This is a genomic window from Lysobacter antibioticus (assembly GCF_000731095.1).
Classification (GTDB): domain Bacteria; phylum Pseudomonadota; class Gammaproteobacteria; order Xanthomonadales; family Xanthomonadaceae; genus Lysobacter; species Lysobacter antibioticus_B.
Map to the genome: position 1 here is coordinate 54,694 of NZ_JMTZ01000011.1, position 95,546 is coordinate 150,239.

Consider the following 95,546-nt stretch of genomic DNA (forward strand, 5'->3'; position numbering starts at 1 on the left):
GCGAGAAGAGTGACGAGTGCGGGCGAACGTCCTTCTCTCGGTAGGTAAGGAAACAAGGAATGTTGAAATGAAAGTCGCGTATTTATTCGTGGTTCTTGGTATTGGGTTGCTGTGGAACGACGACTCAATGGCGCAGTGTCCCGCAGGCATTCCTTCGGCGGGCAATCCGCAATGCCTTCCTCCGAGCGCATGGCCGCAGAATGCAGCAGCCTCGCGAGCCGTGCCTGCGGAGCCAAGCTGGAAACTGACTTGGGGTGCTATTGCGATTGATCCGATCAGCGGAGATGTAGGCACTTCGGTCGGCAACTTCAGCAGGAAGAAGGCCGAGCAGGAAGCCTTGAAGCGTTGTGCCGCGAGTGGCGCGAGCGGTTGCAAGAAGCTGCTTTTCGCCTATGAGAACCAGTGCGCCGTCATCGCTTGGCCTTCGGTACCGGGTGCAACCATCGTCACGCAAGGCGGTTCTACGATAGAAGTCGCGACAGGGCTCGCGATGAAGAGTTGTATCGGCGACGATGCCAGTAATAATCGCGGGTGCCGTATCGTCTATTCGGAGTGCACCAAACCGGTGCTTGTGCAGTAGCTTTGAAAAGCGTAGCCATGTCGCCCTGCTGGCACGCAATAAGAATTCGCTTAGATGACAGACCGGCTTAGAAAAAGGGCGGTGCCAGACCGTCTATTCGGAATGTTCGGAGCCCGTGCTCGTGCTGCCGTGAGGAATACGAATGGGGCTCGAGAGACCCGATCCGGTCGAAGCGAGACGCTCTAGGTGGCTGTGAACCTTCGACGCTTGATCTGATCTCTGGTCTTGGGTTGGCTGCAGACTCTCCAATGAACAGGGAAGGGTGGGCGCGACCCTCGAGCCCACTCCCACAGGCGACCGACTTTGCCTCGTTCATCGGTTTCACCCCGGCCCGATTCCGTCGGGTCCGCAGGCCGGCCGAGCGCGTTTGCGGCTGTGCTAACCTGCGGTTCTGGGCTGCAAAGGAGTCGCAGTGAAGCCGAATCGAATCATCCTGTTGCTGTTGGCCGTCTCGCTCTGCGCATGCAGCGCGGACTCGGGCCGGGGACAGGCGGACGCGGCGCCAGCGGTCAAAGCACAAGCGCAAACCGACAGCGCTGCGCCTATGGAGAACGCGATGGATAGCAACGCTTCCGAAGCCACGGCCGAAGCGGTCGTCGCCAAGAGTCCGACCCGCTCGTCGACCGAGTTGCAGGCCGCCTTCAAGAAGGACATGGCCTACGCCGATCTTCGCAAGCTGGTGCTCGACGGCGGCTGGACCCCGGTGGTGGAGCCGGCCTGCAAGAAAAATGTGGGCGGCGAAGCTGAAATTTGTGATCAAATTCCCGAATTGGATGCTTGCAGCGGCGACGGCTACTGCATAATGCACTTTGAAAGCGTCAGCAGCGGCGAGAAGTTGGACGTGACGACCTATGGAATGGTCGAGGACTGGAACGTCGCTGGTGAGGATTCGCGCTTGAACGTTACCGAGTGGGGCTTCGCGAAAGCCTCCAAGGGCTGAGGACAGGCCAGGAGGCCGCTCCAGCTCGCAAGAAATCGTGGCGCAGATGCGCCATTGCGGTCCCGGGTCTGCAAGTGCCCGGTCCGTAAAGTCGAAGTCGGCTCCGGCCGGTTTCGCATGGCCTGGAAAGATTCAGGATGAATCGGTTTTCCAGGTAACCATCGACTTACTTGCTTGAGCTGGAGGCTCACTACAATGGGAAACAGACTAGGCGACCTCATCGCGCAAGGTGAGGGCGGATACAACTCATACAATCGCGGAAGCGCGGGCGACGCCCGTGGCGCCACGATTGATTTTTCGCGCATGACCGTCGGCGAGCTGCAAGAAGCGCAGCACCTGCCGCGACGCGATCCCGACCGCCTGTTCGCGGTCGGCAAGTATCAAATCATCCCCGGCACCATGGACGGCGCAGTCCGCGGGCTTCGGCTCGACCCGGACCAGCGCTTCACCCCTGAGCTGCAGGAGCGGATCTTCTCCGATTACCTGATCGTCCAGAAGCGCCCCGACATCCACGGCTACATCACCGGCAAGCCCGGCGTGTCGCTGCACGATGCGCAGGAAGCGATGGCGGCCGAATGGGCCAGCGTGGCCGATCCCGACACCGGCCGCAGCCGTTACGGCGGAATGGGGGGCAATCGCGCTTCCATCTCGGCCGAGCGGGCCGGCGAAGCGCTGCAGGCGATGCGGGCCGAGTACAAGGCCGCGATCGACCAGGGCCTTACGCCGCAAGCCGCCTGGCGGGCCGTCAACGACGCATCCCCGACCCAGGGCCAGACCCAGACGACGCCGCGCGCACCCGAAAGGGATGCGATGGCCGATGGCGTGTTGAAGCGTGGCGAGCATGGCGCGGAAGTGCGCGGCATGCAGGAAACGCTCAACAAACTCGGCTACCGCGACGCGCAAGGGCAGCCGCTCAAGGCCGACGGCGACTTCGGCGATCGCAGCAAGCAAGCGCTGCAGGCGTTCCAGCAGGCCCATGGCCTGAAGGACGACGGCATTGCCGGCCCCAAGACGCTGGAAGCGTTGAAGAAGGCCGAGCAGGCGCCCTTGTTGTCGAATGCGGCGCATCCGGACCATGCGATGTTCAAGGGCGCGGTGGACGGGCTGGAAAAGCTCGGTCCGCAGGCGTTCCACAATCGCCAGGAACTGGAGCGCGCTGCGGCGACGCTGACGTACGAGGCCAAGGTGAGCGGTCTGAACCGGATCGATCACGTGGTGCCGAATGCGGACGGAAGCGGGCTGTTTGCGGTCCAGGGCGGCTTGACCGACCCGGGCAGCCAACGTGCCCACGTCAACAAGGCTCAGGCGGCGAACCAGCCGGTCGAGCAGTCGACGTTCCAGGTCCAGCAGGACGCACCGCAGCAGGCCGCGCCGACGCAAGAGCACAAACCGAAGGTTCTGACCGCCTAAGCATGCGGCGCTCCGTTCGCGCATGCGATCGGAACGCCGTCTTGCTCGGTCGGCGTCGCCTCGTGCCCGTCGTTGCGTGCGCGCAAGCGTGCGTGTCGGCTCAGCGGTGGTCGCGTCCGTTCGGTGGCTCTCAGTTCTTTCGTCGTCGTGCGTGCGCCGGTCCTGCCAGGCCGTCCCGGTCGAGTCCGTGTCAGCGACTTTCTTTCAGCCAGCCGGGCCCGGCCAGCACTGCGAGCGCAGTCTGTTCCGCTGCCGCGTTCGGCGATTGAATGCGGACTCGATTGAATGCCGACTCAATTGAACGCGAATCCAATGGAACTCGGATCCAATGGAACTCGGATCCACCCGCGACACCCCGTTACCTCGATCAGTCAAGGAATTGCTATGAAATCTGTGAATCTCTTGGGCATCGCACTGTTGACCGTGTTGAGCGGCTGCCAGGGCGGCACTGCGGCGAACGGCGAAACGTCGGCAGCGCCGGCGGCCGCGACCACCGCTGCAACCGAGACGGCATCGCAAGCACCGGCCCCGGCAACTGCGGCTCCCGCAGTGCCGGCACCGGCTGCGACCGCAGCGCCCGCCGGCGACGGCCGTTCGCTGTGCGCGGCCGACGAGGACGTGGTGATCTCGTGCACCCTCGCCGGCGCCGAGAAGAAGCTCGCGTCGCTGTGCGCATCGAAGGGCGTGACCGACCAGTCGGGCTATGTCTACTTCGCCCAGGGAACCGCAGGTCATAACGATTACGTTTACCCCGCGGACAAGTCCGCTCCGGCGCGTCGCTTCAAGCGCACGCAACTGGGTTTTGCCGGCAACACCGGCGGTTACGCCTATTCGTTCGAGGACGGCGGCCGCAAGCACATTTTCTACTCGGTGTCCGGCGAAATGGGGCTGGAAGAGCAGGGCGTGATGGTGGTGGCCGACGCGGCCGCGAAGCCCGAGACCGCGCTGAGCTGCGAGAAGGACAGCGTGATCCGCAACGAAGACAACGTCTTGTTCAAGTTCACCCGTAGCTGGGACCGCGACGCGCAGCTCGATAAGCGCGGCCTGCCGCCCAGGAATTAATTCATCGGCCGGACCGGGTCCGGCCGCTATCGAAGATCCATCAAGGAGGAATTATGTCGACCCCAAGCAATCGTGATTTTCTGCTGCTCCGCGCCTATGAAGCGGGCATCCGCGATCCGAAGGAACTGGCCGGGTTCATGGGCCAGATGCAGGTCGAGTCCGGCGGCTTCAAGAGCATGCACGAAGGGCTGGGCTACAGCGGCGAGCGCCTGCTCGAAGTGTTCCCGGGCCGCAACGGCATGGACACCAAGGCCGAGGCCGACGCGATCGTCCGCGGCGGCCGCGATGCGATCGCCAATGCGATCTACGGCGGCGCCTGGGGCCGCGAAAACCTCGGCAACACCGAGCCGGGCGACGGCGCGCGTTTCCACGGCCGCGGCTATGTCCAGCTGACCGGCCGCGACAACTACGAGCGCGTTGCGCGCGAGATCGGCATCGACGTGGTCCGTAACCCGGACCTGGCTTCCGATCGCGAGAACGCGGCCAAGATCGCCGTGCACTACTGGCAGGGCCGGGTGGTGCCGAACGGTCATCAGACCAATGTTCGCGAGGCCACCCACGATATCAACGGCGGCTACAACCACCTCAAGGAACGCCGGGAAGCGGTGGAGCAGTGGGAACGCGCGCTGACTCCGGAAGTGATGGAGCGCTTGGCGCGCGGCGAAGTGGCGCTGCCGGCCGCCCCGGGACAGCGCGATGCGATGGCCGACGGCGTGCTCAAGCTCAACGAGCGCGGCCCGGCCGTGCAGCAGATGCAGGAGCAGCTCAAGCGCCTCGGCGTTCGCGACGCCCAGGGCAACGAGATCAATCCCGACGGTCATTTCGGCGCCCACACCAAGGAAGCGCTGCAGACATTCCAGCGCGAACACGGGCTCAAGGACGACGGCATCGCCGGCAGCAAGACCCTGGAAGCGCTGCGCAACGCGCAGCCGAACCAGCAGCAGGGCGCCCGCGACGGCGCTCAGCCGGCTGCGCAGGATCGCGCCCAGCAGGAGGCCACTCAGCAAGGCCGCGCCACGCCGACGCCGCAGCAGGCCGATCCGGCGCGCGCACCGTTGCTGTCGGATCCGGCGAACCGCGACAACGCGATGTACCGCCAGGCCCTCGAAGGCGTGGAACGCCTGGGCCCGCAGGCCGGCTTCCGCAACCGCGAGGACATGGAACGTGCCGCGGCCAGCCTGACCTATGAAGCGCGGGTCAGCGGCCTGAGCAAGATCGACCACGTCGTGCCGAGCGCGAACGGCACCGGTCTGTTCGCGGTTCAGGGCGAACTCGCCGATCCGGGCAACCACCGCGTGCACGTCGACGGCCGCCAGGCGCGCCAGCAGACGGTCGAGCAGTCGAGCCAGCAATTGCAGCAGGACGTGCAGCAGCAGGCACCGCAGACGCAGGAAGCGCGTCAGCAGCAAGCCAGGCCGATGATGGCCTGACCGAGTGGCCCTTCGCTCCCGCAGGACGCGGGGACGAGGGGCGGTGGGGTCTGGTGCGTCCGCCGCCGATACGGCGGGCGTGCCAGACCGGCTCGTGTAGTGCGCCCCGGGCGGTGTTCGTCGCCCGCGGCTTCAATCACTGGACTTGTTGGACCGGCTCATGACGACGAACCCGTACACCGCATTGCTCGCTGTATCCGCTCTTACTTTCGCGCTGGCCGCGTGCAGCGCCGATCCGGCCGCTAACGCGTCGGTGTCGACGCCGCAGCCGCTGGCCTCGGCGGCGAACGACGGCGTCCCGCGCGACGCCCGGGCCAAGAGCACCGATATCCCGCCGGGTTTTTCTTCCTACGCCTCGGAATCGATCGGCGACAACAAGCAATGCGTGGTCGGTGCGGCGGTCGACGACGACGGCATGAACCAGCGTCCCGTCGCCTACGTGGCCGAGACTTCCGGCAAGGCCTTGTGGACGCGCACCTTGGAGTTGCCGACGCAGACCTACCAGAGCCGCGCGACCCATTGCGTGCGCGAAGCCGATTCGGTGTACGTGCTGTTGCAGTCCGACACCCAGCCGCAACAGGCCTCGTCGCAGACGCTGTTGCGCGTGGTCAGGCTCGCGCTCAGCGACGGCGCGGTGCAAGGCCAGGCGGACGTGCCTGTGCCGGGCGTCAAGGATCCCGTCTCGGCCTGGGTCGAAGAGGGGGCGCAGGGATTGCGCTGGAGCAATGGCGGCCTGATCGTTTCCGGCCAGTACTACCGTCTCGACGACAGCGATCGGCGCAACACGTTCCAAGTGGGACTGAAACCCGATCTGAAGTCGTAGGCGGCAGGTTCGGAGCCTTGCCCTCGATCCGCACGGAAGCGGCAGCAAGGAACCGGGCATGGACCAGGAGCATCAGCAGGGCCACGGAAGGTGGCAGCGGCGCAGGCGCCGCTCGACGGGGGCCGATGGTCGGCCCGCTGCGACAGGCCGTAGTGTTTGGGGAAGCAAGATGAACTGCAAGAAAGTAGTAGTGCTGACGATGCTGGTGTGGCTGGGTGGCTGCGAAGTCGCCTCCAGAGGCCCGGGCGCGACGGCGCCTGCGGATAAAGCCGCGGCCCCGGTCAAGACCGCGGCGGCTGCCGCCGGCAAGACCGGCGTGGCGTGTCCGTCGCAGCAATTCGACGCCTTCCTGGCCGCGTTCATGGACGACGTCGCCATCCAGAAGGCCTTTACCGCAAGCCCGCTGCAGAGCGAGACGGTCGATGCGAACGCCGATCCGGAACCCAGGCCGGTCACGACGATGCTCGACGCAACCGCCTTGCGCTTCCCGGTGATGCCGGGCGCGCAGCAACAAAAGCGCGATGGACTCGTGCTCAGCCAAACCGAATTGAACGGCGACAAGGAAGTGATGCTGGCCAAGCCGGACACCGACTACCAGATGTCGTTCTTCTTCAAAAAGGGCGAATGCTGGACCTTGTACCGCACGCGCGACGACTCCCTGTGAGCGCCGCCCGATGCAAGCCAAGCCCATGAGGAGACGCTGACATGTCGTACCAGGACACCATGAACGTGATCCTGCCGCCGCAACACGGACGCTCGGCGCACATCACCGGCCATTACGGCGAACACCGCGACAACGGCGCCCACGGCGGCTCCGACTTCAACTACGTCGGCGGCCAGGCCGGCGTCAACCTGACCCATCCGACGATTCATTCGCCGGTCGCCGGCACCGTCGAATTCGTCGGCGGGCGCTACGGCACCATCAGCATCCGCGATGCCGAAGGCAACAGCCATCAACTGCTGCATACGCAGAGCCAGTCGGTGGTGGTGGGGCAGCGCGTCGAACCCGGCACCGAGATCGGCACCATGGGCGGCCGTGGCCCGCGTGGTTCCGAGCAGTACGCCCAGCACGTCCATTACCAGATGAAGGACAGCGAGGGCCGCAACCTCAACCCGGAAACCTTCTGGAATCAGCGCCAGACGGTCGGCGCGCGCGGCGGCCAGGCCGCAGCGGACCGGCCTGCGGTCGACGACGGCGTGCTGCGCCAGGGCGAGCGTGGCGCCGACGTCCGCGCGATGCAGGACCACCTCAACAAGCTCGGTTATCGCGACGCTCAGGGGCGGCCGCTGCATGCCGACGGCGATTTCGGCGACCGTACCCGCGAGGCCTTGCTGGCGTTCCAGCGCGACCAGGGTCTGAAGGACGACGGCATCGCCGGCAAGCGCACGCTCGACGCGCTCAAGAAGGGCGAGCCGTCGAACCTGTTGTCGAACCCGAACAACCCGCATTACGCGATGTACCAGCAGGCGCTCGGCGGGCTGGAAAAACTGGGGCCGCAGGCCGGCTTCCGCGGCCGCGAGGATCTCGAGCGCGCCGCGGCGAGCCTGACCTACGAGGCGAAGGTGAGCGGTCTGAACAAGATCGACCATGTCGTGCTCAGCACGAACGGCAACGGTCTGTTCGCGGTGCAGGGCGGGCTCAACGACCCGGCCCATCACCGCGTGTTCGCCAACAAGGACATCGCGATGAACCAGTCGCTCGAGCAATCGACCCAGAAACTGCAACAGGATCTGCCGCAGCAGGCCCAGACCGCGCAACAGCAGGCCCAGGAACCGCGTCAGCAACAACAGCCGCCGAGGATGCACACGATCTGAGGGCGGGCAGGGCCGATCCGCGCCCCGCATCGGCCCTGCCGCCATCGATCCCCACGCTCCTCGCAAAGAACCCCCGCAAGAACCCCCGCAAAGATCGCCATGCACCGATCGCCACGCACAAGGAAGACAGGCATGAATCTCCCCCGGTTTCTGGTAATCCCGTTGACCCTGGCGCTCGTCGCTTGCGGCGCGAGCTCCGGCGACGCCGAGCAGTCGGAATCGCCGTTCAAGGAACTCGAAGGCGCGAGCCCGAATGCAGTGCCCGCAACGCCGGCGGTCGGCGCGACGGCGACGCCCTCGACACCCGCTGCGGCGGCCCCGGCGGCTGCGGCCGCGTGCCCCGCGCAGGGTTTCGACGATTTCCTCAAGGCCTACGCACGCGATGCGCAGACCAAGACCCGTTTCACCTTGCCGACGGTCAAGGTCGTCGACCTGGTCGACGTCGGCGAAGACACCCAGCAACGCACCGAGCAGGTGCCGGGCAAGGACTACACCGGCTTCAACCTCGCTTATCGCGACGACGGTTTCCATGTCGTCGACAGTGCCGGCGCGGTCGATCCCAAGCCGGTCGCGGTAGAGGTCAAGGCCGAGCCGGCCGACGCCTATTTCGTCCGCTACCAGTACGGCATGTCGGAAGGTAATTCGTACCGCTTCGTCAAACAGGAAGGTTGCTGGTTCCTCGCCGAGGACCCGGAACCGTCCGCCCCCTGATCACGAGTTCAGCACCCTCTCAATCACTCAATGGAAGGACTCTCATGAGCCGCTATCGCATTACGGAAAGCGTGGGCCGCCGCGTCGAGCACGTTCACAGCTACGACGACCTCGACATCCATCACCCGAGCCGCAACGCGCGCGGCCTGCAGACCGGCCGCGACGCCGACTTCGAGCACGGCCGCGACCATGCGCGCGTCGACGGCGAGTTCGAGGAAATCCGCCGCACCAACGACGGCCGCACCCTGGTCAAGAAAGACTTCATCCTCAGCCAGGACAGCCCGGGGCGGGTGCAGATTCCGGCGCCGGTCGAAGGCTATGTGCACTACCTGCCGAACGACCCCACCGCCGCGCTGCGCATCTACGACCGTCCGCACGATCAGCCCGGCGCCAAGCTGGTGGGTCAGGTCCTGCACATGGACCCCCACTCGTTCAAGCTCAAGGAAGGCGCGCACGTGCAATACGGCCAGCCGCTCGGCGCGATGTCCGACACCGGCACGCCCGGTTCGGTGCACGCGCACGTCGAAGTCGAGGCCGATCAGTTCAAGCGCTATATCCAGGACATCGACCGTGGCGTGATCACCCCGGACCGCTATCCGGCCAAGAACGGCCAGACCGCCGAAGCGCCGGCGCGCGAGGAGGTGCATCGCGAAGCCGGGCATCGCGAAGCGACGCCGCGTCCGGCCAGCCGCGGCGCCGCTGCCGACGGCGTGATCCGCGAAGGCGAACACGGCCGCGACGTGCGCCTGCTGCAGGAGCAGTTGAACAAGCTCGGTTACCGCGACGGCCACGGCCATGCGCTGAAGTCCGACGGCGATTTCGGCGATCGCACCCGCGAAGCGGTCAAGGCTTTCCAGCATGCGCACGGCCTCAAGGACGACGGCATCGCCGGCCCGAAGACGCTGGAAGCGCTGAAGAAGGCCGGCGAGGCGCCGTTGCTGTCGAATCCGGTGCACCCGGACAACGGCATTTACCGCCAGGCCGTGGCCGGGTTGGAGAAGCTTGGGCCGAACGGCGGCTTCGGCAATCGCGAACAGATGGAGCGCGCCGCCGCTGCGCTGACCTATGAAGCGAAGGTCAGCGGCTTGACTGCGATCGATCACGTCACCCGCAGCGCGAACGGCAACGGCCTGTTCGCGGTGCAGGGCGAACTCAACGATCCGAGCCAGAACCGCGTCCACGTGGAAAAGAAGTACGCGGCCGAGCAGCCGGTCGAACGCTCGACCTTCCAGGTGCAACAGGACGCACCGACGCGCGAGCAGGCCCTGGCGCCGCAGAAGGAAGCTCCGAGGATCCAGATGGCTTGACCCTGGGCCGGCGCACAACTCTGGTGGAGGAGAGCGCCGATCCGGATCGGGGACATCGCAGGCAAGGGAATGCGTTGCAACCACTGCGATGTCCGGACAGGGACGTCGTCGCTTCGCCCGCAGGGGCGGAGCGGGCAGGGCAGGCTCGATCGCTAGGGAGATCGAGCCTGTCGCTGCCGCTTTGCCGGCCGCCCGCGATCGGGCGGGCGGACACGGCCGGCCGGCGACGGCGAGGCCGGGATGCCAATGTTTCTAACCAGGCCGGGCTGCGCGCACCGGCCCGGGCGCCTCGCCCTTGTGGGGTTTCCGCTATTGCGCGAGCATGACGATTCGGTTCCGGCCGGAGGTGCAACGATGAACGGAAGCACTCAGGAACAGCAATTGAAGGTCGACGGCCAAGCCACGACCCAGACGCTGGACGACATGCGCCGCGCCGAGCAGCGCTCGCTGCTCAGCAGCCCCAGCCATCCGCATCACGACCTGTACTCGCAGGTGCGCGTCTGCCTCGACAAGCAGGACATGGGGCTCAAGGACTACTCCGGCGACCAGCGCGACAACCTGGCCGCGGCCCTGGCCCTGGAAGCGCGCACCGGCGGCCTGCGCAGCGCCGATCACGTGGTGCTGAGCAAGGACGGTTCGCGCGCGTTCGTGATCGAGGGCGAGCTGGATTCGCCGAGCCGGCGCATGAGCTATGTCGACACCGCCCAGGCGGCGGCGCAATCGATGGAACGGAGCAGCCAGCAGCTGGCCCAGCTCAATCGCGAACAGGAACTCCAGGACCAGCAACGGCAGGACGAGCGCCAGGCCGAACGTCAGGCCGAGCACCGCGGCGAACGCGAGCCGTCGCTGGCCCGTGCCCTGTTCAAAGACAAAGACTGAAACGCCCGCGCCGCCATAGAGCGCGCGAAGGCATCGGAGGCCTGCAATGAACGAATACCGTCATCACATCCTGACCCGCGGCCGCTACCAGATCGTGGCCCTGACCCCGGACCCGCAGTTCGAGAGCGACGACATCTACGCTTACGCGGTGATGTCCTCTTCCGGGCTCAAAATGCGTCAGGAACTGACCCTGACCGACGCCCGCAACTGGCTGGAATTCTGGATCGAGCAGGAAAGGGCCTCCAGCGGAGGCTCGTCGCCGGATATGATGGAGTCATCGCCTCCGGGGGAGCCTTCCAGGCTGCAGGCCGCCCGCAAGCGACGCTGACCGACAGCGGGTTCGGGGAAACCAAGCAGGAAACATGACGTGAAAGGGAAGCTGATTTTTGCCCTGGCGGTACTGGTACTCGTACTGGCCGCGGGGACGTATCTGTCGGGATACGTGACGTTGATGTTGATGAAGATCGACACCAGTGCGCTGAAGTGGACCACCTACCTCGATTACCTCAAGGTATTGGACGTCCCGCAGTACAAGCCCTACGTGGGCAAGATCAAGGCCGGCGGCTTCATCGGCTATGGCCTGCCGATGGTCGGCTATCTGATCCTGACCGTGCTGATGCTGAAGCCGAAGAAGAAGTCGATGCACGGCGACGCGCGTTTCGCGCGCTCCGGCGACCTGTCGGCCAAGGGCATGTTCAAGTCGACCCCCACCAGCATCGTGGTCGGTAAGTTCAACGGCCAGCTGGTGCAACTCAGCGGCCAGCAGTTCGTGATCCTCGCCGCGCCGACCCGTTCGGGCAAGGGCGTCGGCATCGTCATTCCGAACCTGCTGAACTACCAGGGCTCGATGGTCGTGCTCGACATCAAGCAGGAAAACTTCGACCTGACCAGCGGCTGGCGCGCCGAGCAAGGGCAGGAGATCTTCCTGTTCAACCCCTTCGCCGAGGATCGCCGCACCCATCGCTGGAACCCGCTGACCTATGTGTCCAGCGATCCGGCGTTCCGCGTCTCAGATCTGATGAGCATCGCCGCGATGCTGTATCCGGATGGCTCGGACGACCAGAAGTTCTGGGTCAGCCAGGCCCGCAACGCCTTCATGGCCTTCACCCTGTACCTGTTCGAGGCCTGGGAAGACGCCAAGAAGGTCGGCTTCCCGTTCGGCACCATCCCGACCCTGGGCGCGGTGTACCGCCTGTCTTCGGGCGACGGCAAGACCGAGCTCAAGCCGTTCCTGCAGGGCCTGTCGCAGCGGCCCTTCCTCAGCAGCAACGCCAAGTCGGCGTTCGCCAACATGCTGTCGCAGGCCGACGAGACCTTCGCCTCGATCCTCGGTACTTTCAAGGAACCGCTCAATCCCTGGATCAACCCGGTCCTGGACGCGGCCACCAACACCGACGATTTCCTGCTGACCGACCTGCGCAAGAAGAAGATGACGATCTACGTCGGCATCCAGCCCAACAAGCTGGCCGAAAGCCGTCTGATCGTGAACCTGTTCTTCAGCCAGATCATCAACCTCAACACCCGCGAGCTGCCGCAGAACAACCCTGAGCTCAAGCATCAGTGCCTGTTGCTGATGGACGAGTTCACCTCGATCGGCAAGGTCGACATCATCGCCTCGGCGGTGTCGTACATGGCCGGCTACAACCTGCGCCTGTTGCCGATCATCCAGAGCATGTCGCAGCTCGACGCGACCTACGGCAAGGACATCTCGCGCACCATCATCACCAACCACGCGCTGCAGATCATCTACGCGCCGCGCGAGCAGCAGGACGCGAACGACTATTCCGATATGCTCGGCTACACCACCGTGCGCAAGGAGAACATCACCCGTGGCCGCGAAGTCTCGCGTAGCGAGTCGGAAGAGCGCCGCGCGCTGATGCTGCCGCAGGAGCTCAAGGCGATGGGCTTCGACAGCGAGGTGTTCCTGTACGAAGGCATCCCGCACCCGGTGAAGTGCGACAAGATCAAGTACTACCAGGACAAGCTGTTCACCCAGCGCCTGTTGCCGAAGGTATCGGTGCCGGTGCTGGACATCGGCACCGGCTGAGCCGGATGAGTCGTGCGTCGCGTTGCCGGGCTCCGGCCCGGCAACCGGCGCGGCTTCGCGGGCATAATGTCCGCAGACCCCCTGTTCGGTAGCTCGTATGCGCGACCTTCGCATCTCGCTCGTCCAAGGCGCCACCCGCTGGCACGACCCGGCCGGCAACCGCGATTACTACGGCCATCTGATCGCTTCGCTGCGCGGCATCACCGACCTGGTGCTGCTGCCGGAGACCTTCACCAGCGGCTTCAGCAACGACGCCATCGGCGACGCCGAGACCATGGACGGGCCGACCGTGAGCTGGATCCGCGAACAGGCGGCCAAGCTCGGCGCCGCGGTCGCCGGCAGCGTGCAACTGCGCACCGACGACGGCGTGTTCAACCGCCTGTTGTTCGCCACGCCCGACGGCGAGTTGCAAACCTACGACAAGCGCCATCTGTTCCGTTACGCCAAGGAACACGAACGCTATGCCGCCGGCCGCGAGCGCCTGACGGTGGAATGGAAGGGCTGGCGGATCTGCCCGATGGTCTGCTACGACCTGCGTTTTCCGGTGTTTTCGCGCAACCGTTTCGACGTCGAGCGCCCCGGCGCGCTCGATTTCGACCTGCTGCTGTACGTCGCCAACTGGCCGGCGGCGCGCGCCTACCCGTGGAAGACCCTGCTGCGCGCGCGCGCGATCGAGAACCTGTGCTACGTCGCTGGGCTCAACCGCGTCGGCAGCGACGGCAACGGCCTGAGCTATTCCGGCGACAGCGCGGTGATCGATTTCCTCGGCCACCCGATCAGCGAATGCACCGACGAGGAAGTGGTCGTGACCACGACCCTGCAGGCGGCGGAACTGGCGGCGCACCGCGAGCGTTTCCCGGCCATGCTCGACGGCGACAGCTTCGAACTGCGCTGAGTATCTCGAGCGTTGCGGCGCCGCTGCCGCTGCTCTTGGGTAGGAGCGGCGCAAGCCGCGACTGCGCAGCTGGCGGTTGCGACGCCTCTTACCGCAGAGCGGTGAGGCAACATCTAAAGCTTCCGTCCGCTGACGCGGCCGGGTTACTTTCTTTTGCTGGCCCAAAAGTCCGTCTGGATTCCCTTCGGTCAAAGCTGACCAAAGGGAGGCCTTCCTTGACGAAGCTCTCCTGCGAGTTCATGGCTTACGCCGGGATTTTTCGATAGGACATCCTTGTCCTATCGAGTCATTCCTTTTTAAAGGCTGGGCGCACGTCCTGTGCGCCGCCCTCCGGGTCTCCAGGTGTTCTCTCAAGTTCGGAGCTGCGCCAACCTTTAACAGCAACAGCAACAGCAACGGCAACGGCAACGGCAGGAGCAGCTCGGGCAGGCCGTCGCTCCTGCCCTGGCGCGAGCACGCCGCTTCGTTGGATAAGGGACGGCAGCGTTCAGCGCAGGCGGTCGTGGACCTGCAGGCCCTGGCTCGGGTCGGCGGCGTCGTAACGCACGGTGACCTCGCGATCGGGTTCGCCGTCGCGCCCAGGACGCAGCAAGGACACGCGCAGCGAGCCATCGGCGGCGACGACACGCTCGCCCGCTTCGATCGACTGCAGACAGGAGGCGATGCGGTAGGCGTCGTGCTTGCGCACCTGCAGTGCGGCATCGAGCGCCAGCCAGACCAGGTCGGTCTCGATGCCGGCGCCGCAATGGCCCTGCGTGCGGTCGCTGCGGCTGGCGGTGTCGACCTCGATCAACAGATAACGCAGTTCGGCCGGGCCGTGGCCGGAGTCGGCCAGCAGCGCGCGCCGCTCGACGACGCCGTCGACATCGGTGATGCGCGCGAGCTTGAGCGGTTTGCGCCTGGCGCCGTCGACCAGCAGTAAGTCCTGCTGGCGCGAGTCGATCTCGACCTGCAAGGCGGCCGCAGCGGGCGCAGCCGTCGCGTCCCCGTAGGCCAAGGCGGCGGCCAACAGACAGGCGAGCGTAGCGGGCAGGGCAGACAGGGTCATGCGGCCACTGTACGCCGGCTCGCAGGTGTCGAGCGCGCCGTGGCGCATGTTCACAGGCTTTCCGAAGGCCGCGATGCGGCGGCCTCGTCCGGTTCGCGGTTGCCGCGTTTGTGGAAATAGACCTGTTCGGCGGCCCAACGCAGTGGCGCCGAATGCAACAGCAGGTCGAACGGCCAGTCGAACTGGAAATGATCGAAGGCCCAGCGCAGCGCACGCTTGCGGCGGAAGCGCGGGGCGCTGTCGCGGGCGACCGATTCCGGCGCCGGGCCCTGTCCGAGCGCGTGCAGGGCGATTGCCTGGCCCAGGGTTTCGCCGTGCGCCCAGGCCGAGTGGATGCCGCCGGCGGTGACCGGCGAGACGATGCCGGCGGCGTCGCCGGTCAGCATCACGCCGTCGCGGGCGAGCGGAAACACCGGGCCGCCGCAGGGGATCAGGCCGGCGCGGGTCGCCGCAGGCTGCACATCGGCGTCAAGGCCGACCACCGAACGCACGCGCTGCAGGAAGCCGTCGATGTCGGGCACGCGCGCGCGTTCGGGGTCGTGGCGCACCGCCAGGCCGGCCTGGACGCCGGTCGGGTTCTGCGCCACCCAGCCGATGTAGCCGGGCGCGTAGCGCTTGCTGACGAAGCAGTGCAGGGCGCCGGACTCGGGCAGGGCGGCACCGGGAAACTCGTACTCGATGCCGTAGAGGAACTCGCGCGTCTGGCCCAGTCCGGTGCGCTCGGCGACGCGCGACTTGGCGCCGTCGGCGCCGACCAGGAAACGGGTGCGGCCCACGCCTTCGATACGCCAGCCGTCGTCCTCACGCTCGGCCTGGGTGAAGGAGGTACCGAGGCGCAACTCGACGCCGTGGCGGACCAGCTCCTGAGTCAGCCAGCGCATCAGCCGCGGCGTGTCGGTGGTCAGGAAGTAATAACCCGGTGCACTCAAGGCCATGCTGCGCAGGCGCGGCGAATACAGGCGCACGCGTTCGACGCGGTGCAGGCAACCGGCCGGCGCGCGGCTCAACCAGGTCTGTTCGGCGGCTTCCTTGACCACGATGCCGGTGGTGCGCAATTTCTCGCCGGGGTCGCGCTTGCGTTCGAGCACCACCACGCGCAGGCCGGCGCGCGCGGCGGCCAGGGCGCAGGCGGCGCCGGCGAAGCTGGCGCCGACGACGACCAGGTCGCAGTCGTAGGCTTGGGGGTCGAGGTTCATTCCGGTTTCTCGTGGGGAGACCGGTGCAGTCTGGGCAGGCTCGACGAAGCCCGTATGGGGTCTGTGTGAAGTGAGTCGAGCCTGTAACGGGGTTCACGCGCGACGCGTGACGCGTGGCCCGTTCTGCTCGGCCTTTCGCTCAGCGATTCGCGGCCGACAAGGCCTCGATGGTCAGCGCGAGGCCGTTCAGGGCGTCCTGCGCAGCGGCGGGATCGGCGGCAGCGCGCACGATCGCACCGTCGAAGGCCTGAGCGATCGCGCCGGCGCGCGCATCGCGTTCGGCCGACGCCGGCAGCAGCGCGGCGATGCGTTCGGCGAGTTCGCGTTTGTGCCGGCGCGAGCATTCCACCGCTTCGGGCAGCGTCGGGCCGATCTCGGCCACGGCATTGATGAAGGCGCAGCCGCGGAAATGCGGGTGGGCGAACCATTCCGCCAGGGCCGGCACCAGTGCCTCGGCGCCGCGTTCGGGCGCGGCGCCGCGGCGCTGCAAGGCCGCATCGAACCAAGTCATCCAGCGCTCGTGGCGGTAGTGCAGGAACGCCAGGATCAGGGCGTTCTTGCTGGGGAAATGCCGGTACAGCGTGACCTTGGTGACGCCGGACTCGGCGATCACCCGGTCGATGCCGGTGGCGCGGATGCCTTCGAGATAGAACAGATCGTGGGCGGTCTGCAGGATCCGCTCGCGGGCGGGCACTGGCTGGGCAGGCGAAGCGGCTTTGCGGTTCATGGCGCGATGGTAGACCGATTCGTCTACCGGCGCCAATCGTGTAGACAACTCTGTCTACATGAGGTAATTTTACCGTGTAGACCGATCTGTCTACATAAATTCTTATCCAAGTAGACTAATTCGTCTACATGCGCTCTGGAGCCGTCCTCATGCATACCCGTCCGCCCTTGCCGCCGTTCACCCGCGACAGCGCCATCGAAAAGATCCGCCTGGCCGAAGACGCCTGGAATTCGCGCGACCCGGCCCGCATCGGCCAGGCTTATTCGGTCGATACCCGTTGGCGCAACCGCGCCGAATTCGTCGACGGCCGCGAAGCCGCGGTGGCCTTGCTCGAACGTAAGTGGACCCGCGAGCTCGACTACCGCCTGATCAAGGAACTGTGGGCCTTCGACGGCGCTCGCATCGCAGTGCGCTTCGCTTACGAATGGCGCGACGATTCCGGGCAATGGTTCCGCAGCTACGGCAACGAGAACTGGGAGTTCGGCGACGACGGCCTGATGGCGGTGCGTCTGGCGAGCATCAACGACCGGCCGATCGCGGCGAGCGAACGCAAGTTTCATTGGCCGCAGGGCCGGCGTCCCGACGATCACCCGGGGCTCAGCGAGCTGGGGCTGTAAGACTGATCGTCGTCGGCCTCAGTCGACGACGATCAGCTCGATGCCGAGACGCAGCAGCCCCTGGCTGTATTCCGGGCTGATGCTGGAGTCGGTGATGATGGTATGCACGCATTCCAACTGGGCGATGCGATGCAGGCCGACGCGGCCGAACTTGGACGCGTCGGTCAGCACGATCACCTTGCGCGCGCGTTCGACCATGCGATGGTTGAGGCTGGCTTCGCCTTCGTGATGCGTGCTCAGGCCGAACTGCAGGTCGAGGCCGTCGACGCCGAGGAACAGCGCATCGAAGCTGTAGCTGGTGAGGCTGGCCTCGGCCTGCGCGCCCTGGAACGACAGCGACTGCTTGCGCAACAGGCCGCCGGTCAGCATCACCTCGACACCCGTCGCGTTGGCCAGTTCCCAGGCGATATTGAGGCCGTTGGTCATCACCGTGACGCCCTCGGCGTGGCGCAGATGGCGCGCCAGGGTCATGGTGGTGGTGCCGGAATCGATGATGACGTTGTCGCCGGCCCGGATCAGCTGCGCCGCGCGGGCGCCTATCGATTCCTTCAAGCTGCTGTTGAGGCTGTCCTTCTGATGGATGTCTTGTTCCAGCGGCGGCGTGCGCACCAGGGTGGCGCCGCCGTGGTTGCGCTTGGCCAGGCCCTGCGACTCGATCTGGGCCAGATCGGCGCGGATCGTCACCGTGGACACGCCCATCGATTCGGCCAGATGCGCGACGTGCACGCTGCCGTGCTTGACCAGCATCTGCAGGATCCGTTCGCGGCGTTGTCGGGTGTTTCGCATCGGTCTTTCTCGGTGCAGCACGGGGCGGAAGCGGATGGCGTCAGCGCTGCGGCGTGTCGTCCTGCGTCGGGGTGTGGGCGCGGCGGCGATCAGTGCGGGGCATAGCCGGGATGGTGCCACCTTTCGGCACGGGTTGCGGGCCGGCCTGCGCAGGCCGGCTTCGCGGAACCCCGGGCGCATGGCGCATGCACGAGACCTTCGCATGTCGATGTCTCCGGCGCGCCTGCGGGCTCGAAAACGAAAACGCCGCCATCGCAGGCGATGACGGCGTGGTGTGCGAGCTTCGATGAAACCGTCGCATCCGGGCGGCGGCCCCCAGGAAGCGAGCCCTGGTTCGGGGGGTCAGGGGCTCAGGGGTTCAAGCGCCACTTCTGATAGCCGTTGCCGAGGCAGGTATAGACGCGCAGATAAGCGCCCTGGGCGGCGTTGTTGAGCGGGTCCAGGCAGGTGCCGCTGGCGACGTTGTACAGCCCATCCGAGCCCGGCATCGGCATCCAGCGTTGCGCCGAGCCGTTGCCGCATGCCGCGAGCCGGACGCTGCCGTCGCTTTCCGCCTGCAGGCACTGGCTGCGGCTGCGCATCATCATGCGGAAGCCGTCGTCGCGTTCGATCAGTTGGTTGTTGTTGCTCGCGCAGCTCCACAATCCGGCCTGAGTGCCGCCGGCCAGGGTATCCAGGCAATAGCCGCTGTAGGTGTTGAGCAGCACCTTCGGCGAACCGAGCGTGCCGAACTTGTTGTCGGCGGCGATGCAGTCCTGCTCCGCGGTACAGGAGGCGCGGGCGATCGATTCGCAGTTGCCGTAGGTCTTGCTGGTGCTGGTCGATGGCGCGACCGCGCCGTTCTCGGCGCTGGGGCGGAAGAACACCGCACTCGTCGCCGGCGCGGCCGCGCAGCTTTCCAGTTGATCGGTGCCCTGGGCGAAGTTCTCCAGGAACTCGACGGTCTTCTCGTTGAGGCCGCCCCAGGTCTGCGGCACTTGGATGCTGGCGACCTTGCGGCGCGCAGCGGTCGCGACATCGGTGATGTAGGCGCTCCAACTGCCGGGAGCTTCGCTGACGATGCGGATCTTGTACTTCTTGCCCTGCACCCAGGGATAAGCGACCCAGCACTGCACGCCGCTGCCTTCGTGGGAGAAATGGCTGCACAGGGTGCCGCTTTCGGCGACCCAGCCGGTGGCCTGCCAGATCGAGAAATTCAGTGCCTTGTCGGCATTGCTGCGTTGTTGCAGGCCGACGTAGCCGCCGTCGCCGTTCTTGAGCGCGAACTGATGCGCCCAATAGGTGCGCCCGTTGTAGCCGGGCTCCTGGGTGATGGCGATGCTGAAGTCCATATCCAGGTAACCGCCGGGCTGGCTCGGCCAAGTGCGGTCTATCGCGACCATGCCGCCGGCGACGACCGCCGCGGCGGTGCCGTGCAAGGTCAGACAAAGCAGTAGCAGGACGATCTTCGCGTAGCGCATACGGACTCCTATCGACGACGGGTTGCGGACTGCCCATGGCGAGATCTCGGCTTCGTCATGGACGTATCGGGTCCAGGCCGCGATGCTTGCGGCGTGCCTGGCGTATTGCTCGGATTCGATGGATCGGCAGGAACGATTCGGGTTCGGTCCTCGGCTTGGCCGGCGAGGGCGATCGCCGCTTCGATCGCCCTCGCCGAAGGCGTCGATTCGCGTCCTGGGGAATGCGTGTCCTGTGTTGCGGATGTCGCGACTCGGCGATTGAGCATGAGCCGCAGGGGGGCGTCAATAACCGCGTCGGAAACGAAAGTTCCTTGTTTTTTAGGGTTTCGTTGCAGGTTTTTCGGCGAGCAGATCGAAACGAAACGTCGCATCGCGAACAGGTTTCGTAATCGGCTTTCGACACTGCCGATAGCGTGATGGAGGTGGCGGTACGGATGCGATTGCGCGTGTTTTCAGCGTCAATGGCCGGCAAGTGCGTCGGTTTAATGTGCTATCTGAATCGGCGCGAGTTCCTTCGGAACTGCGTCGTGAAAACAACGCGGACGGTGGATTTGCTGCGAACGCATATTCGATAGCGCGGACAGACGCCTGGATCGGAGGTGTTGTCGGGATCGTAGAAGTAGGGCGGAGTGATCGCGGGCGAAGCGGTTTCGATGCAAGCGGTCGTCGCGTGACCGCGGCTCGCGACCGCAGGAAATCCCCGTGGGACGCCGCTCCTGCTCTCGAAGCGATTCGGCGGGTGCGCGGCGAACAGCCGGGCGCGCACAAAAACAAAGGGCGCCGAAGCGCCCTTTGTCGTGTCTTGCTTCAGCGTTGCTGACGTCTGGGTTCAGACGCCGCCGCGCGGACCGCGGCCGCCGCCGGGGCGGCCACCGCCACGCGGGCCACCGGGACGCGGACCGCTCGGGCGGGCTGCGCCACCGGGACGCGGTGCGCCGCCGGGACGGGGCGCGCCACCCGGACGGGCATTGCCGCCGGGACGCGGGCCGGCACCGGGGCGGGCGCCCGGACCGGGCTTGCCGCCGGCCGGACGCGCATTGCTGCGCGGACGTTCGCCGCCGTAAGGATTGAAGCTGCCGGGGTTGGCGTGGTCGGACGGGAAGCTCGGCGCATTGCCGGGGTGACCGTAGGGACGCGGAGCGCGCTGGCCCTGACCTTGGCCTTGACCCTGGCCGCCGCCGCTGCGGCGCTCGCCGCCGTAGGGCGTGTTGCCGTTGCGCTCGCCGCCGAAGCCGCCGCCACCGGGGCCGCCGCCGTGCGGACGACCGCGACCGGCGCCTGCACCGGCACCCGCGCCGGGACCGCGTGCGCCGCCCGGCTTGCCGGCGTAGGGCTTACGGCCCTGGCCGTCGGGATTGCGGTGGCCGCTCGGGCCGGTCTCGACGCCATCGGGCACGTACCAGGTACGGAACGCGGCCGGATTGCCGTCGGGCAGGGGCTTGGGACCCTTTTCCTTGCGCTGCTTGAACGGCTTGTGCGACTGGTTGGCCGCGGCTTCGCCGCTGACCGTCAGGCCACCGTGCTTGCGCGGACCGCCGCGGCCGCGACCGCCGCGGTCTTCGCGGACATGGTCGAAGCGGCGCAGCTCGCGGCCTTCGTCGGCGGTGTTGTGGCCGCCGACGTAGCCGTGCGAACGCTCGCCGGACAGGTGCACGGTCGACTTGGCGGCCTTGCGCTGGCCGATCACCGGCTGCAGGGTCAGCGCCGAAGGCGTGCCGTCTTCCAGGCCGAGGTCGCCGCGCAGGGCGTCGACCTTGTCGCCGACCAACTCCTGCGAGTGGCCGCGCAGCAGTTCGCGCGGCAACGACACGGTGCCGTAGCGGATGCGCTTGAGGCGGCTGACCTGGCAGCCCTGCGATTCCCACAAACGGCGCACTTCGCGGTTGCGGCCTTCCTTGACCACGACGCGGAACCAGTCGTGCGAATCGCTGCCGCCGATGCGTTCGATCTCGTCGAACTTGGCCGGGCCGTCCTCGAGAGCGACGCCGCGGGCGAGGCGGTCGACGAGATTATCGGGAACCTGCTCCTGGCCTTCCGGTGCGCGCACGCGGCAGACGTACTCGCGCTCGACCTCGAAGGAGGGATGCATGAGCGCGTTGGCGAGTTCGCCGTCGGTGGTCAGCAGCAGCAGACCGGTGGTGTTGATGTCGAGGCGGCCGATCGCGATCCAGCGCGCGCCCTTCAGAGCGGGCAGGGAATCGAAAATGGTCGGACGGCCCTCGGGGTCTTCGCGCGTGGTCACTTCGCCTTCGGGCTTGTTGTACATCAGCACGCGCGAGGGCTCGGTCAGGGCGCTGGCGATGAAGCTGCGGCCGTCGAGTTCGATCTTGTCGCCGCCCTTGATGCTCATGCCGACCTGTGCGGTCTCGCCGTTGACCTTGACCAGGCCGTCGGCGATGCGCTGCTCGAGCGCGCGGCGCGAGCCCAGGCCCGCTTGCGCGAGGACCTTGTGCAGGCGTTCTTCCAGACGCGGCGCCTCGGCGGTGGCGCCGGCATCGCTGCCGCGCTTCAGTGAGAGCTTGCGGCGGTTTTCTTCAGTCATTTCTGTTGCTCCGGCCGGTCGTCTTCGGACTCGGCCTCAAATTCCGGAACGGTCGTCGTCTCGACGGCGTGTTGGTCTTGCTCGTGATCGTTCGCGTCCGCCGCGCGCTCGCCCGGCGCGGCTTCGGGGTCGTCCGAAAGGACGGTTGTATCGGTGTGGGTATCGGTGTCGCTATCGGTATCGCTGTCGGCGTCGGCGCTGGTGTCGGCGCCGGCGTCGTCGGATTGGGTGTGGGCTTCGTCGCCGTCGACGCTGTCGTCGGCGCCGTCGTTCGAGTCGCCCGATTCGGTGGACCCGGCGACCGAGTCGCCGTCGTCCTCGCCGGCTTCGGCATCGTTGCTGGCTTGATCGAGGCTGGTTTGATCGAGGCCGGTCTTGTCGTCGTGGCCGGTGGCGATGCCGCCGGCGGCGATCGCTTCGCCGTCGAGCGGCAACTGCGGTTCGAGCTCGCCGATGTCCTTGAGTTCCGACAGCGGCGGCAGTTCGTCCAGGCGCTTGAGGCCGAAGTAATCGAGGAAGGTCTTGGTGGTGCCGAACAGAGCCGGCTTGCCGGGGACGTCGCGGTGGCCGACGACGCGGATCCACTCGCGCTCTTCCAGGGCCTTGATGATGTTGCTGCTGACCGCGACGCCGCGGACCTGTTCGATCTCGCCGCGGGTGATCGGCTGGCGGTAGGCGATCAGCGCCAGGGTCTCGAGGGTGGCGCGGGTGTAGCGGGTCTGGCGTTCGGTCCACAGGCGCGCGACCCAGGCATGGACGTCGGCCTGGACCTGGAAGCGGAAGCCCGAGGCCAGCTCGACCAGTTCCACGCCGCGCTCGGCGCAGCCCTCGCGCAGGGTCTCCAGCGCGGTCTCGACGCTGTCGGCCGGAGCCGGCTGGTCCTCGGGGAACAGGGCATGCAGCTGCGCCAGCGTGAGCGGCTGGTTGGCCGCGAGCAAGGCGGCTTCGACGATGCGGGTGACGAGGAGTTGGTCCATGGAATGCGTCTGAATCGTTGCGTTGGCGATCGGCCCTGGAGCCTGTGGGAATCGGTGCCTGGGTCGGTGGTCGGCCGGTTGGCGGCCGATCTAGCTATAGCGGAAGCGGGCGAGGCGGGAGCTGCGTGTCCGGGCCATCACGGCCGCGTTCGCGGAATCCGGAGGCTGAAGTGCAGGAACGTTCGGGCGAGGCGGACCCGGCCCCTGCCGGGATCGAGTCCGTTCCGATCGAATCCGTCCCGATCAAGTCCGTCCCGATCGAATCCGCCCCGGCGAGGCGGAACGACGGCGGCAGCCGAGTCACGACAGCCAAGTCACGAAGCCCGGTCATCGTTGGCGGCGTCGTCGAACTCGCTGCTGAGTTCGATCTCGTCGGGATCCTTCATGAGCGCCAACGATTTGACGTAGATCGGCGCCGGCGGGCGGCCCTCTTCGGGCTGCTCCTGGACGATCTCGATCAACTGTTCCTTGGCCAGGGTCAGCAGGCCCAGGAACGTTACCACTATGCCGAGCCGGCCTTCTTCGACCGTGAACAGCGATTCGAAACGATGGAACACGCCATCGGACATGCGGGTCAGCAGTTCGCCCATGCGCTGGCGGACGCTCAAGGCATCGCGCTTGATCGCGTGCTGGGTGTACAGCTCGGCACGCTTGAACACGTCGTGCAGGGCCAGCAGCATCTCGCGCAGATCGACCGGCGGCGGCAGTTTGACCGAAGCCCGGTCCGGCACGTAGGCCTGCGCCGGGCTGGTATCGCGGTCCTGGCGGGGCAGGGTGTCGATGTCCTCGGCCGCCTTCTTGAAGCGCTCGTACTCCTGCAGGCGGCGGACCAACTCTGCGCGCGGGTCTTCTTCGATCCCTTCCTCGTTGGCCGAGCGCGGCAGCAGCATGCGCGACTTGATCTCGGCCAGGATCGCGGCCATCACCAGGTATTCGGCGGCCAGCTCGAAACGCATCTCGTGCATGGCCTGGATATAAGTCACGTATTGCCGGGTGATCTCGGCGACCGGGATGTCGAGAATCTCCAGGTTCTGACGGCGGATCAGGTACAGCAGCAGGTCGAGCGGGCCTTCGAACGCGTCCAGGATGACTTCGAGCGCGTCCGGCGGGATGTAGAGATCCTGCGGAATCTGCAGCACCGGCTGGCCGTGGACCATCGCCAGCGGCATTTCCTGCTGCTGAGGCGTCGTCGGGGCTGGGCTGGATTCGGTCGCGACGGGCGCGGGTTCGTTGCTCATTCGAAACCGGCCCCTCCGGGCCGTCGGCACTGCAGTTACGACGATGCTTGCGGCGCATGACCGCATCGAGAGCCGCGCCAGGTCGTGCAAGGACCGGGATCGAGCTTCCCTGCGGGTGCTACGGACCACTCTATAAAGGCGTGTGCTTTAGGCCCGAACGGCCCCGGCCTGCGCGTCACGACAAGGCGTGGCGGCTGAGACGAAGGGGGTTGCGGGCGTGAGCCGGTGGTCTGCAGCTGTGCACTGGCGTACTGGCGCACCGATGATGTGCGGGGAAGTACGGGTGCTGACGTGGCGACGGCTTGGGTCCTGTCGCGACGGGCCGCTGCATCCGGCCTCGGGCAATTGACAGTTAGGGTAAGGGCTGGGGCGGGCAGTGTCCAGCGCCGGCATGAACGCCGGCCGGGTCGGGGAGCGGTACCGGCCGGCCGGCTCCGGGCCGCCCGGGGTCGCGGGCGCGACGGCGCTCGGGTTTGCCGATCGCCGCGACGGCCTGTGCGGGGCCTGTCGCCGGGCCGTACAGCTATTTAGACTGGGCAGGCACAACTAATGGACTGGGGAATCGCAATGAACCAAGCAAGGACCGTCGCCGCCGCTCTGGTGTTGGCGTTGGCGGGCTGCAACGCGCCCGCGCCGGAGGCCGGCAAGGCCAATACGGCCGATCCGGCCGCGACCGCGACTCCGGCTTCTGCCGAGCCCGCAGCCGCCGAGCCTGCAACTGCCCAGCCGGCGCCGGCCGAGGCGACGCCTTCGGCCCCCGCCAGCGCGGCGGTGCAGTTGCCGGCCGAGGCCTGCGTGAAGAGCGAAGACGGCTTCGCCTCGTTCTTCGAGCAATTCGTCTACCAGGCGAACGTACGCTCCGCCTATTCCGCGCCGAAGATCGAGATCCGCGACCTCAAGGACCCGGGCAAGCTGCTGGAGTCGCAGACGCCGCAGCAGGCCGGGCCGTTCAAGATCGCCCTGGTCGACAATCAGTGGTCGTACGACGAGCCCGGCAAGCAGGCCGGCCAACTCGACCGGGTCAAGATCGAGCGGACCCTGAGCGGCGACCGCATGCGGGTCGACTTCGTCAAGGCCGAGTTCTCGCCCGATGAGGACGTGGTCAAGACCCTCGGCAAGCCGGAAGCGTATGTGTTCGAGTTCAAGCAAGGGTGCTGGCAGCTGACTCAACAGCTGCGTTGAACCCCGGCCTCTCCCGCGAGCGGGGGCGGCCGTCCGGATAAACCATCGACAAGGAGAAGTACGATGCCCAAGTATTCGATCGTCGAATCGGTCGGTCGTGGCGTACAGCACGTCCACGATTACGAAGACCTCGAGCGCCACCATCCCACCCGCGGCAACGAGCGCGGCCGCGTCTACGGCACCGTCAACGGCGAGCGCGAAGAACTGCTCGGCAACTATGCCGGCACGCCGACCGTCTCGCGCGACGGCGACCACTACGTTTCCAAGGACTTCGTGCTGCAGGCCGGCGGCTCCAGCGCCGTGGCCGTGCCCGCGGTCGCCAACGGCTACATCGGCCGGGTCGACCCGCGCGACGGCATCGTCCAGATCTACGACCGCCCGGCCAACGATCCCAACCGCGAGATGATCGCGCAGTACCGGCACATGGACCTGCGCAACACCGAGTTGAAGGTCGGCGACCGCGTCGAGTACGGCCAGCCGCTCGGCATCCAGGGCGGTTTCAACAAAGGCGATCCGAACGCCTTCGGCAAGCACGTCCACGTCGACATCAACACCGGCTACATGCCGCAGATGGAGCGTTACGTACGCGACATCGACAGCGGCGCGATCAGCACCGATCGCCGCCCGCCGCATTCGGACAACCTGACCGGCCCGGCGCAAGTGAGCAACGTCTCCGGCAACGGTCGCGCCGTGCACACGCCCGGCGGCCCCGGTTCGACCACCCAGGCCGCGGCGATGGCCGACGGCGTGCTGCGCAAGGAAGAGCGCGGTCCCGAGGTCAAGGCGATGCAGGAGCAGTTGGCCAAGCTCGGCTATAAGGACGCGCAGGGCCATGCGATCGTGCCGGACGGCAAGTTCGGCCAGCACACCAAGGAAGCGGTCGAGGCGTTCCAGCGCGATCATCACCTCAAGGTCGACGGCATCGCCGGCCCGCGTACGCTGGAGGCCTTGAAGAAGGCCGAGCCGGCGCAGGCGCAGGCCCACGACGGGCACAGCCATGCGCGTACGGCGGCCGACCCGGCGCGTGCGCCCCTGCTGTCGGATACGGCGCACCCGAACAACGCGATGTTCCGGCAGGCGGTCGACGGCTTGGAGAAGCTCGGCCCGCAGGCCGGTTTCAAGAATCGCCAGGAAGTCGAGAACGCCGCGGCGACGCTGACCTACGAGGCCCGCGTCAGCGGCCTGACCAAGATCGACCACGTCGCTTTGAATGCGAATGGCAACGGTTTGTTCGCGGTGCAGGGCGGTCTCAACGACCCGACCCACCACCGCGCTTACGCCGACAAGGCGATCGCGGCGAACCAGCCGGTCGAGCAATCGAGCCAGCGCCTGCAGCAGGATGTGCCGCAAGCGGCGCAGCAGAGCCAGCAGGCGACGCAGCAGCAACAGCAGCAACCGGCGCGGCCGATGGTGGCGTGACCGCCAATGGCCCGCGTCTGCCGACGCGGGCCGCTTCGTCGGCGCAAGGCCGGCACGCCGATGCGTTTGCGCGCGCGCCGCATGCGAATACAGCCGACCGGGTGCGCGCAAGCCGGCCCGGAGCCTGCGAGAATGCAGCCTCGCGCGGCGTGCGCGCCCCTCACGAGGTCGAAGTCCAGGCATGTGGTATCTGATCGAAGGTTATGACGTCGCCGATTCCTTGCCCGCGCGCGGCGCGGCGCGTCCCGCGCATCTGGCGCGCCTGACCGCATTGCGCGACCAGGGCCGCTTGTTGCTGGCCGGGCCGTGCCCGGCGATCGATGCCGAAGACCCGGGTCCGGCCGGTTTCAGCGGCAGCCTGATCGTCGCCGAGTTCGAATCGCTCGAGGCCGCGCGCGCCTGGGCCGATGCCGATCCCTACGTCGACGCCGGCGTGTACGCGCGGGTCGAGGTGCGTCCGTTCCGCAAGGTGCTGCCGTAATGGCGCTGCCGCGCGAACAGCGCGTCGAGGCGATCCGCCATGCGATCGAGACCGCGCTGGCGCCGGCCTCGCTGGAGGTCGAGGACGAAAGCCATCGCCACGTCGGCCATGCTGGCGCCCAGGACGGGCGCGGGCATTTCCGTGTCGCCGTGGTCAGCGCTGCCTTCGTCGGTTTGAACCCGATCGCGCGTCATCGCGCGGTCTATGCCGCGGTCGGCGATCTGATGAACACCGACATCCATGCGCTCTCGATCAGTGCGCGCACGCCGGACGAAGGCGCCGGCTGAACACGGCGGTCGAAGCGGGGCGCTGATCGCACAGTGCATGTCGCGCTGCAGCATGCGCGCCTGTGCAGGAAGCCGTTAAACGCTTTTCATAACAAGCGCTTTACACTTGTTCTTGAAAACGTTTACAGTCGGGCCACTTTCCAGCCGCGAGGGGCGGTCCAGGAACGTGATGAGCGTGACGATCAAAGATGTCGCCCGTGCGGCGCAGGTGTCGGTTGCGACGGTGTCGCGGACCTTGAACGGCCATGGCAACGTGGCCGAGGAGGTCAGGCGCCGCGTGCTCGCGGTGGCCCAGGGCCTGCGCTATACGCCGCACGCCGCCGCGCGCAGCCTCAGCAGCCGGCGCACCCATACCTTGGGCGTGGTCCTGCCGGACCTGCACGGCGAATTCTTCTCGGAACTGGTGCGCGGCGTCGACCAGGTCGCGCGCGAGCATCGCCTGCACCTGTTGGTGTCGAGCTATCACGGCCGGCCGGAAGAGCAGGCCGCGGCCTTGCGCGCAATGCGCGGCCGCGTCGACGGTTTGCTGGTGATGTCGCCCTATGTCGCGGCGCAGGCGCCGATCGTCGATGAACTCGATGCGGCCATGCCGATCGTGTTGATCAACACCCAGAGCGCCGTGCCCGGCCTGTTGTCGCTGAGCGTCGACAATTACGGCGGCGCCCAGGCCATGGTCGAGCACCTGGTCGATTGCGGTCATCGCCGCATCGCCTTCATCGCCGGCCCGGAAGACAATTTCGATGCCCACGAACGCCTGCGCGGTTATCGCGAAGCGCTTGCGCGGCTGTTGCCCGATGCAAGCGAATGGGTGCTGCCGGGCCAGTTCGACGAGGCCTCCGGCCATCGCGCCGGCCAGGCCTTGCTGGCCGCGCCACAGCGCCCCGATGCGGTGTTCGCGGCCAACGACATGATGGCGCTGGGCTGTTTGTTTTCGTTCGTGCAGGCGGGCCTCAAGGTGCCCGACGACATCGCGGTGGCGGGGTTCGACGATATCCCGCTTGCACGCTATGTCCACCCGACACTCACGACCATGCGGGTCAATATCGCCGAGCTCGGTGCCCGGGCGGCGCGTCTGCTGTTGACGCAACTGGGCACCGATGCCGCAGCGCAGGAGCAACAACCATCCATGGACGAGCCGCGGCAGAGCGAACCGCTGCGGCCGGAACTGATAGTGCGCGAGTCCGGGGTACGCCGAGGGGGCGGTGGCTGATCGCGTCGAAAAAAATTTGGACGAACGTGTAAGCGATTACAGAGCAGAGATTGCTCCACCGTTGCAACCTTGCAGTACGTGCTCCTTGGAGGGAGGAAAGCATATGAACCCACACCACTCGCGTCGCTCCAGCAATAAATCCGACAGTAAATCCGGCCATTCCAGGCCCAGCCGCAGCCTGCTGGCCTGCGCGCTCGCCAGCTGCCTGGCGATGGCCGCGCCGATCGCCTTCGCCCAGGGCACTGCCGCGACCATCCGCGGTGCGGTCAGCGGCAACGCCGGCCCGGCCGCGAACGCCAGCGTCACTGCGACCAATCTCGCCAACGGCCTGACCCGCAAGGTGCAGACCGGCGCCGACGGCAACTACACCCTGGCCGGCCTGCCTCCGGGCACGTACCGCATCGACGTCAGCGCCGATGGACAGAGCAACACCCGCAATGTGACCGTCGCGGTCGGCCAGGCCGCGACGCTCAACGTATCGACCGGCGGCGTCGCCGAGGCCGCGCCGAGCGGCGAGGCGACCGACCTCGACAAGGTCACCGTCACCTCGACCGCATTGGTCGAGACCCGCACCTCGGAAATCGCCACCTACGTCAGCAACAAGCAGATCGCCGCGCTGCCGCAGGCCTCGCGCAACTTCCTGGCGTTCGCCGACATCGTTCCCGGCGTGCAGTTCAAGACCGGCACCGAAGGCTCGACCTCGCTGCGCAGCGGCGCCCAGCTCAGCAACGGCATCAACGTCTACGTCGACGGCGTCGGCCAGAAGGACTACGTGCTCAAGGGCGGCATCACCGGCCAGGACTCCAGCCGCGGCAATCCGTTCCCGCAGCTCGGCATCGCCGAGTACAAGGTCATCACTTCCAACTACAAGGCCGAGTACGACCAGCTCAGCAGCGCCGCGATCACCGCGGTGACCAAGTCCGGCGGCAACGAATTCCACGGCAGTTTCTTCTGGGACCACACCTCGGACCAATGGAACGCCAAGACCGTGCGCGAAGAAAAGGGCGAAGTGCCCAAGGCGCAATCGAAGGAAGAGCAGTACGGCGCCTCGTTCAGCGGCCCGCTGATCCAGGACCGGATGCACTTCTTCGTCACCTACGAGGCCAAGGAATACAACTCGCCGCGGGCGATCACCCCGGGCCGCAATTTCCGCATCGACCAGTTGCCGGCGCCGTTCCAGGAGATGGCGCGGCAATCGATCAGCGCACCGTTCAAGGAAGACCTGTACTTCGGCAAGATCGATTGGGCGCCGGGCGATGCCCACCTGATCGAGCTGACCACCAAGTACCGCAAGGAAGACGAGCTGACCAACATCGGCGGCGCCCGGCTGGCCGAATACGGCACCCTCAAGGCCGGCGAGGAAACCCGCGTCGACCTGCGCTATCAGTACAGCGCCGCCGACTGGATCAACGACGCCCACCTCACCTATGAGGACGTGACCTTCGGGCCGCGCCCGGCGACGCTGAGCAACGGTTTCAACCTGCGCGTGCCGCGCCAGGGCCAGGAAACGCGCAACAACCCGGAGATGGAGGAAGTCCTCAACTTCGGCGGCGGCGGCGACTTCCAGAACAAGGGCCAGAAGGGCTATGCCTTCCAGAACGATTTCACCTGGAACGGCTGGGACGGCCACACCGTCAAGGCCGGCCTCAAGTACAAGACCATCGACATCACCGCGATGGAGAAGCAGCCGTACACGCCGCAGTACCGTTACGACATCCGCAATTTCGCCACGCCTTATGAAGTGCGGTTCTCCGGTTCGGCGACCGGCTTCCCGCCGGCGGTGAAGTCCAAGAACAAGCAGTTCGGCATCTATCTGCAGGACGACTGGGAGGTCAACGAGCATCTGACCTTGAATCTGGGCCTGCGCTGGGATTACGAGACCACGCCGAGCTACGAGGATTTCGTGACCCCGGCCAACCTAGTCGCGGCCTTGAATGCCTACCCGAACATCCATAACGCCAACGTCGATTACGACATCAACGATTACATCAGCACCGGCAGCAACCGTAAGGCGTTCAAGGACGGCTGGCAGCCGCGTCTGGGCTTCTCCTACGATCTCAACGGCGACGAGCGCCATGTGATCTTCGGCGGCGCCGGGCGTTCGTATAACCGCAACCAGTTCGATTACCTGTCGTTCGAGCGTTATCGCCTGGCGTTCCAGCAGATCACTTACCAGTTCAATTCGCCGAACCACACCTGCACGGTCACGCCGACCGGCAACTGCTTCAACTTCGATCCGAGCTTCAACGATCCGGCCACGTTGGCGGCGTTGGCATTGCAGCGCCCGAACGCCGGCAACGAGGTGTTCCTGCTCAACAACGACCTGAAGACGCCGTATTCCGATCAGTTCAGCCTCGGCATGCGCAACGCCTTCGCGATGTTCGGCCACGACTGGAATTCGTCGGCGACCCTGCTGCATATCCGCAGCCACGACGGCATCTTGTTCACCCTCGGCAACCGTCTCCCGAACGGCAACTTCTACCCGCCGGGGGTGAGCTTCGGCAGCCCGCCGTTCGGCCAGAACCTGCCCGGTTTCGGCAACTTCTTCATCGGCAACAACGCCGTCGAGACGCGCTTGAATTCCTTGCTGCTGTCGCTGGACAAGCCCTTCACCGAGGAATCGGGCTGGGGCGTCAGCCTGGCCTATACCTACAGCGACGCCAAGGAGAACCGCAACAACTCCGACATCTTCGCGTTCGATTATCCGAACCTGGACGATGTCGGCTTCACCCGCGCGCTCGGTATCTCCAAGCACCGCCTGGTCGCCACCGGCATCATGGATTTTTACGGCATGACCCTGTCGGGCAAGCTGACCCTGGCCAGCCCGGAAGCGGAGGAATCGCTGAACTGCATCACCAACGGGCCGAACCACTGCTATTTCCAGCCCTACACCCCGGGCGACACGATCGGCTTCAAGCAGTTCGACCTGGCCTTGCAGAAGGAGTGGGACACCGGCACCGACTTCAAGTTCTGGGTCCGCGGCGACGTGCTGAACGTCTTCAACTGGCGCAACTACATCGACTACGACACCTTCCGTGGCGTGGTCGGCAACCCGAACGAGCGCCTCGGCGAGCGTCGCGACAACATCGCGCTGCCGACCCGAAGCTTCAAGCTGTCGATGGGCTTCAACTGGTAAACGAGAGGCGCCGGCCGTCTGCGGACGGCTGGCGCCTGGTTCTGCGTTAGCTGGCCGGCATGCATGTTTGCGGCAACGAACTTTTCTTCATTGCATCGATCTAAATCTCAACACGAAGACACAGGGGTCTTTCGTTTCATGCACCACCTCAAGTCGACAACACGTGCGGTCTCCATCGCTGTCCTGGGCGCGCTGTTGCTCGTCTTGTCCGCCTGCAAGAAAACCGAGACCGGCTCGCAGACCCAGCCGATCGTGAGCGCCGAACCGGTGGTGATCGAGCCGCTCAAGCAGGAGCGGTTGGAACTGCCGCCGTTGTTCCGCGACATCGAGAAGCGCACCTTCCAGTTTTTCTGGGACACCACCAACGAACAGAACGGCCTGACCCCCGACCGGTATCCCTCGCGCCCGTTCGCGAGCATCGCCTCGGTCGGTTTCTCGCTGACCGCCTATCCGATCGGCATCGAGAAGGGCTGGGTCAGCCGTACCCAGGCGGTCGACCGCACTTTGTTGACCTTGAAGTTCCTGCGCGACCTGCCGAGCGGCCCGCAGGCCAGCGGCAAGGGCAGTTACAAAGGTTTTTACTATCACTTCCTCGACATGCAGAAGGGACAGCGCTACGACAGCTGGGTCGAGCTGTCGAGCGTGGACACCGGCCTGCTGATGATGGGCGTGCTGTTCGCCCAGTCTTATTACGACCGCGACGATCCGCGTGAGAAAGAGATCCGCGAGGTCGCCGACACCCTGTACAAACGCGTCGACTGGACCTGGCTGCAGCAGAACAAGCCGCTGATCTCGATGGGCTGGTTCCCCGAGAGCGGTTTCATCAAGCACGACTGGGTCGGCTACAACGAGGCGATGCTGCTGTACGTGTTGGCGCTGGGCTCGCCCTCGCATCCGGTCGGCCCGGAAGCCTGGACGGTGTGGACGCGCACCTACAACGACGTCTGGGGCGTATACCAGGGCGAAGAATTCCTGGCCTTCGGCCCCTTGTTCGGCCATCAGTACAGCCACGTCTGGATCGATTTCCGCGGTATCCAGGACGACTACATGCGCGAGCGCGGCATCGATTATTTCGAGAACAGCCGTCGCGCCGCCTACGCCCAGCGCGCCTACGCCATCGCCAACCCGATGAAGTGGGAGGAGTACGGCCCTGAAGTGTGGGGCCTGACCGCGAGCGACGGCCCGCAACAGACCTTGCAGGAATACCGCGGCGAGCAGCGCCAGTTCCGCCATTACTCGGCGCGCGGCGCCGGCCTGCGCGAGAACTTCGACGACGGCACCATCGCGCCGACCGCGGCGATCGCCTCGCTGCCGTTCGCGCCGGAGATCGTGATCCCGACCACGGTGACCATGCACGAGCGCTACGGCGAGTACATCTATTCGAGTTACGGTTTCCTGGACTCGTTCAATCCGAGCTTCAAGTACGACATCCCGCTCAAGACAGGGCGCCTGGTGCCGGACCAGGGCTGGGTGTCCAGCGACTACATCGGCATCGACCAGGGGCCGATCCTGACCATGATCAGCAACTATCGCAACGAGTTCGTCTGGAACGTGATGAAGCGCAATCCCTACATCCGCGCCGGACTCGAACGCGCCGGGTTCAAGGGCGGGTGGCTGGCTCCGGCGGATGCCAAGGGCGCCGACGCGAAGGGCAAGGACGGCGAACCGGCGAAGGCCGGCGCCGCCGCAGCGGCCGCACCGGCGAAACCGGCCGGCGCCATGGACCCGGCGACCGCACGCGCGCTCGGCGAGGCCGAGTCGCGCGCCGGGCGCAGCAATGCGCCGTCCAAGCAGACCCCGCCGAAGCCGGAATGAGCGCTTGAACGGTCCATCGACGACCATCGACACTTCGCCAGCCGCCGTACGTGTCGGTGGATGGGGCAGGGCGCTGCGAGGCCTGGTCGCGCTGTGCGCGCTGGTCCTGCTCGGCAGTTGCAGCCATCGAGACGACGGCCGCGAAGTGGTGCGGTTCTGGGCCATGGGCTTCGAGGGCGAGGTCGTCACCCAACTTATTCCCGAATTCGAGCGCCGCCACCCCGGCATCCGCGTTGAAGTGCAGCAACTGCCGATCACCGCCGCGCACGAGAAGCTGCTGACCGCGTTCGCCGGCGACGCCTTGCCCGACGTGTGCGCGATCGGCAACACCTGGATCTCCGAATTCGCCTTGCTCGATGCCTTGACGCCGCTCGACCCGCGCCTGGCGCGGACGCCGTCCGTGCAGGCGCGCGATTATTTTGCCGGCGCCTGGGACACCGGGGTGATCGACGGCCATGCCTATGCGGTGCCGTGGTACGTGGAAACGCGCTTGCCGTTCTATCGACAGGACCTGCTCAAGCAAGTCGGTATCGCACGGCCGCCGGCGACCTGGGCGGAATGGAAATCGGCGATGGCGGCGATCAAGAGGGAGGTCGGCCCGGATCGTTACGCCGTGCTGTTTCCGCTCAACGAGCCGGAACCGTTGCTCAACCTCGGCATCCAGTCGCCCGACCCGTTGCTGCGCGAGGACGGCCGTTACGGCAATTTCCGCAGCCCCGGTTTCAAGCGCGCCCTGAGCTTCTATCGCGAAGTCTTCGACCGGCGCTGGGCGCCGCTGGCGAGCAATACCCAGATCGCCAACGTCTGGAACGAATTCGGCCGCGGCTATTTCAGTTTCTACGTCAACGGCCCCTGGAACATCGCCGAATTCAAGCGGCGCCTGCCGGCCGATCTGCAGTCGACCTGGATGACCATGCCCCTGCCGGGTGAGAACGGGCCCGGCGCCTCGGTCGCCGGCGGTGCGAGCTTCGTCTTGTTCCGCAGTTCGCAACACCAGGACGCGGCCTGGAAATTGATCGCCTATTTGTCCGAGCCTGAGGTGCAGGTGCGCTTCCATGGCCTCAGCGGCAATCTGCCGCCGCGCCGTGCGGCCTGGGATGCGCCGGTGCTGGCCAACGACGTCTATGCACGCGCGTTCCGCGATCAGCTCGAACGCGCGCGGCCGACGCCGAAGGTGCCGGAGTGGGAGCGCATCGCCATGGAAATCAAGCTGGTCGGCGAACAACTCGCCAACGGCCGCCTCAACGTGGACGAAGCCGCGGCGGAACTGGATAGGCGCGCCGACCGTATTCTGGAGAAGCGACGCTGGATGCTCGATCAGCAGGCCGCGGCCCGGATGCCCGCGGCCGGAGCGTCGCGGTGAAGCCCGCCACCGCCGGCTGGGTATTCGCCGCGCCCGCGCTGAGCGTGATCGGGCTGTTCTTCGGCTTGCCGGTGCTGGCCGCGCTGGCGCTGAGCCTGACCGATTTCGATATCTATTCATTGGCGCATATCGACAACCTGCGCTTCGTGGCTTTCGACAACTACCTCAATTTGCTGCGCAACCCGCTGTTCTGGAGCGCGCTCGGCAACACCTTGTACTTCGTCGCGGTCGGCGTGCCGCTGTCGATCGCGGTTTCGCTAGGCGCGGCGATGTTGCTGCATTCCAAGCTCGGCCTGTTCAAACCGTTCTTCCGCACCGCGTTCTTCGCCCCGGTGGTGACCACGGTGGTGGCGGTGGCGGTGATCTGGCGCTACCTGTTCCATACCCGTTACGGCCTGGTGAACTGGGTGCTGTCGTGGGTCGGCATCGACCCGGTCGACTGGCTCGGCGACCCGCATTGGGCGATGCCGACCATCATCTTGTTCGCGGTGTGGAAGAACTTCGGCTACAACATGATCATCTTCCTGGCCGGCTTGCAGGCGATTCCGGAAGACCTGTACGAGGCCGCGCGCATCGACGGCGCCAGCCCCGCGCGCCAGTTCCGCCACATCACCTTGCCGATCCTGGGGCCGGTGCTGCTGATGGTCGGCATCCTGACCTTGGCCGGTTATTTCCAACTGTTCGCCGAGCCCTACGTCATCACCCAGGGGGGGCCGCTGCAGAGCACGGTCAGCGTGCTGTATCTGATGTACGAAGAAGGCTTCAAGTGGTGGAACCTCGGCAACGCTTCGGCGGTGGCCTTCCTGTTGTTCGTGCTGATGACGGCGGTGACCAGCGGCCTGATGTGGGTCGCGCGCCGCAAGGGGGTCGAATGAACGACTCCGGCATGAGTCCGCGCCTGGCGAAGGCGATCGTCAACGGCCTGTTGATCGGCCTGGCGGTGTTGAGCCTGGCGCCGCTGTTGTGGATGTTCGCGGTGTCGCTGATGCAACCCGGCGAAGCCAGCGCGTTTCCGCCGCCGTTGTGGTCCTCGTCGCCGAGCCTGCACAACTACCATGAGCTGTTCTCGCGCATGGGCATGGGCCGGTATCTGTTCAACAGCTTCCTGGTCTCGACCCTGGTCACCGTGATCGCGGTGTTGCTCAACACCCTGGCCGGTTATGCCTTCGCCAAGCTCGCCTTTCCCGGGCGCGAACGGATATTCCGGCTGTTGCTGGCGGCGCTGGTGATCCCGGCCCAAGTCTCGATGATGCCGCTGTTCCTGATGCTCAAGCAGCTCGGCCTGATCAACAGCTACGCCGGCGCGGTGGTGCCGGGCATGGCCGGCATCTTCGGCATCTTCCTGGTGCGCCAATACGCGCGCTCGATTCCCGACGAACTACTGGAAGCGCCGCGCATCGACGGCGCCGGCGAGTTGCGGATCTTCTTCCAGATCGTCCTGCCGGCCCTGCGCCCGATCCTGGTGACCTTGGCGATCTTCAGTTTCCTCGGCGCCTGGAACGATTTCATGTGGCCCTTGATCGTGCTCAGCGACCAGGACCTGCAGACCCTGCCGGTCGCATTGGCTTCGCTGTCGCGCGAGCACGTGCAGGACAACGAGATGATGATGGCCGGCTCGGTCGTGACCGTGGTGCCGGTGCTGCTGCTGTTCCTGGTGTTGCAGCGCTACTACCTGCAAGGCCTGTTGGTCGGCAGCGTCAAGGGTTAGAACCGTTCCGCCGCGCGCCCGCGCGGCGCCAAGAGGTGGATCGAATGTCGGAACCCAAGCAAGCCGTCGCGCCGCGTGGGCGTTTGTACCTTACCCGCGCCCATAAAACGGTCGCGAACGCGTTCGCTCTGTGCCTGGCCCTGATCTCGGTTCCGTTGATCGCCCAGGAAAAGCCGCGCTTGCTCGATGGCTTCGAGTCAGCCGCACCATGGACCGTAGTTACCTCCAACCAAGTTAGTGCGAGCCTGCGTCCGGTAGCGGGCGCGAAGGGCCGGGGCCTGTGCCTGGATTACGACTTCAACGGCGTGTCCGGTTACGCCGGCCTGCAGCGCGAACTGCCGCTGGAGTATCCGGACGACTATCGCTTTGCGTTCCAGTTGCGTGGCGATTCGCCGCACAACGACCTGCAGTTCAAGCTGGTCGACACCAGCGGCGACAACGTCTGGTGGGTCAACAAGCCCAAGTATGTTTATCCGAAGCAATGGACGCCGGTGGTCTACAAGCAGCGCCATATCGGCCGCGCCTGGGGCCCGGCGGCCGATCCGACCCTGCGCAAGAGCGCCAAGCTTGAGTTCACCGTCTACAACAGCGTCGGCGGCAAGGGTTCGGTCTGCTTCGATGAGCTGAGTTTCCAGGCCGTGCCGAAGGACCCCGGCGGTCCGCTGACCGGCACGCTCGTCGCCACTTCCAATGCCGAAGGCAGCCGCGCCGAGTACGCGGGCGATGGCGATCCCGCCACCGCATGGCGGGCCGGTTTCGAGAAGGGCACAGCGCCGAGCCTGACCCTCGACCTGGGCCGCGTGCGCGAATTCGGCGGCGCGATCCTGCAGTGGGCCCCGGACGAGTACGCCTCGCGCTACCGCATCGAGCTGTCCAAGGACGGTGAGCACTGGGACAAGCTCAGTTTGATCGAGCACGGCGACGGCGGCAGCGATTTCGTACCGCTGCCGGAGGCCGAGGCGCGCTATCTGCGGCTGTTGCCGGATCGCGGACCGAGCCCGGGCTTCGGCCTGGCCGAACTGAGCGTGCAGCCGTTGGCGTTCGCCGCGACGCCGAACGATTTCATCAAGGAACTCGCGCAACGCGCGCCGCGCGGCGATTATCCGCGCGGCTTCAGCGGCGAGCAGCCGTACTGGACCGTGCTCGGCACCGACGGCGGCAGCTCGCACGGCCTGATCGGCGAAGACGGCGCGGTCGAAGCCTACAAAGGGGGTTACAGCATCGAGCCTTTGTTGTTGACCGATCGGGGCGGCTCGCCGAACGCGGCCTTGAAGACCTGGGCCGACGTCGAGATCGGCCAGAGCCTGCAGGACGGTTATCTGCCGATCCCGAGCGTGAGCTGGCAGGCCGGCGATCTGCAACTCAGCGTCACCGCGTTCGCGCCGCTGCTCGAACAGCGCGACCTGATCGTCGCCCGTTACCGGCTCAGCAATACTTCCAAACAGCCGCGCGATGCCACCCTGGCCTTGGCGATTCGACCCTTCCAGGTCAACCCGCCGACCCAGTTCCTCAGCACCACCGGCGGCGTCAGCGCCATCCACCGCATCCAGATCGACGCGAAGGCCGGCACGGTGAAACTCGACGGCCGTCCCAGCGTGCGCTCGCTGACGCCGGTGGGGTCGGCCTTCGCCGTGCCGTTCCAGGACGGCGACGTGGTGCGCCACCTGCGTGCGTCGGCGACGCGCTCGGGCGAGAGTGAAGTGTTCGACCTCAACGGGCTGGCGTCGGCGGCTTTGTTGTACCCAATGCGACTGGCGCCGGGCGAAAGCCGTGAAGTGGCCTTGTACCTGCCGCAGGATGGGGCGGATGATCCGCTGTCGGTCGATCCGGCGCAGGCGGCGCGATGGCAGGACGAAACCGCGGCGCAATGGCGCGACAAGCTCGACCGGGTCAAATTGCGCGTGCCGGCGCAGGGCCAGCATGTCGTCGATACCTTGCGCACCGGCCTGGCGCACATGTTGATCAGCCGGGTCGGCCCGCGCCTGCAGCCGGGCACCCGTTCGTATGCGCGGGCCTGGATCCGCGACGGCGCGATGATCGGCGAGGGCTTGCTGCGCATGGGGCGCGAGGACGTCGCCGAGGAATTCCTGCGCTGGTATGCGCCGTATCAGTTCGACAACGGCAAGGTGCCGTGCTGCGTCGACGACCGCGGCAGCGACCCGGTGCCGGAGAACGACAGCCACGGCGAGTTGATCTTCACCGTCGCCGAGGTCTATCGCTACACCCGCGACAAGGCCTTGCTCGAATCGATGTGGCCGCACGTGGAAAAAGCGGTCGCGTATATGGACGAGCTGCGTCTGAGCGAACGCACGCCGGCCAATCGCGCGCTGAATCCGGCCTTCTACGGGATGATGCCGGCCTCGATCAGCCACGAGGGCTATTCGGCCAAGCCGATGCATTCGTACTGGGATAATTTCTGGGCCCTGCGCGGCTACAAGGACGCGGTCGAGATCGCGCAATGGCTCGGCCGTAACGGCGAAGCGGAAGCCTTCGCCGCATCGCGCGACCAGTTCCGCGAGGATCTCTATCGTTCGCTGGAAGCGGCGACCCGCGCGCACAAGATCGATTACCTGCCAGGTGCCGCCGAGCTCGGCGACTTCGACGCCACCTCGACCACCATCGCCCTGGCGCCCGGCGGCGAACAAGGGCTGTTGCCCGAAGCGCTGTTGCACAACACCTTCGAGCGTTACTGGAAGGAATTCGTCGATCGCCGCGACGGCCGCCGCGAATGGAAGGACTACACGCCCTACGAGTTGCGCACCATCGGCAGCTTCGTGCGTCTGGGTTGGCGCGAGCGCGCCCACGAGGCGCTGGAGTTCTTCTTCAAGGACCAGCAACCGCGCGCCTGGAACCAGTGGGCGGAAGTGGTCTCGCGCACGCCGCGCAAACCGTTTTTCGTCGGCGACCTGCCGCATGCCTGGGTCGAGTCGGACTATGTACGCTCGGCGCTGGATCTGTTCGCCCACACCCGCGACATCGATCAGGCGCTGGTGATCGCGGCCGGCATTCCCGCGGGTTGGCTGCAGGGCGAAGGCGTGAGCGTGGACGGCCTGCGCACGCCCTACGGCGCCCTCGGTTATCGCTTCAAGCGCGAAGGCCGGCAGGCGAAGCTGGAGATCGCCGCGGGCATCGAAGTGCCGCCGGGCGGGCTGATCCTGCGTTGGCCGTTCGCCGGTGCGCCGGGCAAGACCGTGGTCGATGAACAAGTGAAGGCTTGGCGGCAAGGCGAGCTGAAGATCGAGCGCGTGCCGGCGACGGTGAGCGTCGCGATCGAGGAGTAGGAGCGGCGTCCTAAAGGGATTTTCTCTGGTCAGGAGTCGCGACCGCGAACCTGCGTCGAGCTGCGCGGCCAACATGAAACCCCGCGGTCGCGACTTGCGTCGCTCCTACCCGAGAGGCTACGGGTACCAGTGCACTTCGAGCGGGGTCGCGCCTTCCAGCCCGATCAGCACCGGCCAGCGCTGCACGTCGCCGCTGGCGAGCGCCTGTTGGAAGGCCTCGCGCTTGGCCTTGCCCTGGATCAGCAGGAAGCGCGATTGCGCCTGGGCCAGGCCGCTCGGGGTCAGGCTGATACGTTTGCTCCACTGGCGCGCGCCGGGGCAGCCTTCGGCATCGACCACGACATAGGCCAGGCGCGAGGCCAGGCTGCGCTGCAGGTCGGGCATGTCGGGAAACAGCGAGGCGGTATGGCCGTCCTCGCCCATGCCGAGCACCGCCGCGGTGGCCGGCTGCAAGGCGTGGGCGTTGGCGAAAGCGGCCGACTCCTGGATGCTGCGGCCGGGCCGGGTCAGCGCTTCGAAACGCGCCGCGGCGGCGTTGTCGCGCAGCAGATGCTGGCGGACCAGCCAGGCATTGCTGTCGGGGTCCTCGGGTTGCAGCCAGCGCTCGTCGACCAGGGCGACATCGACCCGGCTCCAGTCCAGCGGGGCGCGGGCAAGGGCGCGGTACACCGGCGCCGGCGTGGTGCCGCCGGACAGCAGCAGGCGCACGCGCGGGCGCCGCGACAGATCGCGGCGCAACTCGGCGGCGATCGCCACCGCGCAGGACCAGGTCCAGGTATCGAAGCTGCGATGCTCGTGCCACCGGTAGGGCACGGAGTCCGGTTCGGCAGGGTCGTGCGGGACGGGCGAGGGAGCGTCGAGCATAGCGACGATTCTGGCACGGCCGACTTCAAGACGGCGTGCTCGTCGAGGCGGCTGGGCGACGGGCGCCGCGGTAAGGGCGGCATCCCATAGCGATGCCGCTGCGGTCGCAAGCCGCGATCCGGGCTGGCGGGGCGCCCGCAGCCACATCTGCGATCGCGGTCGCGGCTTGCGCCGCTCCCACCCTCAAGCGGCGCTCAGTGCGACGGGGCGAGGTCCGCGGCCGGGGCGAACTGCGCGGCCAGCGCCGCGGCGCCGAGCAGGCCCGGCTGCGGATGGGTCACCGCCAGGGTCGGCACTCGCGCCATGGTCGGCGAGAACCGGCCCTTGTGCTCGAAGCGTTGGCGGAAGCCGGAATGGGCCAGCCACGGCATCAGTTTCGGCACCAGGCCTCCGGGCAGGAACACCCCGTCCCAGGCGCCGAGGGTCAGCACCAGGTCGCCGGCGGCGGCGCCGAACACCGCGCAGAACACGTCGATGGCGCGCAGGCAGCGGGCGTCGCCTTCGCGGGCCATCGCGGTGATGTCGGCCGGCTGCAGCGGGCCCGGATCTTCGCCGGCGATCTGGCTGAGGGCGCGGTGCAGATTGACCAGGCCGCTGCCGCTGAGCAGGCGTTCGTTGGAGACGCGGCCGAACTCGCCCGACAGGCGCTGCAGCACTTCGATCTCTTCCGGCGTGCCGGGGGCGAAACTGACGTGGCCGCCTTCGGTCTGCAGCGGGTAGTAGCGGCCGTCGCGGCGCAGCAGCGCGCCGACGCCGAGGCCGGTGCCGGCACCGATGATGGCGTAGGTGCGGTCGCCGGGTTCGTTCCAGCCGCGCCAGGCGACGCCGCCGATCGGCACCACGTCGGCCGGCTGCAGCAGCGACACCGCCATCGCCTGGGCGGCGAAGTCGTTGACCAGGTCGATGCGCTGCAGGCCCAGGGCGATGCGGGTGCGTTCGGCCGAGATCACCCAGGGGTGGTTGGTGATGCGCGCCTCGTCGCCGTCGACGCGCCCGGCCACGGCGAACACGCCATGGCTCGGGGTGGCGCCGGTGCGGTCGAGGTAATGCCGCGCGGCATCGGCCAGCGAGGGGAAATCGGCGACCGCGAAGACCTGCACGCTGTCGGGCAGCAACTGCGGCGCGGCGCGGTCGGGTTGGGCGAGGGCGAAGCGGGCGTTGGTGCCGCCGATATCCGCGAGCAGGGCGCCGCTCATGCCTGGCCTCCACGATGACCGTTGACCGGGGGCAGGAAGGCCTCGGCTTCGGCCGGCCCCCAGGAGCCGGCCGGGTATTCGACGATGGGTTGCGCGGTCTGGGTCCAGGCGCGCTCGATGCTGTCGATCCACTGCCAGGCCGCTTCGACTTCGTCGTCGCGCACGAACAGGGTCTGGTTGCCGCGCAGGGCGTCGACGAGCAGTCGCTCGTAAGCGATGCGCCGCTGCGGCGAGGACGACGCCGACAGGTCCAGCGACATCGGCCGCAGTTCCAGCGCGCCCCATTCCGGCGCGGCCAGGCTGCCCATCAGGCCCAGCTCGATGGTTTCGTCGGGCTGCAGGCGCATGCGCAGGTGATTGGGGCGCTCGCGGCCGCGGCGCGGGCGCTCGAACAGCCAATGCGCGACCGGCCGGAATGTGATCACCACTTCGGTCGCGCGTTCGGCCAGGCGCTTGCCGGTGACCAGGCGGAACGGCACGCCGGCCCAGCGCCAGTTGTCGATCCAGGTCTGCACGGCGACGAAGGTTTCGACCGGCGCATCGTGGACGAAGCCCTTGACCGCGCGGCCCTCGACCACGCCGGCGCCGTAGCGGCCGCGCACGGTGTTCGCGGCGACATCGGCCTCGGTCATCGGCCTCAATGCGCGCAGCACCTTGCGCTTTTCGTCGCGGATGCTGTCGGCGTCGAGCGCCGACGGCGGCTCCATCGCGATCAGCGCCAGCAGCTGCAGCATGTGGTTCTGGACCATGTCGCGCAGCGCGCCGTAATTGGCGTAATAGCCTTCGCGGCCGTCGACGCCGGCGGTCTCGCCGACGAAGATGTCGACCGATTCGATCCAGCGGTGTTGCCACACCGCTTCCAGCAAGGTGTTGCCGAAGCGCAGCGCCAGCAGGTTCTGCACCGCGGCCTTGCCGAGGTAATGGTCGATGCGGAAGATCCGGCTTTCGTCGAGGCAGGCGCGCAGCGCGGCGTTGATCGCGCGCGCCGAGGCCAGGTCGCGGCCGATCGGTTTTTCCAGCACCAGGCGCGACTCGCCTTCGAGCAGGCCGGCCGCTTTCAATCCCTGGGCCACGGGAACGAACAAGTCCGGCGGCGTCGCCAGATAGCTCACGCTCGGGCGGTCGGCGTAGCCGGCCAGGGCCGCGGCGATCGCGGCCTCGTCGCGCAGGTCGACCGAGACGTAGGCGATCCGGCCCAGCAGTTCCTCGACCACCGCCGGGTCGTCGGCGACCTCGTTGGCCATGCGTTCGCGCAACCAGGCGCGGAACTCGTCGTCGCTCAGGGCCTGGCGGCCGACCGCGACGATGCGGAATCCGGGCGACAGCAGGCGGTCGCGCCACAGGTGGACCAGCGAGGGAAACAGATAGCGCTGGGAGAGATCGCCGGTGGCGCCGAACAGCAGCAGGGTGTCGTGCATGGAACCCGCAAACCAAGATTGAGGGGGAGGTCGAGCGAACGCCGCCGGGCGTCCTTTACGCCGCCGGGATCGTCGATCCCGGCCGGGGTCCAAGCATATCGCCGCTTGAGCGCCCGGCGGCAACATTCGACGCCGCAGGGTGACGGTGCTGCGCGCGGCGCATAGAAACATCGCGCCGCGCTTGCTTGCATTGCCGTCCCGGCCGCGGCGAGAACGACGCAGCGGGCGTTACGCCGACCGCAATCGGGCTGCGGCGTGCGGCCGGTCTCAGTACGGCAGGGGTTCGACGAGGTGAGTGCCGTTGCTCGCGATCACCTTCGAATACCAGCGTGCGCTGTCCTTGGGCGTGCGCTCCTGGGTGCCGTAGTTGACGTGGACCACGCCGAAACGCTTGGAATAGCCCAGCGACCATTCCAGGTTGTCGAGCAGCGACCACACCATATAGCCGCGGATGTCGCAGCCGGCCTGGATGGCGTCGTGGATCGCGCCGATGTGTTTTTGCAGATAGTCCATGCGCAGCGGGTCGCGCACCCGGCGCTCGCCGCTGGCATCGGGCTCGGCCACCGGCGGATCGAAGAAGGCCGCGCCGTTCTCGGTGATGTACATCGGGATGTCGCCGTAGCGCTGCTTGACCCAGGTCAGGGTGTCGGTGAGCCCCTGCGGGAACACTTCCCAGCCGGTCTCGGTGTAGGTGCCGAGCGGCTGGCGCACCACGCCGGTGTTGAGCGGGTAGCTCTCGGCGGCCTTGGTGACGCTGCGGGTGTAGTAGTTGACGCCGATGAAGTCGAGCTTCTGCTGGATCAGCTCGAAGTCGGCCTGCGGCCATTCCGGCCAGGCTTCGCCGAAGATCTCGCGCAGTTCCGGCGGATAGCTGCCGAGCAGGGCCGGGTCGAGGTATTGCTCGTTCATGTAGGCATGGGCGCGCTCGACCGCGGCGGCGTCTTCGGCCGAATCGGTGGCGGCGTACTTGGGCTCGATGTTCACTACCAGGCCGATCTCGTGCTTGCCCTCGGCCCGATAGGCCTGGACCGCGGCGCCGTGCGCGCGCATCAGGTTGTGCGAGGCGATCGGCGCCTCGAAGCGGCTGCGATGGCCCGGTGCGAGCGCGCCGTGCAGATAACCGCCGTCGGTGATCACCCAGGGTTCATTGAGGGTGACCCACTTCTTGACCCGGCCGTCGAGGGCGCGGTACATGACCTGGCCGTACTCGGCGAACCAGTCGGCGCAGTCGCGGTTGAGCCAGCCGCCGCGGTCGTCGAGCGCGGCCGGCATGTCCCAGTGGTACAAAGTCAGCAGCGGTTCGATGCCGTTGGCGAGCAGCTCATCGACCAGGCGCGAATAGAAATCGAGCCCGGCCTGGTTCACCCGGCCGGTGCCCTCGGGCAGGATGCGCGACCAGGACACGCTGAAACGGTAGGCCTGCAGGCCCAGTTCGCGCATCAGCTTCACGTCGTCCTTCCAGCGCCGGTAGTGGTCGCAGGCCACGTCGCCGGTGTCGCCGTTGAGGGTCATGCCGGGGGTGTGGGCGAAGCGGGTCCAGATGCTGGGACCGGCGCCGTCGGCCATCGGCGAGCCTTCGATCTGGTGGGCGGCGGTGGCGGCGCCCCACAGGAAACCTTCGGGAAAGCGACGCTCGGACGTGGGGCGAACAGCAGCAGGGCGGGGATCGGTCATTCGTCGTGGCCTCCGGAGCCAATCGGACGTGCATGAAAACGGTTACATGGCAGAATAGCCCAGGGCGAGGACAAATGCATCGCTCCAGTCGCATTGTCGGGAGAATTCATGGCGAAGGTCACGTTGGATCGTCTGCGCAAGGTCTATCCGAACGGTTACGTCGGCGTCGCCGATGCCAGCTTCGAGATCGAGGACGGTGAATTGTTGGTGCTGGTCGGCCCCTCGGGCTGCGGCAAGTCGACCCTGTTGCGGATGGTCGCGGGGCTGGAGACGATCAGCTCGGGCGAGCTGAGCATCGGCGAGCGTCGGGTCAACGACATGCCGCCGAAAGACCGCGACATCGCCATGGTGTTCCAGAGTTATGCGCTGTACCCGCACATGACCGTGGCCGACAACCTCGGCTTCGGGCTCAAGCTGCGCGGCATGGGCAAGGCCGAGATCGCCGAGCGCGTCGGCGCGGCCGCGGCGATGCTGGAGCTGGAGCCGTTGCTGCAGCGCAAACCGGCGGCGCTGTCGGGCGGGCAACGCCAGCGCGTCGCATTGGGCCGCGCCCTGGTGCGGCAACCGCAGGTGTTCCTGCTCGACGAGCCGCTGTCCAATCTCGACGCCAAGCTGCGCATGGGCATGCGCGTGGAAATCGCGCGCCTGCACCGCCAGCTCGCCACCACCATGATCTACGTCACCCACGACCAGATCGAGGCGATGACCCTGGGCCAACGCATCGTGGTGATGAAGGACGGCAAGATCCAACAGATCGACACGCCGATGGCGTTGTACAACCGGCCGATCAATCTGTTCGTCGCGACCTTCCTCGGCAGCCCCAAGATGAACATCCTGTGGGGCCAGGTCGACGAGCGCGACGGCGAGCTGTTCCTGCGCATCGGCGAGGGCCTCGCGCTGAATCTGCGCCCCGATGCCGAGACCCGCGAAAAGGTGCGCGCCTACGTCGGGCGCGAACTGACGATCGGCCTGCGCCCGGAAGACATGCACCTGGCCGAGGCCGGTCCCGACACCCTGGCGGCCCAGGTCGAAGTGGTCGAGCCGGTCGGCAACGAGGCCTTCCTCAATCTCGGTTGCGGCGGTTGCGACCTGGTCGTGCGCCTGCCGCCGTACAACTTGCCGCGCGCCGGCGACACCGTGCATCTGTCGTACGCCGCCGAGCGCATGCATTTCTTCGATCGCGAAAGCGAACTTCGCCTGTAGCCTATGCCGCAGGGCCTGCATGCAGGCGCGGCGCCTGCGTTCCAGGTGCCCGCGCCGCGCCGCACTTGAGTCCGACGATGCAGTGAGGGCACACTGCCACGCTGCGCCGGGGGACACGGCGACGGGTCGCGTGCGATCCGTACGGTGGGCGCAGATCGCAGCGAGTGCTAACGTGGCCGGGCCCGAGCGGCGCCGGTCGCGATGCCGCATCGCATTCGCCGCGGCACGATCGATGCGCCATTCCAGGTTCGCAGCCTGGCGCCGTTCGGCCTCGCGTCGGACGAAGCTTCGCTGCGTTTCGCGCGCCCTCTGCGGCGCGTTCCGTTTCGCTATCCGACCTCATGACCGACGAAAACGATATCGACCGTACCTTCGACCGTCTGGTCGAAGCGGCCAGGCACCAGGACGGCGCCGCCTTCAAGGCGGCGACCCGGGACTATGCCCAGTCCGCCGAGGGCCAGGCCTGGCTGCAAAGCGGTCACGACCGATACCAACAGATCAAGGCGGAACTCCAGGCGCGGGCGCAAGCTCCGCAGTCGCCGCCGGGCGGCCCGAGCTCCAGCCCGAATTCGGGCCCGTAACCTCTCTTAGGGAGAACCATCGTGCAGGACGCGCAAGACCTGAAACGACTCGCCGCCGATCTGGCGGTATTTGCCCAACATCTGCAAGACCAGAGCGAGCGCGCGGTGCAGCACGTGGACCGCAGCGCCGAAGAATTGCATCGCGCCGCCCAGGGCGTGGGCGCCGGTGCGCAGGAACTCGCGCAACAGATCGTGCAAGCGGTGCAAGCGCAGGCGCAGGACGCGGTCGGCCGCGGCGCCGAGTTGGCTTTCGGCGCGATCGGCACGCAACTGCGCGACAGCGCCGACGTCGCCACGCGCGCGGCGCAGGCGCTGGACGATCAGCGCAAGAAGATCGAACGCGCGCAGCAGAACCTGATCTACAAGAGCGCCGTAGCGCTGCTGATCGGCTCGCTGCTGGCGGTCGGCGGCAGTTGGTACTTCGCCCGCAAGTCGCTGCGCCTGATCGAACGCGCCGAGTTCGGCGCCGAGATTCTCGATGCGACCAAGGCCGGCACTCTGACCCGTTGCGACGGCAAGCTGTGCGCGCGCGCAGGCAAGCGCTTCGGCGCCAAGGGCGAGTACGTGCTGATCGAATGACCGGCGAACCGCGCGGGCGGCTTGGCGGCTTGCGGCATTCGTCGCGGGCCGGCGCCGCTCGCGGCGCTCGAGCGGTCCGGCTGTTGCGAGCGCCTCGCCCAAGCGGGTGCGGCGAGGGCCGTCAAAGGAATTCCGCGCGAATCCGGTCGACGTCGAAGGGGGTGACGCCTTCGTGCATCGAGAACACCGTATCGGCTTGATCCGGCGATTCGACCACGCGGCCGCGGGCCTGCGCGTGCAGTTCGAACAAGCTGTGCAGGTCCGGCGTCGCCAATGCGGTCATCGCGCGCAGGATGAGGGAAATGCCGCTCAGGTGGTTGGCCGCGTTGTTCCAGCGCGGATAGCCGCCCAAGCCGATGTCCGTCCAGATGATCTGATCGGTTTCCAAGTCCAGTACGAAGGGCAGGCAGCTTTGCTGGTTCGAGGCCAGATCCAGCCGGTCCTCCACCGTGCGCGCCTCGAACGGTTCGCCCGAGTTCGCGTCGCTGCGCGCCATCCATCCGGCGAAACACTCCGGCAAGTCGCAATAGGGCTGCTCGGTGTAGCTGTGGATGCTGACCACGACGAAACGCAGGCCGAGCCCGCGCAAGCGTTGCAGATCCAGGTCGATGAACTCGGCGGCCCCCTGCGGCGCATCGACGATATCGCCGCTGTGATGGCCGCCGTAACCGCGCAGGTTGTAGTAGGCGACGACGTCGCGAAACACGAAGTCGCGGTCGAAGAACGCCGCCGACAGGTCGATGTCGGTGCGCTGGCGGCCGTTGCTCCACCACAGGAACAGGCGGATGAAACGCGTATCGGGCAAGGGCAGGCGGCTGCCGCGCACCAGCGTGCGCAGCGCGCGCGAGGCCGAGCGCTGCGTCAGCGGCGCGCGCATATGCGCCAGGGCCGGGTCGATATAGCAACGGCCCAGCGGCGGCGAACGCGCGAAGCGGGCGCGCAGTGCATCGCGGCAGACGGCGATGGCATCGCTCAGGACCCGGGCGTCGATCGGCGCGCGCTGGTCCTCGAGCGACCAGGCGCGTGCGGCGTCGCCCTTGGGAAAGAAGGTGCGCAGCGGCGATCGCCCGCGATGTTCGAACTGGCTCAAGGCCTGCAGCAGGACCGGTGTCGACACCTGTTCGGCGACGGCACGGAAACGGTCCAGCACCGGCTGCGGTTCGGTACCGCTGCGCAGCAGATGATCGAGCCGGCGCGCGAACTCGCCCGGACGCGCGGCGAGCCGTTGAGCGACCGCGCCGGTGCGGCCTTGCTCCAGCGCATGCTCGATCGCGCCGTTGAAAGTCGCGAACGGCAGGTCTTCGCGCAGTACCTGAAAGGCGCGCCAGGTCTTGGGAAAGCGTTCGCGGTAATCCCCCGGATGCAGCACTTCGCCCAGGCGTTTCCAGCGCTCGCGCCAGCGACGCATGTCTTCGGTGGGATCGTCGAAGCCCTCCAACTGCTGCAGCAGAAAACGGCGCTCGCCGCGTTTCATGCGTTTGAAGCGGGTCGACCCGGCCAGCGACACATCGCCTTCGCTGAGCGCCACCGCCAGGCGCAAGGTGTCGGTCGCGGTTTTGAGATGGGTTCGCAGGAACGCGTCGGTGGGCTCGCCGGGCGCATGGCGCAGCAGGCCCGCGCCGATGACGGCCAGGTTTTCCTTGAACGGAATCTCGACAGGCAGCAGCCGGACGACCTGTGCGCGGTACTGGGCGATGAACCAGCCCAGGTCGGCTTTGTCCTGCAGCGACAGCGATGTGCGCGAGGCGGCGAGTGTGGTGCAGATGTTCTCGTAGTCGTCCAGCGTGCCCAGCTCGATCTCGCGCGGGGCGCGGCCGTTGAACAGCGGCACGGTTTCGGCCGGTTGTTCCAGGTGCAGTCGGCGCCGGGTGAGGTAGTGATACACCGCGCGCATGTACAACTCGGCTTCGGCCAGGGCCAACGAGCCCCGGGGGAAATCCGGGAACAGTGGCCGGTGCTCGCGGTGGGCGCCGGTCATCGCCGCCAGATGCTTACGCAATTCGCGCAGGACGCGGGTGAGTTGCTCGGTCGACAAGGTGCCGAGTCGTTCGATCACCGCTTCGGACAAGACGAACCCGAACGCTTCGGTTTCCTTCTGCACCATCGCGACTTGCGCCGCGCTTGCGCCGCCGTCGCCGGCCTTGAGATACAGCTTGCCGCGCCGGCGCAGATAGATTCCGTTCATGCCCCTCTCCAATGAAAAGCCCGCCGGGAGGCGGGCGATGTGGGAAGCGGACACCCTAGTTTCAGAGTAGAAGGAAGGACGCCCATAGCCACGAGGCCGAGCATAGCCGAGCCTCGCGAGAATGAGAACGCCGCCGATCGGCGGCGAATGGCAGGTCAATCAGGAGGGCGCCATGGCTGCGCGTTCGGCCAGGCCCGACTGGCGCTTGAGCAAGGCGATCGCGAGCAACAGCATCGCCATCGGCAGCAAGGACAGATAGAACGCGGTGCCGCCGCCGATGCGGGCGAACAACTGGCCGGTGATGAACGAACCGGTGGTGCCGCCGAGCGCCGAGAACACCACGATCAGGCCGGTCATCGCCGCGTGCCGCGACTTCGGTAGCGAGCTCAGCACCACCGAATTGATCGCCGGATAGATCGGCGCCATGAACAGCCCGATCAGCGGGAACACGTAAGCCGCCAGCGGCGCGTGCGCCCAGCTCATCGCCGGGTCGGGCTGCAGGTTGCGCGCCAGCGGCAGCGCCAGCAGCACCAGGGCCGCCATCGCCAGCACGCAGACCATCAGCAGCCAATGCCAGGGTACGCGGCGCAGGGCCACGCCGGCAGCGAGCCGGCCGAGCGCCAGCGACACCGCGAAGATGCTCGCCGCCTGCACGCTCATCGTGGTCGGCAGGTGCAGGATTTCGCGATTGAAGGTCGGCAGCCAGGTGCCGACGCTTTGTTCGATCAGGACGTACAGGAAGGCCGAGACCAGGAACACCGCGACCAGCGGCTGGGCGACCAGGCGGAACATGTCGAGAAACGAATCGCCGACCGCGTGGCCGTCGCTGGCGGCGCGTTCGTCCATGCGCGAGGTCGCGAGCAGGACCAGGATCGCCGCGGCGATCGCCGCGAGCAGCCAATACACGCGCAGCCAGACCGGGTCGCCGGGCGATTGCGGATCGATGAACCAGGCGAAGATCCAGTAACCGGCGAGCACGCCGACCATGAACCAGCCCTCGATGGTGCTGGTCAGGCTGGCGTGCGCCTGCTTGTCCTCGGTGAGCAGGCCGATCGAGGAATACACCGAAACCTTGACCAGGGCGAAGGACACGCCGGTGGCGACGAACAGCAGCTTGGTCATCCAGAACGACGCCAACAGCGGCATCAGCAGACAGGCCGCGCCGACGAAGCCCAGGCCCAGCATCATCGCGCGGCGATAGCCCAGGCGCGGCATCAGCGAGGCGGTCAGGAACGAGACGATGGCGATCGGCAGGTCCTTGAAGGCCTCCAGGATGCTGGCGTCGCTCTTGCTGACGCCGAAGCCCTGGATCGACTGCAGGATCACCGTGCCGACGCTGTTGAGCAGGATCCCGAACACCATGTAGGTGAGGATCATCGCCAGGATCATGCGGCCTCGGTTCATGCGGGCGTGGCTCCGGTAAGCGGTCCGGCGCGATGCCGGACCAGGAGATAAAAGACCGTTCGCGACGGTTTGCCAAGTGCGCACGCCGGAGAGAGGGGGAGGGCGACAGTTTCCGGCAAGGCCGGCGCGAACGGTGAGGTAAGAGGAGACCGTGCAGGCGACATCGGGCCGCCCCGTGGAACTCCGCGCCGCCGCCGTGCGGCGACGCGGAGTCTGGATCACCAGCGGTACGTGGCCGAGAACAGGTAGGAGCGGCCTGCGATCGGGCGGCCCATGAACACGCCGCCGGTGGCCGCGCCGGGCACGCGCACGTTGCCTTCGGTCAGGCCGAGTTCGTTGGTGACGTTGCTGCCGGTGAGCGCGAACTCCCAATTCTCGCCGACGTGCATGTTCGCGCCGACGTCGAGCGTGTGGTACGAGGGCAGCTTCTGGGTGTTGGCCAGGTCGGCGTAGCGGTCGCCGATGCGCGAGTAGGTCGCGAACACCTTCAGGTCGCCGAACGGCAGGTTCCAGAAATAGCTCGGGGTGAAGCGGAACTGCTGCTTCGGCTGGCGCATCACCTGGTTGCCGGTGAACTCGCGGTAGTTCTCGTACTTGGCGTCCAGCCAGATGCCGGTCAGGGCCAGTTCGAGCCCGCCGACCGGGCGCACCGCCGCTTCCACTTCCACGCCGTAGGCTTCCGAATCGCCCGCGGTGGTGAAGTTGGTGCCGTCGTCGAGGAAGGCCTGGAACGGCGAGTTGGTGAAGCTGTTGTAGAACCCGGTCAAGTACAGATCGTAGACCGAGTTGCCGGCCTTGAAGCCGAGTTCGTACTGGTCGATTTCCTGGGTCTTGGTGTTGCCGTCGCGCAGGTTGTCGAACGCCGGCAGCTTGTAGCCGGAGTTGGCGCGCGCGAACAGGCTGGCGCTGTCGTTGAGCTTGTAGTTCAGGCCGAGGGTCCAGGAGAAATGCTTGTCGTCCTGGTCGATGCGGCGGGAAGTCGGCAGCGACACCGAGGTGGCATTGTCGTAGAGCGTGTTCGGATTGCCGTCCAGATCGACCGAGGCGACGTCGTGCACGGTGCCGTCGACCTGCTGCCGCTCGTAGCGGATGCCGCCGTCCAGGCGCAGGCGGTCGTTGATCTGCCACTCGTCGGCGAGGAACACCGCGGTGTTCTGGCCGTCGTAATCGCCGCGCAGCGAGAAGAACGAAGTGCCGGTGAAACCGTCGCGGGTGACCTGGCGGCCGTCGGCGAGGCTCAGATCGATCCGGCGCGCGTTGTTCTGCGCGGTCAGCAGCATGTTGTTGCCGAGGTACCAGGTGTCCTTGGACGAGTAACGCGCGTAGTAGACGCCGGCGGTGAGGGTGTTGCCTTCGAACAGGTCGCGGCTGAAGCGCAGGTCGTTGGTGAACGATTCCAGCTCCTTGTCGACCACCCAGAAACCGGCCGTCAGCACCTGCTGGTTCGGGTCGACTGCGCCGCCGCCGTTGACGTAGGTGGCGGTGCCGGCGCTGCCGTAGCCGGCGATGAAGTCGGCCATGGTCTTGGGGCTGGCGCCGGTGAACAGGCCGTTGGTCGGCGCGCTGCCGCTGACGTAGTTGACCCGGTCGCTGATGGTCCAGTCGCCGACGTAGAAGTCCATCGACGCGCCGAACACGTCGAGATTGATGCCGCGGCCTTCGGCGAGGTCGCGGGTGATGGTCTGGCCGTTCGGACCGGTCGGCAGGGTCACATGACGGAAGTCGTTGCCGAGCAGGGTGCCGGTCTGTGCGTCCAGGCCCGGGAAGCTCGACAGGCTGCTGCCGTTGTTGCGCGAAAGCAGCGGGATCGGAGTGAAGAAAGCGTTCTTGTCGTTGGTGTGGCGTGCGTAGACCGTCACTTCGCCGCTGTCCCAGCTGTGGGTCAGGGTGGCGCTGAGCTGGCCGCCCTTGTCGGCCGGGAACTGGGTGTCGCGCACGCCGTCGGTGGTGCGGTAGAAGCCGCCGACGCTGTAGTACCAGCCTTCGCCGAGCTTGCCGCTGTTGAACAGGTCGACGCGGCGCAGGTTGTCGCTGCCCAGGCCGACGCGGACGCTGCCGGCCGGCTCTTCGCCGCCCTTCTTCTGGATGAAGTTGACCGTCGCGCCGGGCTGGCCGTTGGAGAAGATCGGGCTCGGGCCGCCGCGCAACACTTCCATGCGCTCGATGGTGTCGTCCATGCGGAACAGGGTCGAGTTCTCGAGGAAGGACAGGGTCGGCGGCGGGTACAGCGGCGCGCCGTCCATCTGCACGGTCACGAAGGGGGCGTCGCCTTCCGAGGGCATGCCGCGCACGAAGATGTTGGCGCCGGTGCTGCCGCCGGCCGATTCGGCCCAGATGCCCGGCACGACCTTGAGCGCGTCGGCGGTGCTCAGCGGCACCGCTTCCTGGATTTGTTCGAGCGAAGCGGTGGTGATCGAGAAGCTGGCGTCGCGCTTGCGGATGCCCTTGAAGCGCGCGGTGCCGCTGACGATGACCGCGTCGAGGGTGGTCGCCGATTCGCTGCCGCTTTCGGCCTGCGGCGCCGGTGCCGGTGCCGGTGCCGCTGCGGCGGCCTCCTGGGCCAGGGCGTAGCCCGGCGCCAACGCGGCGGCGATCGCCGCGGACAGTGCGAAACGCATCAGTTGGCGTTGCTTGGTAGACGTGTGCTGCATCGTGTTCTCCCCACTCATCTTGTATTGGTTATGCAAACGGATCGATCGGTGGTGGTATCCCCGCCGCGGCAGTACTTGCCGCGCGCGGTCAGGGCAAAACGAAAGCGTCCAGGTCGAAGGAGGCGATATCCGGCAGGCAGGCATCGGCGCGCGCCAGAGCGAGGGCATCGCCGATGCCGACCGCGGCCATCCCGGCCGACTTGATGGCGACCACGCCGGCGGCGGCGTCTTCCAGGCCGATGCACTGCGACGGCGGCACGCCGAGCGCGGCGGCGACAGTCAGGAAGATTTCCGGGTCGGGCTTGGCGCGGGCGATGCGCGCCGAGTCGGCGATGCAGTCGAAGCGGTCGGCGATGCCGAGCCGTTCCAGCAGCGCGCCGGCGTTGCGGCTGGCCGAGGCCAGGCCGAGCTTGAGGCCGCGTGCGCGTGCCTGTTCGAGCAGGCGCTCGACGCCGGCGAACAGATCCTTCGGCGCGACCTCCCGGATCGCTTCGACGTAGTAGGCGTTCTTGCGTTCGGCCAGGGCGAGCTTTTCGTCGCGGCCGAGCACGCGCCCGGCATGGCGCAGGATGATGTCGAGCGAGGCCATGCGGTCGACGCCCTTGAGTAGTTCGTTGACCTGCTCGTCGAACGGCAACCCTTCCTCGTCGGCCATGCGCTTCCAGGCGCGGTAATGGGTCTGGGCGGTGTCGGTGAGCACGCCGTCGAGGTCGAAGATCAGGGCGCGGGCCGGACGCGGAAAGGCGAGCGGGGCGGGGCCGCCGGGGGCCGCCAGCGGCGCCCGCAGGCTCGCACCGAGATTCAGTTCGATGCCGCGGCCTTCGTGTTCGATCGTCAGCGGCGCGCCTTCGAGCAAGCGGTATTCGACGCCGTCGCGGCTCACCCGCAGGCGCAGGCGCCGGCCTTGCCAGCGCAAGCCGAAGCCGTAGCCGTTCCAGCCGGCCGGCAGGGTCGGGGCGAAATGCAGCGCACCGTCGACCGCGCGCAGGCCGGCGAAGCCGGAGACCAGGCCGAGCCAGGTGCCGGCCAAGGCCGCCATGTGCACGCCGTGGTCGGTATTGCCGTGCAGGTCGTCGAGATCGACGCGCAGGTTTTCGGCGAAATACTTCGCCGCTTGTCCGGCATGGCCGACTTCGCTGGCGAGGATGCCGAACACCGAGGCCGACAGGGTCGAGTCGTGGGTGGTCACCGCTTCGTAGTAATCGAAGCTGCGGCGCTTGACCTCGGCGGGAATGCCGTCGCCGGCCAGCACCAGGGCCATGATCACGTCGGCCTGCTTGCAGACCTGATGGCGATAGAGGGTGAGCGGATGGAAGTCGAGCAACAAGGGGCGATGCTCGCCCTCATGCTTCGGGAACGGCCAGCGCGGCTTGTCGAGGAAGGTGTCGTCCTGGGCGTAGATGCCCAGGGCTTCGTCGTAGTGCAGGTACATGGCCTCGCCGGCGCGGCGCCAGCTCTCGACTTCGTGCGCGTCCAGGCCCAGCCGCGCCGCCAGCTCCGCGACTTGTTGCGGGCGCTCGCGGTGCAACTGCTGCCACACCTGCACCGCGCGCAGCAGGTGCTGCTGGGCCATGCGGTTGGTGTAGAAGTTGTTGTCGACCAGGGCGGTGTATTCGTCCGGGCCGGTGACTTCGTGGATGCAGAACGCGCCGCCGCGGCGCGGGTTGAAATGGCCGATCTGCGGCCAGATGCGCGCGGTCTCGAACAGGATCTCGGCGCCGCTTTCGAGTAGGAAATCGACATCGCCGGTAGCGTCGACATACAAGCCGATCGCGTAGGCGACCGCGGCGTTGATGTGATACGCCGCCGAACCCGATGGATAGTGCGCCGAGCATTCGCCGCCGGTGATCGTGCGCCACGGGAACAGCGCGCCGCGCGGATGGTTCATCTCGCGTGCGTGCCGGCGCGCCGGCTCCAGCGCGAGGTAACGCGCATGCAGCATGGCGCGGGCCACCTCCGGTGCGGTGTACACCATCACCGGCAACATGAAGGCTTCGGTGTCCCAGAAATAATGGCCTTCGTAGCCTTCGCCGGTGAGACCCTTGGCGGCGGTGCCGTTGACGCCGTCGCGGCCGGCCGATTGCAGCAGGTGGAACAGGTTGAAGCGCAGCGCCTGTTCGGCGGACGCATCGCCATCGATGAATAGTTCGGCGCCGTCCCAGAATTCGGCCAGGGCAGCGGCCTGTTGCGTGGCGAGGGCATCGAACCCGGTGGCGACGGCGCGTGCGACCGCCTGCGTCGCGCGTTCGGCCAATTCGCTGTCTTCGCTGCCGCTGGCGTAGGCGACGAATTTTTCCAGGGTCAGCGAAGCGCCGGGCTGCAGCGCGCCGTCGTAGCGTTGCAGCACGTGTTCGTCGGCGCGTTCGGCGTTGCCGAAACGCAGGCCGTCGCTGCGGCCGTGCGCCTGGGCGCAGGCCACGCGCACGTTGCTGTGGCGGGTCGATTGCAGGACGTGGGCACCGTGCTCGTCGGCCTGCGCCGACAACAGGCGCAAGCCTTCCGACACCGCCACGCCGATGCGCGGGTCGTCGCCCTGTTCGGCGGCCTGGTGGCCGCATTCGATCGCCGAGGCCAGGCTCAGCGGGCCGCTGTAATCGATCGATTCGACCCGGTAACGGATCGCCAGCAGGTCGACGCCGGATATCGCGGCGTCGAAGGGCAGCACGCGTTCGGCGTGGATCTGCAGGGTCTGGCCCTGGGCGGTGCGCAGATGCAGGCGACGGCTGAGGCGGCCGCTGCGCAGGTCGAGTTCGCGTTCGAACCCCAGCCACTGCGCGGCATCGATATCCAGGCGTTGGTCGCCCAGCCAGACCGCGATGCGCTGGCCGTCGGCAACCGGCAGGCGGGTGTCGGTGCTGCGGGCGAAGCCCGGGAATCGTTCGTGGTAGTGGATCGGGTGCTTTTCGTAGACCGAGGCCAGGAAGCTGCCGTCACTGCCGCCGTCGGCTTCCTCGAAGCCGCCGCGCACGCCGAGCGAGCCGTTGGCGAGGGCGAACAGGGTTTCGTCGCGGCGGCGCCGGGACGGGTCGAAGCGGTCCTGGCGCAGGCGCCAGGCATCGGCCTCGGAGGAAGCAGGGGGGAGGTGCGGTGCGGCTTGGGGCTGGATCACGCGGCGGGACCTGAGTGCGTCGTTGCCGCGGACCGTAGAGAGGCGTTGTTATCGATGTCAAGTTATCGATAACAATCGACTTCAATAGTGTGCCTCAGTGCTTGTTTTCCAAGGCCGGTAGTCGCGTTCCTGGCAAGGCTTAAACGATGTGAATCAGCGATTTAAGCGATTGTTGCGGTGCGGGAAAATCCGCCCGGCTTCGACCCCTTACGATGAAGTTCGCGTTGCGATGCAGCATCGCGCTGCGCATCGGGCCGAAACGCTCAGGTGACGCGCGCCACCAGGTGGGTCGGCAGGATTTCCGACTGCGCAGGGCGGCCTTCGATCATCGCCAGGATCTTGCGCGCCAGCGACACGCCGGCGTCGACGAAGTTCTGGTGGATCGAGGTCAGCGGCGGCAGATAGGTCGCGCCGAGCGGGGTGTCGTCGTAGCCGATCACCGAGACGTCCTCCGGCACCCGCCGGCCGCGCTCGATCAGGGCGCGGATCGCGCCGATCGCCAGCAGGTCGCTGGCCGCGAACAGGGCGTCGAACTGCGGGTGCTCGTCGAGCAATTGGTGCACCGCCTGGGCGCCGGCGCTGACGGTGAAGTTGGCCACGTTCGGGGTCAGCGGCACGATGCCGTGCTCGGCCAGAGCCTCGACGAAACCGTCCAGGCGCTCGGCGAATTCGCCGTGGGCGCTGTCGCCGAGGAATACCGGCCGGCGCCGGCCCAGGGCCAGGAAGCGCTCGGCGGCGAGCTTGCCGCCGCGGTGGTTGTCGCTGCCGACCACGACCTGGGTCTCGTGGCGGCTGACCGCGCCCCAGACCACCATCGGCCGGCCCCAGCGCTGCACCTCGTGCATGGCGTCTTCGTGCGCGCCCTGGCCGAGCAGGATCACCCCGTCGGCGGCCTGCACGCTCGGCAGGGCGCCGCCCTGCAGTGAGGTCAACAACACGCTGTAGCCGGCCGAGGTCAGCTCCTGGCTGATGCCGCCGAGCAAGTCCAGCGGGTAGGGCCCGGACATCTGCCGCTCGACGGTCGGCTTCATCTCGACCACTACCGCCACGGTCATGCTGCGGCGCAGGCGCAGATTGCGCGCGCTGATGTTGAACTGATAGCCCTGTTGCTCGGCCAATTCCTTGATCTTGGCCCGGGTCTCGGGATTGACCAGGGGACTGTCGCGCAGGGCGCGCGAGACGGTGATCGCGGAAACGCCCGCCAGCTCGGCCAGATCGGCCATGGTCAGGTGTTCGCCGGCCTTGCGGGCCGGATTGGGGTCGCTCGGACGGCTGCTGCGAGAGCTCATGCGATGCCGTGTCACTCCCTGTCATGGCGGCGGGCGAATGCGGTCGATTCGCCGAATCGGCCATGTTTACCATGAACGCGTGGCGGGACGGAGCCCGTCCGGCGCGGCGGCGGGCAAATCGGCGCGGTTCGGCACAGGCCGCCGGCAGGTCGGCGCCACGGCCGCCTGAGGCAGCGCTGAAGCCGTTCGCGGCGAGCCTCGCGCTGGCCCGCTATACTCGCGAGGGAGCGCCGTCCAAAGCGGTATCTCTTCCAAGTGATTCAATAACTTGGGTATGTTGTCTCATCCATTTTCACGTTTTCACGGCGGCGCCGCCCGGCGCGCCAGGGACCACACCCGCGCATGCGTCTGTCCACGATCAAGCTGTCCGGTTTCAAGTCCTTCGTCGATCCGACCACGCTGCATCTGCCCACCAACATGACCGGTGTGGTGGGGCCCAACGGCTGCGGCAAGTCGAACATCATCGACGCGGTGCGTTGGGTCATGGGCGAAAGCTCGGCCAGCCGCCTGCGCGGCGACTCGCTGACCGACGTGATCTTCGCCGGCTCTTCGGCGCGCAAGCCGGTCTCGCAGGCCATGGTCGAGCTGATCTTCGACAACTCCGACCACACCATCACCGGCGAATTCGCCGCGTTCAACGAGATCTCGGTCAAGCGCACGGTCAGCCGCGACGGCACCAGCCAGTACTACCTCAACGGCGGCAAATGCCGCCGTCGCGACATCACCGACCTGTTCCTCGGCACTGGCCTGGGGCCGCGCAGCTACTCGATCATCGAGCAGGGCATGATCAGCCAGATCATCGAGGCCAAGCCCGAGGACCTGCGCGTTTATCTCGAAGAAGCCGCCGGCATTTCCAAGTACAAGGAACGGCGCAAGGAAACCGAAACCCGTATCCGCCACACCCGCGAGAACCTCGACCGCCTCAACGATCTGCGCGAGGAAGTCGGCAAGCAGCTCGAACACCTGCGCCGCCAGGCCCGCCAGGCCGAGCAGTACCAGGCGATCCAGGCCGAGCGCAAGGTCAAGGACGTGGAGTGGAAGGCGCTGGAATACCGCGCCCTGGACCAGAAACTGCAGAGCCAGCGCGAGCGCTTGTCGCAGCAGGAAACCCGATTGCAGCAATTGATCGCCGAGCAGCGCGAGGCCGAGCGCGAGCTCGAGACCGGGCGCGTGCGCCGCGAAGAAGCCGCCGAAGCGCTCAACAAGGCGCAGGCCGCGAGCTACGAGGTCGGCGGCGTGCTGGCCCGGGTCGAACAACAGATCCAGCATCAGCGCGAAATGTCCGGACGCCTGCACAAGGCGCGCGACGAAGCGATGGCCGCCCTGGCCGAGATCGGCGAGCACATCGGCAGCGATCAATCGCGCCTGGACGTGCTGCTGGCGGCGGTCGCCGATGCCGAGCCGCGCATCGAGGCGATGCGCGAGGACGACGAGGCGCGTCAGGACGCGCTGCGCGATGCCGAAACCAAGCTCAACGACTGGCAGCAGCGTTGGGACGCGCACAGCCGCGAACAATCCGAAGCCGCGCGCGCCGCCGACGTCGAGCGCACTCGCCTGGAAGGCCTGGACCGCCAGACCCTGGAAGCCGATCGCCGCCGCGAGGCGATGACTGCAGAACGCACCGGCCTGGACGTCGCCGCGCTCGCCGAGGCTTTCGAGCAATTGCAGAGCCAGCACGACCTGCAGAAGGAATCGCTGGAAAGCCTGACCGACGAGTTGGAGACCCGTAAGGGCACGGTCTCGGACCTGCAGGAGCAACAACGTTCGACCCAGAACCAACTGGCCGAGGTGCGCAAGCAGGCGCAGACCTCGCGCGGCCGTCTGTCCTCGCTGGAAACCCTGCAGCAGGCCGCGCTCGGCCTGGAGCAGGGCGCCGCGCTGACCTGGCTGCAGGCGCGCGGGCTGGATTCGGCGCAACGCGTCGGCGAAACCCTGACCGTCGAGGCGGGCTGGGAAAACGCGGTCGAAAGCGCGCTCGGCCAATTGATCGAGGGCGTGCTGGTCGAATCGCCGGAAGCGCTGGTCGATGCGATCGGCGAACTCGGCGAAGGCCGCCTGACCCTGGTCTCGCCCGCGCGCGACGACAGCGTTTACGCGCCGACCTCGCTGGCCTCGAAGGTGCAGGGCCCGGCGGCGATCCGCCGCCTGCTGTCGCGCCTGCACGGCGCCGACGACCTGGCCGCGGCGCGCGCGCTGCAGCCGTCGCTGGGCGCGGAAGAAACCGTCATCACCCGCAACGGCGAGCGCCTCGGCGCCGGCTGGGTGCGGGTGCTGCGCTCCGGCGCGGCCAAGCAGGGCGCGCTGCTGCGCGAGCGCGAGATCCAGAGCCTGCGCGCCGAGATCGAGACCTTGCAGAGCCGCGAGCGCGAACTCGAACAGATCCAGATTCAGTTGCGCGACCGCCTGCTGGCGTCCGAGCAACAGCGCGAGGACGCCCAGCGCGCCCTGTACATGGCCCACCGCGGCGTGTCCGAACTCGCCGGCCAGTTGCAGAGCCATCAGGGCCGCCTGGATTCGGCGCGCAACCGCATCGAGAAGATCGATGCCGAACTCGAACAACTGCTGATCCTGATCGACGCCGGCGGCGAGCAGGCGCGCGAAGCGCGCACCCGCCAGGAAACGGCGATCGAGCGCATGGGCGAGCTGGAAGACACGCGCCTGGAGCTCGAATCCGAACGCCGCCGCTTGTTCGAAGCGCGCGACGCCGCCCGCAACGCCGCGCGCGAATCGCGCGACGCCGCGCATGCATTAAGCCTGACCCTGGAAACCCAGCGCGCCCAGATCGCCGGCCTGAGCCAGGCGCTGGAGCGCATGGGTGGCCAGCGCGGCCAGCTCGATTCGCGCCTGGGCGAACTGTCGGCGCAGCTCGCCGACGGCGACCAGCCGGTGGTGGCGCTGGAGCAACAGCGCCAGGTCGCGCTGGAACAGCGCGTCGTCGCCGAACACGACCTGACCGCCGCGCGCACTGCGCTCGACGGCATCGACAACGACCTGCGCAAGTTCGAGCAGACCCGCCAGCAACGCGACGAGCAGGCCCTGCAACAGCGCGAAGCCATCGGCCAGCGCCGCCTCGAACAGCAAGCGCTGGTGCTCAAGGCCGAAACCCTGACCACGGCCATCGCCGAGGCCGGGGCCGTGCTCGAAGACGTGGTCAATGCGCTCGACGAGAACGCCGAACCGCAGGTCTGGGAGCGCACGGTCGCCGAACTCGACGGCAAGCTGCGGCGCCTGGAACCGGTCAACCTGGCCGCGATCGCCGAACACGCCGAGGCGGCGCAGCGCAAGGACTACCTCGACGCCCAGTTCACCGACCTCAACACCGCGTTGGAAACCCTGGAAGATGCGATCCGCAAGATCGACCGCGAGACCCGCGGCCGCTTCAAGGACACCTTCGACCGCGTCAATTCCGGCGTGCAGGAACTGTATCCGCGCCTGTTCGGCGGCGGCCACGCCTACCTGGAACTGACCGGCGAAGACCTGCTCGACACTGGCGTGGCGATCATGGCGCGCCCGCCCGGCAAGCGCGTGTCGAACATCTCGCTGCTGTCCGGCGGCGAGAAGGCGATGACCGCGGTGGCGCTGGTGTTCGCGATCTTCCGTTTGAACCCGGCGCCGTTCTGTCTGCTCGACGAAGTCGATGCGCCGCTCGACGAAGCCAACGTCGGCCGCTTCACCGCGATGGTCAGCGAGATGAGCGAACAGGTACAGTTCCTGTTCGTGAGCCACAACAAGGCGACGATGGAAGCCGCGCAACAACTCTCCGGCGTGACCATGCGCGAGCCCGGCGTCAGCCGTCTCGTCTCGGTCGACCTGGCCGAGGCGACGCGCCTGGCCGGTGCGGCCTGAGTCGGGAACGTACCGGGTAGGTGCCGGGAATGGAGAATCGGGAATGGTTCACAACCGATCTCTCCGTCCTGTCATGCCATCATCCATCGTCTGATTTGAATCTTAGGAACGGGAAACAGGAAACGCAGAATCGCAGGCCGCCATCGTCGCTCTCCGATTCTCGATTCCCCATTCCCGATTCCCGCACTAGGAGAAACCGATGTCCGACGTGACACTGCTGCGGATCGGCATCCTCATCGCCGGTCTGATCCTGATCGGCGCGATCGTGTTCTTCGGCCGCCCGCGCAAGCCGGGGCAGGGCAAGCGCGTCGCCCGTGAGGAAGCGCCGCGTACCGGCGAACGCAAGCCGGGTACCCGCCAGGAGCCCTCGCTGGGCGAGCAGATCGAAAACGAGCTCGGCGAATCCTCGACCGTGCCGGGCGAGGCCACCACCCAGGCCGAGCTGGAACTGTTCGACCGCACCCTGGAAGGCGGCGCCAATGCCGCCAACAGCGATCTCGGTCGTCGCGTCAGCGAAGAGTTCGACAAGATCGTGACCTTGTATCTGGCCGCGCGCGCCGGGCAGAAGCTGCACGGCCCCGACATCGTGGTCGCTGCCGAAAAGGCCGGCCTGGTCTATGGCCACATGGGCGTGTTCCACCGCTTGGTCGAAGGCCACCCCGAGCGCGGTCCGGTGTTCAGCGTCGCCAACATCATGAAGCCCGGCAGTTTCGACATGGCGACGATCCAGTCGCTGGAGACCCCGGCGGTGGCGTTCTTCCTGACCCTGCCGGCGCCGATCCCGGCGCTCGACGCCTGGGAGACCATGCTGCCGACGGCGCAGCGCATGGCCGAGTTGCTGGATGCGGTGGTGCTGGACGAGCAGCGCAATGCCCTCGGCCGCCAGCGCATCGCTCATTTGCGCGACGAACTGCGTGCCTACGATCGCCAGCGCGAAGCGCCGCCGTTGAGCAAGCCGACGCGTTGGTGAACCGATAGCGGCGCTATTCGCGCCGCTGCGGTGTTGCAGGGTTCGACCTCAGCTTTCCTGTAGGAGCGGCGTCCCAACAGGGATTTCCTACGGTCATGAGCCGCGACCACGGGACGCGCAGAAATATCAACGCCGATGTTGTTCATCGAAAGCTGCGTGCAGTCGCAGGGTAGGAGCGGCGCGAGCCGCGATCGCGCTGCGACAGTCTTGCTGCGTATCTCTGAATCAAGATCAAGATCAAACGCCAAGAGCTTCCGCCACTAAAGTGGCGGGTTACTTTCTTTTGTCATAAGCAACAAAAGAAAGGTAACCAAAGAAAAATGCTTTTCTTTGAATCACAGGCCCGCACGAGCGTTGCCTCCGCGGGGATTTTTCATACGGGACATCCCTGTCCCGATGAAAAACGGCCCGCATCCATGCGGGCCGCCCTCCGGGTCTTCTAGGGCCTTCGCTAGTGCGAAGCCGCGCACAGCAACATCAGCCGCAACGGCAACGGCAACGGCAAAATCTTGCCCGCATCCGCACTTGCATCCGCACTGTTAGTTCGCGTGCCGAAGGCTGCTCCTGGATCGGCGCGGCGTCCTTGCCGTAATCGCTCGCAGTGCTCGGCGCTCAGTCCGGCGACAGCCGAAGATCGAATCCCCCAGCTCGCACCCAATCCACCGAAGAAGTCCCCCCTTTGAAAAGGGGGACTAGGGGGGATTTGCTTCTGCTCTCGGCATCAATCACCCCGATTCCGCCGGTCATCGCGCCCTGCGCGACGCCAACCGTCCACAATCGCGCGAATCCCGTTCAAAATGCCATCCGCCCCGCCGCATCGGCAGCGCCAGGACCCACGCCCGTGACGACCGAATCCAAGAAAGACGCCGCCCAGGCCGCGAAGCGCGCCAGCGAGCTGCGCCGCCAGCTCGAAGACGCCAACTATCGTTATTACGTGCTCGACGACCCGACCCTGGCCGACGCCGACTACGACCGTCTGCTGCGCGAGCTGGAAGCGCTCGAAGCCGCGCATCCGGACCTCGCCACGCCCGATTCGCCCACCCAGCGTGTCGGCACGGCGCCCTCGGGGGCCTTCGACGAGGTTCGTCACGCGGTGCCCATGCTCTCGCTGGGCAATGCCTTCGCCGACGAGGAAGTGGCCGATTTCGTCCGCCGCATCGAGGAGCGCCTGGACCGCAGCGCGCCGGCCTTCTCGGTGGAACCCAAGCTGGACGGCCTGGCGATCAGCCTGCGCTACGAGGGCGGCCGTTTCGTCCAGGGCGCGACCCGCGGCGACGGCGCCACCGGCGAGGACGTCACCCAGAACCTGCGCACGATCAACGCCATCCCGATGCGCCTGCGCGGCGAGCACTGGCCGCCGGTGCTGGAAGTCCGCGGCGAAATCTACATGCCCCTGGCCGCCTTCAAGGCCTATAACGAGAAGGCCCTCAGCGAAGGCGGCAAGGTCCTGGCCAATCCGCGCAACGGCGCCGCCGGTTCGCTGCGCCAGCTCGACCCGCGCATCACCAAGCAGCGGCCGCTGGCGTTCTATGCGTATGCGGTCGGTCTGGTCGAAGGCTACGAACTGCCGCCGACCCATTCGGCGACCTTGAAGCAATTGCGCGACTGGGGCTTCCCGGTCAGCACCGAGAGCGGCGTCGTCGCCGGCACCGACGGCCTGCTCGGTTATTACCGGCAGATGGGCGCCAAGCGCGACACGCTGCCGTTCGACATCGACGGCGTGGTCTACAAGCTCGACGACTACGCCGGCCAGCGCGAGATGGGCTTCGTCTCGCGCGCGCCGCGGTGGGCGATCGCGCACAAGTTCCCGGCGCAGGAACAATCGACGGTGCTCGAAGGCATCGACATCCAGATCGGCCGCACCGGCGCGGCGACGCCGGTCGCGCGCCTCAAGCCGGTGCAGGTCGCCGGTGTGGTCGTGACCAACGCGACCTTGCACAACGCCGACCAGATCGCGCGCCTCGACGTGCGCATAGGCGACACGGTGATCGTGCGCCGCGCCGGCGACGTGATCCCGGAAATCGTGCGGGTGGTGCCGGAATATCGCGACCCGAACGCGCCGCAATGGCAGATGCCGGGCGAATGCCCGGTGTGCGGTTCGGAGATCGTGCGCGAAGAGGACGGCGTGGTGTGGCGCTGCTCCGGCGAGCTGACCTGCGCCGCGCAGCGCAAGGAGGCGATCCGCCATTTCGCCTCGCGCCGGGCGATGGACATCGAAGGCCTCGGCGATCGCTACATCGAGGATCTGTCCGACCTGGGCTATCTGCAATCGGTCGCCGACCTCTACAAACTCGAACTCGACGATCTGCTGCAGATGAAGCGCCGCGCCGAGGAACGCGACGGCACCACGCCCGAGACCGTAAAGGCCGGCAAGGTCGCGACCAAGTGGGCCGACAACCTCATCGAAGCGATCGACCACAGCCGCAACACCACGCTCGAACGCTTTTTGTTCGCGCTCGGCATCCAGCACGTGGGCGAGAGCACGGCCAAGGCCTTGTCGGTGTGGTTCGGCGATCTGGCATTGATCCGGCATCTGCCGTGGCCGTTGTTCAAGCGCGTGCCCGACGTCGGCGGCGAAGTCGCGCGTTCGCTCGGCCATTTCTTCGATCAGCCCGGTAATCAGCAGGTCATCGATGCCCTGCTCGAACGCAAGGTCAAGATCGGCGACACCCACGCGCCGTCGCCGAAACTGCGCGAAAGCCTGAACCTGGCGACCTTGCTGGTCGACATGGAAATTCCCAAGGTCACGCGCATCCGCGCCGATCAGCTCGCGGCCGCGTTCGGCAGCGCCGAGAAGCTGCGCGGTGCGCCGGAGCACGCCTACATCACCGCCGGCTTGCCGGCCGACAGTGCGCAGGCGCTGACGACGTGGTTGAACGTGGACGAGAACGCGCGCTTGCTGACCCGCGTCGGCGAGGCGCTGGAGCGACTGGATGCGCTGACGCCGGCCGCCTCGGCCACCGCGAGCGGCCCGCTCGACGGCCAGACCGCAGTGTTGACCGGCAGCCTGACCGCGCTGACCCGCGACGAGGCCAAGCTGCGTCTGGAAGCCCTCGGCGCCAAAGTGGCCGGCAGCGTGTCGAAGAAGACCAACTTCGTCGTCGCTGGCGAAGCCGCCGGTTCCAAGCTCGACAAGGCGCAGGAACTCGGCGTCGAGATCTGGGACGAAGCCAAGTTGCTGGCATTCCTGGCCGAGCACGAGCCGGCCGAGCACGAATGAGCCCGGATCAAGACTGGCAACCGTCGGCCTCGTTCGAGTCGCTGCGCCTGCGCGCGCGGCTCAATGCGACGATCCGCGCCTTCTTCGCCGACCGCGAGGTCGTCGAGGTCGAAACCCCGGTGTTGTCGGTCGCCGGCAACACCGATCCGAACATCGCCTCGTTCTCGTTGCAGTTCAGCGGCCGCACCGACGGTGCGCCGCGCACGCGCTGGCTGCGCACTTCGCCGGAGTTTCCGCTCAAGCGTCTGCTCGCGGCCGGCTTCGGCGATTGCTACGAACTCGGCCGGGTGTTCCGCGACGGCGAGGCCGGCGGCCGCCACAACCCCGAGTTCAGCATGCTCGAGTGGTATCGGCTCCGCTGGGATCGGCGGCCGCCACAACCCCGAGTTCAGCATGCTCGAGTGGTATCGGCTCGGCTGGGATCATCGCCGCCTGATCGACGAAACCGCAGCCCTGGTGCGCACGGCCCTGGGCCTGGTCGGGCGCGACGCCGGTCTGCGCTCGATCACCTATCGCGAGTTGTACCGCCAGCGCCTCGGCCTCGATCCTTTCACCGCCGGCGACGAGGTCCTGCGCGCAGCGCTCGGCGAGGTGGTCATCGATCCCGAGGGCTTGAACCGCGACGATTGGCTCGACCTGTTGATGACCCATCGCCTGCAGCCGACCTTCGCCGCCGACGGCCTGCTGGCCGTGCATGATTACCCGGCCTCGCAATGTGCCTTGGCGCGCTTGCGCGACGACGGCGACGGTTGGCCGGTGGCCGAACGCTTCGAGCTTTATCTCGGCCCCCTGGAACTGGCCAACGGCTACCACGAGCTTGCCGATTCGGCCGAACAGGGCGCTCGTTTCGATCGCGACCGCGCGCTGCGCGCCGCGCGCGGCGTGCCGGCGCCGCCGCGCGACGAGGCCTTGCTGGCCGCGCTCGGCAGCGGTTTCCCGGCCTGCGCCGGCGTCGCCCTCGGCGTCGACCGCCTGCTCATGGCGATGCTCGGCACGGGCCGCATCGCCGATGTGCTGAGCTTCGATTTCACGCGCGCGTGACCGCGATGAACCCCGCATGCGGCAGCGAACGGTAACTGCCGCGTTTTGATTGCAGTTTCATCGATCGCGGTTAGAGTGATCGGGTCGGGTGCGGGGGGACGTGCATGCGTGGTGTGATGATCGCGATCCAATGGCTGGCCTTCGCCGGTTTGGCGTGCACGCAGGCTCGCGCAGAGCCGGTGGGCGAGCGCCTGTACGGTGGGCGCCTGTTGCGCTGCGCTTCCAGCGGCGAGGAAGTCGTGCGCTGTCCGGCCGACACCCGCGAAGGCGTGCGCCTGGTCCATCGCACCTCCGGCAAGCCTTGCGTCGAGGGCACGAGCTGGGGCGCCGACCGCGGCGGTGTGTGGGTTTCGCAGGGCTGTGCCGCGGATTTCGTGCTCGGCAAGGGCGGCAGCGGCCGCGACAGCACCACCGGTGCGCGGGTGATCAAATGCGAGTCGCGCGGTGGCCGTTGGAACCATTGCCCGGCCAAGATCGGCGAGGGCGTGGTGCTGGCCCAGCAACTCTCCAAACAACCTTGCTTGCGCAACCAAAGCTGGGGCGCCGACAAGCAGGGCGTCTGGGTGTCGGGCGGTTGCCGCGCCGAATTCCGTCTGCTCGGTGTCGAGGAACCGGCCGCGCAGGCGCGCAAACCTTTGCTGCGTTGCGAATCGCAGGACCGGCGCGCCCGCCGTTGCGATGGCGAAACCGGCCTGGGCGTGCGCATGGTCAAGCAGTTGTCCAAGACCGAATGCATCGAAGGGCGCAGTTGGGGCTACGACGCGCACGGGGTCTGGGTCGAGGATGGCTGCCGTGCCGACTTCGAGCTCGACTATCGCCGCAACGGCGGATGATCCGCAGGCGTGCGACGGCCCGCAGTTTGCCGATCGAGGTGCGACGCTGCACTGCAACAACGGCGCAAACTAAGCGACTCATGAACGTTTTTGGCTCTCCGCCACGAAGGGCGAAAATCTTGAGCTGGCGTTAAGCGGGTTCAGATAGAGTCCTTGGCACATTGACAAGGAGCATGAACATGTCCGCACGCATTCTTTCCGGTTTGAGTTTGATGGTCGGCCTCGGCATGGCCGCCGGCGCCGCACAGGCCGTGCCGCAATACGACGATTACGGCTACAACAACGTGATCCGTTGCGAATCCAACGACAACCGCGAGCGTCGTTGCGACGCCGATACCCGAGGCGGCGTGCAGCTCAGCCGACAGTTGTCCAAGTCTTCGTGCAGCCAGGGACGCAGTTGGGGTTACGATCGCTCGGGCATCTGGGTCCGCGAAGGCTGCCGCGCCGAGTTCACCCTGGGCCGCGGCGGCGGTTGGAATGACGGCGGCGGCGGCTGGAACGGCGGTGGCGGCGGCAGCGGCGAAGTCGTGCGCTGCGATTCCAACGACAACCGCCCGCGCACCTGCCGCATCGACGGTAATCGCGCACGTCTGCAACGCCAGATTTCGAGCTCGCCGTGCATCGAGGGCCGCAGCTGGGGCTCGCGCCCCGGTGAGGTCTGGGTGAGCGATGGTTGCCGCGCCGAATTCGTCGCCTCGCGCGGCGGTGGCGGTGGCTGGAATGGCGGTGGCGGCGGCTGGAACGGCGGCGGTGGCGGTTGGGGCGGTGGCGGCCAGGAAGTCAGCTGCGAGTCGCGCAACAATCGCCAGAACCGCTGCAACATGTCGATTCGCCGCGACGCGCGCCTGATCAAGCAGAACTCCGGTTCGCCGTGCATCGAAGGCCAGACCTGGGGCTGGGACCGCAACGGCGTGTGGGTCGCCGGCGGCTGCCGCGGCGTGTTCCGGGTCAACTGATCGCGATACCTGCATCGTCCGCATGCAACGACGCCCCCGTCGCAAGACCGGGGGCGTCGTCGTTTCGGCGCCCGCGTCGGCGCCGTTTCGGGGCCGTTTCGGGGCCGACACGCGCATCCGTTAAACTGCGCGCATGAACGACGCCATCGATTTCGACCGCTACGACCGCATCCGCCCGATCCGTTGGACCGGAGACGCCCTCGAACTGCTCGACCAGCGCAAGCTGCCTTTCGCCGTGGAATACGTGCGCTGCGACGACAGCGACGCGGTCGCCGCGGCGATCCACGCCCTGACCGTGCGCGGCGCCCCGGCGATCGGCATCGCCGCGGCCTGGGGCGTGGTCCTGGCCGCGCGCAAGGTGCAGGCCGGCAGCGGGCTCGAAGCCTTGGCGGCGATCGAGCCGGCCTTGCAGCGCCTCAATGCGGCGCGCCCGACCGCGGTCAACCTGGCCTGGGCCCTGGCGCGGATGCGCCGGGTGTTGGCTGGCGCCGGCGGCGATTGGCGGGAGGTCCTTGCGCGCGAGGCACAGGCGATCGCCGATGAGGACCTGGCCGCGAACCGGCGCATGGGCGCGCTCGGCGCGGCCCTGATCGAGCCCGGCAGCGGTGTGCTGACCCATTGCAACACCGGCTCGCTCGCGACCGCCGGCTTCGGCACCGCGCTCGGCGTCATCCGCGCCGGCGTCGCCCAGGGCCGCATCGATGCGGTGTTCGCCGGCGAGACCCGGCCCTGGCTGCAGGGCGCGCGCCTGACGGTGTGGGAGCTCGAACAGGACGGCATCGCGCCGACCCTGATCGCCGATTCGGCGGCCTCGCACCTGATGAAGACCGGCAAGGTGCGCTGGGTCATCGTCGGCGCCGATCGCATCTGCGCCAACGGCGACACCGCCAACAAGATCGGCACCTACCAGCTGGCCATCGCCGCGCGCCATCACGGCGTGCGCTTCATGGTCGCCGCGCCGTCGTCGACGGTCGACATGGACACCTTGTCGGGCGATGCGATCGAAATCGAAGAACGCGACCCGGGCGAGCTGTTCGCGGTCGGCGGCACGCGCACCGCGGCCGAGCGGGTGGGCGCCTGGAACCCGGTGTTCGATGTGACCCCGCACGAGCTGATCGACGCCATCGTCACCGAGCGCGGCGTGATCGAACGCCCCGACGAGGCAGCGATGCGGGCGGCGTTCGGCGGCTGAGCCGTCGCTTCGGCGGCCGGCCCCGGCTTCTGCGGGCCGTCCGCGAGCCGGGCAGGGCCGCTGCGCGTGCACAGCGCTTGCTGGCGGCTGTCCAGGGCGCTGGCCTGACCTCGGCGCGAGCTGGGTCGACTCCCGCTGGCTTCGACCGCCGTGCCGGCCGTCTTTCCGAGCTGGCGCGGGCCGGGTTCGCCGGCTGCCTCGCAGACCCGTTTCGCGGCTTGCGCGCATGCCTTTGCGGCCGCCGGCAAACCGCCTTGGCCTAGCGTATAGCGAGAACCCCGCGACGGATGCTGCAGCGCAGCTGAAAATCACATCCAAGTGATTGTTTCTGCGTGGGAATCAGGCCCCTGTGAAACCGCGTTTCGTGGTATGATTTCGAGTCACTTTTACGCCGCCCCGAGCGAGCTGCAGGACAGGCCCGCTGGGACCCTGTTGGCGGCATTCCGACTGGAATGCCGGTGCCGTTCGTCCGGGGCGTCCGAATCACCGCACGCAACGGAACCCTGATGGCCGAACTCGCCAAGGAAATCATCCAGGTCAATCTCGAAGACGAGATGCGCCGCAGCTATCTCGATTACGCCATGAGCGTGATCGTCGGGCGCGCGCTTCCCGACGTTCGAGACGGCCTCAAGCCTGTGCACCGCCGCGTCCTCTACGCCATGAGCGAACTGGGCGCTCACAGCAACAAGCCGCATTTCAAGTCGGCGCGTATCGTCGGTGACGTGATCGGTAAGTACCACCCGCACGGCGATCAGTCGGTCTACGACACGCTGGTGCGCATGGCCCAGCCGTTCTCGCTGCGCTACATGCTGGTCGACGGCCAGGGCAACTTCGGTTCGGTCGACGGCGACTCCGCCGCGGCGATGCGTTACACCGAGTCGCGCATGGCCAAGCTCACCCACGAGCTGATGGCCGACATCGACAAGGAAACCGTCGATTTCCAGCCCAACTACGACGAGAAAGAGCTCGAACCCACGGTCATGCCGACCGGGGTGCCGAACCTGCTCATCAACGGCTCGGCCGGTATCGCCGTGGGCATGGCGACCAACATCCCGCCGCACAACCTGTCGGAAGTGATCGAGGCGACCATCGCCCTGATCAACGATCCGGAGCTGGACGTCGATGCGCTGATGGAATACATCCCGGGGCCGGATTTCCCGACCGCGGGCATCATCAACGGCACCGCCGGCATCATCAACGCCTACCGCACCGGTCGCGGCCGCGTGCGCATGCGCGCGCGCGCCGAGATCGAGGTCAACGAGAGCACCGGCCGCGAGGCGATCGCGGTCACCGAGATCCCGTATCAGGTCAACAAGGCCCGCCTGATCGAGAAGATCGCCGAGCTGGTCAAGGAAAAAAGGCTCGAAGGCATCAGCGAGCTGCGCGACGAGTCCGACAAGGACGGCATGCGCATCTTCATCGAGGTCAAGCGCGGCGAATCGGCCGAAGTGGTGCTCAACAACCTCTATCAGCAGACGCAGATGGAGTCGGTGTTCGGCATCAACATGGTGGCGCTGGTCGACGGCCGCCCGCAGTTGCTGAACCTCAAGCAGATCATCGAAGCCTTCATCCGTCATCGCCGCGAAGTGGTGACCCGCCGCACCATCTTCGAGCTGCGCAAGGCGCGCCAGCGCGCGCACATCCTCGAAGGCCTGACGGTCGCGCTCGCCAACATCGACGAGATGATCGAGCTGATCAAGACCTCGGCGAACCCGAACGAAGCGCGCGAGCGCATGCTCGAGAAGACCTGGGAGCCGGGCCTGGTCGGCGCGTTGCTCGGCGCCGCCGGCGCCGAAGACTCGCGTCCGGAAGACCTGGCGGCCAATGTCGGCCTGGTCGACGGCCGTTATCAGCTGACCGAAGTCCAGGCCACCCAGATCCTGGAAATGCGCCTGCACCGCCTGACCGGCCTGGAGCAGGAAAAGCTCACCGAGGAATACCGGCAGCTGCTGGAGGCCATCCGCGGCCTGATCGAGATCCTCGAGAATCCCGACGTGCTGCTGGAAGTCATCCGCACCGAACTGCGCAACCTGAAAGAAGAATTCGGCGACGCGCGCCGCAGCGAAATCCGCGCCAGCGAAGAGGATCTCGACATCCTCGACCTGATCGCGCCGGAAGACGTGGTCGTGACCCTGTCGCATTCGGGCTATGCGAAACGCCAGCCGGTCAGCGCCTATCGCGCGCAGAAGCGCGGCGGCAAGGGCCGCAACGCGGCCTCGACCAAGGACGAGGATTTCATCGACAAGCTGTGGTTGGTCAACACCCACGACACCTTGCTGACCTTCACCAGCGCCGGCCGGGTGTTCTGGCTGTCCGTGCACCAACTGCCGGATGCCGGCCCGAATGCGCGCGGCCGTCCGATCATCAACTGGTTGGCGCTGGAAGCAGGCGAGCAGGTGCAGGCGGTGCTGCCGGTGCGCGCCTACGACGACGATCACTTCGTGTTCTTCGCCACCCGTAACGGCACGGTCAAGAAGACCCCGCTGAGCGAGTTCGCCTTCCGCCTGGCGCGCGGCAAGATCGCGATCAACCTCGACGACGGCGACGCCCTGGTCGATGTGGCCCTGACCGACGGTCAGCGCGACGTGATGCTGTTCGCGAGCAACGGCAAGGCCGTGCGCTTCTCCGAGAGCTCGGTGCGCGCGATGGGCCGCACCGCGACCGGCGTGCGCGGCATTCGCCTGGCCGAGGGCGAAGAGGGCGAGGGCAACAATGCCTTCGTCGTCAGCATGGTGGTGATCGACGGCGACGGCGACATCCTGACCGCCAGCCAGCGCGGTTTCGGCAAGCGCACCGCGGTCGAGGAATATCCGTGCAAGGGGCGCGGCACCCAGGGCGTGATCGCGCTGAAGACCACCGACCGCAACGGCGCCCTGGTCGGTGCGATCCAGCTCAGCGACCACCACGAAGTGCTGATGATCTCCGACGGCGGCACCCTGGTGCGCACGCGCGCCGACGGCATTTCGCAGGTCGGCCGCAACACCCAGGGCGTGACCCTGATGCGTTTGGCAGAGAACGAAAACCTGCAGACCATCGAACGCCTCGACGCATCGCTGGACGATGCCGAAGAAGGCGGCGAGACCGACCTGCCGGCAGTGCCGGGCGGTGCGATCGAAGCCGCTGCGGCCGCGGATGCGCAGGAGCCTTCGCCGGAAGCGTGATGCCGGTGGTTTAGCCGTCCGGGAAAACGCCGCCTTCGGGCGGCGTTTTTTTTGCGCGTGCATCGGGATGAACAGGCGTCAGCTGACGCAGAGATGACGCCAGCATGACGGGTTTGAGCGCGAGCGCTCAGTTCGGGTGCTCGCGGTTGCGGCGTGCGAATCGGCGGTGCTAGTTTGCCGGCACCTTCCGCCTCGGATTTCCGCGATGAACACAGTCACCCGTTCGGCTCTGGCTACGTTGGCGCTGTTGGCCGGTTCGTCCCTCGCAGGCGGTGCCCAGGCGGCGCCGGTCGCCTACAAGATCGATCCCTCCCACACCTATCCGAGTTTCGAGGCCGATCACATGGGCGTGTCGGTGTGGCGCGGCAAGTTCAACAAGTCCGAAGGCACCGTCGTGCTCGACAAGAAGGCCGGCAGCGGTACGGTCGAGGTCGTCGTCGACACGAAGAGCATCGACTTCGGCCTGGATGCGATGAACGAACATGCCAACAAGTCGGAGCTGTTCGATACGGGGAAGTTTCCGACCGCGACCTACAAGGGCAAGTTCGTCGATTTCGTGGATGGCGCGCCGACCCGGGTCGACGGCGAGCTGACCCTGCACGGCGTGACCAAGCCGTTGAGCCTGAAGATCGCCAAGTTCAAGTGCATGCCGCATCCGATGCTCAAGCGCGAGCTGTGCGGCGCCGACGCCAGCGCGAGCTTCCAGCGCGACCAGTTCGGCATCTCTGCCGGCAAGGACTACGGTTTCAGCATGAACGTGGATCTGCGCATCCAGGTCGAGGCGATCGCCGCCGAATAAACAGCGAGCCGCCGGGCGAGCCTCGGCAGGCCTATGACGCAACGTGCCGCCTTCGAGGCGGCGCGTCTGTTTTCAGCCGTGTCCGCCCGACGATTGCCGCGCGGTCCCCGACAGGGGCCACGGCAAGCCGCAGCGGCATTGCCAAGCCGGTGCACTGGTCCAGCGCCCGGCTCCACGCAATGATCACGCTGCGTTTCCAGTGGCTGGGTTACTTCTGCGCGGGCCCGTCATTGCAGGCGCGGCTATCGTTGCATCCCGCGCAGCGTCGCCGTCGGTCCGCCATAGCCACGATCAGAGGGCTGGCGCGCGCGTCCGGATGCAGCTTCCGAGTGGAACCGGGTCGTAATCGGACTTGGTTCGCCGCTGAAACCGGGGACCGTCCCCGCTAGGAGGAGGTATGAGTTACGTCGATGGTTTCGTGTTGGCGGTACCTAAGAAGAACCTCGCCGCTTATCGCCGGCTCGCGAGCAAGGCCGGCAAGATCTGGATGGAATTCGGCGCCTTGCAGTACGTGGAATCGGTCGCCGACGACGTCAAGCCGGGCAAATCCACCTCGTTCCCGCAAGCGGTGAAACTCAAGCCGGACGAGGTCGTGGTGTTTTCCTGGATCGTGTACAAGTCGCGCGCGCAGCGCGACCGCATCAACAAGAAGGTCATGGCCGACCCGCGCCTGGCCGACATGATGGACCCGAAGGCCTTGCCTTTCGACGGCAAGCGGATGATCTTCGGCGGCTTCAAGTACTTGCTGTCCTACTGAACCCGCAAGCGTTCGCCGGCCATCCGCGGCAAGCGCGCAGAACAGAAAACCCCGGCCGAAACCGGGGTTTTCCTTGTCCTCAACCGGACGTGTTCGTTACCGGAGCGATCCGGATCAGAACGTGATGCTCCAGGTGTCGATACGGCCGACGTCCGCATTGGCGTTGTCGTTCACGCGCAGCTTCCAGGTACCGTTGAGCGGTTCGCTGGAGAGGTTGAAGGTGAAGGTGCCGCTGAGGTTGTCGGCGCTGCCGCCGGCGCGGTTGCTGATGTTGTACAGCGAGCCATCCGGAGCCACCAGGTCGACCTTCAGGTCGCCGCGGTAGGTGTGGATGATGTTGACCGACACCGAAGCGTTGGTCGGGGCATTGCCGGTACGGCCGGACACGGTGATCGGGCTGTCGACGGTGGAGTTGTCGTTGATCGTGTAGTCGGTGCCGTTGGTGTACGTCGTGCCCGGACCCGGGCCCGGGCCGCCGGGGCAGTCGACGCCGACGGTCAGGAACGCGGCCGAAACGTCGGCGACGGCATAGCCCAGATCCGTGGCGGCCTTCTCGACGCCGCAAGCGCCGTTGTTGAAGTCGGTGCTCGGGGTCCAGTAGTCCTTGTTCGCCTTGGCGAAGGCCTTGAACGCCTTCGGCGTATCCCAGCCGGCCTTGGTGGCGAGCAGGTAGAACGCCTTGTTGTACACGCCGGACGAGTAGTGCACATCCATGCCCGAGGTGTAGTTGCTGGCGTGACCGATCGAACGGCCGTCCTGCGGCGGGTTGGCCATGTAACGCAGCGCGCCGGTGCCCTTGAAGATCTGCGCACCGACCAGGAAGTCGTTGCTGCCGTTCATGAAGAACTCGGCGGCTTCGCCGGCGATGTCGGAATAGGCTTCGTTGATGCCGCCGGACTGACCCGAGTAGACCAGGCCCGACTGCTGTTCGGTGAAGCCGTGCGAGACTTCGTGCGCCGACACGTCCAGGCTCACCAGCGGATAGAACGTGGTGCGGCCGTCGCCGAAGGTCATGGCCGAGCCGTCCCAGAACGCGTTCTCGTAGCTGTTGCTGTAGTGCACGCGCATGCTCAGCTGGAACGTCAGCGGCGGGGTGCCGACGTAGCTGTTGTACATGTCGAACACCACCTTGCCGAAGTAGTGAGCGTCGTTCAGCGGCGAGAACGCGCCGTTGATCGCCTTCACCGTGTTGCGCGGGCAGGTGAACGAGTACGCCGTGCTGCCGCTGGTACCGTGATTGAGGTTCACGGTCTTCACGTTGGCGTTGTTCATCGTGCAGGTGCTGCCGCTCTGCGTGACGTCGTTGAAGCCGAAGTTGGTGCCGTATTCGTACTGGCCCGTCTTCTGGTTGCCGCCGGGGCCGGTGCCGACCAGGGCGTGGTTCAGGCCTTCCCACTGCTTCAGGACCTTGCCGCTGTTGGCGTCGACGATCACGAACGGACGCGTCGGCTCGCCGCCCTGGGCGGCATCGGCGAAGTAGTTGACGACATAGGCCATGTGGGCGCGGCCGTTGTCGTCGATGTAGATCATCTGACGGCTGCTTTCGTTGCGCGTCTGCAGTGCGCCGACGCGCTTGCCGAGGCCGGCGCTCTTGGCCACGCTCAGGGCCTGGGCCTGGCTCAGCTTGGGTGCGCTGGCCGGCAGTTCGGCGGCGAGGCCTTCGACCGAACGGCCGAACAGGCTACGCACGTTGCCGCTGGCGTCTTCGCTGACGACGACGTGTTCGCCGAAGATCGGCACGCCGCGGAAGCTCTGCTGGTAGCGATAGTTGCGGGTGCCGTTGTCGTCCTGGCTGCTCTTGAGCACGCTCAGACTGGAGTTGGAATCCAGCGCGATCAGCTCGGCATGGCGGACGTTGGCCTTGGCGGCGGCGCCGGACTTGGCGACGGCGGCCTGGTACTGCTTGTTGAGCTGAGCGACGTCCTTCTGGTGCAGGTCGACGCGCTGAGCGGCGCCTGCTGCCCCCGAGATGAGCGCGAACGACATGGCGATGGACAGGGCATGCAGGGTCGGTGATACGTTGCGATTCACTGGTATTACCCCCGAAACGAGTGTGGATGATGGCCGCGGGCGCGGCCGGCTCATTGCTCGTGCATCCGTTCCCCCGTAGCCCGACGCCCCAGCCACCGATGCGATGTGGTTTCGGCGAGTGGGTGGGCAAGCTCCGTGCGGATACCGCGCCGACGTGCGGCGCGGCGGTGGGACGCTATGGGCGGGTCAAAAATGACGTCAAACCGGGCTACGGAAGTCACACACCGAATGCGACCTGTGCATGGGCACCGGCAAAATGATTTCTTCTGAAAGTGTTCTGCCGCCTCACTTACGGCGATTCGCGCCGCGAACGGGCTCACGAAAACGTCCGTAATAATGTTTCACTTATGTTGCTGCAATGCAGCAGGGTATTGCGGACCGGGTAGGGCGGATGCGGCCTATTTGCGTTGGATTAATGTGACCGTGGTCGTCCGCGGGCGGGGAATCGTGGCGCAGTGCGCACCGCGATGAGTACCTGCGTAGGCGTCGAAATGCGCAGTTCGTTGCCGGATCGATTATGTCCATTACCCGCTGTGATCCTTGCACGCGTGGTTCTGCAAGCTCCATAGCAGTATTCGATCATTATGTTTGCTCATAAGGCGATGCGGTTTTCCGGAAACCGGAACGGTGCCGCAAATCGGCGCCGGCCTGCGGCCGCAGATCGAAGAGCGCAGGCGGGGTGCATGCCGCGATCCGGCCCGGGAACCTGCCCGGCACCGCGCCTCAAGACCGAACCGGCAAAGAAAACCCCGGCCATGGCCGGGGTTTTCGATGCTTCGTCTTGTTTCCGACGCGCCGGATGAGCGCTCGCCGCAGCAGGGCGCCGGGAAACCCGGTCTTGCGTTGCGGCGGTGCCGATCGTCCGGCCCGTGTCGCGACGTGGGGTCGGCGGCGACGATTTACTGCGCGGTCACGCCCACCTGGGCGAATGCGTCGACCACGTCGGCGGCGTTGAAGCCCAGGTCGGTCGCGGCCTGCCTGACTCCGACGCCGCCCTGGTTGAAGTTGGTGCTCGGCGTCCAGTAATCCTTATTGGCCTTGGCGAAGGCCTTGAACGCTTTGACCGTACCCCAGTTCGGCTTGTTGGCCAGCAGGTAGAAGGCCTTGTTGAACACGCCCGACGAGTAATGCACGTCCAGACCGCTGGTGTAATCGCGGGCATGGCCGATGGAGCGGCCGTCCTGCGGCGGATTGGCGAAATAGCGCAGCGCGCGGCCGCTGGCCTTGAAGATGTCGGCGCCGACCAGGAAGTCGTTGCGGCCGCGCAGATAGAACTCGGCCGCCTCACCGGCGATATCGGAGAAGGACTCGTTGATGCCGCCGGATTGGCCGGAGTAGATCAAGCCCGACTGCTGCTCGGTGAAGCCGTGCGAGGCTTCGTGCGCGACCACGTCGAGCGAGACCAGCGGATGGAAGGTGGTGCGGCCGTCGCCGAAGGTCAGCGTGCGGCCGTCCCAGAACGCGTTCTCGTAGTTGTTGCTGTAATGCACGCGCAGGCTCAGCTGGAAGGTCAGCGGCGACACGCCGACGTAGGCCTGGTAAGTGTCGAACACGACCTTGCCGAAGTAATGGGCGTCGTTGAGCGGCGAGTAGGCGCCGTTGATGGTCTTGACCGTGTTGCGCGGGCCGGTATACGAGTAAGCGGTGGAGCCGCTGGTGCCGTGGTTGAGGTTCACGGTCTTTACGTTCGGCGTGCTGAAGGTATAGCGGCTGCCGCTGCGGGTCACGTCGATGAAGCCGCGGCCGCTGCTGCCGTACTCGTACTGGCCGATCTTCTGGTTGCCGCCGGGGCCGGTGCCGATCTCCGCGTGGTTCAGGCCTTCCCACTGCTTGAGCACCTTGCCGCTGCGGGCGTCGATGATCGCGAACGGACGGCTAGGCTCGCCGCCGCTGGGGGCATCGGCGAAGTAATCGACTACGTAGGCCAGGTGAGCGCGGTCGGCGTCGTCGAGATAGATCACCTTGCGGCTGTTCTCGTTGCTGACGCGTTGGCTCGCCGCGCGCTTGCCGAGCGTGGCGCCCTTGGCCAGGCTGATGGCCTGGGCGGCACCGAGCTTGGCATCGAGGGCGGGCAGGTCGGCGGCCAGGCCGGCGACCGAGCGGCCGAACAGGGCCCGCACGTTGCCCTGGGCGTCTTCGCGCACCACCACGTGCTCGCCGAACACCGGAATGCCGCGGAAGTTCTGTTGGTAGCGGTGGTTGATCGAGCCGTCGGCATCCTGGCTGCTCTTGAGCGGGCTCAGGGTCGAGTCGGCGTCGAGCGCGATCACCTCGGCGTGGCGCACGTTGGCCTTGCCAGCGGCCCCGGACTTGGCGGTCGCGAGCCGGTATTGCTGATTGAGCTTGGCGACGTCCACGCTGTGCAGATCCACGCGTTGGGCGGCACCGGCGGCGCCGGTGGCGAGAACGAGCGAAACGGCGAAGGACAATACCGATACGTTACGGTTCATTGGATAACCCCCGAGATTGATTGATTAAGTGACGGCCGCGCCAGCGGCCGCTTGCAAGGTGTTCGCCTCCGCCTCCGATCGCCGTCGAATACCCCTTTGGAACGGGGTTTTTCTGTCGGCGATGGCGGCGGCTGCATTCGCCGCGCGCATCAGTCGTGCGGCGGAATCGACGCTAGGGAGGCATTGACGGCATCGTCAAATCGGAGCCTCGCGAACGCCGGACGCGACGCCATTCTATTTACCCGGCATGTCCGGGAATTAGGCTGAAAGCCTTGTCTGTAGAGGGTTTCGCTATTTTCCTGAAACGCTACCGAATATTATCTTGGTGATATTGATAGAGGATCCATGTTGCACTGCAGCATGAATTGTCGACGCAAATTATGTGATTTCGTTTTTATTATGTGATCGCGATTGGGTTATGCGAGGAATCCGCGCAGGGCGGCAGGTCTTCCCGACGACCATGGCCACTGCTAAATCGCGTTCGGTCCGCTCAGTCAATCCTGCAATGTGATAGTTGCAAGTTGGATTGTGTGATGTGTCCGAGGATATGGAGAGATAATCTCGGCCATAACCTTTCGTCATGGTCGGGGGTATATGGCGGAAACCGGAGCTTCGCCACAGATCGACGCGCGACTCGGGCGACGACCGCGACGTCCGCGACGTCCGCGACGTCCGCCGAACGCGCCCGGCGGACGAATGACGAGTGGCTTGCCGGTTGGGTTCACATCGGCCGTGTGTCCGCGTCATGCATCCATGACATAGAGCACAACGATTACCGCTTGCGTGCGCTGGCTCTATACTCCGTCGCAGTTTCCCGAGAGATACGCATGATGCGCGCCACACCCTTGGACGGACCCACGAGTAAGACCCCTCTCTCGAACCTCGCGCCACGACGCGACCGGTGCCGCTTCGGCGGCCTGGCCCGTGCCGCGGCGGCCTTGCTGATCGCGGCCACGGTGTTGGTCGCCGGCTGCAAGCGCGACACCAGCGGACAATTGCCGGAGATCACCGGCGAAGCGATCCAGGCCAAGCGCGATGCGATCAAGGGCTTCGCCCTGGTGGCGGCCTATCCCGATCAGAAAGGCAGCGACGAGCTCGCCATCGCCCTCGAATTCAGCCAGCCCCTGGTGGGCACCCAGAGCTTCGACGAGCTGCTGGCGGTCGCCGACAAGAACGGCGCGGCGGTGCAGGGCAGTTGGGTGCTCGACGAGGGCGGCAAGATCCTGCGCTTCCCGCACGTCGAAGCCGGCAAGGACTACGTGGTCACCATCAAGGCCGGGCTGACCGCCGCGGCCGGCGACCGCATCGGCCAGCAAATCAGCAAGCCGGTCCACACCGGTCCGCTCGATCCGGTGGTCGGTTTCGCCTCGCAAGGCAGTGTGTTGCCGGCGCGCGACAGCCGCGGCCTGCCGGTGGTGTCGATCAACGTGCCCGAAGTCGACGTCGAGTTCCTGCGGGTCAAGGAAAAGGAACTGCCGAAGTTCTTCTCCGAGTACCAGCGCGGCGGCCGCCGCGGCAGCTGGGACCTGGAACGCGACTGGGACGACAAGAAGCCGCTCTCCAAGCTGGCCGAGCCGGTCTACGTCAATCGCTTCGTGCTCGGCGGCAAGCCCAACGAGCGCGTGCTGACTTACCTGCCTTTGCAGGACATCAAGGAACTGCAGGAGCCGGGTCTGTACTTCGCGGTGATGAAGCGCGCCGGCCAGTTCAAGGACGAGTTCGAGACCGCGTTCTTCACCGTCAGCGACCTCGGCCTGCATGCGCGCGCCTACAAGGACAAGCTGTTCGTGCACGTGGCCTCGCTGGAGGCCGGCGAAGCGGTCAGCGGCGTCGAATTGAAGGTGCTCAACGCCGAAGGCGAGCCGGTGCTGAAGGGCGAGACCGACAGCAACGGCAACGCCATGCTCGGCTACAAGCTCGATGCCGGCCATGTGCTGATCGCCCAACGCGGCAGCGACGTGTCGATGCTGCCGTTCAACCAGCCGGCGCTCGACCTGTCGGAATTCGCCGTCGCCGGCCGCGAACAGGCCTGGTTCGACGTGTTCGCCTGGTCGGGCCGCGACCTGTACCGCCCCGGCGAAACCGTGCGCCTGTCGGCGCTGCTGCGCGACCAGGACGGTAAGCCGGTCGACAGCAAGGGCAAGGCGCTGCAGCCGCTGTTCCTGCGTTACGTGCAGCCGGACGGCAAGACCTTCCTGGAAACCCGCCTGCAGCCCGACGCGCAGGGCTATGTGCGGCATGCGCAGCTGATTCCCGCCGACGCCGCCACCGGTCGTTGGCGCGTCGAATTCCGTACCGACCCGAGCAGCAAGGAAGCGGTGCAGGGCATGACCCTGCGCATCGAGGAATTCCTGCCCGAGCGCCTGAAACTCGAACTCGATGCGCCGGCCGTGCTCAAGCCCGGTCTGCCGTTCAAGCTCGGCGTCGATGCCGCCTATCTGTACGGTGCGCCCGCCGCGGGCAACCGTTTCACCGCCAAGCTCGCGGTGATGATCGAGCAGCATCCGCTGGAGCAGTTGCCGGGCTATTTCTTCGGCGACCCCACCATCACCCTGCCGAAGGAAGCCAAGGACGTCGTCGACACCAGCCTGGGCGCCGACGGCAAGTTGCAGCAGGACATCGCCTTGCCGGACGAGGCCAAGCCGGTCAGCACCATCGCCGCGATCGTCACCGGCAGCGTCTACGAGACCGGCGGCCGCAGCGTCAACCGCAGCCTCAAGCGCGTGCTGTGGCCGGCCGATGCGCTGGTCGGCGTGCGCCCTTTGTTCGACGACAAGGACGGCACCGACGCCGACAGCAACGCCGGCTTCGAGATCGCCCGCGTCGGCAGCGACGGCAAGCCGCGCCCGGCCACCGGCCTGCGCGTGACCCTGATCCGCGAGCACCGCGACTATCACTGGAACTACGGCGACGAAGGCGGTTGGGACTACGACTTCACCCGCCGCTACGAAGACATCGAAGTGCGCAACGTCGACGTCGGCGCCGCGCCGGTCAAGCTGAACTTCCCGGTCAAGTGGGGCGAGTACCGGGTCGACGTCTACGACCCGGCGACCAAGCTGACCACGCGCTATCCGTTCCGCGCCGGCTGGAGCTGGGACGACCAGAACCGCGGCCTCGACGCGCGTCCCGACAAGGTCAAGCTCGCGCTCGACAAGACCGCCTACAAGGCCGGCGACACGCTCGAAGTCACCCTGACCCCGCCGCACGCGGGCCCGGGCCTGTTGATGGTCGAGAGCGACCGCATGCTGTACGTGCAGTCGATCGATGCCAAGGCCGGCAGCAAGTTCAAGATCCCGGTCACCGCCGACTGGGAGCGCCACGACGTCTACGTGACCGCCCTGGTGTTCCGCGGCGGCAGCGCGCCGAGCAAGATCACCCCGGCGCGCGCGGTCGGCGTGGCCCACGTCAAGATGGACCGGCGCGAGCGCAAGGTCGCGGTCGGCCTCAACGTGCCCAAGCTGATGCGTCCCGAGCAGGATCTGCCGGTCATCGTCAGCGCGCCGCAGCTGGCCGGCAAAGAGGCCTACATGACCGTGTCCGCGGTCGACCTGGGCATCATCAACATCACCCGCTTCCCGGTGCCGGACGCGGCCGCGCATTTCTTCGCCCAGCGCCGTCTCGGCGTCGACGGCTACGACGTCTACGGACGGGTCATCGAAAGTTACGAAGGCGAGACCGCCAAGATCCGCTTCGGCGGCGACATGGCCTTGCAGGCGTTGCCGCAGGCGCGGCGCCCGACCGCGCGTGTGCAGACCGTCGATCTGTTCGCCGGTCCGGTCAAGCTCGACGCCCAGGGCATCGCCCGGATCAAGCTGGCGGTGCCGGACTTCAACGGCACCCTGCGCGTGTCGGCCCTGGTCTATGCCGGCGGCAGCTACGGCAACCGCGACGCCGAAACCGTGGTGCGCGCGCCGGTGCTCGCCGAGGCCAGCACGCCGCGCGTGCTCGCGCCCGGCGACAAGAGCAACGTCACCCTGGACGTGCAGAACTTCACCGGCAAGCCGGGCGAGTTCGAGGTGCGCGTGGAAGGCATCGGCCCGCTCGGCCTGTCCGACGGCCAGCACAAGCTCTCGCTCGGCGTCGAAGCCAAGCGGACCCTGACCTTCCCGATCGTCGCGCGCGAGGGCTATACGACCGCGCAGGTGCGGGTGCGGGTGGACGGCAACGGCTACAAGGTCGACCGCCGCTACGACGTGCCGGTGCGCCCGGCCTGGCCGTCGGTGCTGCGTTCGCGCACGCGCGTGCTCGACGAGCTCGGCACGGTCCAGCTCGGCGCCGATTTCGCCGACGGGCTGATGCCCGATTCGGTCAACGCGCGCATGGTGATCAGCGCCTTGCCGCCGATCCCGTTCGCCAGCGCCTTGCAGGGCGCACTGGAATACCCGTACGGCTGCGCCGAGCAGACCACGAGCAAGGGCTATGCCGCGCTCGAACTCGACGACGCCACCGCCAAGATGCTCGGCGCCAAGGGCCTGGACGCCAAGCAGCGGCGCGCGCGCATGGAAGGCGCGTTCGGCCGTCTGGCGGCGATGCAGATCGGCTCGGGCCACTTCTCGATGTGGGGCGACGGCGACTACGTCAACCCGGCGATCACCCCGTACGTGGTCGAGTTCCTGCTCGACGCGCGCGACGGCGGCTTCGCCGTGCCCGAGGCGATGCTGCAGAAGGCGTTGAAGGTGCTCAACGAGGATCTGTTGTCGGGCAATGCTTCGTTCTACGGCTACGACCGCCGCGAACACCTCAAGTTCGCCTATCAGGCCCATGCCGGCTACGTGCTCGCACGGGTCAACCGTGCGCCGCTGGGCACCTTGCGCGCGCTCTACGACAACGACCGCAAGCAGAGCCTGACCGGCCTGCCGCTGGTCCACCTCGGTCTGGCCTTGTCGCTGCAGGGCGACAAGGGCCGCGGCGCCAAGGCGGTCAAGGAAGGTTTCGCGCGCGATCCGGCCGACCGTCCCGAGTACCTCGGCGACTACGGCAGCCGCTTGCGCGACGACGCCTTGATGATCGCCCTGGTGCACGAGCACAAGCTGTCCAAGCCCGAGTACGAGGCGCGCGTGGTCGGCATGGGCCGCGAGCTCGATGCGCGCCGCAACAGCGGCTGGTTGTGGCTCAGCACCCAGGAGCAGGTCGCCTTGGCGCGGCTCGGCAAGGCCTTGATGGCCGACCAGAGCAAGCAGATCTCCGGCCGCTGGACGGTTGGCGACAGCGCCTCGGACGCCGACCCGGCCAAGCTGATCGGCCGCGTGTTCGACTACGCCGCGCTAGCCCGCGGAGTGAGCTTCAGCCCGAGCGGCCAACCGCCGTTGTACGCCAGCATGGAAATCGCCGGCGTGCCGCGCACCGCGCCGGCCGCGGACAGCTCGATGATCGAAGTCGGGCGCAAGTACTACACGACCGAAGGCAAGGAATGGTCGGGCGGCGGCCTGGTCGAAGGCGAGGCGCTGATCGTGCAGGTCACCATCAAGGCCCGTCGCGCGATGCCGGATGCGTTGCTCACCGACCTGTTGCCGGCCGGTCTGGAGATCGAGAACTTCAACCTCGGCGACGCCAAGCAGTGGGCCGGCGTGGTGGTCGACGGGATCGAGATCTCCGAACGCAGCAGCGCCGCCGAAGTCCGCCACGAAGAGTTCCGCGACGACCGCTACATCGCCGCGCTCAAGCTCGAGCAGAACCAGACCGCGCGGGTGTTCTATCTGGTGCGTGCGGTCACGCCCGGCACGTATACGGTGCCGCCGTCGCTGGTCGAGGACATGTACCGTCCCGATCTGCGTGGCGTCGGCCGGGCCTCGCCGGCCTCGCTGACGGTGCGTCAGCCTTGATCCGGAGCGGGGCGGCGGGAAGCGCGGTGCTTTCCGCCGCGCTGGCCTCGCTGCTGGCGGCCTGTACGCTGCCGGCAGCGCCGGCGGCGTCGGATCCAGCGCCGCAGGCGACCGCCGATGCCACCGCGGTCGCCGTGGCCGAGGCTGTGGCCAGCCCGGCCCAGCCTGTCGTCGAAGCGCCGGCCCCGGCCCATCCCTTGCAGATCGCCGCCGAGGCGTTGATGCGCAAGGACACGCCGCAATTCGACCGCTACTACGCCGACTACGCGATCGGCGACCTCGATCGCGACGGTCGCGACGACATCGCGGTCGAGTACGGCATCGGCGAAGAGGGGGCGATGCGCCATGTCGCCAATCACGTGCGCATGCTGATGGCGCGCGAAGGCGGGCTGCAGTTGGTGCCCGACGACGGCGAGAATCTGTTCGGCTATTGCGCGGCCCTGCGCGGCGTCGTCGACGGCGTGCTGCGGGTCGATGAGCTGGAAGCCTGCATGGTGCCGTTCCCGAAGGCCATCGCGCATCACCGTTACGAATGGTCGGGGCAGGGCTTGCGCCAGCTCGATGAGGAATCGCCCGAGCAACGCATCCTGTCGCAGTTGGCCGAAATCGAAACCGCATTGCGCGAACAACGCGACGAGGTGCTGATCCGGCATCTGCGCGAGCACCCCTTGTCGATCCGCCCCGGTGCGGCGCCGGCAGTGCAGGGCATCGACCGCTCTTTGTTCGTCGATGCGCCGCGGCGCGAGGCTTTCGCCACGGCGGTCGAGCGCTTGCGCAAGGCGGGGTTGCAGTCGCTCGGCAGCGACGAATGGCAGGCCAAGGTGCGCGGCCGCGACGCCAGCAGCAGCGGCGAGTATCGGTTGCAGATCGATCTGAGCCCGGATCAGGGCCTGATCGAGACCGACGACGCCAGCTACGTGGTCGATGCCGAGGTCATGCTGGAATGGCCGCAGCGCGACGGCAGCCATTACCACGCCAATTTCCGTCTGATCGAAGGCGAGCTGTACCTGCTCGACCACAATTCCGATGAAGTCTGACGCCTGAAATCCGACGCGCGCGACCGACGCCCGGTCGCGCCGCAACACTCGTACCGCCCGAGGTCCGGCCCGAGGCTGCGACCGCCACCCCACGCAAGGAGCGAACATGCGCAAGATCGCAGTACTGTCCCTGATGCTCGGCCTGGCCGCCTGCCAGTCGGGCACCGACGCCGCGCCGGCCGATGCGGCCGCGCCGAAAGATGCATCCGTTGCAGCCCCGGCGGCGTCCGCGCCGGCGGCCACCGCCGAGGCGCAAAAAGCCACCGCCGAGCGCGCCTTCGCGGCCTTGCGCAAGCTCGACCCCGGCTTCGAACGGCTGGGCTTCGAACACTTGGTTGGCGATCTCGACCGCGACGGCCACGACGATGTCGTGGTCTTGTTCGGCCAGGGCACGCCCGATGCGACCATGGCCGCGTCGAAGAAACTCGTGGTGCTGATGAGCCGCGGCCAGGACTTCCAGGCGCTGCCGCAAGCCGGCATGCCGGAGTTCTGCCCGGAGCTCGACAAGATCTCGACCGGCCGCCTGTACCTGCGCGCGATCGACATCTGTTCGGCGGCGCGGCCCAAGACCACCGACTATTACGTCTATGCCTGGAACGGCCAGACCGTCGCCCAGGCCGAACACCAGAGCCGCCAGCAGCGCGTCCTGTCCGAACTCGCCGAACTGGGCCGGGCCTTCCGCACGCGCGACAAGAACATCGTGCTCGGCCGCATGAACTTTCCGCTCGAGGCCATCGGCCTGCCGATCTACGAGACCGAGCTGGAAAAAGCCGCCAAGGCCGCCGGCGGCAAGATCGATCGCGCCCTGGCCGAGAAGCACTACGCCGACCTGTTTCCCGATTCGCGCGCCGACACCTATGCCGAGACCATCGAGCAGGTGATCGGGCAGACCTTCGCGAGCGAGCCGGACGGTACCCTGGTGGCGAGCCGTTCGCAGCAACGCGGCAAGAGCGAAGAAACGTATTCGATCAGCATCCAGCCCGATCCGGACGCCGACCGCGAGGAAGGCAACCGCGACCTCATCGACGCCGAAGTGTCGGTGATCGCAGCGGCGGCCGAAGAGGTGGAAGTGGCCGACGGCGAGGGCGGCAAGAGCGTCGAACGCCAGGAGGGCGCCGAAAGCCTGATCCTGTACCTCATCGATGGACGCCTGCGCCTGGCCGCGTTCAACGTCGCAGGCTGAGCGCCTGCCGCGCCGCGCCGCTGCCTCCCCGGCAACGGCGCGCCGCGCTGACGTAAGCTGATCATGGTCTTTGCCGGTCGTAACGTGTCCACCCTGTCCACCGAAACCTCCGTTCCGCCCCGGCGCGAGCCGTCCCGACGCGGTCCGCCCCGGCGCCGTGTCGCGCTGAAAACGCTGTTGGCGCTGATGCTGTTCGCGATCGTGGCGATGCTGCTCGATCTCGCGTTTCCGTTGCCGCTGCCGAAACCGCGCGATGCCGGCGCCGTGGTCACCGCGGCCGACGGCACGCCGCTGCGCGCCTTCGCCGACCGCGACGGCGTCTGGCGCTATCCGGTGCGCGACAGCGAGGTCTCGCCGCTGTATCTGCAGGCCTTGCTGAATTACGAAGACCGCTGGTTCTGGAAGCACCCCGGCATCAATCCGGTGGCGATGCTGCGCGCCGCCGGTCAGTGGCTGCGCAGCGGCCGCGTGGTCTCGGGCGGCTCGACCCTGACCATGCAGGTCGCGCGCATCCTCGATGCCGCGCCGGGGCAGAACCGGCGCAGCCTGTGGTCGAAGAGCCGGCAGATGCTGCGCGCCGTGCAGCTCGAAGTGCATTTGTCCAAGCGCGAGATCCTCGGCCTGTATCTCAACCGCGCGCCGTTCGGGGGCACCGTCGAAGGCGTGGAAGCGGCGAGTTGGGCGTATCTCGGCAAACCCTCGTCGCGTCTGTCGCATGCCGAAGCCGCACTGCTGACGGTGTTGCCGCAATCGCCGAGCCGGCTGCGACCGGATCGCGAGCCCGAGCGTGCGCGCAAGGCGCGCGACAAAGTATTGCAACGCATGGCGGCGCTGAAGGTCTGGTCGCAGGACGAAGTCGCCGACGCCCGGGTCGAACCGGTGGTCGCGCGCTCGCTGCAGCCGCCGCGTTACGCGCCGTTGCTCGCGCAGCGGTTGCGCGTGGAGAACCCCAAGGCCTTGCGGGTCGCGTCGACCATCGACCTGGAGCTGCAACGCACCTTGGAAGATCGCGTATCGGCGTATTTCTCCAGCCTGCCCGAGCGCACCTCGGCGGCCTTGCTGGTGGTCGACAACGCCAGTCTGGAAGCGCGCGCTTATATCGGTTCGGTGACCTTCGGCGATGCCGCGCGGCTCGGCCACGTCGACATGGTCAAGGCTTGGCGTTCGCCGGGCTCGACCTTGAAGCCGTTCCTGTACGGACTGGCGCTCGACGACGGCCTGATCCATTCCGAAAGCCTGTTCGTCGATGCGCCGCAATCCTTCGGCGGCTATCGCCCGGGTAATTTCGACACTGCCTTCAACGGCCCGGTCGGCGCGGCGACGGCCTTGCGCCTGTCGCTGAACATCCCCGCGGTCGATCTGCTCGATCGGGTCGGCCCCTCGCGTTTTTCCGCGCGCCTGGCCCATGCCGGCATCGACCTGCAGTGGCCGCGCGGCGCGAGCCCGAACCTGGCGATGATCCTCGGCGGCACCGGCGCGCGCCTGGAGGACTTGGTCGGCGCCTATTCGGCGTTCAATCGCGACGGCATCGCCGGGCGCGTGCGCTATCAGCGCGATGCGCCGAGGTTGGAGCGGCGGCTGTTGTCGCCGGGTGCGGCCTGGATCGTGCGCGAGATTCTCGAAGCCAACCCGCGTCCCGGCAGTGTCGAGGAAACCTTCGACACCCGCGGCCGGCCGCGGGTGGCGTGGAAGACCGGCACCAGCTACGGCTTCCGCGATGCGTGGGCGCTCGGCAGCACGCGCGGCTACACGGTCGGGGTCTGGGTCGGGCGGCCGGACGGCACGCCCTTGCCGGGCCAGTACGGCGCGGTGACCGCCTTGCCCTTGTTGTTCGAGGTGATCGACAGCTTGCCGCGGCAGAACGGCGACGCCGCCCTGCGGCCGCCACCGAAGAACGTCGAGCAGATCGAGATCTGTTGGCCGCTCGGCATCGCGCCGGACCCGCAGGCGCCCGGACTCTGTCACCGGCGTCTGCAGGCGTGGACGCTCGACGGTTCGGTGCCGCCGACCTTCGCCGAACGCGATGCGCGCTTGTGGAACGCCGGGCTGGAACGTTACCAGGCCGATGCGCGCAGCGGCCTGCGCCTGTCCGGCGAATGCAGCCAGCCGCACGAGCGCCGTTCGCGCGAACTCGCGCGCTGGCCGGCGCTGGCCTCGCCCTGGCTCGCCGCCGACACCCGCAAGGCCGCGCGCCTGCCGCCGCTGGCGCCGGACTGTAGCGACGACGGCCGCGATGCGGTCGAGGAACTGCGCATCGAAGGCATCGACGACCAGGCCACATTGGCGCGCGCGCCCGGCAATGCGACGCCGTTGCGCCTATCGATCCGCGCGCTCGGCAGCGATGCGCGGGTGCGCTGGTTGCTCGACGGACGCCTGATCGGCGAATCGCAGGGACGTGCGCGTTTCGACCACGACTTCGGCGAAGTCGGCGAGCACACGCTGACCGCGTTGGCCGATACCGGCGCCTGGTCGCGGGTGAGGTTCCGGGTGTTGCGTTAGGGCGAGCACGAAGCCCGAGTCGGTCCTCGCAGGGGGATTCCCGGCGCTTGACGAAGAAACATACCAAAGGTAACTTACATCTAGTAAGTTACCTTTGGTAATAATTCTTTCTTCTGCCGGATGCCCTCATGAACACACTCATCGTCGTCGCCCATCCCGACCCGCAATCGCTGACCCATGCCGTCGCCGCGCAACTGGCGGATGGCCTGGCGCAGTCGGGCCACGCCTTCGAGATCGCCGACCTGGCGGCCGAAGGCTTCGACCCGCGCTTCAACCACGACGACGTCGCCGGTTTCTACCTGCGCGCTGACGCGCCTGCGGACGTGCGCGCCGAGCAGGCGCGGATCGATCGGGCCGATGCGCTGGCCCTGGTGTTCCCGGTGTACTGGTGGTCGATGCCGGGCTTGCTGAAGGGCTGGATCGACCGAGTATTCGCCAACGGCTGGGCCTATGAGGAAAAGGACGGGCGGGTGGTCAAGAAACTGCAGCGCCTGAGCGTGCATTTGTTCGGCGTCGGCGGCGCCGGCGCCGGCACCTACGTCAAGCACGGTTATGAGGCGGCGATGAAGACCCAAATCGACCACGGCATCTTCGATTACTGCGGCGCCCGCGTGCTGACCTCGGAGTTGCTACTGCATACCAACCCCGACGAAGCTGCCGCCCATCTGCATACGGCCTTCGCGCTCGGCCGCGGCCTGTTCGCCGAGGCAGCGCAGGGCGAGGCGGCCTGAGGAGGCGAAGCGAACGGGAAGCATCGCGGTCGCGGCTCACCGCTCCCGCATGAGCGACTGTGTCCTGCCCCTGTAGGAGCGGCGTGAGCCGCGATCACGGGACGAAGAGTCCGCAACGCCTTCGCGAGTAATCGAAGGCGTGAATTATCGCGGGATAGGGACCGACGCCATCGTACTGAGTGTGCGACCGTGCGGGAAAGATCGCGGTCGCGGCTCACGCCGCTCCTACAGGGGCGGGGGCGAGCCGCGGCCGTTGGCTGTTGCGGCTTATCCGCCGGTCCAGCCGTTGAGCAGGTCGGCCAGTTCGTCGGCGTGTTCTTCTTCCTGCGCCAGGATGTCCTCCATCAGGCGCTTGGTGGTGGTGTCCTGGTCGCCGATGTAATCGATGATCTGCCGATAGCTGTCGATCGCGATGCGTTCGGCGACCAGATCCTCCTTGACCATGTCGCGCAGGTCGGTGCCTTCGACGTATTCGGCATGTGCGCGCTTGGACAGCACGTCGGGATTGAAATCCGGGGCGCCGCCGAGCTGGACGATGCGTTCGGCGATGCGATCGGCATGCGCCTGTTCCTCGTTGGCGTGTTCGAGGAATTCGGCCTTGATCGCGTCGGCCATCAGGCCGCTGGCCATGAAGTAATGGCGCTTGTAGCGCAGCACGCAGACGATTTCGGTCGCCAGGGCTTCGTTGAGCAACTTGATCACCGCCTCGCGGTCGGCGCGGTAGCTGTCGGTGATCGCGCCGTCTTCGATGTGCTTGCGGGCACGCGCGCGGATGGTGGCGAGGTCGGTGACGAACGCCGAGGGTTTGCCGGCGGACGATTGCGTGGATGCGGGACGGGCGACGGTCTTGCTGACGGGCTTGGCAGGCATGGTGCCTCCTGGCTGGTCGGGGGAAGAGAGCGGGAACCTCGTGCGGGCGGGTGAAGAGGAAACGCAGCGGCGCGTCGATGGAGTCGATGAAGCGAGCGGCCCGGACCTGTGGCGATCCGGGCCGGCCGCGGCTCAGACCTGTTGCAGCATGTATTCGGCCGAGGACACGCGGTACTCACCGGGTTCTTCGACGTGCAGTTGCTTGACCACGCCATCGTCGGCGTACAACGCGAAGCGCTTGGCGCGCGTGCCCATGCCGTAGGCGCTGGCGTCGAGCTCCAGGCCGAGCGCGCGGGTGAAGTCGCCGTTGCCGTCGGCCAGCATGATCATGCCGTCCGGCGCGTGCTGGCTCTGGGCCCAGGCCTGCATCACGAACGGGTCGTTGACCGCCAGGCACAGCACTTCGATGCCCTTGTCGCGGAACTCCTGGAAATGCTGGACGAACCCGGGCAGGTGCTTCTCCGAGCAGGTCGGGGTGAAGGCGCCCGGCACCGCGAACAGCACGGCCTTGCGGCCGTCGAACAGGGCCCGGGTATCGACGCTCTCGATGCCTTCGTTGATGCGCTTGAGTACGACTTCGGGAAGGCGTTCGCCGACCTGGATGCTCATGGAAATCTCCTGTGGGGGTTCGAGTCTAGGCAGCAGGTGCTAAATACCGCGTCAACGCGACTTGAAATCGCGGTCGTCGCCGCCATGCTGTCAGGCTAATGATGCGTCAAGACGGCGTGAGTGGGCTGCGCCGCGTATGGCGCTTGTATGTGGGGAGCAACGATGCAGTTCAAGGATTATTACGAAACCCTCGGCCTGGAACCGAGCGCGGGCGAGGCCGAGATCAAGACGGCCTATCGTCGCCTGGCGCGAAAGTACCATCCCGATGTCAGCAAGGAGGCCGGCGCCGAGGAGAAGTTCAAGGCCGTCAACGAGGCCTACGAGGCGCTGCGCGACCCACAGAAGCGCACGGCCTACGATCAGTTGCGCGCACGCGGCTACCGGCCCGGCGACGAAGTGCAGCCCAGCGCGGGCGGCTACGGCGGCGGCAGCCCGGACTTCGAGGAGATCTTCGCCGGCGGTGGCGCCGGCGGCGGTTTCAGCGATTTCTTCGAGACCCTGTTCGGTCGTGGCCGCTCGGCGGCCGGCGGGTTCGGCCAGCAGGGCGCCCGCAGCGCGCCGCCGCGCGGCGATACCCGGGCCAAGCTCGCGGTGTCGCTGGAAACGGTGTACGAGGGCGGCAGCATCCGCATTTCGGTCAACAACAAGACCCTCGACGTGCGCGTGCCGAAGGGCGTGCGCCCCGGCCAGCTGATCCGCCTGGCCGGGCAGGGCGCACACGGCGACCTGCTGCTCGAGATCGAATACGCCGCGCATCCGCATTTCGAAGTCGACGGCCGCAACGTGATCTACATGTTGCCGTTGGCGCCGTGGGAAGCCGCGCTCGGCGCGACCATCAGCGTGCCGACCCTGGGCGGCCCGGTCGAGCTCAAGATCCCGGCCAACTCCGAGGCGGGGCGCAAGCTGCGCCTGCGCGGCCGCGGCCTGCCGGGCACCCAGGCGGGCGACCAGATCGTCGAGTTGGAAGTGCTGGCGCCGCGCGCGGAAACGCCGGCGCAGCACGATGCCTACGAGGCGATGCGGGCGGCCTTCGGCGAGGATTGGCGGCGGGTCTGAGCGCTGCCGCGGCCATCGGCCGCGTGGGGCGTCGTGGCCGGTCGACTGCGATGCCGCAGCCGGTGCGTCGTGTCCCGAGTGCGCCGCCGATGCGCTGAAGCGAGTTTGGAAACGACAAACCCGGCTTGCGCCGGGTTTGTTCGTTCTGCTGCGAGGCGCCGGCCTGCCGGGCCCGCGTGCCGCATTCAGGCGGCCGAAGGCAGCAGCTGCGCGATGATCTCGGACAGATCGGTCTCGCTGAACGGCTTGGTGATGTAGGCCTTGGCCCCCTGGCGCATGCCCCAGACGCGGTCGGTGTCCTGATCCTTGGTCGTGACCAGCACGATCGGGATGTGTTTCGTCGTGGATTCGCGGCAAATCGAGCGCGTCGCCTGGAACCCGTTGAGGTTCGGCATCACCACGTCCATCAGGATCATATCGGGCAGCTCGCGCTTGGCCGCTTCGACGCCGGCGGCGCCGTCCTCTGCGGTCAAGGCTTCATGCCCCAGTTTTTCGACGATGCGACGAATGCCCATCAGCTGGGACGGCGAATCGTCGACGATCAGAATACGCGCCATGTGTTTCCCCCAAGAACCTGCGGCCGATTGTAGCGACGCGCCGCGCCGCTGCAATGCCAACTAGATCACGACGAGGGTCCGGCCGACCGAACCGCCGGCCAACATGCCCGGAAATACCTGCGGCAGCTCGGCCAGACCGACTTCGCGGGTGCAGATCCGGTCCAGATGCGCGGGCTTCCAGTCGCTGCCCAGGCGCTGCCAGATCTCGTCGCGGATGCTTCTTGCGGTGCCCGCGGAGGCCACGCCGAGCAGCGACACGCCGCGGATGATGAACGGCATGACCGTGGTCGCCAGCTCGTGGGTGGCGGCGAGCCCGGCGGTGGCGACGTTGCCGTAGGGCGCGGTCTGGGCGAGCAGGCTGGCCAGCATCGGCCCGCCGACGTTGTCCAGGCCGCCGCCGAAGCGCGCCGACTCCATCGGCCGCGCGGTCTGCAGGGCCTCGCGGCCGAGCACCTCGCGGGCGCCGATCGAGCGCAGGTAATCGGCTTGTTCGGGCTTGCCGCTGATCGCGTGCACCTCGAAGCCGACGCGGCTGAAGATGTCCAGCGCCAGCGAACCGACGCCGCCGGTGGCGCCGGTGACCGCGAGCGGCCCCTGCGCTGGCGTCTGCCGGTTGTCGAGCATGCGGTGCAGGGCGAGCGCGGCGGTGAAGCCGGCGGTGCCGAGGATCATGCTCTCGCGCAGGCTGAGGCCGGCCGGTAGCGGAATTGTCCACTGCGCCTGCAGGCGCGCGTACTGGCCGTAACCGCCATCGCGCACCTCGCTGAGGCCGCAACCGGTGACCAGCACCGCGTCGCCTTCCTTGAACGCCGGATCGCTCGAGGCGACCACGTGGCCGGCGACGTCGATGCCGCCGACCAGCGGGAACCGGCGCAGGATCTTGCCTTCGCCGGTGCCGGCCAGCGCGTCCTTGAAGTTGACCGACGAGTACGCGGTCTTGATCACCACCTCGCCGGGCGCGAGATCGTCGAGCGAGACCGACTCGATGCCGCTGCGGTAGCCGCTGGCGTCGTTATGGATGCGGAAGGCGTCGAAGGAGGCGGGTAGGGTCATTGCGTGCTCTGGCGGCGGTACGGGGCGTGGAGCGGCACCGGGTGGGGCGGGTGGACCGTGATGGGGGATGATAGCCGAGTGGGTAATCGCGGTCTTTTTGGCCTCTGGCAGGGGCGCTCGCGAGTGGTTGCAGCCACTTGTAGGAGCGGCGTAAGCCGCGACCAAGGCACGCGCAGACACGGCAACGCCGACGTCATTCATCGAAGCGACGTGCCGTCGCGGGGGTAGGAGCGACGCGAGTCGCGACCGCGCAACTCGCGGTTGGTGCGTTCCTTGCCGCAGAGCGATGAAGCAACATCAAGGTCTAAAGCTTCCGTCCGCTGACGCGGCCGGGTTACTTTCTTTTGC

66 protein-coding genes and 3 pseudogenes are annotated in these 95,546 nt (G+C 67.0%); 46 read left to right on the forward strand and 23 right to left on the reverse strand.

The window, feature by feature from the left end; all coding sequences use genetic code 11:
* Positions 1-67 precede the first annotated feature (67 nt).
* The 14 genes from EX88_RS25085 to EX88_RS0104250 all read left to right on the forward strand — a co-directional run bounded on the left by EX88_RS25085 (position 68) and on the right by EX88_RS0104250 (position 13,899).
* Positions 68-580, forward strand: coding sequence for a DUF4189 domain-containing protein (locus EX88_RS25085; protein WP_081930613.1), 513 nt, complete (start codon positions 68-70; stop codon positions 578-580).
* Positions 581-992: 412 nt separating this feature from the next.
* Positions 993-1,520, forward strand: coding sequence for a hypothetical protein (locus EX88_RS0104180; protein ID WP_152566089.1), 528 nt, complete (start codon positions 993-995; stop codon positions 1,518-1,520).
* A 303-nt stretch (positions 1,521-1,823) separates the two neighbouring features.
* Positions 1,824-2,930: an XVIPCD domain-containing protein gene (locus EX88_RS23480; RefSeq protein WP_051884452.1), complete on the forward strand. Its 1,107-nt coding sequence runs from the start codon at positions 1,824-1,826 to the stop codon at positions 2,928-2,930.
* A 384-nt stretch (positions 2,931-3,314) separates the two neighbouring features.
* On the forward strand, positions 3,315-3,992 hold the full coding sequence (locus EX88_RS0104195; RefSeq protein ID WP_152566090.1) for a hypothetical protein: 678 nt from the start codon (positions 3,315-3,317) through the stop codon (positions 3,990-3,992).
* A gap of 53 nt (positions 3,993-4,045) precedes the next feature.
* Complete coding sequence (locus EX88_RS24300) at positions 4,046-5,422, forward strand: XVIPCD domain-containing protein (protein WP_051884454.1); 1,377 nt, start codon at positions 4,046-4,048, stop codon at positions 5,420-5,422.
* Positions 5,423-5,582: 160 nt separating this feature from the next.
* Complete coding sequence (locus tag EX88_RS0104210; protein WP_031370749.1) at positions 5,583-6,245, forward strand: hypothetical protein; 663 nt, start codon at positions 5,583-5,585, stop codon at positions 6,243-6,245.
* A gap of 58 nt (positions 6,246-6,303) precedes the next feature.
* Entirely contained in the window at positions 6,304-6,909 is a 606-nt protein-coding gene (locus EX88_RS0104215; RefSeq protein ID WP_152566091.1) for a hypothetical protein, read from the forward strand.
* A 41-nt stretch (positions 6,910-6,950) separates the two neighbouring features.
* Complete coding sequence (locus tag EX88_RS0104220) at positions 6,951-8,060, forward strand: XVIPCD domain-containing protein (protein ID WP_051884456.1); 1,110 nt, start codon at positions 6,951-6,953, stop codon at positions 8,058-8,060.
* A gap of 132 nt (positions 8,061-8,192) precedes the next feature.
* Positions 8,193-8,771, forward strand: a complete 579-nt coding sequence (locus EX88_RS26670) for a hypothetical protein (RefSeq protein WP_152566092.1) — start codon at positions 8,193-8,195, stop codon at positions 8,769-8,771.
* Between the two features lie 44 nt (positions 8,772-8,815).
* A complete protein-coding gene (locus tag EX88_RS24305; RefSeq protein ID WP_051884460.1) occupies positions 8,816-10,078 on the forward strand; it encodes a peptidoglycan-binding domain-containing protein in 1,263 nt (420 codons plus the stop codon).
* A 354-nt stretch (positions 10,079-10,432) separates the two neighbouring features.
* Positions 10,433-10,957: an XVIPCD domain-containing protein gene (locus EX88_RS0104235; RefSeq protein ID WP_031370754.1), complete on the forward strand. Its 525-nt coding sequence runs from the start codon at positions 10,433-10,435 to the stop codon at positions 10,955-10,957.
* Between the two features lie 46 nt (positions 10,958-11,003).
* Complete coding sequence (locus EX88_RS0104240; RefSeq protein WP_031370755.1) at positions 11,004-11,285, forward strand: hypothetical protein; 282 nt, start codon at positions 11,004-11,006, stop codon at positions 11,283-11,285.
* A 39-nt stretch (positions 11,286-11,324) separates the two neighbouring features.
* Complete coding sequence (locus EX88_RS0104245) at positions 11,325-13,004, forward strand: type IV secretory system conjugative DNA transfer family protein (protein WP_051884462.1); 1,680 nt, start codon at positions 11,325-11,327, stop codon at positions 13,002-13,004.
* Between the two features lie 97 nt (positions 13,005-13,101).
* Positions 13,102-13,899, forward strand: a complete 798-nt coding sequence (locus EX88_RS0104250; protein WP_031370757.1) for an amidohydrolase — start codon at positions 13,102-13,104, stop codon at positions 13,897-13,899.
* Positions 13,900-14,386: 487 nt separating this feature from the next.
* On the opposite strand, the gene EX88_RS0104255 is transcribed toward EX88_RS0104250, so the two are convergent.
* The 3 genes from EX88_RS0104255 to EX88_RS0104265 all read right to left on the reverse strand — a co-directional run bounded on the left by EX88_RS0104255 (position 14,387) and on the right by EX88_RS0104265 (position 16,870).
* Complete coding sequence (locus EX88_RS0104255; protein WP_152566093.1) at positions 14,387-15,001, reverse strand: hypothetical protein; 615 nt, start codon at positions 14,999-15,001, stop codon at positions 14,387-14,389.
* Positions 14,998-16,143, reverse strand: coding sequence for an NAD(P)/FAD-dependent oxidoreductase (locus tag EX88_RS0104260; protein WP_036148010.1), 1,146 nt, complete (start codon positions 16,141-16,143; stop codon positions 14,998-15,000). The genes EX88_RS0104255 and EX88_RS0104260 overlap by 4 nt, the downstream gene beginning before the upstream one ends.
* 139 nt (positions 16,144-16,282) lie before the next feature.
* Complete coding sequence (locus EX88_RS0104265; RefSeq protein ID WP_031370760.1) at positions 16,283-16,870, reverse strand: TetR/AcrR family transcriptional regulator; 588 nt, start codon at positions 16,868-16,870, stop codon at positions 16,283-16,285.
* A gap of 149 nt (positions 16,871-17,019) precedes the next feature.
* Between EX88_RS0104265 and EX88_RS0104270 the strand changes: the two genes are divergently transcribed.
* Positions 17,020-17,487, forward strand: coding sequence for a DUF1348 family protein (locus tag EX88_RS0104270; protein WP_031370761.1), 468 nt, complete (start codon positions 17,020-17,022; stop codon positions 17,485-17,487).
* An 18-nt stretch (positions 17,488-17,505) separates the two neighbouring features.
* On the opposite strand, the gene EX88_RS0104275 is transcribed toward EX88_RS0104270, so the two are convergent.
* The 5 genes from EX88_RS0104275 to EX88_RS0104295 all read right to left on the reverse strand — a co-directional run bounded on the left by EX88_RS0104275 (position 17,506) and on the right by EX88_RS0104295 (position 24,490).
* Positions 17,506-18,273 carry a DeoR family transcriptional regulator gene (locus tag EX88_RS0104275; protein WP_031370762.1) on the reverse strand — a complete coding sequence of 256 codons (768 nt, stop codon included), beginning with the start codon at positions 18,271-18,273 and terminating at the stop codon, positions 17,506-17,508.
* A gap of 350 nt (positions 18,274-18,623) precedes the next feature.
* Positions 18,624-19,733, reverse strand: a complete 1,110-nt coding sequence (locus EX88_RS24310; RefSeq protein ID WP_051884463.1) for a DUF3472 domain-containing protein — start codon at positions 19,731-19,733, stop codon at positions 18,624-18,626.
* Between the two features lie 829 nt (positions 19,734-20,562).
* Positions 20,563-22,275 carry a pseudouridine synthase gene (locus EX88_RS0104285; protein WP_031370764.1) on the reverse strand — a complete coding sequence of 571 codons (1,713 nt, stop codon included), beginning with the start codon at positions 22,273-22,275 and terminating at the stop codon, positions 20,563-20,565.
* A complete protein-coding gene (scpB, locus tag EX88_RS0104290; RefSeq protein ID WP_031370765.1) occupies positions 22,272-23,252 on the reverse strand; it encodes an SMC-Scp complex subunit ScpB in 981 nt (326 codons plus the stop codon). Before scpB ends, EX88_RS0104285 begins: the two co-directional genes overlap by 4 nt.
* A gap of 314 nt (positions 23,253-23,566) precedes the next feature.
* Complete coding sequence (locus tag EX88_RS0104295) at positions 23,567-24,490, reverse strand: segregation and condensation protein A (RefSeq protein WP_031370766.1); 924 nt, start codon at positions 24,488-24,490, stop codon at positions 23,567-23,569.
* 567 nt (positions 24,491-25,057) lie between these two features.
* Here EX88_RS0104295 and EX88_RS26745 point away from each other — a divergent pair.
* From EX88_RS26745 to EX88_RS0104355, 11 genes are all read left to right on the forward strand, one after another.
* Positions 25,058-25,672, forward strand: coding sequence for a hypothetical protein (locus EX88_RS26745; RefSeq protein ID WP_200875794.1), 615 nt, complete (start codon positions 25,058-25,060; stop codon positions 25,670-25,672).
* 63 nt (positions 25,673-25,735) lie between these two features.
* Positions 25,736-27,091, forward strand: coding sequence for a peptidoglycan-binding domain-containing protein (locus EX88_RS24320; RefSeq protein ID WP_051884465.1), 1,356 nt, complete (start codon positions 25,736-25,738; stop codon positions 27,089-27,091).
* Positions 27,092-27,272: 181 nt separating this feature from the next.
* The gene (locus tag EX88_RS0104315; RefSeq protein WP_031370769.1) at positions 27,273-27,572 is read left to right on the forward strand and encodes a YciI family protein; all 300 of its coding nucleotides are present in this window, start codon (positions 27,273-27,275) and stop codon (positions 27,570-27,572) included.
* Complete coding sequence (locus EX88_RS0104320; RefSeq protein WP_031370770.1) at positions 27,572-27,859, forward strand: BolA family protein; 288 nt, start codon at positions 27,572-27,574, stop codon at positions 27,857-27,859. The genes EX88_RS0104315 and EX88_RS0104320 overlap by 1 nt, the downstream gene beginning before the upstream one ends.
* A 169-nt stretch (positions 27,860-28,028) precedes the next feature.
* The gene (locus EX88_RS0104325) at positions 28,029-29,069 is read left to right on the forward strand and encodes a LacI family DNA-binding transcriptional regulator (RefSeq protein WP_031370771.1); all 1,041 of its coding nucleotides are present in this window, start codon (positions 28,029-28,031) and stop codon (positions 29,067-29,069) included.
* Between the two features lie 103 nt (positions 29,070-29,172).
* The gene (locus EX88_RS0104330; protein WP_051884466.1) at positions 29,173-32,205 is read left to right on the forward strand and encodes a TonB-dependent receptor; all 3,033 of its coding nucleotides are present in this window, start codon (positions 29,173-29,175) and stop codon (positions 32,203-32,205) included.
* A gap of 138 nt (positions 32,206-32,343) precedes the next feature.
* Complete coding sequence (locus tag EX88_RS0104335; protein ID WP_031370773.1) at positions 32,344-34,020, forward strand: glucoamylase family protein; 1,677 nt, start codon at positions 32,344-32,346, stop codon at positions 34,018-34,020.
* A gap of 4 nt (positions 34,021-34,024) precedes the next feature.
* Positions 34,025-35,383, forward strand: a complete 1,359-nt coding sequence (locus EX88_RS0104340) for a sugar ABC transporter substrate-binding protein (RefSeq protein WP_235186190.1) — start codon at positions 34,025-34,027, stop codon at positions 35,381-35,383.
* On the forward strand, positions 35,380-36,258 hold the full coding sequence (locus EX88_RS0104345) for a carbohydrate ABC transporter permease (protein ID WP_031370775.1): 879 nt from the start codon (positions 35,380-35,382) through the stop codon (positions 36,256-36,258). The genes EX88_RS0104340 and EX88_RS0104345 overlap by 4 nt, the downstream gene beginning before the upstream one ends.
* Positions 36,255-37,091: a carbohydrate ABC transporter permease gene (locus tag EX88_RS0104350; RefSeq protein ID WP_235186191.1), complete on the forward strand. Its 837-nt coding sequence runs from the start codon at positions 36,255-36,257 to the stop codon at positions 37,089-37,091. The genes EX88_RS0104345 and EX88_RS0104350 overlap by 4 nt, the downstream gene beginning before the upstream one ends.
* A 134-nt stretch (positions 37,092-37,225) precedes the next feature.
* Positions 37,226-40,372, forward strand: a complete 3,147-nt coding sequence (locus tag EX88_RS0104355) for a discoidin domain-containing protein (protein WP_031370777.1) — start codon at positions 37,226-37,228, stop codon at positions 40,370-40,372.
* 117 nt (positions 40,373-40,489) lie between these two features.
* On the opposite strand, the gene pgl is transcribed toward EX88_RS0104355, so the two are convergent.
* The 4 genes from pgl to EX88_RS0104375 all read right to left on the reverse strand — a co-directional run bounded on the left by pgl (position 40,490) and on the right by EX88_RS0104375 (position 45,524).
* The gene (gene pgl, locus EX88_RS0104360; protein WP_031370778.1) at positions 40,490-41,185 is read right to left on the reverse strand and encodes a 6-phosphogluconolactonase; all 696 of its coding nucleotides are present in this window, start codon (positions 41,183-41,185) and stop codon (positions 40,490-40,492) included.
* A gap of 245 nt (positions 41,186-41,430) precedes the next feature.
* Positions 41,431-42,432, reverse strand: a complete 1,002-nt coding sequence (glk, locus tag EX88_RS0104365) for a glucokinase (RefSeq protein WP_031370779.1) — start codon at positions 42,430-42,432, stop codon at positions 41,431-41,433.
* The gene (gene zwf / locus EX88_RS0104370) at positions 42,429-43,850 is read right to left on the reverse strand and encodes a glucose-6-phosphate dehydrogenase (RefSeq protein ID WP_031370780.1); all 1,422 of its coding nucleotides are present in this window, start codon (positions 43,848-43,850) and stop codon (positions 42,429-42,431) included. The genes glk and zwf overlap by 4 nt, the downstream gene beginning before the upstream one ends.
* Before the next feature lie 267 nt (positions 43,851-44,117).
* Complete coding sequence (locus tag EX88_RS0104375) at positions 44,118-45,524, reverse strand: GH1 family beta-glucosidase (protein WP_051884467.1); 1,407 nt, start codon at positions 45,522-45,524, stop codon at positions 44,118-44,120.
* Positions 45,525-45,632: 108 nt separating this feature from the next.
* Between EX88_RS0104375 and EX88_RS0104380 the strand changes: the two genes are divergently transcribed.
* From EX88_RS0104380 to EX88_RS0104400, 3 genes are all read left to right on the forward strand, one after another.
* Entirely contained in the window at positions 45,633-46,727 is a 1,095-nt protein-coding gene (locus tag EX88_RS0104380) for an ABC transporter ATP-binding protein (RefSeq protein ID WP_031370782.1), read from the forward strand.
* Positions 46,728-47,068: 341 nt separating this feature from the next.
* Positions 47,069-47,308 carry a hypothetical protein gene (locus EX88_RS0104390; RefSeq protein WP_031370783.1) on the forward strand — a complete coding sequence of 80 codons (240 nt, stop codon included), beginning with the start codon at positions 47,069-47,071 and terminating at the stop codon, positions 47,306-47,308.
* 21 nt (positions 47,309-47,329) lie between these two features.
* Positions 47,330-47,887 (forward strand): hypothetical protein, encoded by a 558-nt coding sequence (locus tag EX88_RS0104400; protein ID WP_152566094.1) that lies wholly within the window; start codon positions 47,330-47,332, stop codon positions 47,885-47,887.
* 121 nt (positions 47,888-48,008) lie between these two features.
* Here EX88_RS0104400 and EX88_RS0104405 read toward each other — a convergent pair whose 3' ends face one another.
* The 5 genes from EX88_RS0104405 to EX88_RS0104425 form a co-directional block, all read right to left on the reverse strand.
* Positions 48,009-50,072, reverse strand: coding sequence for a TerD family protein (locus EX88_RS0104405; RefSeq protein ID WP_031370786.1), 2,064 nt, complete (start codon positions 50,070-50,072; stop codon positions 48,009-48,011).
* Between the two features lie 159 nt (positions 50,073-50,231).
* Entirely contained in the window at positions 50,232-51,476 is a 1,245-nt protein-coding gene (locus tag EX88_RS0104410) for an MFS transporter (RefSeq protein WP_031370787.1), read from the reverse strand.
* 218 nt (positions 51,477-51,694) lie between these two features.
* Positions 51,695-54,094 (reverse strand): TonB-dependent receptor, encoded by a 2,400-nt coding sequence (locus EX88_RS0104415; protein ID WP_031370788.1) that lies wholly within the window; start codon positions 54,092-54,094, stop codon positions 51,695-51,697.
* 121 nt (positions 54,095-54,215) lie between these two features.
* On the reverse strand, positions 54,216-57,236 hold the full coding sequence (gene pgmB, locus EX88_RS0104420; RefSeq protein WP_036148016.1) for a beta-phosphoglucomutase: 3,021 nt from the start codon (positions 57,234-57,236) through the stop codon (positions 54,216-54,218).
* Between the two features lie 263 nt (positions 57,237-57,499).
* On the reverse strand, positions 57,500-58,525 hold the full coding sequence (locus EX88_RS0104425) for a LacI family DNA-binding transcriptional regulator (RefSeq protein WP_036148018.1): 1,026 nt from the start codon (positions 58,523-58,525) through the stop codon (positions 57,500-57,502).
* A 342-nt stretch (positions 58,526-58,867) separates the two neighbouring features.
* Here EX88_RS0104425 and smc point away from each other — a divergent pair, with 342 nt between their 5' ends.
* The 11 genes and pseudogenes from smc to EX88_RS0104475 all read left to right on the forward strand — a co-directional run bounded on the left by smc (position 58,868) and on the right by EX88_RS0104475 (position 75,300).
* Positions 58,868-62,371, forward strand: a complete 3,504-nt coding sequence (smc, locus tag EX88_RS0104430; protein ID WP_031370791.1) for a chromosome segregation protein SMC — start codon at positions 58,868-58,870, stop codon at positions 62,369-62,371.
* A gap of 199 nt (positions 62,372-62,570) precedes the next feature.
* Positions 62,571-63,341, forward strand: a complete 771-nt coding sequence (gene zipA, locus EX88_RS0104435) for a cell division protein ZipA (protein ID WP_031370792.1) — start codon at positions 62,571-62,573, stop codon at positions 63,339-63,341.
* A gap of 841 nt (positions 63,342-64,182) precedes the next feature.
* Positions 64,183-66,130 (forward strand): annotated as a pseudogene (gene ligA / locus EX88_RS0104440) (NAD-dependent DNA ligase LigA); the annotation flags it as partial.
* A gap of 80 nt (positions 66,131-66,210) precedes the next feature.
* A pseudogene (locus tag EX88_RS27455) lies at positions 66,211-66,561 on the forward strand (BRCT domain-containing protein); the annotation flags it as partial.
* A pseudogene (locus tag EX88_RS23490) lies at positions 66,558-67,602 on the forward strand (EF-P lysine aminoacylase GenX). The pseudogenes EX88_RS27455 and EX88_RS23490, both read left to right, overlap by 4 nt.
* A gap of 116 nt (positions 67,603-67,718) precedes the next feature.
* Positions 67,719-68,435: a DUF3011 domain-containing protein gene (locus tag EX88_RS0104450; protein ID WP_051884472.1), complete on the forward strand. Its 717-nt coding sequence runs from the start codon at positions 67,719-67,721 to the stop codon at positions 68,433-68,435.
* Between the two features lie 179 nt (positions 68,436-68,614).
* Positions 68,615-69,391 (forward strand): DUF3011 domain-containing protein, encoded by a 777-nt coding sequence (locus EX88_RS0104455; protein ID WP_235186192.1) that lies wholly within the window; start codon positions 68,615-68,617, stop codon positions 69,389-69,391.
* 133 nt (positions 69,392-69,524) lie between these two features.
* Positions 69,525-70,583: an S-methyl-5-thioribose-1-phosphate isomerase gene (gene mtnA, locus EX88_RS0104460; protein ID WP_031370796.1), complete on the forward strand. Its 1,059-nt coding sequence runs from the start codon at positions 69,525-69,527 to the stop codon at positions 70,581-70,583.
* Positions 70,584-71,089: 506 nt separating this feature from the next.
* A complete protein-coding gene (gene gyrA / locus EX88_RS0104465) occupies positions 71,090-73,744 on the forward strand; it encodes a DNA gyrase subunit A (protein WP_081930623.1) in 2,655 nt (884 codons plus the stop codon).
* Between the two features lie 205 nt (positions 73,745-73,949).
* Complete coding sequence (locus EX88_RS0104470; RefSeq protein ID WP_036148021.1) at positions 73,950-74,543, forward strand: YceI family protein; 594 nt, start codon at positions 73,950-73,952, stop codon at positions 74,541-74,543.
* 397 nt (positions 74,544-74,940) lie between these two features.
* On the forward strand, positions 74,941-75,300 hold the full coding sequence (locus EX88_RS0104475; RefSeq protein WP_031370799.1) for a DUF1428 domain-containing protein: 360 nt from the start codon (positions 74,941-74,943) through the stop codon (positions 75,298-75,300).
* Positions 75,301-75,414: 114 nt separating this feature from the next.
* On the opposite strand, the gene EX88_RS0104480 is transcribed toward EX88_RS0104475, so the two are convergent.
* The gene (locus tag EX88_RS0104480) at positions 75,415-77,331 is read right to left on the reverse strand and encodes a M4 family metallopeptidase (RefSeq protein ID WP_235186193.1); all 1,917 of its coding nucleotides are present in this window, start codon (positions 77,329-77,331) and stop codon (positions 75,415-75,417) included.
* 899 nt (positions 77,332-78,230) lie between these two features.
* Positions 78,231-79,781, reverse strand: coding sequence for a M4 family metallopeptidase (locus EX88_RS0104485; protein ID WP_031370801.1), 1,551 nt, complete (start codon positions 79,779-79,781; stop codon positions 78,231-78,233).
* A gap of 830 nt (positions 79,782-80,611) precedes the next feature.
* Between EX88_RS0104485 and EX88_RS0104490 the strand changes: the two genes are divergently transcribed.
* The 5 genes from EX88_RS0104490 (at position 80,612) to EX88_RS0104510 (ending at position 91,053) form a co-directional block, all read left to right on the forward strand.
* Positions 80,612-85,603, forward strand: a complete 4,992-nt coding sequence (locus tag EX88_RS0104490) for an alpha-2-macroglobulin family protein (protein ID WP_081930624.1) — start codon at positions 80,612-80,614, stop codon at positions 85,601-85,603.
* A 26-nt stretch (positions 85,604-85,629) separates the two neighbouring features.
* Positions 85,630-86,640: a hypothetical protein gene (locus EX88_RS0104495; RefSeq protein ID WP_031370803.1), complete on the forward strand. Its 1,011-nt coding sequence runs from the start codon at positions 85,630-85,632 to the stop codon at positions 86,638-86,640.
* 106 nt (positions 86,641-86,746) lie between these two features.
* Positions 86,747-87,823, forward strand: coding sequence for a hypothetical protein (locus EX88_RS0104500; protein WP_031370804.1), 1,077 nt, complete (start codon positions 86,747-86,749; stop codon positions 87,821-87,823).
* A 186-nt stretch (positions 87,824-88,009) separates the two neighbouring features.
* Entirely contained in the window at positions 88,010-90,322 is a 2,313-nt protein-coding gene (gene pbpC, locus EX88_RS0104505) for a penicillin-binding protein 1C (protein WP_161786077.1), read from the forward strand.
* 128 nt (positions 90,323-90,450) lie between these two features.
* Entirely contained in the window at positions 90,451-91,053 is a 603-nt protein-coding gene (locus EX88_RS0104510) for an NAD(P)H-dependent oxidoreductase (RefSeq protein WP_031370806.1), read from the forward strand.
* Positions 91,054-91,320: 267 nt separating this feature from the next.
* On the opposite strand, the gene EX88_RS0104515 is transcribed toward EX88_RS0104510, so the two are convergent.
* Together EX88_RS0104515 and EX88_RS0104520 are read right to left on the reverse strand one after the other, a co-directional pair.
* Positions 91,321-91,923, reverse strand: a complete 603-nt coding sequence (locus EX88_RS0104515; protein ID WP_031370807.1) for a ferritin-like domain-containing protein — start codon at positions 91,921-91,923, stop codon at positions 91,321-91,323.
* A 132-nt stretch (positions 91,924-92,055) separates the two neighbouring features.
* On the reverse strand, positions 92,056-92,532 hold the full coding sequence (locus EX88_RS0104520) for a peroxiredoxin (RefSeq protein WP_031370808.1): 477 nt from the start codon (positions 92,530-92,532) through the stop codon (positions 92,056-92,058).
* 162 nt (positions 92,533-92,694) lie between these two features.
* On the opposite strand from EX88_RS0104520, the gene EX88_RS0104525 reads away from it, so the two are divergent.
* The gene (locus EX88_RS0104525) at positions 92,695-93,588 is read left to right on the forward strand and encodes a DnaJ C-terminal domain-containing protein (RefSeq protein WP_031370809.1); all 894 of its coding nucleotides are present in this window, start codon (positions 92,695-92,697) and stop codon (positions 93,586-93,588) included.
* 185 nt (positions 93,589-93,773) lie between these two features.
* Here the strand turns inward: EX88_RS0104525 and pilH are convergent, their stop codons facing one another.
* Together pilH and EX88_RS0104535 are read right to left on the reverse strand one after the other, a co-directional pair.
* A complete protein-coding gene (gene pilH, locus EX88_RS0104530) occupies positions 93,774-94,145 on the reverse strand; it encodes a twitching motility response regulator PilH (protein WP_031370810.1) in 372 nt (123 codons plus the stop codon).
* Positions 94,146-94,205: 60 nt separating this feature from the next.
* Positions 94,206-95,198 carry a YhdH/YhfP family quinone oxidoreductase gene (locus EX88_RS0104535; protein ID WP_031370811.1) on the reverse strand — a complete coding sequence of 331 codons (993 nt, stop codon included), beginning with the start codon at positions 95,196-95,198 and terminating at the stop codon, positions 94,206-94,208.
* Positions 95,199-95,546 lie beyond the last annotated feature (348 nt).

Bases quoted from the DNA above. Each gene is read 5' to 3' on its own strand.
- EX88_RS25085 (WP_081930613.1), top strand. From the start codon at position 68: ATGAAAGTCGCGTATTTATTCGTGGTTCTTGGTATTGGGTTGCTGTGG.
- EX88_RS23480 (WP_051884452.1), top strand. From the start codon at position 1,824: ATGACCGTCGGCGAGCTGCAAGAAGCGCAGCACCTGCCGCGACGCGAT.
- EX88_RS0104195 (WP_152566090.1), top strand. From the start codon at position 3,315: ATGAAATCTGTGAATCTCTTGGGCATCGCACTGTTGACCGTGTTGAGC.
- EX88_RS24300 (WP_051884454.1), top strand. From the start codon at position 4,046: ATGTCGACCCCAAGCAATCGTGATTTTCTGCTGCTCCGCGCCTATGAA.
- EX88_RS0104210 (WP_031370749.1), top strand. From the start codon at position 5,583: ATGACGACGAACCCGTACACCGCATTGCTCGCTGTATCCGCTCTTACT.
- EX88_RS0104215 (WP_152566091.1), top strand. From the start codon at position 6,304: ATGGACCAGGAGCATCAGCAGGGCCACGGAAGGTGGCAGCGGCGCAGG.
- EX88_RS0104220 (WP_051884456.1), top strand. From the start codon at position 6,951: ATGTCGTACCAGGACACCATGAACGTGATCCTGCCGCCGCAACACGGA.
- EX88_RS26670 (WP_152566092.1), top strand. From the start codon at position 8,193: ATGAATCTCCCCCGGTTTCTGGTAATCCCGTTGACCCTGGCGCTCGTC.
- EX88_RS24305 (WP_051884460.1), top strand. From the start codon at position 8,816: ATGAGCCGCTATCGCATTACGGAAAGCGTGGGCCGCCGCGTCGAGCAC.
- EX88_RS0104235 (WP_031370754.1), top strand. From the start codon at position 10,433: ATGAACGGAAGCACTCAGGAACAGCAATTGAAGGTCGACGGCCAAGCC.
- EX88_RS0104240 (WP_031370755.1), top strand. From the start codon at position 11,004: ATGAACGAATACCGTCATCACATCCTGACCCGCGGCCGCTACCAGATC.
- EX88_RS0104250 (WP_031370757.1), top strand. From the start codon at position 13,102: ATGCGCGACCTTCGCATCTCGCTCGTCCAAGGCGCCACCCGCTGGCAC.
- EX88_RS0104260 (WP_036148010.1), bottom strand. From the start codon at position 16,143: ATGAACCTCGACCCCCAAGCCTACGACTGCGACCTGGTCGTCGTCGGC.
- EX88_RS0104265 (WP_031370760.1), bottom strand. From the start codon at position 16,870: ATGAACCGCAAAGCCGCTTCGCCTGCCCAGCCAGTGCCCGCCCGCGAG.
- EX88_RS0104270 (WP_031370761.1), top strand. From the start codon at position 17,020: ATGCATACCCGTCCGCCCTTGCCGCCGTTCACCCGCGACAGCGCCATC.
- EX88_RS0104275 (WP_031370762.1), bottom strand. From the start codon at position 18,273: ATGCGAAACACCCGACAACGCCGCGAACGGATCCTGCAGATGCTGGTC.
- EX88_RS24310 (WP_051884463.1), bottom strand. From the start codon at position 19,733: ATGCGCTACGCGAAGATCGTCCTGCTACTGCTTTGTCTGACCTTGCAC.
- EX88_RS0104285 (WP_031370764.1), bottom strand. From the start codon at position 22,275: ATGACTGAAGAAAACCGCCGCAAGCTCTCACTGAAGCGCGGCAGCGAT.
- scpB (WP_031370765.1), bottom strand. From the start codon at position 23,252: ATGGACCAACTCCTCGTCACCCGCATCGTCGAAGCCGCCTTGCTCGCG.
- EX88_RS0104295 (WP_031370766.1), bottom strand. From the start codon at position 24,490: ATGAGCAACGAACCCGCGCCCGTCGCGACCGAATCCAGCCCAGCCCCG.
- EX88_RS26745 (WP_200875794.1), top strand. From the start codon at position 25,058: ATGAACCAAGCAAGGACCGTCGCCGCCGCTCTGGTGTTGGCGTTGGCG.
- EX88_RS24320 (WP_051884465.1), top strand. From the start codon at position 25,736: ATGCCCAAGTATTCGATCGTCGAATCGGTCGGTCGTGGCGTACAGCAC.
- EX88_RS0104315 (WP_031370769.1), top strand. From the start codon at position 27,273: ATGTGGTATCTGATCGAAGGTTATGACGTCGCCGATTCCTTGCCCGCG.
- EX88_RS0104320 (WP_031370770.1), top strand. From the start codon at position 27,572: ATGGCGCTGCCGCGCGAACAGCGCGTCGAGGCGATCCGCCATGCGATC.
- EX88_RS0104325 (WP_031370771.1), top strand. From the start codon at position 28,029: ATGAGCGTGACGATCAAAGATGTCGCCCGTGCGGCGCAGGTGTCGGTT.
- EX88_RS0104330 (WP_051884466.1), top strand. From the start codon at position 29,173: ATGAACCCACACCACTCGCGTCGCTCCAGCAATAAATCCGACAGTAAA.
- EX88_RS0104335 (WP_031370773.1), top strand. From the start codon at position 32,344: ATGCACCACCTCAAGTCGACAACACGTGCGGTCTCCATCGCTGTCCTG.
- EX88_RS0104350 (WP_235186191.1), top strand. From the start codon at position 36,255: ATGAACGACTCCGGCATGAGTCCGCGCCTGGCGAAGGCGATCGTCAAC.
- glk (WP_031370779.1), bottom strand. From the start codon at position 42,432: ATGAGCGGCGCCCTGCTCGCGGATATCGGCGGCACCAACGCCCGCTTC.
- zwf (WP_031370780.1), bottom strand. From the start codon at position 43,850: ATGCACGACACCCTGCTGCTGTTCGGCGCCACCGGCGATCTCTCCCAG.
- EX88_RS0104375 (WP_051884467.1), bottom strand. From the start codon at position 45,524: ATGACCGATCCCCGCCCTGCTGCTGTTCGCCCCACGTCCGAGCGTCGC.
- EX88_RS0104380 (WP_031370782.1), top strand. From the start codon at position 45,633: ATGGCGAAGGTCACGTTGGATCGTCTGCGCAAGGTCTATCCGAACGGT.
- EX88_RS0104390 (WP_031370783.1), top strand. From the start codon at position 47,069: ATGACCGACGAAAACGATATCGACCGTACCTTCGACCGTCTGGTCGAA.
- EX88_RS0104405 (WP_031370786.1), bottom strand. From the start codon at position 50,072: ATGAACGGAATCTATCTGCGCCGGCGCGGCAAGCTGTATCTCAAGGCC.
- EX88_RS0104410 (WP_031370787.1), bottom strand. From the start codon at position 51,476: ATGAACCGAGGCCGCATGATCCTGGCGATGATCCTCACCTACATGGTG.
- EX88_RS0104415 (WP_031370788.1), bottom strand. From the start codon at position 54,094: ATGCGTTTCGCACTGTCCGCGGCGATCGCCGCCGCGTTGGCGCCGGGC.
- EX88_RS0104425 (WP_036148018.1), bottom strand. From the start codon at position 58,525: ATGAGCTCTCGCAGCAGCCGTCCGAGCGACCCCAATCCGGCCCGCAAG.
- smc (WP_031370791.1), top strand. From the start codon at position 58,868: ATGCGTCTGTCCACGATCAAGCTGTCCGGTTTCAAGTCCTTCGTCGAT.
- zipA (WP_031370792.1), top strand. From the start codon at position 62,571: ATGTCCGACGTGACACTGCTGCGGATCGGCATCCTCATCGCCGGTCTG.
- EX88_RS0104450 (WP_051884472.1), top strand. From the start codon at position 67,719: ATGATCGCGATCCAATGGCTGGCCTTCGCCGGTTTGGCGTGCACGCAG.
- EX88_RS0104455 (WP_235186192.1), top strand. From the start codon at position 68,615: ATGTCCGCACGCATTCTTTCCGGTTTGAGTTTGATGGTCGGCCTCGGC.
- mtnA (WP_031370796.1), top strand. From the start codon at position 69,525: ATGAACGACGCCATCGATTTCGACCGCTACGACCGCATCCGCCCGATC.
- gyrA (WP_081930623.1), top strand. From the start codon at position 71,090: ATGGCCGAACTCGCCAAGGAAATCATCCAGGTCAATCTCGAAGACGAG.
- EX88_RS0104470 (WP_036148021.1), top strand. From the start codon at position 73,950: ATGAACACAGTCACCCGTTCGGCTCTGGCTACGTTGGCGCTGTTGGCC.
- EX88_RS0104475 (WP_031370799.1), top strand. From the start codon at position 74,941: ATGAGTTACGTCGATGGTTTCGTGTTGGCGGTACCTAAGAAGAACCTC.
- EX88_RS0104485 (WP_031370801.1), bottom strand. From the start codon at position 79,781: ATGAACCGTAACGTATCGGTATTGTCCTTCGCCGTTTCGCTCGTTCTC.
- EX88_RS0104490 (WP_081930624.1), top strand. From the start codon at position 80,612: ATGCGCGCCACACCCTTGGACGGACCCACGAGTAAGACCCCTCTCTCG.
- EX88_RS0104500 (WP_031370804.1), top strand. From the start codon at position 86,747: ATGCGCAAGATCGCAGTACTGTCCCTGATGCTCGGCCTGGCCGCCTGC.
- pbpC (WP_161786077.1), top strand. From the start codon at position 88,010: ATGCTGTTCGCGATCGTGGCGATGCTGCTCGATCTCGCGTTTCCGTTG.
- EX88_RS0104510 (WP_031370806.1), top strand. From the start codon at position 90,451: ATGAACACACTCATCGTCGTCGCCCATCCCGACCCGCAATCGCTGACC.
- EX88_RS0104515 (WP_031370807.1), bottom strand. From the start codon at position 91,923: ATGCCTGCCAAGCCCGTCAGCAAGACCGTCGCCCGTCCCGCATCCACG.
- EX88_RS0104520 (WP_031370808.1), bottom strand. From the start codon at position 92,532: ATGAGCATCCAGGTCGGCGAACGCCTTCCCGAAGTCGTACTCAAGCGC.
- EX88_RS0104525 (WP_031370809.1), top strand. From the start codon at position 92,695: ATGCAGTTCAAGGATTATTACGAAACCCTCGGCCTGGAACCGAGCGCG.
- pilH (WP_031370810.1), bottom strand. From the start codon at position 94,145: ATGGCGCGTATTCTGATCGTCGACGATTCGCCGTCCCAGCTGATGGGC.
- EX88_RS0104535 (WP_031370811.1), bottom strand. From the start codon at position 95,198: ATGACCCTACCCGCCTCCTTCGACGCCTTCCGCATCCATAACGACGCC.